The 87,940-nt window shown below is 70.9% G+C and carries 84 protein-coding genes (1 of these 84 only partly in view); 25 read left to right on the top strand and 59 right to left on the bottom strand.

Going from position 1 to position 87,940, the window contains the following annotated elements:
• Positions 1 to 112: 112 nt before the first annotated feature.
• Positions 113 to 997 carry a DUF481 domain-containing protein gene (locus ACESMR_RS21245; protein ID WP_373049134.1) on the bottom strand — a complete coding sequence of 295 codons (885 nt, stop codon included), beginning with the start codon at positions 995 to 997 and terminating at the stop codon, positions 113 to 115.
• 105 nt (positions 998 to 1,102) lie between these two features.
• On the opposite strand from ACESMR_RS21245, the gene rnc reads away from it, so the two are divergent.
• The 4 genes from rnc to der all read left to right on the top strand — a co-directional run bounded on the left by rnc (position 1,103) and on the right by der (position 4,926).
• Positions 1,103 to 1,837 carry a ribonuclease III gene (rnc, locus tag ACESMR_RS21240; protein WP_373049133.1) on the top strand — a complete coding sequence of 245 codons (735 nt, stop codon included), beginning with the start codon at positions 1,103 to 1,105 and terminating at the stop codon, positions 1,835 to 1,837.
• A 100-nt stretch (positions 1,838 to 1,937) separates the two neighbouring features.
• Positions 1,938 to 2,462: a peptidylprolyl isomerase gene (locus ACESMR_RS21235; protein WP_373049132.1), complete on the top strand. Its 525-nt coding sequence runs from the start codon at positions 1,938 to 1,940 to the stop codon at positions 2,460 to 2,462.
• Between the two features lie 56 nt (positions 2,463 to 2,518).
• Complete coding sequence (era, locus tag ACESMR_RS21230) at positions 2,519 to 3,478, top strand: GTPase Era (RefSeq protein WP_373049131.1); 960 nt, start codon at positions 2,519 to 2,521, stop codon at positions 3,476 to 3,478.
• Complete coding sequence (gene der, locus ACESMR_RS21225) at positions 3,475 to 4,926, top strand: ribosome biogenesis GTPase Der (RefSeq protein WP_373049130.1); 1,452 nt, start codon at positions 3,475 to 3,477, stop codon at positions 4,924 to 4,926. The genes era and der overlap by 4 nt, the downstream gene beginning before the upstream one ends.
• A 68-nt stretch (positions 4,927 to 4,994) precedes the next feature.
• Here the strand turns inward: der and ACESMR_RS21220 are convergent, their stop codons facing one another.
• Positions 4,995 to 5,486: an outer membrane beta-barrel protein gene (locus ACESMR_RS21220; RefSeq protein WP_373049129.1), complete on the bottom strand. Its 492-nt coding sequence runs from the start codon at positions 5,484 to 5,486 to the stop codon at positions 4,995 to 4,997.
• Positions 5,487 to 5,667: 181 nt separating this feature from the next.
• Between ACESMR_RS21220 and ACESMR_RS21215 the strand changes: the two genes are divergently transcribed.
• From ACESMR_RS21215 to ACESMR_RS21185, 7 genes are all read left to right on the top strand, one after another.
• Positions 5,668 to 6,438 (top strand): tetratricopeptide repeat protein, encoded by a 771-nt coding sequence (locus ACESMR_RS21215; RefSeq protein WP_373049128.1) that lies wholly within the window; start codon positions 5,668 to 5,670, stop codon positions 6,436 to 6,438.
• A 3-nt stretch (positions 6,439 to 6,441) separates the two neighbouring features.
• Positions 6,442 to 7,599, top strand: a complete 1,158-nt coding sequence (locus ACESMR_RS21210) for a PQQ-binding-like beta-propeller repeat protein (RefSeq protein ID WP_373049127.1) — start codon at positions 6,442 to 6,444, stop codon at positions 7,597 to 7,599.
• Positions 7,596 to 7,997: a (deoxy)nucleoside triphosphate pyrophosphohydrolase gene (locus ACESMR_RS21205; RefSeq protein ID WP_373049126.1), complete on the top strand. Its 402-nt coding sequence runs from the start codon at positions 7,596 to 7,598 to the stop codon at positions 7,995 to 7,997. Before ACESMR_RS21210 ends, ACESMR_RS21205 begins: the two co-directional genes overlap by 4 nt.
• The gene (locus ACESMR_RS21200) at positions 7,998 to 8,819 is read left to right on the top strand and encodes a ribonuclease H-like domain-containing protein (RefSeq protein WP_373049125.1); all 822 of its coding nucleotides are present in this window, start codon (positions 7,998 to 8,000) and stop codon (positions 8,817 to 8,819) included.
• Positions 8,820 to 8,992: 173 nt separating this feature from the next.
• A complete protein-coding gene (locus tag ACESMR_RS21195; protein WP_373049124.1) occupies positions 8,993 to 9,685 on the top strand; it encodes a MotA/TolQ/ExbB proton channel family protein in 693 nt (230 codons plus the stop codon).
• 1 nt (position 9,686) lies between these two features.
• Complete coding sequence (locus tag ACESMR_RS21190; protein WP_373049123.1) at positions 9,687 to 10,115, top strand: ExbD/TolR family protein; 429 nt, start codon at positions 9,687 to 9,689, stop codon at positions 10,113 to 10,115.
• Positions 10,102 to 10,935 (top strand): TonB family protein, encoded by an 834-nt coding sequence (locus ACESMR_RS21185; RefSeq protein ID WP_373049122.1) that lies wholly within the window; start codon positions 10,102 to 10,104, stop codon positions 10,933 to 10,935. Before ACESMR_RS21190 ends, ACESMR_RS21185 begins: the two co-directional genes overlap by 14 nt.
• Positions 10,936 to 10,950: 15 nt before the next feature.
• Here ACESMR_RS21185 and ACESMR_RS21180 read toward each other — a convergent pair whose 3' ends face one another.
• From ACESMR_RS21180 to ACESMR_RS21170, 3 genes are all read right to left on the bottom strand, one after another.
• Positions 10,951 to 11,529, bottom strand: coding sequence for a hypothetical protein (locus tag ACESMR_RS21180; protein WP_373049121.1), 579 nt, complete (start codon positions 11,527 to 11,529; stop codon positions 10,951 to 10,953).
• Between the two features lie 55 nt (positions 11,530 to 11,584).
• A complete protein-coding gene (locus ACESMR_RS21175; protein WP_373049120.1) occupies positions 11,585 to 12,124 on the bottom strand; it encodes a hypothetical protein in 540 nt (179 codons plus the stop codon).
• Between the two features lie 89 nt (positions 12,125 to 12,213).
• A complete protein-coding gene (locus tag ACESMR_RS21170) occupies positions 12,214 to 13,710 on the bottom strand; it encodes a hypothetical protein (protein WP_373049119.1) in 1,497 nt (498 codons plus the stop codon).
• Between the two features lie 174 nt (positions 13,711 to 13,884).
• Here ACESMR_RS21170 and ACESMR_RS21165 point away from each other — a divergent pair, with 174 nt between their 5' ends.
• Positions 13,885 to 15,363: an SEC-C metal-binding domain-containing protein gene (locus ACESMR_RS21165; protein WP_373049118.1), complete on the top strand. Its 1,479-nt coding sequence runs from the start codon at positions 13,885 to 13,887 to the stop codon at positions 15,361 to 15,363.
• Positions 15,364 to 15,409: 46 nt separating this feature from the next.
• On the opposite strand, the gene ACESMR_RS21160 is transcribed toward ACESMR_RS21165, so the two are convergent.
• Positions 15,410 to 16,789 (bottom strand): hypothetical protein, encoded by a 1,380-nt coding sequence (locus ACESMR_RS21160; RefSeq protein ID WP_373049117.1) that lies wholly within the window; start codon positions 16,787 to 16,789, stop codon positions 15,410 to 15,412.
• Between the two features lie 245 nt (positions 16,790 to 17,034).
• Here ACESMR_RS21160 and ACESMR_RS21155 point away from each other — a divergent pair, with 245 nt between their 5' ends.
• Entirely contained in the window at positions 17,035 to 18,141 is a 1,107-nt protein-coding gene (locus ACESMR_RS21155) for a hypothetical protein (RefSeq protein WP_373049116.1), read from the top strand.
• 95 nt (positions 18,142 to 18,236) lie between these two features.
• Positions 18,237 to 18,827 carry a hypothetical protein gene (locus tag ACESMR_RS21150; protein ID WP_373049115.1) on the top strand — a complete coding sequence of 197 codons (591 nt, stop codon included), beginning with the start codon at positions 18,237 to 18,239 and terminating at the stop codon, positions 18,825 to 18,827.
• A gap of 32 nt (positions 18,828 to 18,859) precedes the next feature.
• On the opposite strand, the gene ACESMR_RS21145 is transcribed toward ACESMR_RS21150, so the two are convergent.
• On the bottom strand, positions 18,860 to 20,443 hold the full coding sequence (locus ACESMR_RS21145; RefSeq protein WP_373049114.1) for a POT family MFS transporter: 1,584 nt from the start codon (positions 20,441 to 20,443) through the stop codon (positions 18,860 to 18,862).
• A 134-nt stretch (positions 20,444 to 20,577) separates the two neighbouring features.
• Here ACESMR_RS21145 and ACESMR_RS21140 point away from each other — a divergent pair, with 134 nt between their 5' ends.
• Positions 20,578 to 21,162, top strand: coding sequence for a hypothetical protein (locus ACESMR_RS21140; RefSeq protein WP_373049113.1), 585 nt, complete (start codon positions 20,578 to 20,580; stop codon positions 21,160 to 21,162).
• Between the two features lie 16 nt (positions 21,163 to 21,178).
• On the opposite strand, the gene ACESMR_RS21135 is transcribed toward ACESMR_RS21140, so the two are convergent.
• A complete protein-coding gene (locus ACESMR_RS21135) occupies positions 21,179 to 21,304 on the bottom strand; it encodes a hypothetical protein (RefSeq protein WP_373049112.1) in 126 nt (41 codons plus the stop codon).
• 337 nt (positions 21,305 to 21,641) lie between these two features.
• Between ACESMR_RS21135 and ACESMR_RS21130 the strand changes: the two genes are divergently transcribed.
• Entirely contained in the window at positions 21,642 to 22,241 is a 600-nt protein-coding gene (locus ACESMR_RS21130; protein ID WP_373049111.1) for a hypothetical protein, read from the top strand.
• 251 nt (positions 22,242 to 22,492) lie between these two features.
• Positions 22,493 to 22,669: an ATP-binding protein gene (locus ACESMR_RS21125; RefSeq protein WP_373049135.1), complete on the top strand. Its 177-nt coding sequence runs from the start codon at positions 22,493 to 22,495 to the stop codon at positions 22,667 to 22,669.
• Here ACESMR_RS21125 and ACESMR_RS21120 read toward each other — a convergent pair whose 3' ends face one another.
• The 3 genes from ACESMR_RS21120 to ACESMR_RS21110 all read right to left on the bottom strand — a co-directional run bounded on the left by ACESMR_RS21120 (position 22,670) and on the right by ACESMR_RS21110 (position 25,174).
• Positions 22,670 to 23,371 carry an MBL fold metallo-hydrolase gene (locus ACESMR_RS21120; RefSeq protein ID WP_373049110.1) on the bottom strand — a complete coding sequence of 234 codons (702 nt, stop codon included), beginning with the start codon at positions 23,369 to 23,371 and terminating at the stop codon, positions 22,670 to 22,672.
• 68 nt (positions 23,372 to 23,439) lie between these two features.
• Positions 23,440 to 24,219: an alpha/beta fold hydrolase gene (locus ACESMR_RS21115; RefSeq protein WP_373049109.1), complete on the bottom strand. Its 780-nt coding sequence runs from the start codon at positions 24,217 to 24,219 to the stop codon at positions 23,440 to 23,442.
• 55 nt (positions 24,220 to 24,274) lie between these two features.
• On the bottom strand, positions 24,275 to 25,174 hold the full coding sequence (locus ACESMR_RS21110) for an NAD(P)/FAD-dependent oxidoreductase (protein ID WP_373049108.1): 900 nt from the start codon (positions 25,172 to 25,174) through the stop codon (positions 24,275 to 24,277).
• 140 nt (positions 25,175 to 25,314) lie between these two features.
• Here ACESMR_RS21110 and ACESMR_RS21105 point away from each other — a divergent pair, with 140 nt between their 5' ends.
• On the top strand, positions 25,315 to 25,761 hold the full coding sequence (locus tag ACESMR_RS21105; protein ID WP_373049107.1) for an Rrf2 family transcriptional regulator: 447 nt from the start codon (positions 25,315 to 25,317) through the stop codon (positions 25,759 to 25,761).
• A 92-nt stretch (positions 25,762 to 25,853) separates the two neighbouring features.
• On the opposite strand, the gene guaA is transcribed toward ACESMR_RS21105, so the two are convergent.
• Both guaA and guaB read right to left on the bottom strand, forming a co-directional pair.
• Positions 25,854 to 27,407, bottom strand: coding sequence for a glutamine-hydrolyzing GMP synthase (gene guaA, locus ACESMR_RS21100; protein WP_373049106.1), 1,554 nt, complete (start codon positions 27,405 to 27,407; stop codon positions 25,854 to 25,856).
• A 74-nt stretch (positions 27,408 to 27,481) separates the two neighbouring features.
• Positions 27,482 to 28,945 carry an IMP dehydrogenase gene (gene guaB / locus ACESMR_RS21095; protein ID WP_373049105.1) on the bottom strand — a complete coding sequence of 488 codons (1,464 nt, stop codon included), beginning with the start codon at positions 28,943 to 28,945 and terminating at the stop codon, positions 27,482 to 27,484.
• 266 nt (positions 28,946 to 29,211) lie between these two features.
• On the opposite strand from guaB, the gene ACESMR_RS21090 reads away from it, so the two are divergent.
• Positions 29,212 to 31,335: a TIGR02266 family protein gene (locus ACESMR_RS21090; protein WP_373049104.1), complete on the top strand. Its 2,124-nt coding sequence runs from the start codon at positions 29,212 to 29,214 to the stop codon at positions 31,333 to 31,335.
• A gap of 31 nt (positions 31,336 to 31,366) precedes the next feature.
• Here the strand turns inward: ACESMR_RS21090 and ACESMR_RS21085 are convergent, their stop codons facing one another.
• From ACESMR_RS21085 to rtcA, 10 genes are all read right to left on the bottom strand, one after another.
• Entirely contained in the window at positions 31,367 to 32,080 is a 714-nt protein-coding gene (locus ACESMR_RS21085; protein WP_373049103.1) for a DedA family protein, read from the bottom strand.
• 162 nt (positions 32,081 to 32,242) lie between these two features.
• A complete protein-coding gene (locus ACESMR_RS21080) occupies positions 32,243 to 33,304 on the bottom strand; it encodes a hypothetical protein (protein ID WP_373049102.1) in 1,062 nt (353 codons plus the stop codon).
• 135 nt (positions 33,305 to 33,439) lie between these two features.
• A complete protein-coding gene (locus ACESMR_RS21075; protein WP_373049101.1) occupies positions 33,440 to 36,124 on the bottom strand; it encodes a hypothetical protein in 2,685 nt (894 codons plus the stop codon).
• Positions 36,125 to 36,140: 16 nt separating this feature from the next.
• Positions 36,141 to 36,608, bottom strand: coding sequence for a cyclic nucleotide-binding domain-containing protein (locus ACESMR_RS21070; RefSeq protein WP_373049100.1), 468 nt, complete (start codon positions 36,606 to 36,608; stop codon positions 36,141 to 36,143).
• A gap of 36 nt (positions 36,609 to 36,644) precedes the next feature.
• Complete coding sequence (locus ACESMR_RS21065; RefSeq protein WP_373049099.1) at positions 36,645 to 37,010, bottom strand: hypothetical protein; 366 nt, start codon at positions 37,008 to 37,010, stop codon at positions 36,645 to 36,647.
• Positions 37,007 to 37,480 (bottom strand): hypothetical protein, encoded by a 474-nt coding sequence (locus ACESMR_RS21060; protein ID WP_373049098.1) that lies wholly within the window; start codon positions 37,478 to 37,480, stop codon positions 37,007 to 37,009. The genes ACESMR_RS21065 and ACESMR_RS21060 overlap by 4 nt, the downstream gene beginning before the upstream one ends.
• A gap of 11 nt (positions 37,481 to 37,491) precedes the next feature.
• Positions 37,492 to 38,574: an Mrp/NBP35 family ATP-binding protein gene (locus ACESMR_RS21055; protein WP_373049097.1), complete on the bottom strand. Its 1,083-nt coding sequence runs from the start codon at positions 38,572 to 38,574 to the stop codon at positions 37,492 to 37,494.
• A gap of 133 nt (positions 38,575 to 38,707) precedes the next feature.
• Positions 38,708 to 39,088 (bottom strand): hypothetical protein, encoded by a 381-nt coding sequence (locus ACESMR_RS21050; RefSeq protein WP_373049096.1) that lies wholly within the window; start codon positions 39,086 to 39,088, stop codon positions 38,708 to 38,710.
• A gap of 26 nt (positions 39,089 to 39,114) precedes the next feature.
• Positions 39,115 to 40,788 (bottom strand): S49 family peptidase, encoded by a 1,674-nt coding sequence (locus tag ACESMR_RS21045; RefSeq protein ID WP_373049095.1) that lies wholly within the window; start codon positions 40,786 to 40,788, stop codon positions 39,115 to 39,117.
• A gap of 22 nt (positions 40,789 to 40,810) precedes the next feature.
• Complete coding sequence (gene rtcA / locus ACESMR_RS21040; RefSeq protein WP_373049094.1) at positions 40,811 to 41,938, bottom strand: RNA 3'-terminal phosphate cyclase; 1,128 nt, start codon at positions 41,936 to 41,938, stop codon at positions 40,811 to 40,813.
• Positions 41,939 to 42,040: 102 nt separating this feature from the next.
• Between rtcA and ACESMR_RS21035 the strand changes: the two genes are divergently transcribed.
• Positions 42,041 to 43,267 carry an SLC13 family permease gene (locus ACESMR_RS21035; protein WP_373049093.1) on the top strand — a complete coding sequence of 409 codons (1,227 nt, stop codon included), beginning with the start codon at positions 42,041 to 42,043 and terminating at the stop codon, positions 43,265 to 43,267.
• An 80-nt stretch (positions 43,268 to 43,347) separates the two neighbouring features.
• Here the strand turns inward: ACESMR_RS21035 and glpX are convergent, their stop codons facing one another.
• The 5 genes from glpX to ACESMR_RS21010 form a co-directional block, all read right to left on the bottom strand.
• A complete protein-coding gene (glpX, locus tag ACESMR_RS21030; protein WP_373049092.1) occupies positions 43,348 to 44,313 on the bottom strand; it encodes a class II fructose-bisphosphatase in 966 nt (321 codons plus the stop codon).
• 83 nt (positions 44,314 to 44,396) lie between these two features.
• Complete coding sequence (locus ACESMR_RS21025) at positions 44,397 to 44,810, bottom strand: acyl-CoA thioesterase (protein WP_373049091.1); 414 nt, start codon at positions 44,808 to 44,810, stop codon at positions 44,397 to 44,399.
• 95 nt (positions 44,811 to 44,905) lie between these two features.
• On the bottom strand, positions 44,906 to 45,484 hold the full coding sequence (locus tag ACESMR_RS21020; RefSeq protein ID WP_373049090.1) for a hypothetical protein: 579 nt from the start codon (positions 45,482 to 45,484) through the stop codon (positions 44,906 to 44,908).
• Positions 45,485 to 45,570: 86 nt separating this feature from the next.
• Entirely contained in the window at positions 45,571 to 46,557 is a 987-nt protein-coding gene (locus ACESMR_RS21015; RefSeq protein WP_373049089.1) for a HEAT repeat domain-containing protein, read from the bottom strand.
• A 161-nt stretch (positions 46,558 to 46,718) separates the two neighbouring features.
• A complete protein-coding gene (locus ACESMR_RS21010) occupies positions 46,719 to 48,698 on the bottom strand; it encodes an HTH domain-containing protein (protein ID WP_373049088.1) in 1,980 nt (659 codons plus the stop codon).
• Positions 48,699 to 49,022: 324 nt separating this feature from the next.
• On the opposite strand from ACESMR_RS21010, the gene ACESMR_RS21005 reads away from it, so the two are divergent.
• Positions 49,023 to 51,215 carry a PQQ-binding-like beta-propeller repeat protein gene (locus ACESMR_RS21005; RefSeq protein ID WP_373049087.1) on the top strand — a complete coding sequence of 731 codons (2,193 nt, stop codon included), beginning with the start codon at positions 49,023 to 49,025 and terminating at the stop codon, positions 51,213 to 51,215.
• Between the two features lie 101 nt (positions 51,216 to 51,316).
• Here ACESMR_RS21005 and ACESMR_RS21000 read toward each other — a convergent pair whose 3' ends face one another.
• A complete protein-coding gene (locus tag ACESMR_RS21000; protein WP_373049086.1) occupies positions 51,317 to 52,048 on the bottom strand; it encodes a metallophosphoesterase family protein in 732 nt (243 codons plus the stop codon).
• A 102-nt stretch (positions 52,049 to 52,150) separates the two neighbouring features.
• Positions 52,151 to 53,074, bottom strand: coding sequence for a PfkB family carbohydrate kinase (locus ACESMR_RS20995; RefSeq protein ID WP_373049085.1), 924 nt, complete (start codon positions 53,072 to 53,074; stop codon positions 52,151 to 52,153).
• Between the two features lie 167 nt (positions 53,075 to 53,241).
• On the opposite strand from ACESMR_RS20995, the gene ACESMR_RS20990 reads away from it, so the two are divergent.
• Together ACESMR_RS20990 and ACESMR_RS20985 are read left to right on the top strand one after the other, a co-directional pair.
• Positions 53,242 to 53,676: an antitoxin Xre-like helix-turn-helix domain-containing protein gene (locus ACESMR_RS20990; RefSeq protein ID WP_373049084.1), complete on the top strand. Its 435-nt coding sequence runs from the start codon at positions 53,242 to 53,244 to the stop codon at positions 53,674 to 53,676.
• Complete coding sequence (locus tag ACESMR_RS20985) at positions 53,676 to 54,140, top strand: RES family NAD+ phosphorylase (RefSeq protein ID WP_373049083.1); 465 nt, start codon at positions 53,676 to 53,678, stop codon at positions 54,138 to 54,140. The genes ACESMR_RS20990 and ACESMR_RS20985 overlap by 1 nt, the downstream gene beginning before the upstream one ends.
• On the opposite strand, the gene rlmN is transcribed toward ACESMR_RS20985, so the two are convergent.
• From rlmN to ACESMR_RS20930, 11 genes are all read right to left on the bottom strand, one after another.
• Positions 54,141 to 55,298, bottom strand: coding sequence for a 23S rRNA (adenine(2503)-C(2))-methyltransferase RlmN (gene rlmN, locus ACESMR_RS20980; RefSeq protein WP_373049082.1), 1,158 nt, complete (start codon positions 55,296 to 55,298; stop codon positions 54,141 to 54,143). It lies immediately after the preceding gene.
• A 219-nt stretch (positions 55,299 to 55,517) separates the two neighbouring features.
• Positions 55,518 to 56,945 (bottom strand): hemolysin family protein, encoded by a 1,428-nt coding sequence (locus tag ACESMR_RS20975; protein ID WP_373049081.1) that lies wholly within the window; start codon positions 56,943 to 56,945, stop codon positions 55,518 to 55,520.
• 180 nt (positions 56,946 to 57,125) lie between these two features.
• A complete protein-coding gene (ndk, locus tag ACESMR_RS20970; RefSeq protein WP_373049080.1) occupies positions 57,126 to 57,569 on the bottom strand; it encodes a nucleoside-diphosphate kinase in 444 nt (147 codons plus the stop codon).
• A 184-nt stretch (positions 57,570 to 57,753) separates the two neighbouring features.
• Positions 57,754 to 58,665 (bottom strand): succinate--CoA ligase subunit alpha, encoded by a 912-nt coding sequence (gene sucD, locus ACESMR_RS20965; protein WP_373049079.1) that lies wholly within the window; start codon positions 58,663 to 58,665, stop codon positions 57,754 to 57,756.
• Positions 58,665 to 59,858 (bottom strand): ADP-forming succinate--CoA ligase subunit beta, encoded by a 1,194-nt coding sequence (sucC, locus tag ACESMR_RS20960; RefSeq protein WP_373049078.1) that lies wholly within the window; start codon positions 59,856 to 59,858, stop codon positions 58,665 to 58,667. The genes sucD and sucC overlap by 1 nt, the downstream gene beginning before the upstream one ends.
• 87 nt (positions 59,859 to 59,945) lie before the next feature.
• Positions 59,946 to 60,692: a succinate dehydrogenase/fumarate reductase iron-sulfur subunit gene (locus tag ACESMR_RS20955; protein ID WP_373049077.1), complete on the bottom strand. Its 747-nt coding sequence runs from the start codon at positions 60,690 to 60,692 to the stop codon at positions 59,946 to 59,948.
• An 11-nt stretch (positions 60,693 to 60,703) separates the two neighbouring features.
• The gene (locus tag ACESMR_RS20950) at positions 60,704 to 62,617 is read right to left on the bottom strand and encodes a fumarate reductase/succinate dehydrogenase flavoprotein subunit (RefSeq protein WP_373049076.1); all 1,914 of its coding nucleotides are present in this window, start codon (positions 62,615 to 62,617) and stop codon (positions 60,704 to 60,706) included.
• 13 nt (positions 62,618 to 62,630) lie between these two features.
• A complete protein-coding gene (locus ACESMR_RS20945) occupies positions 62,631 to 63,404 on the bottom strand; it encodes a succinate dehydrogenase cytochrome b subunit (protein ID WP_373049075.1) in 774 nt (257 codons plus the stop codon).
• Positions 63,405 to 63,549: 145 nt separating this feature from the next.
• Positions 63,550 to 64,488 (bottom strand): malate dehydrogenase, encoded by a 939-nt coding sequence (mdh, locus tag ACESMR_RS20940; RefSeq protein WP_373049074.1) that lies wholly within the window; start codon positions 64,486 to 64,488, stop codon positions 63,550 to 63,552.
• 121 nt (positions 64,489 to 64,609) lie between these two features.
• Positions 64,610 to 65,869 carry an isocitrate dehydrogenase (NADP(+)) gene (icd, locus tag ACESMR_RS20935; RefSeq protein WP_373049073.1) on the bottom strand — a complete coding sequence of 420 codons (1,260 nt, stop codon included), beginning with the start codon at positions 65,867 to 65,869 and terminating at the stop codon, positions 64,610 to 64,612.
• 83 nt (positions 65,870 to 65,952) lie between these two features.
• Positions 65,953 to 67,812, bottom strand: a complete 1,860-nt coding sequence (locus ACESMR_RS20930) for an AMP-dependent synthetase/ligase (protein ID WP_373049072.1) — start codon at positions 67,810 to 67,812, stop codon at positions 65,953 to 65,955.
• A 125-nt stretch (positions 67,813 to 67,937) separates the two neighbouring features.
• On the opposite strand from ACESMR_RS20930, the gene ACESMR_RS20925 reads away from it, so the two are divergent.
• Together ACESMR_RS20925 and pyk are read left to right on the top strand one after the other, a co-directional pair.
• The gene (locus ACESMR_RS20925) at positions 67,938 to 68,288 is read left to right on the top strand and encodes a hypothetical protein (protein WP_373049071.1); all 351 of its coding nucleotides are present in this window, start codon (positions 67,938 to 67,940) and stop codon (positions 68,286 to 68,288) included.
• A 21-nt stretch (positions 68,289 to 68,309) separates the two neighbouring features.
• On the top strand, positions 68,310 to 69,713 hold the full coding sequence (gene pyk, locus ACESMR_RS20920) for a pyruvate kinase (RefSeq protein ID WP_373049070.1): 1,404 nt from the start codon (positions 68,310 to 68,312) through the stop codon (positions 69,711 to 69,713).
• An 87-nt stretch (positions 69,714 to 69,800) separates the two neighbouring features.
• Here pyk and ACESMR_RS20915 read toward each other — a convergent pair whose 3' ends face one another.
• The 18 genes from ACESMR_RS20915 to ACESMR_RS20830 form a co-directional block, all read right to left on the bottom strand.
• Complete coding sequence (locus ACESMR_RS20915) at positions 69,801 to 70,400, bottom strand: hypothetical protein (protein ID WP_373049069.1); 600 nt, start codon at positions 70,398 to 70,400, stop codon at positions 69,801 to 69,803.
• A gap of 102 nt (positions 70,401 to 70,502) precedes the next feature.
• Positions 70,503 to 72,089: a calcium-binding EGF-like domain-containing protein gene (locus tag ACESMR_RS20910; protein ID WP_373049068.1), complete on the bottom strand. Its 1,587-nt coding sequence runs from the start codon at positions 72,087 to 72,089 to the stop codon at positions 70,503 to 70,505.
• The gene (locus tag ACESMR_RS20905; RefSeq protein ID WP_373049067.1) at positions 72,089 to 73,516 is read right to left on the bottom strand and encodes a hypothetical protein; all 1,428 of its coding nucleotides are present in this window, start codon (positions 73,514 to 73,516) and stop codon (positions 72,089 to 72,091) included. Before ACESMR_RS20905 ends, ACESMR_RS20910 begins: the two co-directional genes overlap by 1 nt.
• A 71-nt stretch (positions 73,517 to 73,587) precedes the next feature.
• Positions 73,588 to 74,217 carry a hypothetical protein gene (locus tag ACESMR_RS20900; RefSeq protein ID WP_373049066.1) on the bottom strand — a complete coding sequence of 210 codons (630 nt, stop codon included), beginning with the start codon at positions 74,215 to 74,217 and terminating at the stop codon, positions 73,588 to 73,590.
• Positions 74,214 to 75,359: a glutamine-hydrolyzing carbamoyl-phosphate synthase small subunit gene (gene carA / locus ACESMR_RS20895; RefSeq protein ID WP_373049065.1), complete on the bottom strand. Its 1,146-nt coding sequence runs from the start codon at positions 75,357 to 75,359 to the stop codon at positions 74,214 to 74,216. The genes ACESMR_RS20900 and carA overlap by 4 nt, the downstream gene beginning before the upstream one ends.
• Positions 75,359 to 76,660 carry a dihydroorotase gene (locus ACESMR_RS20890; RefSeq protein WP_373049064.1) on the bottom strand — a complete coding sequence of 434 codons (1,302 nt, stop codon included), beginning with the start codon at positions 76,658 to 76,660 and terminating at the stop codon, positions 75,359 to 75,361. Before ACESMR_RS20890 ends, carA begins: the two co-directional genes overlap by 1 nt.
• The gene (locus ACESMR_RS20885; RefSeq protein WP_373049063.1) at positions 76,657 to 77,595 is read right to left on the bottom strand and encodes an aspartate carbamoyltransferase catalytic subunit; all 939 of its coding nucleotides are present in this window, start codon (positions 77,593 to 77,595) and stop codon (positions 76,657 to 76,659) included. The genes ACESMR_RS20890 and ACESMR_RS20885 overlap by 4 nt, the downstream gene beginning before the upstream one ends.
• A 98-nt stretch (positions 77,596 to 77,693) precedes the next feature.
• Complete coding sequence (gene clsB / locus ACESMR_RS20880) at positions 77,694 to 78,866, bottom strand: cardiolipin synthase ClsB (protein ID WP_373049062.1); 1,173 nt, start codon at positions 78,864 to 78,866, stop codon at positions 77,694 to 77,696.
• 1 nt (position 78,867) lies between these two features.
• Complete coding sequence (pyrR, locus tag ACESMR_RS20875; protein WP_373049061.1) at positions 78,868 to 79,404, bottom strand: bifunctional pyr operon transcriptional regulator/uracil phosphoribosyltransferase PyrR; 537 nt, start codon at positions 79,402 to 79,404, stop codon at positions 78,868 to 78,870.
• An 11-nt stretch (positions 79,405 to 79,415) separates the two neighbouring features.
• On the bottom strand, positions 79,416 to 79,847 hold the full coding sequence (locus tag ACESMR_RS20870; RefSeq protein ID WP_373049060.1) for a hypothetical protein: 432 nt from the start codon (positions 79,845 to 79,847) through the stop codon (positions 79,416 to 79,418).
• Between the two features lie 56 nt (positions 79,848 to 79,903).
• A complete protein-coding gene (lepB, locus tag ACESMR_RS20865; RefSeq protein ID WP_373049059.1) occupies positions 79,904 to 81,145 on the bottom strand; it encodes a signal peptidase I in 1,242 nt (413 codons plus the stop codon).
• Positions 81,146 to 81,149: 4 nt separating this feature from the next.
• Positions 81,150 to 81,953 (bottom strand): signal peptidase I, encoded by an 804-nt coding sequence (gene lepB / locus ACESMR_RS20860; protein ID WP_373049058.1) that lies wholly within the window; start codon positions 81,951 to 81,953, stop codon positions 81,150 to 81,152.
• 5 nt (positions 81,954 to 81,958) lie between these two features.
• Positions 81,959 to 83,764 (bottom strand): translation elongation factor 4, encoded by a 1,806-nt coding sequence (gene lepA, locus ACESMR_RS20855; protein ID WP_373049057.1) that lies wholly within the window; start codon positions 83,762 to 83,764, stop codon positions 81,959 to 81,961.
• Between the two features lie 118 nt (positions 83,765 to 83,882).
• Entirely contained in the window at positions 83,883 to 84,815 is a 933-nt protein-coding gene (locus tag ACESMR_RS20850; RefSeq protein ID WP_373049056.1) for an NAD-dependent epimerase/dehydratase family protein, read from the bottom strand.
• Between the two features lie 174 nt (positions 84,816 to 84,989).
• Entirely contained in the window at positions 84,990 to 85,184 is a 195-nt protein-coding gene (locus ACESMR_RS20845) for a ribbon-helix-helix domain-containing protein (RefSeq protein WP_373049055.1), read from the bottom strand.
• A 75-nt stretch (positions 85,185 to 85,259) separates the two neighbouring features.
• Complete coding sequence (locus tag ACESMR_RS20840; protein ID WP_373049054.1) at positions 85,260 to 85,616, bottom strand: cupin domain-containing protein; 357 nt, start codon at positions 85,614 to 85,616, stop codon at positions 85,260 to 85,262.
• Positions 85,616 to 86,374 (bottom strand): SPOR domain-containing protein, encoded by a 759-nt coding sequence (locus ACESMR_RS20835; RefSeq protein ID WP_373049053.1) that lies wholly within the window; start codon positions 86,372 to 86,374, stop codon positions 85,616 to 85,618. The genes ACESMR_RS20840 and ACESMR_RS20835 overlap by 1 nt, the downstream gene beginning before the upstream one ends.
• 40 nt (positions 86,375 to 86,414) lie before the next feature.
• On the bottom strand, positions 86,415 to 87,940 hold the 3' portion of the coding sequence (locus ACESMR_RS20830) for an arginine--tRNA ligase (protein WP_373049052.1). It continues 277 nt past the right edge of the window; 1,526 of the gene's 1,803 nt are visible here — the last part of the coding sequence; its start codon lies beyond the right edge, outside the window; the stop codon is at positions 86,415 to 86,417.

Here is an 87,940-nt window from a genome sequence, read left to right as displayed (position 1 = left end):
CGTAGCACCTCAACCAACCGAACCGCCGGATGCGGACCCGCACGTCCGGTGGTGTGGGAGGGGACCGGCAGCAGAAAACTGCCGGCCCCTATCCCGATTGCGGCTCGCTGCTTCAGATGCTGACGACGATGCCCGCGGTGAGGAGGAGGTCGTTCTCCTCGAGCTCCTCGCTGGCGGGCTGCGCGTCGTAGCGGTGGGTGAAAGCGACCTTGAGGGCCAACCCCTCGACGATCCCCGCGGCGATGTAGGCGGTGTCGTTGAAGACGAAGTTCTCGGTGTCGACGAAGTCCTGGATCACTTCGATCTGCACGCCGACGTTGGTGCCGCGGCGGAAGGAGTGCTCGTAGGCGAGGGCGGCGCGGCCTGCGACGATGTCCCGGCTCTCCTCTTCGAGGACCGTTCCCGGCTCGGCGTTGGGCGGCAGGACGAAGTCCTCGCGGGCGGCGTAGGCGCCGAGCTCGAAGGTCAGCTTGTCCAGCAGGAGATCGTCCTTCGCGGGGTCGCGGTTCTCGACGAGCAGGTAGCTGGCGCCGAGCTGTCCGGAGTAGCGGTAGTCGAGGGCGGCGAAGACGTCGCGCTCGATCCCCGCTGCGGCGAAGGCGGAGAGCCTGTCGCTGAGGAAGCGATCGACGCGCTCGAAGAGGCCCCATTTGTTGGCGATCGCCCCCTCGTCGTCCTCCTGGTAGAGCGCGGTGCCGCGGGTCTCGGAGACCCAGCGGTCGGCGAAGACCCAGACCAGCCGCAGGCTGCCGCTGGCGAGGAAGCTCTCGGTGTTGCCGCGGCTCAACGCCGTCGCGAGCTCCGCGGAGAGGGCCACCGGCTCGTCGGTACCCGGGGCGGTCTTTCCGGTGCTGGCGCGCTGCGACCTGGCCCGCTCCTCGATCTCCTCGGGGGTGCCTGCCTGTGCGAGCTGGAAGCTGGAGCCCTGGAAGGCGGCCGCCTGGCCGGGCAGCGCGAGGGCGGCTGCGACGCAGAGAGCGGGCGACAAGATCCTCATGGGTCTGGTAAGTCCTTCCTTTCCCCGGATGGCCGGATCCCACGCGTGAGGCGGGGGCGCCGATCCCCTAGCAGAAAGCGCCCGGTGGCGCAGAGGGAAAGGTCCTTGAGCGATCAGGTGAAGGCTCTCGAGAAGCGGCTCGGGATGCGCCTTGCCGACAGGCAGGCGGCGCAGGCGGCGCTCACGCACAAGAGCTACGTCAACGAGCACCGCGCCGAGGGGATCGCCGACAACGAGCGGCTCGAGTTCCTCGGCGACGCCGTGATCGATCTCGCGGTGAGCCACCGGCTGATGGAGCGCTTCCCGGAGGCAAGGGAAGGCACGCTCTCCAAGCTGCGGGCCTCGATCGTCAACGAGCAGGGGCTGGCCGCCGTCGCTGGGCGGATCGGCCTCGGCGAGCTCCTGCTCCTGGGCCGGGGCGAGGAGATGACCGGCGGCAGGGAGAAGCCGAGCGTCCTCGCCGACGCCCTCGAGGCGGTGGTGGCGGCGATCTACCTCGGCGGCGGCCTGCAGGAGTCCCTCGCCTTCGTCGACCGCTTCCTCGGCGAGGCCCTCGCCCAGCTCGCGGACAGCGGCGTCGACCGGGACTACAAGACCCAGGTGCAGGAGCTGGCGCAGGGCAGGCTGAAGGCCACGCCGCGCTACCGGGTGCTCGAGGAGCATGGTCCCGACCACGCGAAGACCTTCGTGGTCGAGGTCGCGGTGGCGGGAAAGGTCTACGGCCGGGGCGAGGGGCGCTCGAAGAAGGACGCCGAGCAGCTGGCAGCCCGCTCGGCCCTGGAGGCCCTCGGAGAGGAGTTGGCCGGGGGCGAGGCGGGCGAGGGTACGGACGAAGGCTGACAGCCCGCGGCTGCGGCCCCACCTTTCCCTTGCGATTCGCAGGGATGCCCCGCTAGATTGCCGCGCCCGCGCCTCCGCCGCCGGGCTGGAGGGTAAGCGAATGAACGGCGACGAGCTCTTTGCCACCCTCGAGACCAGCATGGGCCCGATCAAGGTCCGGCTGTTTCCGAAGGAGGCGCCGAAGACCGTGGCCAACTTCGTCGGCCTCGCTACCGGCACGAAGGAGTGGACCGATCCGAAGACCGGTGAGAAGGCGAGGCGGCCGCTCTACGACGGCAGCGTCTTCCACCGGGTGATCCCGGAGTTCATGATCCAGGGCGGCGATCCGCTGGGCCGCGGAACGGGCGGACCCGGTTATCGGTTCGAGGACGAGTTCAGCGGCAGGAAGTTCGACAAGCCGGGGCTGCTGGCGATGGCGAACGCGGGACCGGATACCAACGGCTCGCAGTTCTTCATCACCGAGGTTGCGACGCCCTGGCTCAACAACCGCCACACCATCTTCGGCGAGGTCATCGACGGGATGGAGGTGGTGCGTACCATCGCCCGCGTCAGCCGCGGGGCACAGGACCGTCCCGAGCACCCGGTGGTGCTCGAGAGGGTGATCATCTCCGAGAGCCGTCCGTAAGCGGACGCCTGCTCGTGCAAGGGGCGGCCGGCCAATCGGGCGCCTTGGTGAAAGTTTTGGCGAAGAAGCGCAACGCAGCGCCCCATCGGTCGGGCTTCTGCGCGATCATCGGGCGACCGAACGTGGGCAAGAGCACGCTGCTCAACCGCGTGCTGGGAGAGAAGCTCTCCATCGTCAGCCCCAAGCCCCAGACCACACGCAACCGCGTGCTCGGCGTGCTCACGCGCCCCGACCTGCAGGTTGCCTTCCTCGACACCCCCGGCATCCACCGGGCCCGTGGCGGCCTGAACCGCTTCATGGTCGATCAGGCCCTGGGCGCGCTGCCCGAGGTCGATTGCGTCCTCTACCTGATCGAGCCGGGCCTCGTCCGCGACGCCGCGGCGCCCTCCGGCGTGCGGGTGGAGATCGGCGAGGTCAACCAGTTCATCGTCGAGAAGCTCCGCGACGCGGGCAAGCCGGTGATCCTGGGGATCAACAAGATCGACACGCTTCCCAGGCACGAGCTCCTGCCCGTGATCGAGGCCTGGAAGGACGCGCTCCCCTTCGCGGCGATCTTCCCCCTCTCCGCCCTGAAGGGCGAGGGGGTCGAGGCGCTGGTGGACCTCATCGGCGAGCAGCTGCCCGAAGGGCCGGCGCTCTTCCCCGAGGACGTCTTCACCGACGTGGCCGAGCGCTTCCTCGTCTCCGAGTTCGTGCGCGAGCAGATCCTCCGCTCCACCAGGCAGGAGGTGCCCTACAGCACCGCGGTGGTGGTGGAGAGCTTCGACGAGGCGGAGCGCGAACGGGAGGGCAGGGGGCTGGTGCGCATCTTCTCCCGCATCTATGTCGAGCGGGATTCGCAGAAGGCGATCATCATCGGCAAGCGCGGGGAGATGCTGAAGAAGATCGGGACCGCCTCGCGCCTGGAGATCGAAAGACTCCTCGGCTGCAAGGTGTTCCTCTCCCTCGAAGTGACGGTGGAACCGCGCTGGAGCGAGCGCGAGGACGCGCTGCGGCGCCTGGGGTATTCGAGTTGAACGTCGAGAAGAGCAAGCCCGTGGTGGCGATCGTGGGCAGGCCCAACGTGGGCAAGTCCACCCTGTTCAACCGCATCGTCGGCAGGCGCATCGCCATCGTCGAGGATCTTCCCGGCGTGACCCGCGACCGGAACTACTTCGACGCCGAGCACGACGGCCGCGAGTTCATCCTCGTGGATACCGGCGGCTTCGAGCCCGACGCGGAGGATCGGCTGATCCAGCAGGTCCGCGATCAGGCCCGGCTCGCGGTGGACGAGGCGCAGGTGGTGGTCCTCGTGGTGGACGGCGTCGCCGGCCCCACCGGCGTCGACGAGGAGATCGCGGCGATGCTGCGCAAGAGCGGCAAGCCGCTCTTCCTCGCCGTGAACAAGATCGACTCCTGGAAGCGCGAGGAGGAGGGCTTCCTGGCGGAGTTCTATTCGCTCGGCCTCGAGCGGGTCTATCCCGTCTCCGGCGAGCACGGCCGCGGCGTGAGCGACATGCTCGACGCGGTGATCGGCGCGCTGCCCGAGCCGCTGCCTCCCGAGCCGGAGGAAGGCGAGGAGGGCGAGGAGCCCGAGAACCGGCCGATTCGCCTCGCGATCATCGGTCGCCCCAACGTGGGCAAGAGCACCCTCGTCAACTCGCTCATCGGCGAGGAGCGTTTCGTCACCTCGCCGGTGGCGGGCACCACCCGCGATCCGGTCGACGCCACGCTCTCGCACAAGGGGCGCGACTTCGTGATCACCGACACCGCCGGCATCCGGCGCAAGCGGTCGATCGCGGCGAAGGTCGAGGCCTACTCGGTGCTCCGTTCGCTCAAGGCGGCGGAGGCCTCGGACGTGGTGGTGATGCTCCTCGACGCCACCGAGTTCGCGGTGGAGCAGGACGCGAAGATCGCCGGTCTCGCCGAGGAGCAGGGCAAGCCGCTCCTCGTGGTGGTCAACAAGTGGGACCAGATCGAGCAGAGCCCGCAGAAGCTGGAGGAGTTCAAGGAGAACCTCGTCTGGCGGATGCCCTTCCTCGCCTACTGCCCGGTGATCTTCACCTCCGCGCTGACCGGCGAGCGGGTGAAGGCGGTGCTCACCGAGGCGGGCAAGCTCTTCGAGCAGGCCTCGAGCCGCGTGCCGACGCCGATGCTCAACAAGCTCCTCGAGGAGATCTCCAACCACCACGGCCTGCCGGTTGTCCGCGGCGCCCGTGCCCGGGTCTACTACATCACCCAGGTCGGCATCCGCCCGCCGACCTTCGTGATCCAGACCAACCGGCCGGACCTGATCCCGCCCGAGTACAAGCGCTACGTCTCCAACCGGCTGCGCTCGGTCTTCGGGCTGCAGGTGCCGATGCGGCTCGTCTTCAAGAAGAAGGCATCGCTCCGCGCCGCGCCGAAGAAGCAGATCCGCCCCTCGCTGGCGAAGTCCTCGCCCCGGCTGAAGAGCGCGCGCCGCAAGCCGCAGCGGCGCAGGTAGCTTTCGGGCCACCTCCTGGCTCCCGACGCGAAGCCGCGGTCCCTTCCCGGGCCGCGGCTTCTTGCGCTTCAGAGCACCGAGGCGGTGAGGCCGAAGGTGAGGCTGCTGAAGTAGGGGAAGACGGTGGCCTGCTGGTGGCCGGTGTAGGTCGCCTGCCCCGAGAAGGCCCAGCGCTCGGAGAAGGCCCACTCGACGCCCACCTCGAAGACCGTGCCCCAATCCCAGCCCGCGCCGTCCACGTGGATCAGCGCCGCGCCGCCGCCGAGGTAGGGGGCGAGCGGCGCCCGGTCGAGGCGGACGTCGAGGGTGAGGGGGATCATCGTCGAGACCTGCTCGCGGCCCTCGAAGGGCTGACGCAGGTGGGAGAGGGCGACGTTGGCGAGGAAGCGGTCGCCGAGCTGGGTGCGGAGGCGGACGAGGCCTGCGGGGCCGAGCAGCTCGTCGGGGAAGGCGTTGTACCAGGCGATGCCACCTTCGACCCCGAGGCGCAGGGGGCTCTCGGGGGCTGCGGCCGCGGGCAGGGCAGCGAGCAGGATCGGGGTGGCGGCGAGGAGGCGCATCGGGGGCGGATGGGAACAGAGGGGTGCGCCCCGCGTCAAGCGCCTCCAGGCCCGGCGAAAGCCGCGATTTCCACCGCCGGCGCGGCCCGAACTGCGTTGACCTTCCATCAGGCTTTCTCTACGGTTGCGCGGATTTCTCCCCCTCGCGCGGCTCCCCTGGGCCGCGCGCCCCGGAGGCAACTTGGCCGACAAGCTCAGCAAGCGCGATCTGCAGGGTCCCGACAAATTCCAGAAGGAGGCCACCGGCTTCTTCGACTGGATGCACGACCACCCGAAGGAGGTCGCCATCGGCGGCGGCGCGCTGCTGGTGGTGATCCTGATCATCGGCCTGGCCTTCGGCGGCGGCGAGCGCCGGCCGGCGGGCAACGAGGCGGGTTCGGATCTCTCCGCGGCGCTGGAGCTCGTCGACCGGCCGGTCGGCGGCGAGGCTGCCGGCGGGGAGCAGCCCTTCGCCTCCGAGCAGGAGAAGCAGCAGGCGATCGTGACGGCGCTCACCGAGGTGCGCACCGAGCACGCGGGGAGCACCACCGCCATCGCTGCAGCGCTGCCCCTCGGCGACGCGAAGTTCAAGCTCGGCCAGTACGACGAGGCGCTCGCGCTCTACGACGAGTATCTCGAGAAGGCCGATCGCCAGGCGCAGCTCCGCTTCCTCGCCCTCGAGGGCCGGGCGCTCACCCTCGAGGCGCAGGGCAAGCTCGACGAGGCCACCCAGGCATGGCAGCGCTTCGGAGAGGAGGCGCCGTCGTACAAGGACCGCGCCCTCTACGGGAAGGGCCGGCTCCTCGAGAAGCAGCAGAAGTGGGACGAGGCCCGGGCTTCCTACCAGGAGATCCAGAAGGACTTCGGCGCAGGCGCCGTGGCCCGCCTCGCCACCGAGCGGCTCACCCAGCTCAACCGCCTGCACCCGCCGGCCAACCCGCCTGCAGCGGCTGCCGCCAACGAAGGGCAGTGATCCATGGGCGTCGGTCTGCGCACGTTCGCAGCGGGGTTGTCGCTCGCCGCCGCGCTGGTGGCGACCGGCGCCAGCGCGCAGCGCGTCCCCTTCGCCTACGGGCGCAGGGCCGATCCGCTGCTCGAGTCGCGCTTCAAGGTCTTCGAGATCGATTGGCGGCAGCAGCTGGTGGAGCGCGGGCTCCTCGAGTACGAGCCCCGGGAGATCGCAGGCCCCGCCGTCGACGACCTCACCGGTGAGATCGTCGTCGCCACCCGCGACGGCGTGGTCCGCCTCCTCACCCCGACCGGCAGGGAGATCTGGCGGACGTCGATCGGGGCCGCTGCCACCGGGACGCCGCTCCTGACCGACGAGGCGATCTACCTGGGCGGCGCCGATGGCTCGCTCCACGCGGTGGCGCGCTTCGACGGCGCGGTGCTCTGGTCGACCTTCGTCGCCGCCGAGGTGCTGGAGAAGCCGGTGGTCGACGGTGGCCTCGTCTTCGTCGGCACCGACCACGACGCGGTCCACGCCCTGGACGAGCGGACCGGCGAGTCCCGCTGGGTCTACCGGCGCGACACCGGCAGCACCTTGAGCGTTCGCGGCGGTACCGGCGTCTCCATCGGCGCCGGTCGCCTCTACGCCGGGTTCTCGGATGGCGCGGTGGTGGCGCTCTCCCCGGAGGACGGGCGCCTGCTCTGGCAGTCGCAGCTCGCCCGCAGCGACATCGACAAATTCCCCGACTCGGATGCGGTCCCCGTCTACCGGGAAGGCACGCTCTACGTCACCGTCTACAACGAGGGCACCTGGGCCCTCGACGCGGAGAACGGCAAACCCCGCTGGCAGGCCGATACCCGCGGCGCCACCTCGCTCACCCTCGACGACGACCTGCTCTTCGTCGGGGGCGCCGACGCCTGGGCGCTCCACGCCGGCACCGGCGCGGTGGTCTGGACCATCGATCTCGGCAAGGGCTGGACCACACAGCCGCTGGTGGTGAAGAAGCTGGTGGTGCTCTCGGGCGATCCGGGGATGATGTTCGTCGAGCGCAGCACCGGCAGGCCACTTCGGGTCTTCGACCCGGGTTCCGAATTCGCTTCGGCGCCGGCGGCCCGGGGCAGCGAGATCTACGCGCTCTCCAACCTCGGCTACTTCTACGCGCTGCGCACGGCCCTCAAGCCATGAAGAAGCGCGTCCGGGTGGTGGCTGCGCTCTTCACGCGCGGCGACACGGTCCTCGTGCAGCAGCGGCCGCCCGACAAGAGCCGGGCCCTGCTCTGGGAGTTTCCCGGCGGCAAGGTGGAGGCCGGCGAGGCGGACGAGGCGGCGCTGGCCCGGGAATGTGCCGAGGAACTCGGCGTTTCCGTCTCCGTGGGCGAGCGGCTGTGGAGCGTGGTGCACGAATATGCCGACCTCGCGGTGGAGCTGGTGCTCTACCGCGCGGCGATGGCGGCTGACGCGGTGCCCCAGCCACACGAGGCCCACCAGCTCGCCTGGGTGGAGCGCGCGCGGCTGCCGGGGATGGAGTTCTGTGAAGCGGACGTGCCGCTGCTCCCGAGGCTGGCTGCGGGAGAGTTCGCCTAGGTGATCACGGCGACGTTCCGCGGCATGCCGGGCATCGGTCCCTCCCGGGAGCGGGAGCTCTGGGAGAAGGGCTTCCGGAGCTGGGACGATCTGCCTGCGGACGGGCCGATCCTCTCGCCGAAGCTCGACGCCAGGCTCCGCGGCGCGGTGAACGAGGCGAAGGAGCTGCTCGCCCGCCGGGACCTCGCCGGGCTCGCGCGGGTGCTGCCGGTGAACGAGCGCTGGCGTCTCTGGCCCCGGTTCACCAGCGAGACCTGCTTCCTCGACATCGAGACCGACGGCGACTCGGAGACGGTAACCGCGATCGCGCTCTACTGCGAGAAGGGGCCGCAGGCCTTCGTTCGCGGGGTGAACCTCGAGGCCTTTCCGCGAGCCTTCGCCGGCTACGGGATCGTGGTCACCTTCAACGGCGCCTCCTTCGATCTGCCGGTGCTCGGGCGCGCCTTCCCGCAGCTGGTGCGGCCGCCGATCCACGTCGATCTGCGCTTCGTCTACCAGCGTCTCGGGGAGCGCGGCGGCCTCAAGGCGCTGGAGAAGCGGATGGGGCTGACCCGGCCCGGCGAGGTCGAGGGGGTCGACGGCTGGGAGGCGGTGCGGCTCTGGCGGCGGTGGACCGCTACCCGGGACGCGAACGCGCTCTGCAGGCTGGTGGAGTACAACCTCTACGACGCGATCCAGCTCCGGCCGCTGCTCGAGCTGGCCTACAACCGCATGGTCGACGAGAGCGGGCTGGAGCTGCCGCGCTGCGAGGTGTGGCAGCGGGGCGAGGTGCTCTACGACGTGAGCCGCATCCTGCTCGATCTGCGGGGCCGGTACCGGTAGTCGCGCCGGGTGGTTTTCACCCGATCCTGCCCGTGCGTGGAGCAACCCCCTTGCCGCAGACCGGAAGATCGCGGATAGTCCTGCTCGCTTGAAGTTGAGAATGCATTGCAGATACAGAGTGCATGACGGGCACGTCGCGTGAGAACGGGCGTCCACGCCCGAGCGAGAGACAGATGGAAATCGTCTTCTTCCTCAAGAACCTCCTCGTCGCCTCCGGCACCGCCTGGGTGCTCTGGCTCCTCGTCGCGCTCTCGGTGGGCAGCGTCGGCGTCATCGTGGAGCGCGCCCTCGTCTTCCGTGCGCGCAGCGCCGATCTGCGGGCCCTCACCGGCGCCCTCGACGCGGCGCTCGCCCGCGGCGCCACGACGGAGGCCCAAGGGCTCCTCGAGCGGGAGCCCTCGCTCGCGGCGCGGGTGGCCATCGCCGGCCTGCGCCTCGCCGACCACGGCGCGGAGGCGGCGCATCGCGGGATGGAGAGCGCGATGGCGGTGGAGCGCGCGGTCCTCGACAAGCGCCTCGCCTACCTCGGCACCCTCGGGAACAACGCCCCCTTCGTCGGCCTCTTCGGCACGGTGATCGGCGTGATCCTCGCCTTCGACGCCCTCGGGACCGAGGGCGCCGCCGGCGCCGCTGCAGGGCAGGCCGCCTCCGCCGCGGTGATGGCGGCGATCGCCGAGGCGCTGGTCGCCACCGCGGTGGGCATCGCGGTGGCCCTGCCGGCGGTGGCTGCCTACAACTACTTCCAGCGCCGGATCGCCTGCATGGTCGGGGACGCGGAGGCGCTCACCAAGCTGGTGCTCGCCTACCTGAGCTCGGAGCGGGTCACCCTCGCCGAGGTGCGGCAGCAGCGGCGGGAGGTCGCCTGACATGGCCGGCGGCGGACCACAGCGCGACGGGATCATCGAGGGGATCAATGTCACGCCCCTCGTCGACATCACCCTGGTGCTGCTGATCATCTTCATCGTCACGGCGAAGATGGTGGTGCAGCCCGCGGTGCCGCTCGATCTCCCGCAGGCGAAGCAAGGCGAGGAACTGCAGACGATCTTCGCGGTGACCCTGGCGAAGGACGGAACGCTCCTCGTCGACGGCGAGCCCGCCCGGGACGAGACGCTGCTCGATCGGGCGAAGGCGGCGCTCGCTGCGACCCCCGAGTTGCGGGCGGTGATCCAGGCAGACGGCGACGTACCGCACCGGCGGGTGATCGGCGTTCTCGACCGCCTCAAGGAGGCGGGGATCGTCCGGGTGGCATTCGGCACCTCGTGGCCGGAGGAGGGGGGCGCCGGTGGCGGAATCTGAGCCGAGCATCGGCGCGGTGGCCCTGCCGCCCTCCCGTGCAGGGGCGGGGCGGCGTCGCGGCGTCGCCGTGGCGGCGACCGTCGGCATCCACGGGCTCCTCGCCTGCGGGCTGGTGCTGGCGCCTGCACGCGGGGAGAGCGTGGTCGAGCGCAAGTCGCAGCCGCTCCACGTGGTGGAGATCGCCGCCGCGCCTCCCCCGCCTCCTCCGCCACCTGCGCCGGAGGTGGCGCCAGAGCCGGAGCCCGTGCGGCCGGCGCCGAAGGCTGCGGTGCGCGCGCCTGCGCCTGCGTCTGCGCCAGCGCCGACACCAGCGGCAGCGCCTGCGCCGGGCCCGGTCGCCCCGGCACAGGCCGGCAAGGTGGTGGCTGCAGCTGACGAACCCGAGATCCTCGACTTCACCGGCTTCGACATCGCATCGGGCGAGGGCCAGGCCTACGTCGGCGGCGTGACCGCGTCCGCCGGGACCAACACGGTCGCGGCGCGGGGAGATGTGGTGGCGCCCGGCGGCGCGGTCGGGGTGGGGACCGGCGGCGCCCGCAGCCGCGCGCGCTCGGTGCAGCTGCCGGGGCGCAACTGGGATTGCCCGTGGCCCGACGACGCCCGTGCGGTCCGTGCGGTGGCGCAGGAGGTGCTGCTTCGGGCGGTGGTGCGGCCCGACGGAACCGCCGTCTCGGTGGAGATCCTCTCGGAGCCGGGGAACGGCTTCGGTGAAGCGGCCCGGCGCTGCGCGCAGGCCGCCCGCTTCGAGCCGGCCCTCGATGCAGCGGGAGAGCCGGTGCTGGCGAGCTCGCCGCCGATCCGCGTCCGATTCACTCGCTGACGTTGCCGGGGGCGATCAGCCTTCGACGTCGGAGAGGGTGCAGTGGACCGCGTCGTCGATGCACTCGCAGCGGCAGGCGCCGCTCTCGACGGGGCCGGTGAAGCCTTCGCAGCCGCGGCAGGCGATGCCTGCCTCGCAGGCGGCGGGCATCGTCTCCGGGGTGAGGTTGCACGTGCGGTTGCCGGCCTCGTCGCAGGCCTCGCCCGGGAGCATCCAGAAGGGATCGCAGGCGCAGTTCGCGTCGATGCAGCTGGGATCGTCGATCGCCAGGGTGCCGGGTTCGCAGACCCACGCGCCGTCGATGCAGACGTCGGGCAGGACCACGTCGGCGCAGCAGGTGGCGAAGCAGCGCTGGCGCGGTCCGGCAGGATCACACGACTCGCCGATGGCGCCTCCACTTCCGCCTCCGCCTCCGGCCTCGCCGCCGCCGACGTCTCCACCGGCGCCGCCGCTACCGCCAGCAGCGGTAGCGATCGGACCGGCATACACCGGGACCTCGACAAAAACCTTCCGTTCGACGACCCGCTCGCCGCAGCCAGCAAGAAGCAGGGCGGCGGCGAGGAGGCCTGCAGGGCGGAGCGCGAGGCGGCCCATCGTTTCCCCCGATGCGTAGGTGAAGGGGGACGATACGACAGGTGCGCTGCGGTTGTCAGGGGGCGGGGGCGCCGGCAGCGCCGTCGCTCGGCGCGGCGACGCTGAAGCGGAAGTCGCGGGGGGCCCAGGCCTGATCCTCGATGTCGCGGGGGAAGTTCTCCCGGGCGTCGTCGACGAGGATCCGGTAGCTCGCCCCCGGCTCGAGGGGCTCGTTCGGCGCAAGGCGGATGGTGGTCCCCTGGCCGATGGCGATCTCGTCGGCGGAGGGGACGAGGCGATCGCGCTCGTCGAAGAGGCGCACCCGCAGCGTGCGGAAGGCCCGCGGGGAGGTGAGCTCCAGCCGTGCGTCCGGCGGCACGTTCTCGGTGGTGCCCTCGGCGGCGATGGAGGCGCGGTTGCCCGCGGGGTCGACCGCTGCTGCCTCGAAGGGCGCCTCCACCGGCTCCGGCGGCGGCGTGGGGGCGGCAACCCCCGCTCCCCCCTGTCCCATGGCGCCGCCGCCCCCCTGCTGCGCTTCCGGCGCGACAGGCTCCGTCTTGCAACCGGCGCTGCAGGCGAGGGCGATGAGGAGGGGCAGGAGGTGGCGCTTCGGCATGGGGCGGATCCGCTCGGGCAATGGTGGAGAAGCGCTTGGTCTACCACGCATCGGCGGGAGCGGCAGCTCCCGCCGGATCGAGGCGCGGGTCAGATGATGATCCCGCCGCCCGAGGTGCCGCCGCCACCGCCGAGCCCACCGCCACCGGCGCCGCCGCCCAGAGGACCACCGGCGCCACCGGGGCCCGCACCGCCGCCAGGGGGCTGCTGGGTCATGCGCTGCACCAGCTGCTTGAGGATGTCGAGATCCTGCTGCGCCTCCAGGTTGCGGCCGAGGGCCTTGAGCGTCGCCGCCCGGCGCTGGAGGCTGACCAGCAGCCCCTGGATCAGCTGCGGCGGCGCGCCGCGCTGGAGTAGCTGCTGGGTCATGTTGATGATCGCCGTCTGATCGGCGAGCGCCTCCTCGTGCTTGCCCAGGGCGCCGGCGATCCGCTCCCGCAGATCGAGGGCCATCATCACCCGCTGGAGCACGTCGAGGCGGCCGGGCTGCGCCTGCGCGAGCCGATCCCAGGTCTCGACGATCTGGTTGGCGTCCTCGAAGGCGAGGTCGTTGCGGCCTAGGAGGTGGAGCACGAGCGCCCGCTCGGTCGCGGCCTCGAGGAGCTCCTCGACGCTGGTGAGATCGCCGCCCTGGTCTGCCAGGGTCTGGGCCAGCGCTGCCCACCGCTCCGCCGCGACGAAGGCCTCGTCGAGCTTGCTGCCGCTGCGCGCCGCCTGGGTGAGGTGGCGGAGCGTGCTCCGCAGGAGCGCCGCGCCTTCCTGGTCGCCTTCCTTCGCGTGCAGCTCGACGAAGGCCACCGTCTCCTGGAGCGTGGCGATCCCCTCGTCGACCTTGTTCTGCTGGAGGAGCACCTGGCCCCGGCGCGAGCGGGCCTCCGCCGCAGCGGCGAGATGGGTGCCGTCGCCACCGACGACGAGCTGGTCGTAGCTCGCCACCACCTCGTCGAGCTCGGCGAGGGCCTCGTCGGTGTTGCCCAGCGCTGCCCGGGTAAGCGCGCGGTTGGAGCGCACGGAAGCGAGGCGGTCCGGCTGCTCGGGCTGGAAGGCGCGAACCGCGTCCACCGCCCGATCCTCGACGGCGAGGGCCTCCTCCGCCTTCTCCGCGGCGAAGAGGGTGCCGCTCAGCACGGAGAGTGCCTTGAGCAGGCGGTCGAGGTTCTCGACGCTCGCCTCCTGGCGGAGCGCCGCCTCCTGCTCGCCGACGACCCGGCGAATCTGCGCGATCGCCCGGGCCGCCTGCCCGGTGGCGGCGACGACCTGGGTCTCGGAGAGGGCCTGGTCGAGGGCCTCGTCCTTGCGGCCGAGGGAGGCGAGCTGCTCCCGGAGCTTCTCGCCCACGTCGACGAAATGCTCGACGAGATCGTCGCGCCCGGCGCCGAGCACCAGCTGGGCGAGGAGGGTGGCGGCCGCCTGGCGATCCTCGAGGGCTTCGTCGTGCTGGCCGAGGCCGGCGAAGGTCTCTGCCCGGTCGCGGTAGATCGAGGCCAGCGCCTGCAGGCTCGCCACGGTGGGTTCGCTCTCCGCCTGCTGCCGCAGCTCCTCCACCTTGCTCGTCTGTCGCTCGAGAATCGCCTGCAGATCCGCCATTTCCTACCTCCACGTTGAAGCGGGAGATAGAGCACGGCGACGGCCCGCGGTCGACCGTGAATTGGCCCCGAGGGGCCCTCGCGCCAGTCCGGAGCGACAGGCGGCGAACGTCATGGACGTGGCGTGCGCGCCGCCGCTGCGCTAGGACGATCGGAGCACGGAGGCTCGAAAACCATGGCTGCAGCGAACGAGTGGGTCGGCGGGATCATCGCCTCGACGGGAGATGTGGTGGAGGAGGGTGCCGCCTTCCGCCCGTCGGTCGCGGTCTGGCTCGACGTGAAGAACGATCAGCTCCTCGCCACCGAGCTCTGCAGGCCGGAGCATGCAGCCGCGGCGCTTGCCGGCGCCCTGCAGAAGGCGCTGGAGCGGAGCGAGGGGCGCCCCGCCGCGCTGCGCGTCGCCGAGGAGGCCTGGGTCGACGCGGTGCGGGCCGCAGCCGGCGGGCCGGTCTCGATCGCGGTGGGGCCCACGCCGGAGCTCGGGCCCCTCGAGGAGAACCTCGCCGCCTTCCTCGCCGAGGGGCCGCAGATGCCGGGCTACACCGCGGAGGGGACGATCCCGCCGGAGCGGGTGGAGCGGCTCTTCCGTGCGGCGCGGCGCTTCTTCCAGGCGCAGCCCTGGAAGGTCGCCGCCGAGGAGGAGGTCTTCGCGGTCGACGTGCCCGAGCTGGGGATCGAGGGCGGCTGCCTCATCGTCATCGGCGCGCAGGAGGAGGCCCGCGGCTTCACCCTCTTCCCCGACGTCGACACCTACCTCGCCTTCGTGGAGGCGGTCTCCGAGGAGGAGGGCCTGCCGGTCGGCCCCTTCCTCCACCTCGGCTTCGAGCAGGAGCAGGATCTCGGCCCGACGATGCGCGCGGAGCTGCAGCGGTACGGCTGGAAGGCGGCGGCGCCGGGTGCGGTGCCGGCGCTCCTCGCCCTCGACGAAGACGGCCTCACCCGCGAGCTCGAGGAACTCGACCACGTCCTCGCCACGGCGCTCGCCGAGGCGGTGGTCGATCTGGTCGAGAAGCACCCCGAGTTGCCGGAGGAGGCGGACGAGACCAGCAGCCACGACGGTCTCCCCGAGGTGCGCCTGCAGCTTCCGCATCCGGAGATCGACTCCCTGGACGAGGTGATCGTCTACGGTTTCCTCGAGGAGGAGGAGGCGCAGGGGCGCGATCTCGAGCTGGCGGAGTCGGTGGCGGTCCACGCCCTCGACTTCAAGGAGGCGAGCGAGGCGGATCCGGTGGCCTGGAGCCCAGCCGAGGTGGAGGAGTTCCTCCTCGTCTACGTGCCGAAGAAGGTGAGCTACAGCGAGGAGGAGCTGCTCCTGCTCCCCCGCGTCTTCGGCCGCTTCCTCCGCTTCCTCGGCGAGAGCTTCGAGGTGATGGACGAGAAGCGGATCCGCCGCCTCCTCGATCACGTCGACGAGCTGCTCGGCCGCTTCCGCCTCGCCATCGGCGATCCCTCCCGGTGGGCGCCTGCCAAGCGGCTGGCGATGCTCGCCCACCAGCGCGGCGTCGATCTCACCGATCGCGAGGCGATGGCCGGGCTTGTGAACGAGATGAACGCGCAGCAGCTGCCCAGCGTGCGGCTGGCGCCGAAGGTGGGCCGCAACGACCCCTGTCCGTGCGGCAGCGGCAAGAAGCACAAGAAGTGCTGCGGGGCCTGAAAGACCTGCGGGTCCCGCCTGGGCGGGACCCGGTAGAAGCGGGCGGTCAGTGCACCACGCCGCCGCCGAGGCGCTGCGCCTCTTGCAGATCGGCCTGGGCCTTATCGAGGTTGCCCAGGGCGCGGTGGGTGGCGGCCCGGTGCTGGAGCGTCATCGCGAGGCCCTGCTGGAGCTGCGGCGCGGCGCCCATCCGCAGCATGCGGCGGAAGGTGTCGACGATGCGGCTCTGATCGACGAGGGCCTCGTCGTGGCGGCCCAGCGCGGAGAGGGCGCGCTCGCGGACGTCGAGCCCCATGAGGACCCGCTGCTCCAACTCGGGGCGCTCGGACTGCTGGCCCGCCAGCTGCTCCCAGGCCGAGACGAGGTTGCCGGCATCGAGCAGCGCGAGGTCGTGGCGTCCGGTCTCGTGGAGGAGGACGGCGCGGTCGTAGGCCGCCTCGAGCATCTCCTCGACGTTCTCCATGGTGCTGTTTGCCTCGGCCTGCGTCTGCGCCAGGGCGCACCAGGTGTTGGTGTGCTGCAGGGCCTCGTCGAGCTGGCCGGCGGCCCTTGCGGCGGACGCGCGCTTGCGGGCGATGGAGCGGAGCTGGGCAGAGACCTCCGCGTCGTCGGCAAAGGGCTCGGCCAGGGTCGCCACCCGCTGCAGCGCCGCCACCGCCTCGTCGGCCCGTCCCTGCTCGAAGAGCAGATCGGCCAGGGCGTTGTGGGCCCGCACCGTGCCGCCGACGGTGTCGGCGTCGGGCAGGGAGGCGAGCATCTCGTCGTACGCGCCGATCACCTCGAGGAGCTCGGCCTGCGCCTCGTCGGTGCGGCCGAGGGCGCCGAGGGTGAGGGCGCGGTTGGTGCGGAGCGCGCAGAGGAAGGGCTCCTGCCCCGCGCCGAAGGAGGCCACCGCCACCACCGATTCGTTCTCGGTGGCGAGGGCCTCGTCGAGCCGCTGCAGCGCGTAGAGGATCCCCGCGCGGATCGTCGCCGCCTGCACGTAGAACTCGAGCGCCTCCTCGGTGCGCGTCGCCTCGAGGGCGGCCTTCGCCTCGGCGACGATCGGATCGACCTGCCGCAGGGCCTGCTCGCCCTCGCCGAGCTGGGAGAGGAGCTGCGCCTCGCCGAGGGCCTGGACCGACGCCTCCTGCCCGCGCCCCTGGCGCTGCAGGAAGGTGCGCAGCCGCTCGCCGGCGCTGCGCATCCGCGGGACGAGATCGACCCTGCCGGCGCCGGCGACGATCTGGGTGAGGAGCGAGGTGGCGAGCTGCTGATCGCCGATCGCCTCGTCGGTGCGACCGAGGGCAGCCAGGGTCTCGCCGCGCTCGAAGGCGATCGAGGCCAGCGCGTCGAGGGAGGCGACGGTGGGCTCGCTCTCCGCCTGGCGCTGCAATTCGTTCATCCGGCTGGTCTGGCGCGCGAGGGTTGCGTCGAGTTCCTGCATCGTTTCCTGCCTGTGGAAGATGGGACGGCCGGATCTGCCCGGCTGCCGATGCGGGCAACGTAGCCGCTGGGGCCGGCGAGGGCGAGGGAAGAGGCGGGCCGGGCTCGTGCTGCGATGGGGCGCAGGGCCGCTCGAGGCGCCGCGGGCAGAGAAGCGCCCGTGTTCCGTCGGCGCACGGGACCGTTCCGCAGGGGAGCGATCGACCGCGAAAAAGGGTGGGCAAGCGCCTTGCATCTCCGCGATCCATGCGCGACCGCAACGAAGTCGATCTCCACGCGAGGCCCGGCTGGATGCTGCTGCTGGTGGCCGGCCTCCTCGCCTGCAGCGCGGCCGACGAGCCAGCCGCGCCCGGCCTGCACGGGCCCCTGGTCTTCGCGGCGGTGGAGGGCGACGGCGTGGTGGCGGTGGTGGACGGCGCTGGCGAGCTGCTCGCTCGCATCGATCTCGCGAGCGACGTGGATGGCATGCCGATCGCCTACTTCCCCCACAACGTGCAGGGCGCGCCAGACGGGCAGATGGTCTGGGCCACCGCCCATCCCGGCGGGCATGCGGGAATGGGAAGCATGCCGATGCAGCCGGATCAGCTGATCGGGATCGACGTGGCGAGGCTCTCGGTCGTGCGCCGGATCCCGCTCGGGGTCGGCGCCCACGCAGCGCACGTGGTGATCGATGGCGGCACCGCCTGGGTGACGGCCTGGGGCCTCGACGCGCTGCTGGAGATCGATCTCGCGGCGGCGCGGGTCGTGCGCACCGTCGCGCTGCCGGTCGGGGCCGGGCCGCATGGCACGCGGCTGGCGCCGGACGGCAGCCGTCTCTTCGTCGCCGGGATGGGGATCGAAGGTGCGCTGCTCGTGGTCGACGCAGCCAGCGGATCGGTGGAGCGCCATCCGTTACCGGCGCCGGCGGTGCAGGTGGCGGTGCTGCCCGACGGGAGCGCCGCCTTCGCCACCCTGGCAGCCACGGCGCAGGTGGCGCGGCTCGATCGGGGGACGTCGGCGCTCACGCTCCTCGACCTGCCTCCAGGCGCAGCGGGCCCTGCCCAGATCTATCCGTCGCCAGCGGGGGATTCGGTCTGGGTGGCCGAGCAGGGGGTGCTCCTCCCCGGCGCAGCGGGCCACCGGGCCTGGGAGATCGACGCCGGGAGCGGCGCGCTCCTGCGCACCGTCGAATTGGCGGAGGGGCCGCACGGCATCGTGGTGGAGCACGGCGGCGCACGGGCCTGGACCACGAGCGCCGCGGCGGGGCTGGTGCAGTCCTTCGATACGGCCACCGGCACGGTGGGGAGCAGCACCTTCGTGGGCAGCGGGCCGAACGGGATCACCTGCGTCCACCCCGGCGGCGCCATGCCTTGAGGTCCGGCGGAGCGGTCGCCCGATTTCCGGGCGGCCTGGCTCTTTGGTCGTTAGTTGAGAATGAGAATGCAGAGCGATTGCTCGCAGGAGGCATCGTGTTGATCGCCGCTCTGGCAGGTATCGGCGCCGGCGCAGCCCACGCGCTCGCAGGTCCGGATCACGTCTTGAGCCTCGCGCCGCTCGCCGTCGGCCGCCGGGATGCGTGGCGGGTGGGGCTGCGGTGGGGGCTCGGGCATGGCGCCGGCACCCTCTGCTGGGCCGTCGCGCTCCTGGCGTCGATCTCGGCGACAAGGCTGCAGGGGATGGACCGGTGGGCCGAAGCAGCAGCCGGCCTGGCGCTGGTGGCGATGGGGATCGTCGGCCTGCGGCGGCGCCGGGCGCACGAGCCCGGCCCTGCACCGCGGGGGATCTTCGTCGTGGGCCTCGTGCACGGGGCGAGCGGCGGCTCCGCGCTGCTCCTGCTGTTGCCGGCGGTGGTGGCGGGCTCGGGGATCCACACCGCCAACTACCTGGCCGGCTTCGTGGCGGGCAGCACCGTGGCGATGACGGCGCTCACCGCCTCGCTGGCGCGGCTCTCGATGGCAGGCGGGCGGAGCGCGCGGGTGATGGCGCGCGCCGGGCGGATGGCCTCGCTCGCATCGCTCGCCCTGGGCGCCTTCTGGATCGGTCGCGGCGTCGTGGGCTGACGGCATGGGCGTGCCGCCAGCCCGGGAGGCGATCAGGCGGCGCGGTAGTGGTCGACCATCTTGTAGCGCTTGGCGTAGAGGCCGAAGGCGACGGCGGCGAGGAAGGCGAAGCCCGCGAAGAAGAACATCTGGAAGGCGGTGAGGCCGATGCCGGTGGAGGCGATGGCGCTCTCGACCGCCTCGTTGCGCACGGCGCCGTTCACCAGCAACACCCAGAGGTTGCCGACGGTGACCGAGAGGGTCCAGAAGCTCATCAGCACGCCCTTCATCTTCGCCGGCGCCTGGCTGTAGGCGAACTCGAGGCCGGTGGCGGAGACGAGCACCTCGGCAAAGGTGAGGAGAACATAGGGGATCGTCTGCCAGAGGATCGAGAGGTTCGCGCCGCCGTCGATGGCGAGCTGCACGCCGCCGATCACCACCCACGACACGCCGGAGAAGGCGATGCCCGCGGTCATCCGGCGCAGCGGCGTGACCTGCAGGCCGAAGCGGGTCAGGGCAGGGTAGAGCACAAGGTTGTTGAAGGGGATGAGCGCCATCACCAGCAGCGGGTTGAGCGCCTGGATCTGGGAGGCGTTCTTGAACCACGACCAGCCCGGCAGCTCCATCTCGCGGGCCTGGAGGATCCAGGTGGAGGCCTTCTGATCGAAGAGCGACCAGAAGGGCGTCACCAGGGCAAAGAGCACCAGCAGGCGCAGGACCGCGCGCACGCCCTCGATGTCCTCGTCGGGGTGGATGCCCTTCGCGCGGTCGAGCTGCATGAGGGTGCCGCCGCCGACCGCGGCGAGGATGAGCACCAGCGCGAGGCAGATCGCGGTGACGATCCCGCCCAGGAGCTCGTAGGCACCGAGCGATCCGACGCCGAGGACGAGGCCGAAGGCAGAGAGCACGAGACCGGGGCGTCCTGCGCCGCTGCGGGTGGCGAAGAGCGCGGTCCGGATCACGTTGGTGACCGAGTGCGGATCGGCAGCGACCGGCGGCACGTTCACGTAGCGGTGGCGACCCATCCAGAAGATCACCGTGGCGATGAACATCAGCAGGCCGGGGATGCCGAAGGCGATCGACGGGCCCCAGATCTCGAGGGTGAGCGGGATGAGGAGCGACGCGAAGAACGAGCCGAAGTTGATGATCCAGTAGAAGGCGTCGAAGACCACGCGGGCGAGGTGCTTGTTCGACTGGTCGAATTGATCGCCGACGAACGCCGAGACGCAGGGCTTGATGCCGCCGGAGCCCAGCGCGATGAGGAAGAGGCCGGTGTAGAAGCCGGTCTTGCTGCCCTCGAAGATCGCCAGGCACGCATGGCCCACGCAGTAGACGAGGCTGAGCCAGAGGATGGTGCGGTACTTCCCGAACCAGCGATCGGCGAGCCAGCCGCCGAGCAAGGGGAAGAAGTAGACGCCCATCACGAAGATGTGGAAGACGTCCTTCGCCTCCGCCTGGCGGGCCTGCTCGTCGGCGGTGCCCATGAGCAGCCAGCCCACGAGGAACGCGGTGAGGATGTTCCGCATCCCGTAGAAGCTGAAGCGCTCGCACGCCTCGTTGCCGATGATGAACGGGATCTGCCGCGGCAGGCTGCCGGCGGACGCCTGCGCCTCGGGACGGGCGATGGGTGTGCTCATGCGACTTGCATAGCCGGTATTGCCAGCGCGGCCAAGCGTCGTGCGCCTGCTCGGGAGCTGGGATCACAGTGGATGCTGCCGCGAGCGGTGGCACCCCTTGTGGCCCCTTGCCCGGTGCCGGCCAGGGGGGCTTCGTGCCCGCGGCGGAGCGGATCGCCGTCTTCGACAACGACGGGACGCTCTGGGTGGAGGAGCCCCATCCCACCCAGCTCGCCATCGTCGTCGATCGCGTCTGGGTGCTGGCGCCGCAGCATCCGGCGTGGCAGCAGCGCCAGCCGTACAAGGGCGTCCTCGAGGGCGACCTCGAGGCGGCGATGTCGGCGGGCGAGAAGCGGCTGCTCGAGCTCCTGGGCTACCTGCGCGCGAACGGCTTTGCGACCTTCATCGTCTCCGGCGGCGGCCTGGGCTTCATGCGGCCCTGGACCGAGGCGGTCTACGGCATTCCGCCGGAGCAGGTGATCGGGCGGCGGCCGATCTTCGCCGCCGGCAACTCGGACGGCGACTACGAGATGCTCGAGTGGACGACGTCGCAGCCCGGGGCGCGGCTGGGGATCCTGGTGCACCAGACGGATGCCGCCCGCGAATATGCCTACGACCGGGAGAGCGGGCTCAACACGCTCGAGCGCGGGCTCGAAGCGGCGCCGGAGAAGGGCTGGGTCGTGGTCGACATGAAGGAGGACTGGAAGACGATCTTCGGATGGGAACGGGCAGGGCGCTGAAGGGTGGTGGCGCGCGTCAAGCGAGCGCGAGGCGGACCTTCGCGGGAAGCGCCGGCGGATCGGAGAGGGACCGCAGCCGGTCCACCGTGGTCGTCCGGCCCTCGGTGCGATCGAGCACCATCGACGAGAGCGCGGGAACCACGCCTCGCCGCACGCACGACAGAGCGTCGCCGGCACACGGGCCGAGAATCTCGTCGAACCGACGGAACGCTCGAGCTCCGTTTCGCCCGGTTCCACGGGGCCGCCGCCGCAGGTCGCGCAACGTTCCATTCGAAGACTCCTCAGAAGACCGTGACGATCAACAGCTCGTGTTCCAGCACGACGATGACAACCAGGTCGTCCCCATCCCGGTCGGGGCCACGGATCCGAAACCTACCGGCACCTTCAGCGCGTCAAACCGGTCCCGAGAGATTCGCTGGCGGGTCTGACATTGGGCACGTCGCCCGGCAGCTTGCTTGGTCGGCGCTGTCGGCTCCCGCATGATCGCAAAGCACCTGCAGCGACATCGTTGCGGCATCTCGATTGCGGAGGGGACCATGCACCGGGTTGGGCTGGCGTGGCTGCTGGGAACGCTGGGTTTGATCGGCTGCGGGGATTCGGAGCCGAGAGCGAGTGGCTGCCCCGACAGGAGCCACGAGGGCTGCGCGGCGAGCGTCTGCTTCAGTGAGCTGGTGGTCGCGCTTGAACGTGCCGAGCCGTGGGCCAGCGGGATCCATTCCGTCACGCTGCAGGCCGACGGGCAGCCGATCCACTGTGACATCGATCTGGCTGGAGGGCCCCGGCAGGAAGCCGGCCCTCCGTACCTGGGTGTTTGTGATGCGCGGTACTGGAGGTTCGAGGCGGGCGCGTCCTGTCCGCAGCCGACGTGCGAACCGGAAGGGCCGCTCTATGTGCGCGCCACAATCGCCGAACCAATGGGCGGACCACTGCTTGCGGGCATGCCGCAGCGAATCGAGTTGGTCCTGGATGGTCCCGAGGGGCTCCGTTCGACGCACGCAATCGAGCCCACGTACAGCTGCAGCGAAAATTGCCCGCCGTGCCGCAACGCCCGTGTGCGGCTTGCCGCTGGCGGTGGCTGATCCGGCGCGACCCGAGGAGCGAGGTGGTCGCGAGGATTCGTGGTCCCGAAGCGCGGGTGGCCGAGCGGTCGTTCGCGCTGTCGTATCCGCTCTGCGACGACACCGGATGCTTTGCCTGCGACGTGGAGACGGTGGTGCCGTGAACCCAAGGCCCGGGGGGCCGCCGCAGGCCCCCTCGTCCCCATATACGAAGGTTCTGCTAAGGGACGTTATGTAAACTCACTGCGAACGGAAATCGGCCCTCGTTCCAGCTGCTTGCGCCCCGCTGCTACGAGCGCTGGTTCCGCGGCAGCGCGGGCCGCTACAACGGCACCGGCCGGGGCCTCGCGATCTCGCGGGGGATCGTCGAGGCCCACGGCGGCAGGATCCGGGTGGAGAGCGAGCCAGGCAGGGGGAGCACCTTCGGGTTCACCCTGCCCGCCGCCTGATCACGCGTGGGCCACGCCCTCGCGCACGCCGCACGCCATGTTGGCGGGAACCGCCTCGTGGATCTTCTTCGGGAGGGCGAGCTTGAGGTTCCGCATCAGGTCCACGAACTCGGCCTGCGTCCTGTGGGCGAGGCGCGGGTTGTGCTCGCGCTCCTCGAGCACGCTCGAGACCGTGTGGCCCTTGTAGTCGTGGGCCGGGTAGACCAGCGTCTCCGGCGGCAGCTGGAAGAGCTTGCCGGTGACCGAATCGTAGAGCGCCTCGGCGCTGCCGCTCTGGAAGTCGGTGCGGCCGCAGCCGCGGACGAGGAGCGTGTCACCGGTGAAGACGCGGCCCTCGCCGACGTAGCTCACACAGGCGTCGGTGTGGCCGGGGGTCTCGAGGACCCGCAGCGTGTACTTGCCGAAGCGGATCTCGTCGCCCTCCTTCACCTCGACGTCGGCGCAGGGGACCTTCGCGATGGCGGGTACCACCGTGCGCGATCCGAGGCGCTCGCGGAGCGCGCCGCCGCCGGTGACGTGGTCGGCGTGGACGTGGGTCTCCACGGTGTAGAGCAGCCGCAGGCCCAACTCTCCGATCACCTTCACGTCACGTTCGACCTGCTCGATCACCGGATCGATCAGGATCGCCTCGCGGGTCTCCTCGTCGGCGAGCAGGTAGGTGTAGCTGGAAGTCTCGTTGTCGAAGAGCTGCCGGAAAAGCATCGTGTCTTCCTCCTTGGCGGGTGAGAGCCCACCGGCCGGAGAAAGGATTCGCACCACGCCGGAACGCCTTAGCCCTGGCGTTCCGCCAGGAAGCGATCGAGCGAATCGGCGAACGCATGGGGCGCGTCGAGGTGGAGGTAGTGGCTCACGCCCTCGAGCAACTGGTGGCGGATGCCGAGGACGCGCTGCAGCGCGTCCGGGCTCGAGCCCAGCGGGCCTGCCAGCACGAAGACAGGGCCGCCGAAGGCGCGCAGGGCCTCGATCGCCCGGAAGCTGCCGAGGTCGCGGAACGAGCGCACGATCGCCTCCCGCGGCGTGGCCCAGAGCGCCTCGAGGACCTCGCGCCGGGTCTCGTGGCTGGCGCCGACGAGGAGCTGTTCCCAGTAGGGGCCGACCATCGCCTCGTAATTGGTCTCCAGCTCGGTGAGGAAATGGTCGACCTGGGCCTGGGGATAGAGGCTCGGATCGCTGCCGGGATCCTCGAGGAAGAGGCCGGCGCAGCGCGCCGGCGCCCGCCCCGCCGCGGCGATCGCCACCATCGCGCCGAGGCTGTGCCCGACGAAGACGGCGCGCTCGATCCCCCGGCCATCGAGGATGGCGAGCAGATCGCCCGCCTGCGCCTCGACCGAATGGTCGCCGTCCGCCGGCAGCTCGGAGCCGCCGTGGCCGCGCAGATCCCAGGCCAGCGCCCTGCGGCTCCGCTGCAGGTGGGCGAGGGCCCGGGCCCACTGGCCGAGGTGGCCGCCGAGCGAGTGGGCGAAGATCACGGGGAGGCCGCCCTCCCCTCCGTCGTCGAGCCGAAGGGTCCCTGCGGGGCCCTGCATGGTGGTGAGCATGGGCAGGAGCAAAGCAGCCTGCGCTTCGAGCGGCAATCGGAACGCGAGGGCCCCGAAGGGCCGGGACTCAACCCGCCGCGACGAGGGCCTGGTGCAGCCCGACGCCGGCCAACACGCCGTCGGCAGCGGCGAGCATCACGTTGCTCGGGAAGTGGGCCGCATCGCCCGCTGCGTAGACACCGGGGACGGAGGTCTGCTTCTGCGCGTCCGTGTGCAGGAGCGGCCCGATCGGCGTCTCGTCGAAGGCGCAGCCCAAAGCATCGGCCAGCGGGCTCGCCATCCGCGCCCGGGTGGCGACGAAGAGCGCACGTGCCTTCACGCTGCTGCCATCCTCGAGAAGCACGGCCTCGAGTTCCCGCCCCGGGCCCTCGACCCCGGCGACCAGCCGCTCCTCGATCCGCACGTTGCGACGCGCGAGGAGCGCGCGCGCCTCCTCGTCGAGGTCGACGATGCCGTTGGGGAAGAAGGTGATCGTCCCCCAATCGGCAAGGAGCGCGGCGTGGTGCACGGAGGCGGGCATCGTGCCCAGGACGCCGATCGCTCCGCCGCCGACCTCGTAGCCGTGGCAATAGGGGCAGTGGAGCACGGAGCTGCCCCATCGCTCGGCGAGGCCGGGGAGCTCGGGCAGCTCGTCCACGATCCCGGTGGCGAGGAGCACCTTGCGCCCCCGGGCTGCGGCGCCGTCCTCCGTCTCCACCACGAACGCACCGTCCGCCCCCGAGATGGCCACCACCCGCCCCTGCGCCAGCGTCGCCGTCGGATAGGCGGCGAGCTGCCGGCGCGCGTCGGCGAGGATCGCCCCGCCCGGTCGACCGTCCTGGGCGAGGACGCCGTGGGAGCGCTCGGCGAAGCGGTTGCGGGGCGCGCCCGCGTCGATGACGAGCACCGCGCGGCGGGCCCTGGCGAGCATCATCGCCGCCGAAAGGCCGGCGAAGCTTCCTCCGATCACGATCGCGTCCTGCAGCATGGCTCCTCCTCCTTGCCGGGCGATGCCCCGGCATCCATTCATGACGCTCCTTAAGTTACGAGAGACCCTACCGCCGTCAAGGCGATCTCGTAACTCCTTTTGTGTCGTGCTACAGCCGCTCTTTCCGGAGAATCCCGACCATGCGACGCGACAGCCGCCTCTCCCGCATGCTCCACGTGCTGCTGCACATGAACCGCCACGAGGGTCCCGCCACCTCGGAGGAGATCGCCGACATGCTGGGCACCAACCCCGTCGTGGTCCGGCGCACCATGGCGGGCCTGCGGGAGCGCGGCTACGTGCGCTCGGAGAAGGGCCACGGCGGCGGCTGGACGCTCGCCCAGCCCCTCGACGCGATCACCCTGCTCGATGTCTACCGGGCGGTGGGCGAACCGCCCCTCTTCGCCCTCGGCACCTCCGAGGACAACCCGGATTGCCTGGTCGAGAAGGCGGTGAACGCGGCGCTCGGCGACGCCATGGAGCAGGCGGAGGCGCTGCTGCTCGCGCGCTTCGGCGACGTGACGCTGGCGGATCTCGCCCGGACCTTCGCCCGGCGGCGAGGGGCCGGGGCCTGCCCGCCGAGCCGATAGGCGCCAGACCCACCGCTCGAAACGACGAAGGCCCGGCCTCCCTTCGGGGAGCCGGGCCTTCGTCGTGGGGAGACTTCAAACGAGCGGGAGGACTACTCCCACTCGATCGTCCCCGGCGGCTTCGAGGTGATGTCGTAGACCACGCGGTTGATGCCCCGCACCTCGTTGACGATGCGCGACGACATCCGGGCGAGCAGATCGTAGGGGATGCGCGACCAGTCGGCGGTCATGCCGTCCACCGAGTCGACCGCGCGGATCGCGCAGGTCTCCTCGTAGGTGCGCTCGTCGCCCATGACGCCCACCGACTTGACCGGCAGCAGCACGGCGAAGGACTGCCAGATCGAGTCGTTCAGGCCCGCCGCCTCGATCTCCTCGCGCACGATGACGTCGGCCTCGCGAAGCACGTCGAGGCGCTCCTTGGTGAGATCGCCGAGGCAGCGGATGGCGAGGCCCGGGCCCGGGAAGGGCTGCCGGTTGACGATGAACTCGGGCAGGCCGAGCTCGCGGCCGAGCTGGCGCACCTCGTCCTTGAAGAGCTCGCGGAGGGGCTCGACCAGGCTGAGCTTCATCTTCTCGGGGAGGCCGCCCACGTTGTGGTGGCTCTTGATCGTGGCCGAGGGCCCCTTGAACGACACCGACTCGATCACGTCGGGGTAGAGCGTGCCCTGGGCGAGGAAGCGGGCGTCCTCGATCTGCGAGGCGGCCTCGTCGAAGACCTCGATGAACTCGTAGCCGATGGCCTTGCGCTTCTTCTCGGGATCGCTGATCCCGGCGAGCTTCGCCAGGAAGCGCTCCTCGGCGTCGACCACCTGCAAGGGCACGTGGAAGCGGTTCTGGAAGACCTCGCGGACCTGATCCTTCTCGCCGGTGCGCAGGAGCCCGTTGTCGACGAAGATGCAGCGGAGCTGGTCGCCTACCGCCTTGTGGATGAGCAGCGCCGCCACGGCGGAGTCGACGCCGCCGGAGAGGCCGCAGATCACCGTGCCGTTGCCGACCTGGTCGCGGATCTGCTGCATCATCGTCTCGGCGAAGGCCGCCATGCTCCAGGTGCCGGAGCAGCCGCAGACGTCGTAGACGAAGTTGCCGAGGAGCTCCCTGCCCCGCGGCGAGTGGTGCACCTCGGGGTGGAACTGCACGCCGAAGAAGTTCTTCTCGGGCCAGGCCACCGCGGCGAAGGGCGCCGACGGCGTGCGGGCGATGGGACGGAAGCCCTCGGGCAGCGCCTCGACGCGGTCGCCGTGGCTCATCCACACGTCGGCCTTGTCGCCGGGGTTGAAGCCCTTGAAGAGGCCCGAGTCGACCAGGACCTCGATGGCGGCGCGACCGTACTCGCGGTGGGTGGCCTTCGCCACCTTGCCGCCGAGCATCTTGGACATCAGCTGCAGGCCGTAGCAGATGCCGAGGACCGGCACGCCGAGCTCGAAGACCAGCGGCGACGGCCGGGGGCTCCCCTCGGCCTCCACCGAGGCGGGACCGCCGGAGAGCACGATGCCCTTCGGGGCGAAGGCGCGGATCGCCTCCTCGCTCATGGTGCAGGGGTGGATCTCGCAGTAGACCTTGAGCTCGCGGATCCGCCGGGCGATCAGCTGGGTGTACTGGCTGCCGAAGTCGAGAATGAGGATCCGCTCGCTGTGGGGATCGCGCATCGGTGCTCCGAGCGGGCGCTCATGCAACAGCCCGCGGTAGAAAGAACGAGGGGCCGCATGCGGCCCCGGAAGATTCAGTCGCGCCGGTAGTTCGGCGCCTCGTGGGTGATGATCACGTCGTGGACGTGGCTCTCCCGCAGGCCGGACGAGCTCATCTTCACGAAGCGGGGCTTGGTGCGGAGCTCCTGGATGTTGGCGGCGCCCACGTAGCCCATGCCGGCGCGGAGGCCGCCCACGAGCTGGTGGATGATCATCGAGAGCGAGCCCTTGTAGGGCACGCGGCCCTCGATGCCCTCGGGCACCAGCTTGAGCTCCTCGTCGACGTCGCCCTGGAAGTAGCGGTCCTTGGACCCCTGCTTCATCGCGCCCACCGACCCCATGCCGCGGTACTGCTTGTAGGAGCGGCCCTGGAAGAGGATCACCTCGCCCGGCGCCTCCTCGCAGCCCGCGAGCAGCGAGCCGACCATCACCGAGTGGGCACCGGCGGCCAGCGCCTTGACCACGTCGCCCGAGTATTTGATCCCGCCGTCGGCGATCACCGGCACGTCGGTCTCGGCCAGCGCCTTGGCGGCCTCGTAGATCGCGGTGAGCTGGGGCACGCCCACGCCGGCGACGACGCGGGTGGTGCAGATCGAGCCGGGGCCGACGCCGACCTTCACCGCGTCGACGCCTGCGTCCACGAGGGCGCGGGCAGCGGCGCCGGTGGCGATGTTGCCGGCTACCATCTGCACCTCGGGGAAGCGGCGCTTCAGGCTGCGCACGGCCTCGACCACGTCGACGTGGTGGCCGTGGGCGGTGTCGACCACGACCACGTCGACGCCGGCCTTCACCAGGGCGCCGACCCGATCCTCCCGGTCGACGCCGGGGCCCACCGCGGCGCCGACGAGGAGGCGGCCGAAGCCGTCCTTGCTCGAGTTCGGGTGCCGCTGGGTCTTCTCGATGTCCTTGATGGTGATGAGGCCCTTGAGCCGCTTCTCGTCGTCGACGATGAGGAGCTTCTCGATCCGGTGCTCGTGGAGGAGCGCCTTGGCCTCGTCCTGGGAGATCCCCTCGTGGGCGGTGACCAGCTCCTTGGTCATCACCTTCTCGACCGGCTGGTCGAGGTTGCGCTCGAAGCGCAGGTCGCGGTTGGTGAGGATGCCCACCGCGTAGCCGTTCCGGGTCACCGGGATGCCCGAGATGTTGTGGCGCTTCATCAGCTCCACGGCGCGGCGCAAGGGCGCCTCGGGCTCGATGGTGACCGGGTCGACCACCATCCCCGACTCGAACTTCTTCACCTTGGTGACTTCGAGGGCCTGCGCCTCGATGGTGAGGTTCTTGTGGACGATCCCGATGCCGCCCTCCTGCGCGATCGCGATGGCGGTGCGCGACTCGGTGACGGTGTCCATCGCCGAGGAGAGGAGCGGGATGTTCAAGGTGATGCCGCGGGTCAGCCGGGTGGAGGTCTCCACCTCGCGGGGCAACACGTGGCTCTCGCCGGGGACGAGGAGAACGTCGTCGAACGTGAGAGCTTCCTGGATCTTGTCGGGGTCGAGCACCGGCGCCTCCGAAGGCCTCACCGCGCGCGGGGAGGCCGAATGGTCCCCTCCGAACACGGCGGCCGCCGTCTGCTCTTCCACGCTGTCCAGAATGCGCCCCGGCCGCGTCGGGGAGGCGGGTATGTACACAGGCGAACGGTGTACGTCAAACGAGAGTTCGGAGGCTGCCGTGCGCCTGCCTGCTCGGCGTGGTTGCTCTCCGTCGCTTGGCTCTGCGAATATTCGAAAAATGACCCGGCGGGGTCCCTCTTCCCTTCGAGGATTGCTTGCCCGACCAGCCATCCGATCGCCGCGTACACCGCCGCGTCCCCATCGTCCTGCGTGTCCGGGTCGGCGCCCGCACCGAAGCGGAGTTCGGCGAGCGCTACGCCACCAACCTGAGCCGCGGGGGCATCTTCCTCCGCACGCGGAGCCCGCAGCCGGTGGGCACCCTCCTCCGGCTCGAGGTCCAGCTCGCCGACGGGACCGCGGTGATCCGCGCCAGGGGCGAGGTGAAGTACGCGGCCCAGGATCGGCCCGACGCGTCGCCCCCCGTCGTCGGCGGGATGGGGATCCAGTTCATCGACCTCGACGCGGAGTCCCAGGCCCTCGTCGACAGGCTCTGCGGCGTGCCGGGCCAGCCCGCCCGCGGGCGCCATGCCCCCGTGCTCACGCCTGCCCCGGAGCCCACCCCGGTGATCGACCGGACGGCGCTCGATCTGCCCGGCCTGCGGGCGGGGTTCGAGCCCAACGCCGGCGGCCCGGTGATCGGCATCGATCTGGGCACCACCTTCTCCTGCGCCGCCTACATCCGCCACGGCAAGCCCTTCGTCCTCCCCTCGCGCGAGGGCTACAACACCATCCCCTCGCTGGTGGCGCTCAACGGCAGGGGCAAGCTGGTGGTGGGCCACCCTGCCCGCGGCCAGATGCTCCTCAACCCGCGCCACACCGTCTACGGCAGCAAGCGCCTCGTCGGCCGCCCCTTCGGATCTCCGGTGGTCCAGCAGAGCCTGGAGCGCTTCCTCTACGAGATCGTCGAGGGGCCCGACGGCGAGGCGGCCGTCCGTCTCGGCGGCACCACGCTCACCCTGCAGGAGGTGGCGGCGCTCGTTCTCAACGAGGTGCGCGAGCTCGCCCAGAACAGCCTCGGGCAGCCGGTGAGCCGGGCGGTGATCACGGTGCCGGCCTACTACAACGAGCACCAGCGCGAGGCGGTCCGCAGGGCCGGCCGCCTAGCCGGCCTCGTGGTCGAGCGGATCCTGAGCGAGCCCACCGCCGCAGCCCTCGCCTACGGCTACGGCAAGGGCTTGAACCGCCGCATCCTCGTCTACGATCTCGGCGGCGGCACCTTCGACGCCTCCGTGCTCGAGCTCCACGACAGCGTCTTCGAGGTGATCTCCACGGGTGGCGACACCTTCCTCGGCGGCGTCGACTTCGACGGCGCCGTGGTGGACCACCTGCTCGCCTGCTTCGAAGCGCAGCTGGGCAGGCCCTTCGACGGCGATCAGGTCGCGCTGCAGCGGGTCTTCGACGCTGCGGAGCGTGCCAAATGCGCCCTCTCCGAACAGGAGAGCTTCCGGGTCCACGTGCCCTTCGTCACCAGCGTCGAGGGCAGGCCCTGCGATCTCGACGTGACCCTGGACCGGGCGACGCTGGAGACGCTCTGCGGCCCGCTGGTGGAGCGCACCCTCGCGGTGGCGGAAGACGTGCTCCGGCAGAAGAAGCTCTCCTTCGCCCAGATCGACGACGTGCTCCTCGTCGGTGGCCAGAGCCGGATGCCGCTCGTCCGCCAGCGGATCCGCGAGCGCTTCGGCAAGGAGCCGCACAAGGGCGTCCATCCCGACGAGGCGGTGGCCCTCGGCGCCGCCCTCCTCGGCCAGGCGCTGGAGAAGAGCGAAGGGGTCGTGCTCATCGACGTGCTGCCGATGTCGATCCAGATCGGCAGGCCCGGCGGGAGCTGCACCTCGGTGATCGAGCGCAACGTGGCGCTGCCCGTCACCCGGACCTTCAAGCTCTCCACCAGCCGCGACTTCCAGACCTCGTTCGAGATCCACGTCTTCCAGGGCGAGAGCCCGCAGGCGCAGGTGAACGAGTACCTCGGCACCTTGAGCGTCAACGGCCTGCCCCTCGGCCAGAAGGGCTCGGTCCAGGCGGCGGTCACCTTCCACCTCACCGCGGAGTGCCTGCTCCAGGTGACGGCGAAGGAACTCTCCACCGGGCGCACCTTCGAGACGACGATGAGCACCCGGGGCACGCCGGAGGAGGTCCGCGCCAAGCTCGGCATGCGGCCCCAGCGGCCCGGCGTGCCGCAGCCGGTGGCGGGGATGTTCGCCTCGGACGGCAGCACCGCGGCGATGCCGCCGCCGGAGAGCACCATCGCCCGGGTGCTCCGGCGCTGGTTCCGCGGCTGATTGCGCCGCACCGCCAGGCGGCGCGGCCCGCTCAGGAGGCGATCTGCTCCTCGCGGACGGTGGGCTCCACCGGCGGCGCGTGGAAGGCCACGGGCTCGACCACCTGCACCGGCGCCTGCTGCGCCGCCAGGCGGATCCTGCGGCGCCGGGCCATGGAGCGGGCGAAGAGCGCCAGCGCAACCACCACCATGCCGCCGATGAGCCAGCTGTGGAATTGCTCGGCCCAGCCGACGACCTTGCCGATCTCCTTGCCGAAGTGCCAGCCCGCCACCACGAAGAGCGGCGCGGAGAGGAGCGCCGCCAGGCCGTCGAAGAAGATGAAGCGGCGGTAGCTCATTCCGGCGCCGCCCGCCACGAAGTAGGTGGCGGCGCGGATGCCGGGGAGGAAGCGCGCGATCACCACCAGCAGGTTGCCGCGGCGCTCGAACTGGGCCTCGACCTTCGCGATCCGGTCCGGCGTGAGGTGGCGGCCGAGGAGCCCGCCCGGATGCCGGCGCTGGGCGCTGCGGCTGGTCCTGCCGAGGAAGAAGACCGCCGAGTCACCGGCGAGGATGCCGGCGAATCCCACTGCCAGCATCACGCCGAGGTTTGCGTGACCGAGATAGGCGAGGTAGCCGCCGGTGATCAGGGCGACGTCTTCGGGGAGCGGCAGACCGAGGCCACAGGCCAGGAGCACGCCGAAGACGAGCCCGTAGGCCCCCAGCCCCGACGCGGAGCCGAGAAATTCGAGGACGAACTGTTCCAACTTGCGAGTCCTCCGCAGGCCGCCGCGCTGGCGGTTCCGGCCTGCATCGTCCCCCCGGGCGCGCGTTTCCCGCTGCGCCCATAGCCCCGGCCGCGCCCTGTGCAGGCGCCGCTTCCGAAAAGGGACGGGGCGCCTGCGAGCGCCCCGTCACCTGCCCTGCGATCAGTTGCCGCGGAGGGCGGCGACCGCCTTGCCGGCGTCGACCTCGCGGAGGAAGTCGGCGAGGAAGGTGTTCATCGGCTTGGGGCTCTTGGCGTAGATCGCCAGGCCGCGGTTCATGTCGGAGACGAGGACGAAGCCCCGGCGCTTCTCCGCCTCGAAGGCGCGGCTCGTCTCGCCGTCGGCGACGACGGCCTTGATCGCCACCGCGCGCGCGAGGGTCTCGGCCACGTAGTCGGCGACGTTGCCGGCGCCCACCGCGTAGCCCGCCTCCTGGATCTCGCGGAGGAGCTGGCTGCCGCCCTTGAGCGACTTGTCGCCTGCCTCGGCGGCGCCCTGGATCTCGACGCGGGCGAAGGCCTTCACGATCGCCTGGGCGTCCGGGGTGCTGCCGGCGGGGCCGACCACCAGCCAGGTCTCGTCGGCGGTCCCGACGCCGTAGCTGGAGCCGCGGCCGTCGAGGAGGTTGAGCACGAGGACCACCCGCGGCGAATCGTCGGTCTCGGGGGCCTTGAGGATGTCGCGGGCCGAGGCGATCGGCTTGTCGACCACCGCGGTGTAACGCTTGAGCGCCTCGCGGTGGGCGGGCTGCACGGCGTCGAAGATCTTCTGGATGCTGGCCTTGCCGTAGAACTCGGCGAGGAGCGCCTCGAAGCCCTTCAAGGCGGCGAGCTCCTTCGGGAGCTTCTCCGGGGCGGCGAAGGTCGGGGCAGGACCGACTGCCAGCGCGTAGGCGGTGTAGGTCCGCAGCGGCGCCGGGTTCTTGTCGAAGAAGGCCTCGAACTTGCCGCGCAGCGCCGGATCGAGGGTCACCGCGTCGCGGACCTGCTGGCGGACCGGATCGTATTCGCGCTTCGGGATCGGATCCTTCCGCGAGATCGGGGCGTCGTCGAGGCCCATCTCGTTGAGCGCGGCGAAGAGCGTGAAGACCCGCTCGTCCGCGCGGAGCTCGATGCCCCCCTCGGTGTAGAGAGAGTTGGCCCAGTCTTCGGCGCGGGCGGCAACGGGGAAGGCGATGGCGAGGGCCGCGAGGGCGGCGCAGAGGCTCGAGATCAGGCGAGACATCGTTTCGTTGGCTCCTTGCCTCGTTCGGCTGGCGGGGGATCTGCGACATGCCCCGCGGAAAGCGCCCAAGGCTACTTGGCCTGCCACTTCCCGTGCAAGCGAACCCATGCCGGGGGCTGCTATTCCCGCCGGATTTCAGAGGCCTGCGAAGGCCTGGCCTGCCCGGAGGCTGAAGACGATCGGCGGGGTGTCCACGCCGCGGGTGTTGATCGGCACCGCCGCGTCCACCGCGAGGAAGAGGGGGCGGACGCCGAAGACGTCGTATTCGAAGCGCAGGCCGTAGCCCGCGTCGGCGAAGAGGCCGTCTGCGGGCGTCTCCTCCAGCAGGGGGAAGATCTCGCCGGCAAAGGCGCCGTCGAAGAAGACCGCCCCTGCCACCTGCCGGAGCCTGGCGAGCCCGAGGTCGACGTCGAGGTCGGGGAGCAGCGGGTGGCGCCACTCGGCGGAGGCGACGGCCCGCTGCTGCGCCAGCACCGACTCGAGGGGAAAGCCGCGGAGCCCCTCGTCCGATCCGCCGAGGGGGATCAGCTCCTGGATCGGCGGATCGCCGAGGAGCACGTTTCCCTTCAGCCGCACGGCGAGCGTGCTCCGCGGCCCCAGCGGAAAGAGGCGGAGCCAGGCGGCAGAGGCGCCGCCGTAGACGGTGGAGGCGCCGCCGCGGTTGGCACCGGCGGAGAAGGAGAAGCCGGTGGCGAAGGCCGTGCCCCGGAGCGGGTTGGAGGCAGCGGGCCTGTCGTCGTAGGAGATGCCCACCGAAGGTCCCACGGCGAAGCCCTCCTCGGTGTCCTCGCCGCCGAAGCCCGCGCGGAGGTAGTCGCCGGAGAGGCCGACGCCCCAATTCCACGCGTAGCGGGCAGCGTCCACCAGCGGGCCGAAACCGAAGGAGAGCGCGGTGCGGACCTCGAGGCGGGCCTTGCGGTAGGAGCCGCCGAAGCTCAGGCGCCGGCGCACCGCGTCCCGCGGCCGGAGCAGGAAGTCGATGTCGCCGAAGAAGCTGTTGTCGGCAGCGGAGTAGGAGACCGCAGCGCGGGTGAGCAGCAGCTGGATCCTGGCGGGCACCCGATCGCCGACGGCGGTGATCTCGCCGGGCTCGGCAGGTGTCTGGTGCACCCTGCCCCGCGGATCGACCCGCAGCCTGGTGATGCGGCGATCGGCGACGATGGTGAAGGTTTCGGCTGCCTCGCCCTTCTGCGCGGGCCAGGTGAGGAGGTGTTGTTCGCCGTTCTCCTCCCAGGCCAGCGTCTCGACGAGCTCGGGCGGCGCGTCGCCGACCCGGCGCACCTCCACCACGCTCTCCCATTTTCCGTCGGGGCGCTTCTCGGTGGAGAGGATGCGCACCCGCAGGTCCACGCTGGGGCGCCGCTCGGTCCAGGTGCGGAAGAAGGCGTCGAGATCCTGCTCGGCGAATCCTTCGGCGCCGCGCTGCAGCGGGCAGTGCGCGCCGGCGAGGTAGCCCTCGATCAGCTCGCGGAAGGCCTCGGGTCCGAGCCAGTCCTGCAGCTTGGCGAAGAGGACCTTGCCGCGGGGCGCGCCGTTGGCGAAGGTCCACGGCTCGTCGCGCACCGGGATCGGATCGGCGACCGGCGAGAAGTAGACGTGGGGGAAGGCGGCCTTCGGCGAGCGCAGGAAATCGTCGACGTTGGGCAGGAAGTCGAAGGTGGCGAGGATGCCCCGGGCGTCGCTCGTGCCGCCGAGCACCTCCTCGGCGAAGCGATCGGCGTAGAGGGCGCCGAGGCCGTCGGCGATCTGCAGCGCCACCGCCGGCGACTCGCACCGCTGGACGAGGGGCAAGAAGCGCCTGGCGAAATAGGCCCGCGCGATCCCGGCAGCGTGGAAGTCCTGCAGCAGCTCCACCGGCGTCACCCCGAACGCGCGGTCGGAGACGGCGACGATGCCCGGGGTGGCGAGCGCGATCTCCGAGCGCAGGGGCACGACCACCAGATGGATCGGCCCCGGATCGGGCAGGCCGGGCTGCGCGTCGCCCCAGCGGTCGAGCCTGCCGAGGAGGCGCGCGATGTCGTCCGCGGTGTAGTCGGAGGAGAACGCGCGGGGATCCGGCTGGCTGTTCTTGTCCCAGTCGACGTGGGGCGGCGCTTCCAGCGGCCAGACCGCCCCGCCTCTGGTGCGGAGGGGCCGGTGGCGCTTCGGACGGACCACCAGATCGAGCCACGGGCGATCCGTGAGCTCCACCGTCCCGTCGCCGCCGGGGTTCGCGCCGCCGATCAGGGCGACGTGGTCACCGGGGGTGTGGAGGCGGACCCGGAAATCCGCAGGCGCCGGCTGCCGCTGCACCGGCCGGGAGGCGGGAACGGTGATCCAGGGATGCCAGCCGCCGAGGGCGGTGAGCACGCCCTTCGCCCGGGACAAGGGTCCGAGCCGATGGGGCACGGTGGTGACGAAGTCGAGGGTGACGAGGGCGCTCTCTCCGGGCTGCAGCGGCACGGGAAGATCGATCGCCCGGGCCGTCTCCGGCGGCGCCTGCTCCAGTTGCAGCACCCGCGTCTCGACCGGCTGCCTGCCGACCTGCAAGCCGTCGATCCGGATCCCGCCCGAGCTCGGGCCGAAGGGCTCGTAGAAGGTCCGGTTCACGTCGGTGATCCCGGGGATCTCCTGCGAAAAAAGGTTCGGGTAGAGCCAGAGCACGAGGCGGTCGAGCGGCGCATCGCCGGTGTTCTCGACCCGGACCTCGAGCGCACCGCGGATCTCGTCCAGTTCCTTCGAGACGGTGGCCTCGATGGCGTAGCGCGCGGCGATCGCCTGCGCCGCCGCCGGAGCGGGCGCGAGGAGGATCAGCGCGATGGCGAGGAGGAGGAGGCGCACCGGCAGGGCAGATGCCTTACCGGCGGCTCGCAGGCAACAACATCGATCGCAGCAACGGCCGGTTGTCGGCCAGCTTGCGGCCGAACTCGCCGGCGATGTTGAGGATGAGCTTCAGGCAGGCCTGCGGCTTCTGCGTCTGGAGCCGGGCGAAGTCCTTCTGCTGGAACTCGAGGAGGACCACCTCGCTCTGCGCGTTGGCGGAGACCAGCCGCTCGGCGCTGGGGGTGAGGAGCGCCAGCTCGCCGAAGAACTCGTTCTCGCCGAGGACGGCGAGGGTCTGCTCGCGACCGTCGGCGCCGGTCATGGCGATCCGCACATCGCCGCTGGCAAGCACGTAGAGCGCATCGCCCGGCATGTCCTCCCGGAAGATCGGCGTCCCCTCGGGGAGGGTCCGCTCCCGGGCGATGCTGGCGAGGATCTGCAGGCCGGTGCCGGTGAAGCCCTTGAAGAGCGGGCAGCGGGCCAGGAGCGCGGCGTGATTCACGGCGCAAGAGCTAACACGCGCCCGGTGGGGCAGCAACTAACGAAGATGGATGACGATGCGCTCGTCCTCGGGGGTGATCGCGAGCCCCCGGGCGATCCGGCGGCGCTCGCCGTCCGGGAATTCGAGGGTCGCCTCGAGGCGGTAGTCACCGCGGGTGAGGCGGGCGTGGTGGGGCTGCCGATCGGTGGCGGGCCCCTGCCCCGTTCCCCAGGTGATCTGCGCGGGGATCTTCCCCTCGCGGTCGAGGAGCTTCACCTCGGCGCGGGTGGGCGCCGGATTGTCGGGCAGATCGTAGACGAGCGTGATCTCCCGCGGCCTGTCGCCGAGGAAGAGCCAGGCGAGGAGGAGCAGGATCACGAGGAGCGGCAGGCGCCGCAAGAGCTGGCGCGGCCCGTTCGTCACTCGCTCGTCTTCTTCTTCCGCCGGGGCGGGGTGGCCCGCTTGCGGGGCGCCCGCGGCGCCGCGGGCTGGCGGCGCTTCACCGCCACCTTGCCCTTCACCGTGGGCTCGAAGACGCTGCTCTCCTCGTCGCGGGTCTTGAAGCCCACCTCCGCCCGGACCTCGAGGCGGATCTGGGTGAGCATCCGTACCATCTCCTCGCGCATGCGCGTGCTCTCGAGGAAGGAGCGCACCTCGGTGCCGACCACCCGGGCGATGTCGCTCTTGGTGCGGTCGGCCTGGGCGATGACGGCGCCGATCACTTCCTTGGGGAGCTTCATCTCCTTGACCAGGGAGCGGATCCCCTCCTCGGTCATGAAGAGCGCCCCGACGCCGGAGACGAGCACGCGCCGGAGGAGATCGGTCGCCCGCGGGCGCATGCCCTCGCGATCGTCGAGCTCCGGCGCGGTGAAGTTGAGGTCGTCGTTCTCCATCGCCCCCCCGGTCAGCCGAGGTTGAAGACCGGCAGCTTGACCTGGTGCGCCTGCACCGAGATCCGCCCCGCGACCTTGCGCGCCATCTCGCGGAAGGCCTGTGCCTGCTTGGAGTCAGGATACTCCACCGTCACCGGCGTGCCCTTGTCGCCGCCCATGCGGATGGCGAGGTCGAGGGGGATTGCGCCGAGGAGGGGGATGCCCATCGCCTCGCCGGCCCGGTGGGTGCCGCCGGTGGAGAAGATCGGCGTCGACTTCTCGCAATGGGGGCAGACGAAGTCGCTCATGTTCTCGACGATGCCGAGGACGGGCACGTCGACGCGGTCGAACATCGCCTTCGCCTTGACCACGTCGGCGAGCGCCACGTCCTGCGGGGTGGAGACGAGCACGACGCCTGCGGCCTTGACGATCTGCGCCAGCGAGAGGGGCACGTCGCCGGTGCCGGGGGGCAGGTCGAGGACGAGGTAGTCGAGGTTGCCCCAGTTCACGTCGCGCAAAAGCTGGGTGATGGCGCTGTGGAGCATCGGCCCGCGCCAGACCATCGCCTGGTCGGGCTCCACCAGGAAGCCGATCGACATCACCTTGAGGCCGTGGGCCTCCATCGGCTCGAGGGTGCGCCCGTCCACCGAGGTGGGCTTGCCGGAGATGCCGGTCATGATCGGCACCGAGGGGCCGTAGAAGTCGGCGTCGAGGAGACCGACGGTGGCGCCCTCGAGGCGCAGGGCGGCGGCGAGGTTCAAGGCCACCGTGCTCTTGCCCACGCCGCCCTTGCCGGCGCCGACGAGCACGACGTTCTTCACGCCGGGGATGAAGTTGCCGCCCTTCTCCTGCTTCTGGCCGTGGCGCACCTGCGCGCCCCACTCGATCTCCACGGCGGTGACGCCGGGGACGGCGCGGAGCGCGTTCTCCACGTCGCCCTGGATCTTTCCCTTGAGCGGGCAGGCCGGTGTGGTCAGGTCGATGCGCAGCTTCACGCCGCCGCCTTCGATCCGGACGTTCTGCACCATGTTGAGGGAGACGAGATCCCGGTGGAGCTCGGGGTCGTTCACCTTGGAGAGGGCGGCGAGGATCTCGCGCTCGGTCAGCTGGCTCATCTTCGCTCCTTGGCGGCTCTTCGCCTCGTGGACGCAATCGCCTGCGGCGGGGCCGCCATATAACCCGCAAACCTCCAGCTGGCACCCGGAAATCCGAAGGCGACCCGGGGGCTTGCGCTGCAGGCGGCCGGGGCTATTCGAAACCGTCGACCCGCCAGCCGCCGGGCTCCTCGACGAGGACCAGCCCGCTGCCCCCGGCGGCCCCGAAGCGCACGCGGTCGCCCTCGCGGCGGGGCTGCTCCCGGAGCGCGAGGCGGGCCCGCTCGAGGCGATCGGCTGCCAGGGCGCCTCCCTGCTCCCAATCCGCAGCGAGGCGGGCCGGGGTGAGGCTGGCGCGCCACCGCTCCGAGAGCAGGAGGAAGGCATCGTCCCAGCGCGCCGCCTCCACGGCATCGAGGAAGCGGGTGGCGGCGGAGGCCGGGGCCGGCTCCGCCGTTTCGGGCCGGGGCCTTTCGGTGGTCGTCGCGCAGCCGGCAGCGCCGAGGAGCGCAGCTGCAACGAGCAGGGTACGCATGGGCGGCACCCTACTCCGGTCGCCGGTCAGAGCCAATCGGGGCTCTCGAGCTCCTCGGCCCAGAGCAGGAGCGGCATCCCGGACAGGGCCGACTGGGCGAGGCTGAAGAGCTGGCCGAGGTCGGGGCGGACGCCGGCGCGCTCGTGGGCCCGGACCTCGACCCTGGCGGGATCGAGCCCCGCCTCGCTGCACACCCAGGCGAGCGCATCGCGGAAATCCCCGACCCGGTCGACGAGGGCAGCCGGCGCGTCGGCGCCGAGGAAGACCCGGCCCTCCGCGTGGGCGCGGATCTCGTCGGCGCTGCGCCCCCGCCCTTCCGCCACCCGGTCGACGAACTCGACGTAGATGTTGTCGACCTCCGCGGCGAGGACCGCGCGATCGCCGTCGGTGAGGGAGTGGGCGGGCTCGAGGATCCCCGCCCTGGCGCCGCGGAGGATCACCTCCTGCCGCACGCCGATCCGGTCGAGGAGCGCCCTGGCGTCGAAGCGCCCGGAGAAGACGCCGATCGATCCCACCAGCGCCCCTGGCGCTGCGACGATGTGGCTGGCGCCGCAGGCGGCGAAGTAGCCGCCGCTGGCTGCCACCCCCTCCACCAGGGCCACGGTGGGCTTCGCCGCGGCGCAGCGCCGGACCGCGTGCCAGATCAACTCCGAGGCGTTGGCGGCCCCGCCCCGGGATTCGATGGTGAAGATCACCGCGCCGACGCTGCGATCCTTGCGGACGTCGTCGAGGGCCCTGCCCACCGACTCGTCGCCTGCCATCTCGCTGCCGCCGGGCCAGCGGAAGCTCTTTCCCGGCTTGATCAGGCCGGAGAGCGGCACCACCGCCACGCGCTTGCCCCGCCCGAACCTCGGCCAGCGCATCTGCCAGAGCTTGCGGGCGTGGAGGCGGCCCGGGCCCGCGAGCGTGGCGTCGGGGGGCTTTTCCGCCGAGGCGCCGCTGCGGGCGAGGAGCTGCGGCAGCTCGTCGGGGAAGGCGAGGTGGTCGACGAGACCTGCGGCGAGGGCGCGGCGGGAGGTGTAGGGGCCGCCGTCGATCACCGCCCTGGCCCAGCCCTCGTCGCCGCCGCGCCGGGTGGAGAGGTCGGTGACGAGGTTCTCGTACGCACGGGTGAGGACGCGCTCGACGAGATCGCGGTGCTCGGGCGTGACCTCCCGCTCGGTGAAGCGCTCCGGTGCGGTCTTGAACTGGCCCTTGCGCACGAACTCGGGGAGCACGCCGGCGTTGTCGAGGGCCTCGCGGAGGACGGTCACCGCCGCCGCGTAGCCGAGGAGGTGGACGGGACCGCCTGGGGCGAGGACGACGCGGCTCGCTGCGGGCACCAGGGCGAAGTGGCGGTTGTCGGCGTGCTTCCAGTAGAGCACCACCTCCTTGCCCGCGGCACGGAGGCGCTCGAGCCCCGCGCGCAGGGCGAGGAGCCTGGCGCGCGAAGCGTGGAGCTTCTCCACCCGGAGGACCACGCCGCGCACCGCCGGCTCGCGCTCCACCTCGGCGAAGGAGCGGAGGAGGCCATGGACCGTGGGGCCGCTGCGCCGCCTGCCGAAGGCCCAGCGGCGCCGGTGGAGATCGCGCCAGCGCAGGGTGCCGGCGAGCCGGTAGTCGACGAAGTCGGGCAGCTTCGGCCTCGCGACCAGGCGCGCGAGCAGGCGCAGGATCGCCACGAGGAGGCGCAGCGGGGTGAGGAGGAGATCGAGGAGCATTCGCATCGCGCAGCGGGGCCCGTCAGCCCTCCTCCCCCTGCCGCTCGGATCGGAGCAGCGGCAGTACCTCGCCGATCCCCTCCGGCGCCACGCGGATGTCGCCGGGCTCGCCCTCCCTGCCGAAGACGGCGATCTCCACCGGGAGGAAGCGACGGATCACCGCGGCGTTGGTGAGGAGGTGGCGGTTCACCTCGGTGACGGTGACGCGGTGGATCGGTGTGGGGCCACCCTGCTTGCCGGCGGAGGCGAGGGCCAGCGGCAGCAGGATCTGATCGGCGAGGTGCTCGTCGAGGGCCATGCCCGAGGCGTGGTGCCACTCGAAATCCTCCACCGCCTCCCCCGCCACCTGCTCCGCCGGTTTGCCCGGCTCGGCCAGTGCGCCGAAGGTGACGGCGATCTTCTCGTAGATCGCCTGGATCGCGATGGCCGCGCCGTGGGAGGGGCCCGCAGGAAGCGCCATGCTCTCGACGTGGGAGGGCACCCCCGCCTCGCGGAGCCGCGTGCGCGCCGTCTGTCCCATCCGCGGGGCGACGTCGCCATGGAGGCCGGCGACGATGGGAACGACCCGGACCTCGGTGAGGGTGCCGCGCCGGCGCCGATCGACGGGACGGGCCGGCTGCGCCCTGCCGATGGTGGCGACCACCTCGCCCCCGCCTTCCGGGTAGAAGCCGGCGCCCACGAGCCGCACGTCGATGGGCCAGCCGATCGAGCGCAGCAGCGGCGCCCAGCCCAGCGCCAGATCGTGGAAGGTCGGCGCCCGGCTCACGTGGGTGCCGCCGCGGATCCGCACCTCGGAGGGCTGGTCGGCGAGGCAGAGCGGCAGGGCCACGGTCTGGAGCAGCAGCGAGGTGGAGCCGGCGGTGCCGATCTCGAAGAGGTGCTCGCCGCCGCGGATGGAGCCCGCGGGACGGAAGAGGAGGTGCTGCGAGCCACGGCTGTCGCCCTCCACCAAGGCGCCGGAGATGTCGGCGGCGGCGCGGACGGCGGCGAGGTGCTGTGCCTGCAGGCCCGGCTCCTCGCGGCCCGCGCGGATGCGGAGGAGCTCGAAGGGCTTGCCGGTGATCACCGAGAGCGTGAGGGCGGTGCGGAGGATCTGGCCCCCGCCCTCCCCTGCGGAACCATCGAGCTGGATGTCGGCGCGATCGGACATAGGGAGCGAAGTTAGGGCAGCGGGCAGGCGAGGAGCACCTCGCTTCGGCGGCCGGCGTTGGCTCGTGGACGTTCGGCCCGCAGTCGTGGCAGAGCTGCGCCCATGTGGATCGCCCTGGGCATCTTCGCCCTCACCTACCTCGTCATCCTCGGCCAGAAGATCCCCGGGATTCCGCTCGAACGCCCCTCCGGCGCCGCTACCGGCGCGGTGGCGATGGTGGTCTTCGGCGTGGTGACGCCGGCGGAGGTCTATAGGGAGGCGGTGAACCACGAGACGATCGTGCTGCTCCTCGGGATGATGATCCTCGCCGCCTACCTCGCCGAGGCGGGCTTCTTCCGCTGGGCGAGCTGGCAGGCGATCCACGCGGCGAAGACGCCGCGGCGGCTGCTCGCGGGGGTGACGCTCGTCTGCGCCGGCCTCTCGGCGCTGCTGGTGAACGACACCGTCTGCCTGGTGGTGACGCCGCTGGTGCTCCAGGTGGTGGACGACGCCGAGCTGCCGCCGCTGCCCTTCCTGCTGGCGGTGGCCTTCGGCGCCAACGCCGGCTCGGCGGCGACGCCCACGGGCAATCCGCAGAACATGATCGTCGCCACGCTCTCCGGGATCTCCTACGCGGACTTCACCGGATCGCTGGCGCCGGCAGCAGCGGTGGCCACCGGCGTCGTTCTGCTGGTGCTCCTCTGGCTCTTCCGGCGGGAGCTCGCCACGCGGCACCTCGCGCCCACGCAGGTGGAGCCGCCGCAGGTGGATCGCCCCCTGCTCCTGCGGGCAGGCGTCGCGCTCTGCGGGGTGGTCGCCGCCTTCTTCGTCGGCGCGGACCTCGCCTGGACGGCGATGGCCGGCGCCGCCTTCCTCCTCCTCGTCGGCGGCCGCGCGCCGCGGCAGGTGCTGGACCGGGTCGACTGGGTGCTGCTGCTCTTCTTCGCCGGGCTCTTCGTCGTGGTCCACGGCGTGGCGCGGAGCGGCGCAGCGGACGCGATCTTCGCCTCGATCGCCCCCTTCGCCACCGGTGGTCCGTGGCGGGAGGCGGCGGTGCTCGGCACCACCTCGGTGATCTTGAGCAACCTCTTCTCGAATGTGCCCTTCGTGCTGCTCGCCGCGCAGTGGATCCCGGCGTTCTCCGACCCGCCGCTGGCCTGGAAGGTCCTCGCCCTCACCTCGACCCTCGCCGGCAACCTCACCATCGTCGGCTCGGTGGCCAACGTGATCGTGCTCGAGCTCGCCGGGAACCACGGCAGGATCTCGTTCGGTCGCTTCCTCCGCTACGGCGCGCCGGTGACGGTGCTGGGCACCGCCGCCGGCACGCTGGTGCTGCTCGCCTTCCGCTGAGGAACGCGAAAGGCCCGCCACGGGGAGCGGGCCTTCGCGTTTTCACCAGCAGTGATTCACTGCGGGTGTCTCACTTCGAGTTACCAGCCGTAGTTCGGCTTCTGGTCGAAGCGGTGGTGCGACTCGATGTAGCGCACGGTGCCGGTGGTGGAGCGCATCACCACCGAGTGGGTGACGGCGCCGTCGCCGGTGTAGCGAACGCCCTTGAGGAAGTCGCCCGAGGTGATGCCGGTGGCTGCGAACATCACGTTGCCGGCGGCGAGCTCCTCGAGCATGAAGATCTTCTCGATGTCCTTGACGCCCATCGTGAGCGCCCGCTCGATCTCGCCCTCGTTGCGCGGCTTGAGCCGGCCCTGGAAGTCACCGCCCACGCAGCGGATCGCCGCTGCGGCGAGCACGCCCTCGGGAGCACCGCCCACGCCCATGAGGACGTCGACGCCGGTCTCCTCGAAGCAGGTCGCCACCGCGCCGGCCACGTCGCCATCGCCGATCAGCTTGATCCGCGCGCCCGCCTCGCGAACCTCCCGGATCAGCTTCTCGTGCCGCGGCCGATCGAGGATGCAGACGGTGAGGTCCTCGACGTAGCGGCCCATCGCGTCGGCGATGCGGCGGAGATTCTCGGTGGGGCTCTTGCGGAGGTCGATGGCGCCGCGGGCCTTCGGGCCCACCGCGATCTTCTCCATGTACGTGTCGGGGGCGTGGAGGAACTTGCCGCGCTCCGCGATGGCGATGACGGAGATCGAGTTGCCGCGGCCGGTGGCGCAGATGGTGGTGCCCTCGAGCGGATCGAGCGCGATGTCGACCTCGGGGGATTCGCCGTCGCCGCAGCCGACCTGCTCGCCGATGAAGAGCATGGGCGCCTCGTCGCGCTCGCCCTCCCCGATCACCACGGTGCCGCGGACGCGGACGGCGTCGAATGCCTTGCGCATCGCATCGACAGCAGCCTGATCACAGGCCTTCTCGTCGCCGCGGCCCATCAGACGGGCGCTGGAGAGCGCCGCTGCCTCGGTGACGCGCACCACCTCGAGTGCCAGGTTCCGATCCATCTTTCATCCCTCCTCAAGCTCCACCCCCGCCCCACCGGGAAGGGATGTCCACCCCATAGCGGGCGGAAGGTGGCCACGGCAGCTCAGCCGGGCAAGTTCTCGCCAGCGCGCAGAAGCCCCACGATCCGTTCCGGGAGCTTCGTCGGCTTGTGATCGCGATCGATGCAGGCGTGGACCGTATGGCCCTCCACCAGCAGCCGCTCGTCCTCGACGCGGACCACCCGGTACTCGAAGCGCAGCGAGGCGCGCTTGAGCTCGGTGATCCGGGTCTCGACGCGGACGTGGTCGTCGTAGCGCGCCGGGTGCTTGTAGCGGACGTTGGCCTCCACCACCGGGAACATCACGCCGCACTCGGCCTCGACGTCGCGGTAGCGGGCACCGGCTGCACGCAGGTATTCGTTCCGACCCGCTTCGAAGTAGCGGAGGTAGTTGGCGTAGTAGACGACACCCATGCGATCGGTGTCGCCGTAGATGACCCGGATCTCGGTCGCAACCACGCCGCCTCCCTCCCCCTGCAAAGGGGGCGGAACCTACACCCGGGTGGGAAAGCGGGCAAGGAGGCAGGCGCCGTGCTGTCGCGCAGCGAACCGGATCAGCGGGCGAGGCGGAACTCGAGGAGCTCGATCGTCGCCTGCGGGATCCGGTCCCTGCCGCCGACGAGGGCGGCGGAGGCGAGGCGGATCAGCCCGACGCCGGGGGCGTAGGCCCACTCCATCTCCAACGAGGTGGCTGCGTCGACCGGGGTGATCCCGCGGACGAGGAGGACGCCCTCGAAGCGGCCGGCCGGCACCTCGACGGAGGCGTTGGTCTTCACGATCTCGTAGCGCTCGCGCTTGCCGTCCTCGAGCAGGCTCTCCCAGGTGGTGCCCGGCGCCACGGGCCCGAGGATCAGGTAGCGGCGCTCGTCGCGGAGCCCCTCGCCGTCGAAGGCGAGGGCCCCCCGCTGGTTGTCGCGGAAATAGCCACCCTGCTTCTCCTCGATCCGCACGGTGTTCCGCTCGACCTTCCCGCCGAAGCGGGTCTGGTAGGTCCAGCTGTTGCCCACGGCGAGGGGGAAGAAGTGGGCCACGTCGGGCTGCACGCGGGCTGCCGCAGGGGCGCTGGCGGTGGGAGCGGCGGTGGCGCAGGCGCCGAGGAGCGAGGCGGCGACGAGGAGGACGGGCAGACGCATGTCCTGCAGCGTACACCGAAGCCTCCGGCGCCGGCGATCGACCGGCGCTCGGCAGGCAGCCTGCTCCTGTGGGTGGACGCCCGCCGCTACCGCGCCGCCGGCGTGGCGCCGCCGCGCTGCACCGGCGGGTTGGCGCTGCTCGCGGTGGCGGCGCGCTCGGTCCGGAGGCTGTGCAGGGCCTCCTCCGCAGCACGCCGGACCATCTCCTCCGGATGGCCGGTGGAGGCGGTGAAGAGATAGGCCTCCGCCTCCTCCCCGCCGATCTCGGCGAGGGCGTAGATCACCTGGATCACGAAGGAGGGATCGCGGCCGAGCGTGGCGTCGATCAGCTTCGGCACGGCGCCGTGATCACCCACCGCGACGAGGCCTCCAACCGCCCGGAGCTGCGCGGTGCGGTCGCTGTCCTCGAGGCGCTCGAGCAGGTAGGGCAGCGCCACCGGGCTCTTGCGATCGGCGAGGACCCGCAAGGCGAACTCGCGGCGCTGCCCGTCGGCGGAGGCGAGCTCCGCCACGAGTTCCTGGTCGGTGCGGGTGGCGGTCTCGAGGTGGAGGGCGAGCTGCCCCGCCGCTTCCGCGAGGGCCTTGTCGATCGCCTTGCGGAAGGCGTCGTTCCGGCTCTCCGGACCACCGGCGAGGAACTCCTGCTGCGCCCTGCCCTCGCCGACGATGCGGCTGCCGGCGCCGCGGGTCAGGGCGAGCTCGACGGCCACCTCGGCGCGGAGCGGCAGATTGGGATCGTCGCCGCTGGGGGCCAGCACCGGCGGAAGGGTGCGCAGATAGACGAGCTCGACACGGGCGTGCCACGGCTCCACGCCGCCTGCCGGCTTCTCGCCGGGATCGAGCAGGCCGATCCGCCCCTTCTCCTCCAGGGCTTCGCGAGCGCTGGCTGCGAGATCCTCGGGGCCGAGGGAGAGCCGCGGGTGGCTCCCCAGATCCGCCTCCGAGACGAGGAGCCGATCGACGAAGCCGAGCCGGTCGTCGCGCTTGCAGGCGGTGCAGGTGAGCAGCAGGAGAAGCACCGGTAGCAGCGCCCCTCGCAGGGCGGCGATCCGGGAGCGAGCAGGCGCAGTCACGCACACCATCCCGTCGAGTCTGGGGGTGGCACCCGGGAGAGTCAAGGCACCACCGGTCCGGATGAGGCGCGGCCCGGCATCGGCCTGCCCACCTTCCGTTCGACGTGGCAGGGCGGGAGCGGTTGCGCGGCGAGCCACCCGAGGGGCCCGCCGCGCCGGGATCAACCTTCGGTCTCGGGCTCGCCGGGGGTCGGCTCGGTGGACGTCTCCTCGGCGCCCTCCGCAGATGCGGCCTCCACCTCGGGACCGGCGGCCCTGGTCCGGCGCCTGCGGCGGCGGGGACGATCGGGCGCCTCCTCCTCCTCGGCGGCTGCCTCCGGCTGCGGCGCGACCGTGGGTTCCGCTGCCTCGGTGGCAGCGACGGGGGCCTCGGCCTTGGCTGCTGCCACCGGCTTCTCTTCGGGAGCGATCGGCTGCGCCGGCGCCGCTTCGGCCGCGGGGGCCGGCGCCGCAGGTGCTTCGACCTGCTCACCAGGCGCCGGCGTCTCCCGGGCTGCGGGCACGACTGCCTCGGCGGGGGCCGCCTCCGGCACCTCGACTGCAGCCGCCTCCGCCGGTGCCACCTGCTCTGCCGGCGCACCCTCCGGTGCAGGCTGCGCGGCGCTGGTCACGCCGGCCTGCGTCTCCTCCACCGCGTGGGGCGCAGCCACCTGCTCCGCGGGATGGGACACCGCGCGTTCGGCGGCGATCGGCCCCTCCTCCGCAGCAGCGCCGGCCTCCGCCTGCGCCGCAGCTGCGGCAGCGGCTTCGCGGGCCTTGCGACGCTCCTCGCGCTCCTTCGCCCGCTTCTCGCGCCACTCGCGGCGCTCCTTCTCCCGGCGCTCCCGCCGATCGGCAGCGCTCTCGCGCCGCGTCTCGGCAGTGGCGCCTGCGGCAGGAGCAGGCGCTCCCGCTGCAGCGAGGCTCCGGAACGCCGCTGGATCGAATTCGGTGAAGGTCACGGTGCGCTGCCGCACGCCCATCCCGCGCTCCGCGAGCTGGTCCGCCAGCGCGTCCGCGCAGAGCAGCGCCACCAGCGCGCCGCCTGCCTGCGCCGCCTCGCTCTTGCCCTCCCGGGTGACGTCGGAGGGCGAGAGGAGCACGCCCATCTGCGCCGAATGGCTCTGCAGGTCACGCCGCAGCTCGAGCACGTCCTCGCGCCGCACCTCGCGGCCGCCGCGGATCACCCGCACCGCGTAGCGGACCTCGGTCAGGCCCATCCGCCTGCGGCACGTGTAGAGCGAGCCATCCTTGTGCCGCTTGGCTACGCGCACGTCGCGGTAGCCGAGGGTGTCGAGCATCGTCTGCGCCACCGCCTCGAGGGCCACCGCGTCGAGCTCGGCGAGCCGCTGCCGCAGCTGCGCGACCGCCCTGCCGCGGGCGTCGGCGACCATCTGATCGATCGGCGCCGCGGCACCGACGGCGACGACCGCCTCCACCGCAGCGGGCTTCCTCTCCTCGGCGAGCCTGCCGACGACCCTGGCCACCAGCGCCGGGAGATCGACCTCCTCCTCGGGAACGGCCTGGCCGGAGAGGCCCACGAGGCCACCCTCGGGGAAGTCGAAGACCGGCTTGCGGCCCTCGCCCTCGCGGCGCTCGTTCTCGGAGCGCAGCGCATTCTCGAGGGCCTCGCGGCCGATGTCCTCGGCGACGAGATCGTGCTCGCGGATCGCGGCGGCGACCTCGAAGACGGGCAGCGGACGGCCGGCGCGATCGACGATGTCGTAGACCAGCTCGGCCAGAGGCGGCAGGCGCTTCTTCTTCTTCTTCTTCTTCCGCTCGAGCTCTTCGTATTTGCGGCGGCGGTCGCCCCTGCCGGCGATCCGCACGTTCTCCTTGTCGATCCGCGGATGCCGCTCGCGGCCCCGCAGCGGCGGCTCGTTCTCGTCGGGCCGCTCCACCACGCCGCTCTTCTCGAGCGCCTCCTCGCAAGGTTCCACGCTCCAGTCGGTGAGGCCGAAGGTATCGGGCTCCACCGCGATCAGCCTGCGATCCGCGCTGCGACGCGCCATCGCCGCGAGCTGCGCGGCCATGGTGATCTCGGGCTGCTTGCCCACGTGGGAGAGGAGGCTCTCCTTGATGGCGAGCTCGGTGATTGCGTTGGCGTGGAGAGGCTTTCCCTCTCGCAACAGGATCTGCAGCGCCGCCTCGTAGAAGGTCATGCGGAATCGATCGTTTCTCTCGACCGCGGCGGCGGCGCTCCATCCGATCCACGGGGAGCCCACGGCCAACGGCGCCCGCGCATGGTCCCGCAGGCTGGTGGACAGTTCTTTCGCACGAGGGCCGATCCGGCCCTCCTGCCCCCGCCGGAAGAAGCAGCCGACCGGGTGGTCGGCAGCCTGCATGGGGACAATGGCGCGGGAGCCTAAAGTGCTTGAAGTTACAAGTCAAACCAGAATATGCTCGGCCCGGCTGTCCTGGATCCGGGGGTCCCGCTCGCCGACGTGTCGCCGGCGCGAGGGGGAAGGACCGGGAGCCGGAGCGTTTTGATCCGTTTCCACATCGGCACCCGCTGGAAGAGCGAACGCCGGGGACACAGCGCCCACGCGCTGGCAGACGAGATCCACGGCTCCCTCGGGATCGAGGTCGACGGCGTCGACATCTCCCGGGGCAGGCTCGAGGACCGGTTGGTGCCCACCACCACCGCCCTGGTGGAGTCGGTGGCCCGCCTGCTCGAAGGCGGCGCCCGCACAGCGGCGGTGCCCTTCGACGAGGGATCGATCGAACTCATCCTCGCCCGGCACGGCGAAGCGGTGACCCTCTCGCTGGTCTCCCTGCCCCGGCCGGCCCGGGTGCTGGTCCGGGATCTCGAGGTGGAGCTCGGGGCCCTGGCGCAGGCAGCGGGCCGCTGCGGCGAGGAGCTCCTCGGCCACCTCGCCGAGCTGCCGCCGGACGAGGCGAAGGGCGCCGCGGTCGGGCGCCTGCGCCAGGCGTGCACCCGGCTGGCCCGCGCCAGCGCCCTGCCCGGCGAGGCGCCACCGCCGAGCGGCAGGCCGCTCTCGCTGCGGAGCAGGCCCCCAGCAGGCGGCACCGAGGCGCCGTCGCTCGGCTTCGATCTCCGCGACGAGGACGGCAGGCTCGGCAGCTACGAAGGCGGCGAGGGGCTCCACCCGCTCCTCGCCCCGGGCCATCTCTACGTGCACGCGCCTGACGGCGAGGAGCTCTGCGCCGTCTCCGGCTCGCCCTTCCTCCTCCTCCGCGATCTCGCCGACGTCGGCCTGCGCCTGCTCGAGGCCGCCCGCGAGGGCGACGAGGGCGGCTTCTCCTTCCCGCTCGGCTGGGAGGCGCCTGCGGTGGAGGTCGATCTCCGGGGCGGCGCAGTCACCGTCGCTGGCCGCACCCTGCGCTGCCCCGCCGAGGCCCTGGCCCGGGCGCTCTTTGCCGGCGCCCTCGATCTCGGCGGCGCCCTCCTCGCCAGAAATCCCCGCCTCGGCCACAACCCCTACCTCACCTCGCTGGTGGAGGAGGCCCGCGAGCGGCTCTCGCTCTGCGATCAGCTCGCCGCCCCGGCGCGGGCGGAGGGCGCCGTCGCCGCCCGTGCCCCGGCGCCCCGGAGCAGCAGGGAGGCCCCGCCGCTGGCACCGGGCGCGCTGCGCCGGGTGAGCCTGAGAATCGCCTGGACCGCCGAGGTGGGCTGCAACATCCGCCGCCTCCACCCCGCCGGCCCGTCGGTGTGGGCGCTCGGGCGCCGCAACGCGCAGGCGCTCCGCCTCGCGGACGGCACCCCCGGCCCCGCGATCGAGGGCTCGGTTGCCGTCGGTGGCCCGAAGGCGCCGCTCCTCGCCGCCGACCGCGCCGGCGTCGTCTCGTGCAGCGAGGCGGACGGCACCGGGCGCTGGACCGCCGCCCTCGGCGCCGACGCCCTTAGCCCCGCGTACGCCGAGCTGCCCGGCGGCAGGGCAGCGGTGGTGGCGGACGGAACCTCCCTCCGCCTGCTCGGCCTCGAGCGCGGCGACTCGCTCCTTACCCTCGATCCGCCAGCGGCCCACGCGATCGCGCTGGCGGCAGCAGGCGACCTCGTCGCCGCCGGCGCGGACAACGGCCTGCTCTACGGCGTGGTCGGCAGCAGGGCGGAGGTGGCATGGCGGGTTCCGGTGGGGGCGCCGATCGCGCGGCTCACGGTCTACCGCGACCGGCTGCTGGTGATCACCGAGGGGAACGAGCTCCTTGGCTTCGCCGCCGCCACCGGCGAGCCCCTCTTCCGCGCCGAGCTGCCGGTGGATCCCGCCGGCGAGGTCCTGCCGGTGCCCGGCGGCTGGATCGTCGCAGGCGCGGGCCGCACCGGCGGCGAAGTGCTCGGCCTCGCGGCGGACGGAACGGTGCGCTGGCGGGTTCGCCCCAACCTCGGCGCGGAAGCGCCTGCGATCCGCCGCGCCGGCGGTGCGGTCTACGCCCGCGGCGAGGCGGGGATCTGCCGGATCGATCGGGGCAAGGTCCGCTGGAACGAGCCCTGCCTGCCGGGCGGCGCGCCGGTGCTGATCCGGGGCCTGCTCGCCCTGCCCGGCGAAACCCTGCGGCTCCTCGACGCGGCCACGGGCCGCGGCCTCCTCGTCACCGGCAACACCTCCGCCCTGCCCCCAGCCGATCACCTGCTGGCGACCGAGGATGTGCTGGTGGTGGCGGATCGCGAGGGGGCGGTGGCGGCGATGCGCCTCGCCGGCGCGCTCGCCGTGGTCTGAGCGCACAGTGGGGCGCTCCAACGCAAAGCAACTTGCGCGCGAAGCGCGCCTCTTGTCCGCTCGGTCCCGCGCCAGCGGGGCCGAGTGGACAAAATACAACCTCAGACCCCGAGGAAGAGCCGCTTGCCGAAGTTGGCCGCGAGCCCCTCGTCGAAGATCCGCTGCGCGGCGGCGTCGATGTCGTATTCGACGCGGTGGTACTGCACGAGCCGCTTCTCGGTGTCGTAGGTGACGAAGCAGCTGCGGTTGTCGTAGTCGCGCGGCTGCCCCACCGATCCCACCGAGCAGATGTAGCGATAACCCTCGCGCACGGTGAAGCGCTGCGCGATCACGTCGTGGACCTCGCCGTCGCGCAGGGCGAAGGCCTTGCAGAGGTGGGAGTGGCCGATGAAGGTGATGTCGGCGAGCTCGTCGATCACCGGCAGCAGCTCCCGGGCCTGGTGCTCGGCGAAGATGTACTCGTAGGCCTCGGGCTCCAGCGGCGAGCCGTGGCAGAAGCCGACCTCGCCCTCGCGGTGCACGTAGGGCAGCCCCTGCAGCCAGGCGAGGTTCTCGGGCTCGAGCTTCTCCGCGGTCCAGTCGAGGGCGTGGCGCGCCGCCTCGTAGTAGAAGCTGTAGTCCATCTTCCCGGCCACCGCCGCGTCGTGGTTGCCGAGGAGGGTCACCGCGGCCATCTCGCGGATCTGGCGCGCGCATTCGTTGGGCGAGGCGCCGTAGCCCACCACGTCGCCCAGGCAGATCAGCCGGTCGCACCCGAGCGCCTCGAGCTCCTCCCGCACCGCGGTGAGGGCTTCGATGTTGGAGTGGACGTCCGAGAAGATCCCGATGCGCAATCTGCCCCCGCGGTGACGAGCCCTCTGGTGTTCGGCGCTCTCACGCCAGGGCGGATGGTAGCCCTCTCCGGGCGCCGGTCAAGTCGGCGCCCGGACCGTCGTTCAGAGCGTCGCCGGCACTTCCTCGAAGTGGGTCAGGGCCTTGAAGGAGGCGAGGCGCTCGCGGATCTGCGCCTCGTCCAGCTCCTTGAAGCGGTCGAGGGAGAACTTCTCCACGCAGAAGCTGGCGAGGGTGGAGCCCGCCACGCAGGCCTGGCGCAGGGTGCCCACCGAGAGATCGCCCCTGCGCGCGAGCCAGCCCATGAAGCCGCCGGCGAAGGAGTCGCCGGCGCCGGTGGGATCGAAGACGTCCTCGAGGGGATAGGCCGGCGCCGCGAAGACGTGCTCCTTGTCGAAGAGGAGCGCGCCGTACTCGCCGCGCTTGATCACGAGGCGGCTCGGGCCCATCGAGAGGATCGCCCGGGCGGCCTTGACCACGTTGTGCTCGCCGGCGAGCTGCCGCGCCTCCGCGTCGTTGACGAAGAGCATGTCGACACGGGCCAGGGTCTTGAGCAGCGCCTCGCGGCTCCCCGAGATCCAGAAGTTCATCGTGTCCATGCCCACGAGGCGGGGGCGCTTCTCGACCTGGTCGAGAACCAGGCCCTGGAGCTCGGGGTGGATGTTGCCGAGGAAGAGGAGCTCGGGGTTGCGGAAGGCGGCGGGGAGCTCGGGCCGGAACTCGCCGAAGACGTTGAGCTGGGTGTCGAGGGTGTGGGCCTCGTTGAGATCGAAGCCGTAGCGCCCCTTCCAGCGGAAGGTCTTGCCCGCCGCACGGGTGAGCCCCGTGGTGTCGATGCCCCGGCTCTTGAGGAAGGCGACGTGCTCCTCGGGGAAGTCCTCGCCCACCACGCCGACGAGCTGGACCGGGGCGAAGAAGGAGGCGGCGGTGGAGAAGAAGGTGGCCGAGCCGCCGGGGACGTCGTTGCGCTGCCCGAAGGGCGTCTCCAGCGAGTCCAGGGCGATCGATCCGACGACGAGAACGGCCATTGCTGTCTCCCTCCCCGCCTCCCGGCGGACGTTCGGGAGGGCTTCTAACGCGGCGGCGGTCCCGGTTCAACCAACAGCGTACCGGACGCAGCCGTCGGGAACCGCTCCCTTCGTTGCAGGCCATCTGGCAAGTGACTACCATGCCATCTGGCATCAAGGAGGAGCGGATGCGATCGAGCGAGATGGTGGCCTCCCTCCTGGGTGGGAAGCGGACCCTGGGCACGAGCCCCCGGACCGACCGTGATTTCGTGCGGCTGGTCCGCAGCGGTCTCCCCTGGGCCTCCCTCGGTGCAACGGCCCGCAGGCTCGGTGTCACCGAGGAGGAGGCCCTCTCCTGGACCGGGCTGCCACGGCGCACCGCTGCGCGGCGCAAGGCGGAGGGGCGCCTCGAGGCGGAGGAGTCCGAGCGCCTCCTGCGGCTGGCGCGGGTCGTCGCCGTCGCCATCGACGTGCTCGGCGACGAGGTGCGGGCGCTGCGCTGGATGCGGTCTGCCAACCGCGGCCTCGGTGGAGAGACGCCGCTCGAGTGGCTGGACACCGATCTCGGCACCGCGGCGGTGATCGACGAGCTGCTGCGCCTCGAGTACGGCGTCTTCAGCTGATGCGCTGCTGGCGCATCTGCCGGGCGCGCTGGTCGGCCCAGGCCTGGGATGGCGAGGGGGCGCGGTTGCTCGGCGGCCGCTGGAACCACCCCGGCGATCGTATGGTCTACGCTGCCGGGAGCCTCTCGCTGGCTGCGCTCGAGACGCTGGTGCACGTGGAGCCCGAGATCGCGCCGGCCGATCTGGTGGCGATCCCTGCGGAGCTCCCAGACGACCTCGAGATCGAGCGCTGGTCGGCATCCGATCTCCCGCGGGACTGGCGGAGCTACCCGGCTCCCGCGCAGCTGCGGGATCTCGGCGCAGACTGGCTGCGCTCGCGCCGGACGGCGGTGCTGCTGGTGCCCTGCGCGGTCATTCCCGAGGAGAGCTGCCTGCTGATCAACCCCGCCCATCCGCGCGCCGCCGCGTTGCGCCCTGGAGACGCCCGGCCCTTCTCCTTCGACCCCAGGCTCTTCGGCGCCTGATCAGGCGCCGCGGGGGGCGAGCTGGCCGGTGAGGATCCCCTTCGCGGGCTTGCGGCCCGGGCCACCCTCGGCGGCGAGCTGGCCGCAGGCTGCGAGGATGTCGCGGCCGCGGTTCTTGCGGGCCATCGCCTGCACGCCCCGGCGCATCAGCCCGTCGATGAAGTGCTGGACCCGCTCCGGCGGCGAGGGCTCGTAGGGCAGCCCCTCGTTCTTGTTGTACTGGATGAGGTTCACCTTGGCGGGAACCTGCCGCACCAGCTGGACGAGTCGCTCGAGATCCGCGTCGGTGTCGTTGATCCCGTCGAAGAGCACGTACTCGAAGGTGATCCGGCGCCCCTGCCGCATCGGGAACTTCCGGCACGCCTCCATGAGGTCGGCGATCTTCCAGCGCCGGTTCACGGGCATCACCTTGTCGCGGCACTCGTCGGTGGTGGCGTTGAGCGAGATCGCCAGCTTCACCTCGGTCTCGGCGCCGAGGCGCAGGATGTTGGGGACGATGCCGGCGGTGGAGACGGTGACGTGCCGGTGGGAGAAGTTGGGTCCCTCCTCGGAGAGGAGGATCTCCAGCGACGCCTTCACGTTCTCGAAGTTGTGCAGCGGCTCGCCCATCCCCATGTAGACGAGGTTGGTGAGGGGCCGCGGGCCGGGCACCAGCCCCTCCTCGATGAGGAAGCGGTTCACCTGGTGGACCTGGCCTGCGATCTCGCCGGGCGTGAGGTTGCGGGCGAGGCCCATGGTGCCGGTGGCACAGAAGCCACAGCCCATGGCGCAGCCCACCTGCGTCGAGATGCACAGGGTGCGGCGGCCCCGCTCCTCGTCCGGCATGTAGACCGACTCGATCAGCTTGCCGTCCGTGGTGCGCCAGCGGAATTTGATCGTCCCGTCGGTGGAGCGCTGATCCTTGTCGAGCACCAGCGGCTCGAGGACCACTTCGGCCTGCAGCTTCGCCCGGAAGGCCTTGGGGAGATCGCTCATCTCCTCGAAGGAGAGCGCGTACTTCTGGTGCAGCCACTTGTAGAGCTGGCCGGCGCGGTAGGGCTTCTCGCCGAGACGGGCCACCAGGGCGCCGAGCTCCTCGCGGCTGAGCGAGCGCACCTCGGGCCGCGCGGGCGCTGCAGCCCCGGGCTGCTGGATGTCGGCGACGATGGGAAGGCTCACGTTCTCGCTCCTTGCGCGCACCGGCCCCTCGCAGGCCGCGTGCTTCCAGCTTCAACGCCCGGAGGCGCAGGTTCCATCGCAGCCCGCGGGACGACCCTGCAGGCTGGCGCCATATACCGGATCCGTGCCGTTCCGAGAACGGCCCGGACCGCTGCACACGAAAAACGCGCGCCCCCGGTCCGCAGGGAGCGCGCGTCTCACGTTTCGCTCGGCGCCCGATCAGGACTCCCGGCGGAGCCCCACGAAGCGGGAGAGCAAGGTGCCCTCCATCTCCCGGGCCACCGCCCGATCCCGCTGCTGCTGCTCGGGCTCCTCGCCGGCCTCCTCGCCGCCGCGCTGGCCCCGCTGCTGCCGCTCGGGCGCCACGGTGATCTCCACCCGGGCGACCCGCTTCTCGTCGGCGCCGCGGACGGTGAAGGCGAGCCCGTCGTGGTGGATGGTCTCGCCCATCCGCGGCACCCGGCCCGCCATCGAGGTGACGAAGCCGCCGACGGTCTCGTAGTCGCCCTCCTCCGGGAACTCGAAGGGCTCCTGCCCGTCGAGCGCCTCTTCGAGGAAGCACTCCACGTCGCGGATCGAGGCCTCGCCCTCCGCCAGGAAGACGCCGGGGGCGAGCTGCCGGATCGGCTCCTGCTCGTCGAAGTCGCCCTCGTCTCGGATCTCGCCGACGATCTCCTCGACCACGTCTTCGAGGGTGACCACGCCGCTGGTGCCGCCGAACTCGTCGACCACCACGGCCATCTGCTGGCTGCGGCGCTGGAACTCGGCGAGGAGGTGGCTGATCTTCATCGTCTCGGGGACGAAGAAGGCGCCCTGCACCGCATCGATCAGGCGGAAGCGCGCCTTGTCCGCAACGGCGCCCTTGCCGAGGTCCTCGAGGAGCTTCTTGGCGTAGAGCACGCCGACCACGTTGTCGACCGACTCCTCGTAGACCGGCAGGCGGGAGTGGCCCGAGTCGACCACTACCCGCACCACCTCCTCGTAGGAGGCGTCGACGGGGAGGGCCACGACCTTGGGCCGGGGCACCATGATCTCGCGGACCCGGACCCGGGAGAAGTCGATGACCGACTCGAGGAGGTCCCGGTGGCCCTCCTCCAGATCGCCCGCCCTGGCGCCCTTCTCGATCAGGTATTCGAGCTCCTCGGTGGTGCCGTGGAGCGCCGGCGCGCCTGCCCCGCGGACCACGCGGGCGAGGCCCGTGAGCGGGCCGACCAGGGGCCGGAGGAGGAGCTCGGCGCCTGCCGCCACGGGAGCGGCCCAGCCGAGGCTGCGCTCGGGATCCCGGGCTGCCACGGCGCGCATCGCGGTGATGACGACGAGGGCGACGAAGGCCGCGCCGCCGACCGCAGCCCAGGCGAGCGCGGGAGCGAGCGGCAACATCGCCATCCAGGCGGCGAGCGCCAGGCCGATGGCCACCTTCGCCAGGGCGTCGAGGCAGAGGAGCGCGAGACGAACGGCGTCGGGGCGCTTCACCACGGCGGAGAGGCCGCGGGGCGCATGGCCCTGCCGGTGGTCTTCGTAGATGGCAGCGACCCGGTGCTCGCCGAGCGAGGCCAGGGCTGCGGATGTCGCGGATGCGAGCGCCGAAACGACGAGCGCCGCTGCAGCGACGACGAGAGGTCCTGAATAACCGCTACTTGATCCCAACCAAGACTCCGGCCGCCGGCCCTCCACCCTCCCCCCGAAGAGATGGAAACGGACTCGCCAACGGTCGATTTTCTCCGGGCACCGAGCCGGCCCTTTCCGGCCCGGCGCCCTTCGTCCTCCGGTCCGTCCGGAGGTCCCAGCGGCCCGAAGGGGGCCTACTGGCACCCGACGAACCGCCGATTACTTCTTGTTCTTCCAATCATAGGCCACGATCTCCGTGGCAGGGAAGAAGTAGGCGATCTCGTTGCGGGCGTTCTCGAGGCTGTCCGACCCGTGGACGGTGTTCGCGTCGATGCTCTCGGCGAAGTCCGCGCGGATGGTGCCCGGGGCTGCGTCCTTGGGGTTGGTGGCGCCCATGATGTCGCGGTTGGCGAGGACGGCGTTCTCGCCCTCGAGCACCATCACGACGACCGGGCCCGAGGTCATGAACTTGACCAGGTCCTTGAAGAAGGGCCGCTCGCGGTGCACGGCGTAGAAGCCACCGGCCTCCTGCTCGGTGAGCTGCTTCATCTTCATCGCGACGGGCTTCAGGCCCTTGCTCTCGAAGCGGGCGACGATCTGGCCGACGACACCCTTCTCGAGGGCGTCGGGCTTGAGGATGGAAAGCGTGCGCTCGACTGCCATGACATGACTCCGTGTGCGGCGGCGGCCATGACCCCCTCCCGGGAGAACGACACGCCGTTGGTTGCGGGCGGCGGCTCTTATCCGCCTGCCCTGTAGAAAGCAACCCCGGCATGGCGACAGGCCGGGCCGGGGTTGCAGGATTTCACTTGGCTGCAGCTCGTCCGGGGGCGCCCGGACCGCGCATCTACGGCGTGACGCCGCGCTCCGCGAGCAGCTTCTTCAGGGTGGTGCCGAGCTCGGCGGGGGTCGGCGAGACCATCACGCCTGCAGCCTCCATCGCCTTGATCTTCTCCTCGGCAGTGCCCTTGCCGCCCGAGATGATCGCGCCGGCGTGGCCCATGCGCTTGCCCGGGGGGGCGGTGCGGCCGGCGATGAAGCCCACGACCGGCTTGGTCACGTGCTCCTTGATGTACGCCGCCGCCTGCTCCTCCGCGCTGCCGCCGATCTCGCCGATCATGATGATCGCCTTGGTCTCGGGGTCGGCCTGGAAGGCCTCGAGGCAGTCGATGAAGTTGGTGCCGTTCACCGGGTCGCCGCCGATGCCCACCGCGGTGGACTGGCCCCAGCCGAGCTGGGTCACCTGGTGCACCGCCTCGTAGGTCAGCGTGCCGGAGCGCGACACGATGCCGATCGAGCCCTTGCGGTGGATGTGGCCGGGCATGATGCCGATCTTGCAGCCGCCCTTCGAGCCCTCGCCGTCGCCCGGCGTGATCACGCCGGGACAGTTGGGGCCGACGAGCCGGGTCTTCCTGCCCTGCATCGCGCGCTTGACCCGGACCATGTCCATCACCGGAATGCCTTCGGTGATGCAGACGGCGAGGTCGAGACCTGCGTCGACCGCCTCGAGGATCGCGTCCGCCGCGAACGGAGGCGGCACGTAGATCACGGTGGCGGTGGCGCCGGTGGCCTTCACCGCCTCGGCGACGGTGTTGAAGACCGGGATCTTGTCCTCGAACTTCTGGCCGCCCTTGCCCGGGCTGACGCCGCCGACGAGCTGGGTGCCGTAGGCGAGCATCTGCGAAGCGTGGAAGGAGCCGGCGGAGCCGGTGATGCCCTGGACGATGACCTTGGTGTTCTTGTCGATGAAGATGGCCATTAGTTGGCTCCCTTCACTGCAGCGACGGCCTTCTGCGCGCCCTCGAGCATCGTGTCGGCGGTGATGATGTTCATGCCGCTCTCGGCGAACTTCTTCTTGCCGAGCTCGACGTTGGTGCCTTCGAGGCGCACGATCAGCGGCACCTGCAGGCCCACTTCCTTCGCAGCGGTGAGCACGCCGTCGGCGATGACGTCGCACTTCATGATGCCGCCGAAGATGTTGACGAAGACGGCCTTCACGGCGGGGTCCGCGAGGATGAGCTTGAACGCGGCGGTGACCTTCTTCGCGTCGGCGCCGCCGCCCACGTCGAGGAAGTTGGCGGGCATGCCGCCGCAGTACTGGATGATGTCCATGGTGGCCATCGCCAGGCCCGCGCCGTTCACCATGCAGCCGATGTTGCCGGTGAGGCTGATGTAGGCGAGATCGAACTCCTTCGCCTCGCGCTCGCGCGGATCCTCCTCGAGGGGATCGCGGTAGCTCTGCAGATCCTGGTGGCGGAAGAGCGCGTTGTCGTCGAAGTCGACCTTGGCGTCGAGGGCGAGGACCTCACCCTGCTTCGTGATGACGAGCGGGTTGATCTCGACGATCGAGGCGTCGGTGTTCTCGAAGACCTGGGCCAGCGCGCCGCAGAACTTCACGAACTTGTTCACGGTCGGGCCCTCGAGGCCGAGACCGAAGGCGAGCTCGCGGCCCTGGTAGGCCTGGAAGCCCACGGCGGGGTCGATCGACACGCGGAGGATCTTCTCCGGGTGCGTCTCGGCGACCTCCTCGATCTCCATGCCGCCCTCGGTGGACGCCATGATCGTCACCCGCGAAGTCTCGCGGTCGAGGGTCATGCCGAGGTAGAGCTCACGACCGATGTCGAGGCCCTCCTCCACGAGGAGCTTGTGGACCTTCGCGCCCTCGGGCCCGGTCTGGATGGTTACGAGGGTCTTGCCGAGCATCGCCTCGGCGAACTCCTTCGCCTGCTCCGAAGACTTCGCGAGCCGCACGCCGCGGCCGCCGTCGGAGTCCTGGAAGGTGCCCTTGCCGCGGCCACCCGCGTGGACCTGGCTCTTCACCACCACCACCGGCGTACCGAGCTGCTTCGCCGCCGCCTCGGCTTCGCTCGGCGAGGTCGCCACGAATCCGCGCGGCGTCGGAACGCCGTACTTCCGGAAGATCTCTTTGCCCTGGAACTCGTGGATCTTCACGCTTGCTCCTTGCTGCCGGGGCTCATCTGCCCGCGGCGCTCGGGGTCACAAAAGGAAAGGCCAGGCCGCTTCCTGCGGCCCGCCGGATCACTTGCCGTGCAGCTTGGCGCGGGCGTAATCGCGGTACGTCTCGGCGATGACGCGGATCGAGATCTCCTTCGGGCAGACCGCTTCGCACTCGCGCACGTTGCGGCAGTTGCCGAAGCCCTCGGCGTCGTGCTGCGCCACCATGTTGGAGACGCGGCGATCGCGCTCCGCCTGCCCCTGGGGCAGGTGCTTGAACTTCGAGACCAGCGCGCCGACGAAGAGCATCGCCGAGGCGTTGGGGCAGGCGGCGGCACAGGCGCCGCAGCCGATGCACGCCGCTGCGTCCATCGACAGATCCGCCTCCTCCTTGGAGATGGGGATCGCGTTGCCGTCCGGGGTGCCGCCGGTGCGCACCGAGACGAAGCCGCCGGCCGCGACGATCCGGTCGAAGGCGCCGCGGTTGGTGACGAGATCCTTGATGATCGGGAAGGCGTGGGCCCGCCACGGCTCGATCGTGATCTCGTCGCCGCTCTTGAACTTGCGCATGTGGAGCTGGCAGGTGGTGGTGCCCCGCTCCGGACCGTGCGCCTCGCCGTTGATCATCAGCGAGCACATGCCGCAGATGCCCTCGCGGCAGTCGTGATCGAAGGCGATCGGCTCCTCGCCCTTCGCGATCAGACCCTCGTTCACCTCGTCGAGCATCTCGAGGAAGGACATGTCGGGGCTGACGTCCGGGGCGTCGTAGGTCACCATCTGGCCCGGCGAGTTGCCGTCCTTCTGGCGCCACACATGAAGCTTCAGTTTCATGTTGCCACTCATTACTTGTAGCTCCGCGTTGCAAGCTTCACGTACTCGAACTGCAGCTCTTCGGTGTGGCGCACCGGCTTCTTGCCGGGGCCCTGGTACTCCCAGGCTGCGGCGTGGGCGAACTGCTCGTCGTTGCGGAGCGCCTCGCCATCCGGCGTCTGGTACTCCTCGCGGAAGTGGCCGCCGCAGGACTCCTCGCGCTCGAGGGCGTCCTGCGCCATCAGCTCGCCGAACTCGAGGAAGTCGGCGACGCGGCCCGCCATCTCCAGGGAGACGTTGAGGTTCTCGCTCTCGCCGAGGACGTTGACGTTCTCCCAGAACTCCGCGCGGATCGCCGGGATCTCGGCGAGGGCGTCGCGCAGGCCGGCGGCGGTGCGGCCCATGCCGCACTTGTCCCAGAGGAGGCGGCCGAGCTGCTTGTGGAAGGAGCGCGGGGTGCGCTTGCCGCGGATGGAGAGGAGCTTGATCTGCTGCTCGCTCACCGCCTTCACCGCCGCCTTGAACTCGGGGGCGTCGGCGCTGACCTTCGGCTGCTTCGCGTTCGCGAAGTAGTCGCCGATGGTGTAGGGCAGCACGAAGTAGCCGTCGGCGAGGCCCTGCATCAGCGCCGAGGCGCCGAGGCGGTTGGCGCCGTGGTCGGAGAAGTTCGCCTCGCCGATCACGTGCAGGCCCGGGATGGTGGACATCAGGTTGTAGTCCACCCAGAGGCCGCCCATGGTGTAGTGCGGCGCCGGGAAGATGCGCATCGGGACCTTGTAGGGATCCTCGCCCGTGATGCGCTCGTACATCTGGAAGAGGTTGCCGTAGCGGTCGCGCACCACGTCCTCGCCCAGCCGCCGAATGGCGTCGGCGAAGTCGAGGTAGACGCCCTGCCCGCCCGGGCCGACGCCGCGGCCCTCGTCACAGACCTGCTTCGCCGCACGCGACGCGATGTCGCGGGGCGAGAGGTTGCCGAACGAGGGGTACTTCCGCTCGAGGTAGTAGTCGCGCTCGTCCTCGGGGATCTGGTGCGGGGCGCGCTTGTCGCCCACCGCCCTGGGCACCCAGATCCTGCCGTCGTTGCGGAGCGACTCGGACATCAGGGTGAGCTTCGACTGGTGGTCGCCGCTGACCGGGATGCAGGTCGGGTGGATCTGCGTGTAGCAGGGGTTGGCGAAGGCCGCGCCGTGCTTGTAGGCACGCCAGGTGGCGGTGACGTTGCAGCCCGCCGCGTTGGTCGAGAGGAAGAAGACGTTGGAGTAGCCGCCCGTGGCGAGCACCACCGCATCCGCCGCCCACGCCTCGATCTTCCCGGTGACCAGGTCACGGGTGACGATGCCGCGGGCATGCCCGTTCACCATCACGAGATCGAGCATCTCGGTGCGGGAATGCATCTTCACCGTGCCGAGGCCGATCTGGCGCTCCAGCGCGGAGTAGGCGCCGAGGAGGAGCTGCTGGCCGGTCTGGCCCCTGGCGTAGAAGGTACGGGAGACCTGGGCGCCGCCGAAGGAGCGGTTGGCCAGGGTGCCGCCGTACTCGCGGGCGAAGGGGACGCCCTGCGCGACGCACTGGTCGATGATGTTGGTCGAGACCTGGGCGAGGCGGTAGACGTTCGCCTCGCGGGCGCGGAAGTCGCCGCCCTTCACCGTGTCGTAGAAGAGCCGGAAGACGCTGTCGCCGTCGTTCTGGTAGTTCTTCGCGGCGTTGATGCCGCCCTGCGCCGCGATCGAGTGCGCGCGCCGGGGGCTGTCCTGGTAGCAGAAGCAGTCGACCTTGTAGCCGAGCTCGGCCATGGTCGCCGCTGCGGACGCGCCGGCGAGGCCCGAGCCCACCACGATGACGCTGAACTTCCGCTTGTTGGCGGGGTTGACCAGCTTCATGTCGAAGCGGTGCTTGTCCCACTTCTGCTCGATCGGCCCGCTGGGGATCTTGGAGTCGAGTTTCACGTGGTGTCCCTTTTCAGTTCTGCTGCTGCTGCAGCTGCTGCTCGCTGGCGGCCTTCTCGCTCCGGTAGTCGGGAACGAGGCCGGCGAACAGGCCCAGCGGGATGATGCTGTAGGCGATGGCGAGGATCACGGCGAGCGCGAGGCCCACCTTCATCATCGCCGGGGTCCAGCGGCCGCCCCAGATGCCGAGGCTCTGGGTGGCGCTCCAGATGCCGTGGCCGAGGTGGAAGAAGAGCAGCACCATCGCCACCACGTAGAAGACCACCACCCATGGGATGGCGAAACCCTCGAGCATCATCGCGAAGACGTCGTGGCGACCGGAGGGATCGCGCAGCGCGAAGTGATCGGGGAAGACCGTGCCGACGGTGAAGTGGAGCAGGTGGAAGACGAGGAAGACCAGGACGATCGTCCCGCTCACCAGCATGTAGCGCGAGTACCAGCTGGCGGCCCGGTACTTCTTCTTCACGTAGGCGTGGGGACGCGCCGCATGGTTGAGCCGCGAGAGGCGGACCCCTGCCCAGATGTGGAGCACGAACAGCGCGAGGGTGCCGAGCCGCAGCGTCCAGAGCAGGCCCGGGCTGCCCTTGAGGAAGGCGCCGTAGGCGTTGATCCCCTCGTAGCCGAGGAAGACCTGCAGATTGCCGATCACGTGGGCGATGACGAAGCCGAGGAGCCCGAGGCCCGTGATCGCCATCACGAGCTTCATCCCGGTGGACGAGGTGATCGCGCGGCCCAGGAACGAGCCGGGGCTTGCGGGCCGAGCCGTCTTGGCGGCAGCAGCGTTCATGAGAATCCCTTGGGTCGTGGGAGCGTCTCGCTCGCTCCGTGGTGTCTCGTCTTCGATGCGCCCCGCCCTCGCGGGGCCACGCCGTGGCGTCGTCCCGGCACCGCCCGGCCGCCGGTTGGCAGCCGGGCCGGGCGCCGGGGCAATATCAGATGTTGCAGGCTGCGACGGTGCTCTTCACTGCCTCGAAGGACTTGTCGAGCATCGCCTTCTCGTCGGCCTCGAGGGCGATCTCGTAGACCTTCTCGACGCCGCCCTTGCCGAGGCGGGCCGGGACGCCGAAGAAGAAGCCGTCGATGCCGTACTCGCCGTGGAGGCGCGCCGCGACCGGCATCACCCGCTTGCGGTCGAGGAGGAAGCTCTCGGCCATCGCCACCGCGGACTCGGCGGGAGCGAAGTAGGCCGAGCCGGTGCCGTAGAGGGAGACGAGCTCGCCGCCGCCCTTGCGGGTGCGCTCGACGATCGCCGCGAGCTTGTCGGCGGGGAGCAGGCTCTCGAGCGGCACGCCGCCGACGTTGCAGAGGCGGGTCAGCGGGACCATGTCGTCGCCGTGGCCGCCGAGCACCATCGCGTTCACGTCGTCGATCGAGACGTCGAGGGCCTCGGAGACGAAGAAGCGGAAGCGCGCGGAGTCGAGGACGCCCGCCATGCCGGCGACCATGTTGTCCTTGAGGCCGGCGATCTTGTGGAGCGCGTAGACCATCGCGTCGAGCGGGTTCGAGATCACGATCACGAACGCGTCGGGGGTGTGCTGCTTCACGTTCTCTGCGACGTTCTTGATGATCTCCACGTTGGTGGCGATCAGGTCGTCGCGGCTCATGCCCGGCTTGCGGGGACGGCCCGCGGTGACGATCACCACGTCCGCGCCGGCGCAGTCGGCGAAGTTCGAGGTGCCGACGAGGCGGCTGTCGAGGCCGCGCACCGCGTTGAGCTGGTTGATGTCGAGGGCCTTGCCCTTCACCGGCCCCTCGACCTGCGGGATGTCGTAGAGGACGACGTCGCCCAGGCGCCGCTCGGCGCAGAGCAGGCCAATGTTTCCGCCGATGTTGCCGGCGCCGACGACAGCGATCTTGTTCCTGCGAGCCATGCGTGAAACCTCCGCTGGGCTTATAGAAAACCGTGAGACGTGTCTCAACGTTCGTGAAAAAGTCTAATGGCGTGCAAAAGGAGAAGGGGCGGCCGTTTCCGCCCGCCCCTCCCCGTCTGCCTTACATCTGCTCGACGACCGCCTTGCCGAATTCGGAGGTCTTGAGCAGCGTCGCGCCTTCCATCTGGCGGTGGAAGTCGTAGGTCACCGTCTTGTTGCTGATGGCCCGCTCCATGCCGCGGATCACCAGGTCGGCAGCCTCGTTCCAGCCCATGTGGCGGAGCATCATCTCGCCCGAGAGGATCACCGAGCCCGGGTTGACCTTGTCCTGGCCCGCGTATTTGGGCGCGGTGCCGTGGGTCGCCTCGAAGACCGCGGCGCGGTCGCCGACGTTGCCACCGGGGGCGATGCCGAGGCCGCCCACCTGCGCCGCAGCGGCGTCGGAGATGTAGTCGCCGTTGAGGTTGGTGGTGGCCACGACCTGGTACTCGTCGGGGCGGAGCAGGATCTGCTGGAACATGTTGTCCGCGATCCGGTCGTTGATCATGATCAGGCCGGCGGGGACCTTGCCGCCGTGCTTCTCCCAGACCTCGGCCTCGGAGATCACCTTGCCGGCGTACTTCTCCTTCGCGATCTCGTAGCCCCAGTCGCGGAAGGCGCCCTCGGTGAACTTCATGATGTTGCCCTTGTGCATCAGGGTCACCATGGTCCTGCCGTGCTCGATGGCGTACTCGATCGCCTTGGCGACGAGGCGCTTCGAGCCCATCGGCGAGATCGGCTTGATGCCGATGCCGGAGAGCTCGCGGATCGGCTCCTTGGGCTTCATCTCGGTGTTGATGAAGTGGCGGATCTTCTCGCCTTCCGGGGTGCCGGACTTGTACTCGATGCCCGAGTAGACGTCCTCGGTGTTCTCCCGGAAGATCACCATGTCGAGCTTGCCGGGCTCCTTCACCGGAGCGGGCACGCCCTCGAACCACCGCACCGGACGGATGCACTGGTAGAGGTCGAGCTCCTGGCGGAGGGCGACGTTGATCGAGCGGAAGCCGCCGCCCACCGGCGTGGTGAGCGGGCCCTTGATGGCGACGACGTACGCCTTGATCGCCTCGAGGGTGTCGTTCGGCAGCCAGGTGTTGGGGCCGTAGACCTCGTTGGCCTTCTCGCCCGCGAAGATCTCGAACCAGTGGATCTTCTTCTTGCCGCCGTAGGCCTTCTCGACCGCGGCGTCGAGGACCAGCTGCGACGCCTTCCAGATGTCGGGACCGGTGCCGTCGCCTTCGATGAAGGGGATGATCGGATCGTTGGGAACCTGCAGCTTGCCGTCGGCGCCGATAGCGATCTTGCTGCCGCTGGTCGGCGTGGTGAGCTTGTCGAACCTGGCCATGGCCCGCCCCTCCTGCGTGGGTGTGAAGCGTTGGGGCGCGCCTTATACCACAGTCGGCCAGTGGGCGAAGCGAAGTGAAGCGGCTAGTGCGGAGCGCTCTCGGTCACCAGGGGATCGAGGGGCTCGGCGTAGAGCGCCTCCACCGCCGACGCGTATTTCCGGGCGGTCGCCTTGCGCCGGAGCTTCAAGGTGGGCGTGAGCTCTCCCTCCTCGCCGGTGGCGAACTCCACGGGTAGCACGGTGAAGCGCTTGATCGTCTCGAACTGGGCCAGCCGCGGGTTCACCTCGGTGGCGATGGCGTGGGCGAGGTGGGCGCGGAGCCTGGGGTCGTCCGCCAGGGCGGCGACGCCGGTGAAGGGGATCCCGTGCTCGGAGGCCCAGGAGGCGGCTGCCACCGGATCGAGGGTGAGGAGCGCTCCCAGGTACTTCCTCCCCTCCCCCACCACCACCGCGTGGGAGACGGGAGAGACCGCCTGCAGCAGCCCTTCGAGGAAGGCGGGACCGGTCTTCTTGCCGCCGGAGGTGACGATCAGCTCCTTCTTGCGATCGGTGATCCAGAGGAAGCCCTCCTCGTCGATGCGGCCCACGTCGCCGGAGTGGAGCCATCCCTCCGTGTCGATGCTCTCGCGGGTCGCCGCCTCGTCGCGGAAATAGCCGAGGAAGACGTTGTCGCCCCGCACCAGCACCTCGCCGTCCGGGGCGATGCGCAGCTCCACCCCGGGCAGCGCTCTGCCCACGCTGCCGAAGCGCCGGGCCTCCGGCACCTCGAGGGTGGTGGGGCCGGTGACCTCCGACTGGCCGTAGACCTGGTGGATCTCGATCCCGAGGGACCAGAAGAAGTCGAGGGTGGTGGGATGGATGGGCGCGGTGGAGGAGACCGCGTAGCGGCAGCGGTCGAGGCCGAGGCGGGCCCGCAGCTTCGAGTAGACCAGCCGGTCGAAGAAGCCGTGGGCGAGGCGCAGGCCCACCCCGGGGCGCCGGGCCTCGCGGTAGCGGCGGCCCACCTCGCGGGCGAGGCCGAAGATCCGCTGCCGGGCCGCAGGGGCGGTGGCGACCTGGGCGACGATCGCCCCCTGGATCTTCTCCCAGAGCCGGGGCACGCCGAGGAAGACGGTGGGCCGCACGTCCGCCAGGTGCTCGCGGACCGCCTCGAGACTGTCGGCGAAGTGGACCTCCACCCCGGCCCAGAGGGCGAGGTGAATCGAGGTGAGCTGCTCGGCGATGTGGCTCAGGGGCAGGTAGCTGATCACCCGCTCGTCTTCCGGCACGCCGAGGGCGGTGGTGAGTTGCTCCGCGGTCCACCGCAGGTTCCGGTGGGAGATCATCACGCCCTTGGGCGGCCCGGTGGTCCCCGAGGTGTAGATCAGGGTGGCGAGCCCCGAGGGCTCGAGGGCCGCGACGCGCTCCCGGTAGCGGGCCTCGGGGATCTCGTCGCCATCGGCGAGGAAGGCCTCGAAGCCCCGGACCCAGGAGAGCTGGAGCGAGACCGGGTCGGGATCCATGAGGACGGCGAGGCGCAGGGCCGGGAGCCGGTGCTTCACCGCCCGGAGCTTCTCGAGTTGGGTGGCGTTCTCCACCACGACGACCGGGGCGCTGCAATGCTCGAGGATGAAGGCGCACTGCTCCGGCGAGGAGGTGGTGTAGATGCCGACCGGCACCGCCCCGGCCGCCATCGCGCCGAGGTCGGCGACCACCCACTCCACCCGGTTGAAGCCGAGGATCGCCACCCGGTCGCCGGGCTCGATCCCGTGGGCGATCAGGGCCCTGGCGAAGCGCTCCACGAGCTGCCCGTAGCGCCGCCACGAGATCGCCTCCCAGCGCCCGTCCCGGCGGCGGTGGAGCGCGGGCTCTTCCCCCCGTTCCTCCATCCGGCGGTGGAGCACGTGGATCATCGTGGACAGGTCGCTGCCCCGCTGCTTGTCGGCCCCCGTCGCCGCGTACATGTTCAACCCCCCGGTTCGCCGGAACGATAGTCCACACCGCTCGAGGAGGGCGAGAGGGCCCCCGGCGAGGAGACGCGAGCGGAACACTTGACCGCCTGCTTCGGCGCTGGCTACCTACCCGCACCATGACGATCGACCTCAATTGCCAGCAGTGTGACGCCTCCTTCGAAGTCGAAGTGACCGAGATTCTCGAGGGGGAGCCGCTCACCTGCCCGAACTGTGGCCAGAAGGCGCCCCGCAAGGCGGTCGAGGAGCTCGGCAACGCGCTCGACGAGTTCCTCACCCGCGTCGCCGAGATGCGTGCGCGCTTCCTCCTCTCCATGTCGATCGAGTCCGACGATCTCCCCCCGCCCTACGACGAGGAAGGCGGCGCGGAGGACGAGGAAGAAGACGAGTCCACCCTCGAGGACGAAGACGAGGTCGACGAGGACGACGACGAGGAAGAGCTCGAGGACGAAGACGAGGACGAGCGCTAAAGGCGCCGGAGAGAAGCCGACATGCGCAAAGCGAAGATCGTCTGCACCCTCGGCCCCGCCACCGACACCCTCGAGCAGATCGAGGCGCTGATCCGCGCGGGCATGAACGTGGCCCGGCTCAATTTCTCCCACGGGGATCACGCCGACCACAAACGACGGCTCAAGCTGGTGCGCGAGGCGTCGCAGCGCGTCGGCGTGCCGGTGGCCGTGCTCCAGGATCTCCAGGGGCCGAAGATCCGCACCGGCAAGATGAAGGGGGGAAAGATCGTCCTCGAGCCCGGCTCCGAGGTGACGATCACCACCGAGGAGACCCTCGGGACCCCCGAGCGCTTCTCCACCGTCTACAAGAACCTCCCCGGCGACGTGCGGGTCGGCGACGAGATCCTCCTCGCCGACGGCAGGATGCGCCTCGTGGTGAAGAAGAAGCGCACCAAGAAGACCGAGGTCCTCTGCCAGGTGATCGTCGGGGGCGAGCTCGGCAACAACAAGGGCATCAACCTGCCCGGCACCCGGGTCTCTGCCCCCTCGCTCACCGAGAAGGACGAGCAGGACCTGCAGTTCGGCCTCTCGATCGGCGTGGACTACGTGGCGCTCTCCTTCGTGCGCAGCGCCGACGACGTGCGCACGGTGAAGCAGATCGCCGGGGAGCGGACCCCCGTCATCGCCAAGATCGAGAAGCCCCAGGCGGTGGCCGACATCGACGCCATCGCCGAGGTGGCGGACGGGATCATGGTGGCCCGCGGCGACCTCGGGGTGGAGATGCCGCTCGAGCGCGTGCCGCTGATCCAGAAGATGCTGATCGAGCGGGTCAATGCCCTCGGGAAGATCGTCATCGTCGCGACCGAGATGCTCGAATCGATGATCCAGGCGCCCCGCCCCACCCGCGCCGAGGTCTCCGACGTCGCCAACGCGATCCTCGACGGCGCCGACGCGGTGATGCTCTCCGCCGAGACGGCCTCCGGCTCGCATCCGATCGAGGCGGCGTCGACGATGGCGGCGATCATCCTCGACGTGGAGCGGAGCCAGCGCTTCCGCTCCCTGAAGCCCCACAACCTGGCCCGCTCCGACTCCTTCTCCTCGGCGGTGGCCCGGGCCTGCTGCGCTGCGGCGGATCAGCTCGGCCTCAACTCGATCGTCGCCTGCACCCAGACCGGCCGCGCCGCCCGCCTCGTCTCCGAGCACCGGCCGATGGGGCGGATCTTCGGCCTCACGCCGCTCGAGGAGACCTACCGGCGCATGGCGCTCTACTGGGGCGTGGTGCCGCTGATGATCCCCTCCTACCACTCGCCGGACGAGATGCTCCGGCTGGTGAGCGACGCGCTGCTCCGGGAGAAGTTCGCCAAGCGCGGTGAGGCGGTGGTGATCTCCAGCGGCGTGCCGAACCAGCCGATGTCGACCAACCTGATGACCATTCACCGGCTGTGATTCACGAGGGGTGATTCACGGCGCGTGAACGAGCGAGGGCGCCCCTGCCGGCCGGCACGGGCGCCCTCGCGCTATCGGCCTTCGCCTTCAGAGCTCGAAGGTGGGACGCGTGTCGTCCGGGGCGCTGCCCTCCGCCTCCACGAGCCGCCGCAGATCGTCGTCGTCGAGGCCGGTGGCCTCCAGCGCCTGCGGCGTGGTGAGGATCGGCTGGCCGGTGGAGAGCGCGGTGGCGATGGCGGCGCCTGGCGAGAGCTCGATCGGCCGCTGGGCGCCCTGCTGCTCGACGATGAGCACGCCGCCGAGGCTCCCGCCCGAGGGCTCGAGGAGCACGGCGCGGATCTCGGCGCCGAAGCCGATCACGGTCTGCTCCACCAGGCCGACGCTGCGGGCCTCCCCGGCCTGCACGGCGCGGATCGCCTTCCCCTCCTCCGGGGGCACGAAGATCGGCACCAGCACCGTCTGATCGACGGCCTGGAGCACCACCAGCTCGGAGCCGAGCTCGTCCGCGGCGACGATTTCGCGGACGTAGAGCTCCCGGAGCTCCACCTCCTCCGGCCCCACGCGGTGCAGGCCCAGGGCGGGCAGCGCCAGGAGGAAGCCCAGCACCAGAACCATCGCCGCGGCGAAGAGCAGGCCGAGGCGCCGGTTCTTCCGGTTGCCGATCCGCATCTCGACCGGTCGCTCCACCGTCCACCTCCGCCGCCCCACCATGGGGCCTCCCCGGAATGTAGGTCCCCCCGGCAGCGGAAGCCCGGTGGGCGGTGGCGCTTCGGGGGCCTGCCTGCCCGGCTACTTGCGGGTGGCGACGACGAGCTCCGCGGTGCCGCCGGCGCCGACCCGGCGCCAGGCGAGCAGCTCGCCGAGGGCCGACACGGCGAGCTCCGGGCCCACGTGGTGGTGCTCGTCGCCGGCAGGGACGACGAGACGGGTCTCGAGGAAGGGGGCGGTCCCCGGCGAAGTCACGAGCTCGGTGAGGTAGAGCGAGGTTGCGGCGTCGTAGCCGACGGCCTGCACGACGAGGGGGCGCCCGCGCTGCAGGCCGATGGTGGGGGCGCCGACGAGCGGCCCTTCGCTTGCGCCCGTCGCCTCGTGCTCCCACGTTGCCGGCGCCCAGCCGCGTCCCTCCTCCCAGAGATGGAGGGAGCTGCCCTCGCTGCTCGAGGTGGCGATCGCTGCGGCCCCGGGGGCGGTCGCGAGATCGAAGAGGAGATCGTAGCCCGAAGTTCGGGGACGCTGCGCCTCCGCCCACGCGTCGGGGCCGTTCGTGGTGCGCATCACGACGGTGTCGCCGGCGCCGACGATCCAGCCGACGTGGGCCCTGCCCGTGGGATCGTAGGCCACGGTGCCGCTCCCCTGGATCGCCGGCAGCGAGCCGAGGTACTGGCCGTTGAGCTGGTAGGCGGTTCCGGTGGCGAGGTCGAACTCCATCAGCATCGAGCTCGGCCGCTCGCCTGCAGCCTCGTAGTAGAAGCGCTGCCGCAGCACCTGCCGATCTTCGACGGTGAACGAGGCGGTGCGAAGGGTCGGCCGCTTCGAGAGGCCGAGGTAGATCCGCTCGGTCCAGCGCCCCGGGCCGACGAAATGGGCGCGGGCCTCGTTCAACCAGAACCCGCTCTCCACGTCGAAGGAGGTCCAGGCGAGGCTGGTGTTCCCGCTGTCGTCCACGGCGAGGCCGGCGAGCACCGGCTTCGCCAGCTCGTCCGCGACGAGCGTCGGCCGGCTCCCGCGTTCCGCCCCCGGGGCGTAGCTGCTCACGTGCACCGCGTCGCCCGGATCGATCCAGGCGACGACCGCCCTGCCGTCCTCGGCGGCAGCGATCAGGGGCCCGCTTCCAGCGACCTCGGTGCGGGCCTCGCCGAGGAGGTGGGTCCGATCCCAGACGTCGGAGGCACCGAGCCACCGCAGCACCTTCACCTGCTCCCCGGTGCGCCAGGCGACGAAGACGTCGTCTCGTGCAGGTGCGAGCGCCGGGGCGGAGCCCGGGTCGATGGCGCCGACGACCACCGGCCCCTGGAACTCGTTGCTCTCGCGGCAGACGGTGCCGTCGCCCTGGAGCGGTGGCGGGCAGCTGCAGGTGAAGGAGCCCGGCAGGTTCTCGCAGATGGCGCGGGGATCGCATCGGCCGCTCGTGCACTCGTCGACGTCGGCGCAATCGACCCCGTCGCCGTCGAAGCCCTCGTCGCAGCTGCAGACGGGATAGGCGCCGGAAAGGTCGCAGGTGGCGTGCTCCGAGCAGCTGTCGCAGCCGGCCCAGGGCATTCCCCCGCCGCCTCCGGCGCCGCCGCTGCCGCCATCCCCTCCAACGGCCCGAAGCTCCTCCCCACCGCAGGCGAGCGCCAACAGCGCGATCGCCGCGATCCCGATCCGCCGCGGCATCACCATCGCTCCGCCGCCAGCTCAGGAGCCCCCGGCCGCTCGTGGCGGAAGCGCGCGAGCAATTCCGTCGCGCCAGCGGCGTCGGTGCGGAGCCAGGCCGCCGCCTCGCCCCCGGCGAAGCGTGCCGCCTGCGGGGCGCGATGACGCGCCTCCTCCCCGCTCGCCAGCACCGCCGGCTCGCTCCATGCGTCGTCCCCTGCTTCGCTCCAGCGCAGGGCGCCGTCGTCGGTGGCGAAGAGGAGCAGGTCCCCGGCGCCGCCGCCGCTGAGCGCGGGGCGGCCGGTCGCGGCGGTGGCCACCCGCACCGGGGTGATCCAGCCGCCATCGTCCAGCACGGAGGTGAAGAGCTCGCCATCCTGCTCGAGGAAGGCGAGTGCGGCGCGCCCATCCGGCCCGACCTGCAGCACGTGATCGGCCACCGCGGCTGCGTGGAGTTCCACCGCATCTGCCCATTCGTCGGGCTGGGTGGTGATGCGGGCGTGGAGCCCCCCGCGCGCTCCCTCCCAGACGGCGACGGCGCGCCCGGTCGCCTCGTAGGCCACCGAGCCCTTCGTCATCGGCTGGAGGGCGAGGTATTGGCCATTGAGCTGGTAGGCGGCGCCGGTGCGCAGGTCGTACTCCATCAGCATCGAGCCCGGGGTCGTGCCGTAGGACTCGTAGAAGAAGCGGAGCCGCAGCACCTCTCGATCGGCGACGTGGAGCGCGGCGCTGCGGAGGAGCTGCTGCCGAGACAGGCCCACGTAGTGGATCGGCGTGAAGGCGGCGCGTGCCTCGAACCAGGCGATCGTCTCGTTCAGCCAGAAGCCGCTCTGCGAATTGAAGCTGCTCCACGCCAGGGTCACGTTCCCCTGCGGATCGAGTTGCAGCCCAGCGAGCTCCACGTCTTCGGCGAAGGGATCGGTCAGCGCCTCGGGCTGCGACCAGCTGGCAGCGACGGGATCGAAGCGGGCCAGCCGAACGACGGCATCCCCGTCGATCCACGCTGCGACGGCACTGCCGTCGGTCGCCGCAGCGAGGAGAGGCGCCACCCCCGGCCGGATGCCGTGGTCGGCGCTGATCTGCGCAGCGTCTTCCATCGTCGCTGCGGCTGCGGACCAGCGGCGGGCGAAGAGCGCGCCATCGTTGCGGTAGAGGAAGTGGACCGTCGCGTCGCCAGCAGCGATCGCGAAGCCGCCCGGGCCGTCGGTGGTGCCGACGACGGTCGTCGGTCCCCATTCGGCGGGGGCGCTGCCGCCGTGGCCGCCTGCGCCGCCGTGGCCGCCTGCGCCGCCGTGGCCGCCTGCGCCGCCGTGGCCGCCTGCGCCGCCGTGGCCGCCTGCGCCGCCCTGGCCCGCGCCGCCTTCATCCGCAGGTCGCGCGACGTCCGTGCCACAGCCGAACAGCACCAGGACCGCCGCGGAGAGCGCCGCAACGAAGAAGCCCCGCATCGCATCCCCCTTCTCGTGGAGGAATAGCGCCTGCGGGGCTGCAGCCGATAGTGCGGTTTGCCGCACCCCGGTCACTCGAATTTGTAGATGTGCTCCACCGCGACGTTGCGGTAGCGCTCGAGCTTGAGCGCGAGGCGCGCCAGCTCCCAGGCGAATTCGAGCGGCGAGGCGTCGGCCTTCGCCCGGCGCTTGGCTTCCTTGAGCACCTGCTTGCGCGCTTCTGCCGGATGGTAGAGGAAGGCGCCGGTGAAGACCCAGCTCTCCTCGTCCCAGGGAACGATGCGCGCGTCGAGGATGTCGCCCTTGCTCAGGCCGACGAGCTCGCGGCGCTCGTAGATCTCGTAGTCCTTCCCCGAGAGCACCTCGCGGATCCGCAGCCCGTGCTTCGTCCCCAGCTTGCGGATCTCGAAGATGCCGTGCAGTCCGCTGGCGAGCGCCTCGAGGCGCGGCAGATCCTCTGCGGGCAGCTCGCTGCGCTGCGCGTCGAGAAAGGCCTGCACCGGCGGCACGCCCTCCCGCTCCAACGGGCGGTCGAAGAGGAAGAACTCGAGGAACGCGGCCATCCGCGGCTCGAAGGATTTGTCGTCCTCGTGGAATTCACCGGTGCGCTGGCGGAACTCCTCCTTGGCGCGGAGGATCTCCTCCTGCCTTTCGGGTCCGGTCGCCCAGGCGATCACGCGGTCGAGGTAGGGCTGGATCACGAGCGGGCGCCCCCACCCTCCATCAGGCGGACGAAGCGCTCGAAGAGATAACGCGCGTCGTGCGGCCCCGGCGACGACTCGGGGTGGTGCTGCACGCTGAAGGCGCGCTTCGCCGGGATGGCGATGCCTTCGACCGTGCCGTCGTTCAAGGAGACGTGGGTCACGTGGGCGCCGGTGCCGGCGAGGCTCTCCGCGTCGACGGCGAAGCCGTGGTTCTGCGCGGTGATCTCCACTTTGCCCGTCTCGAGATCCATCACCGGCTGGTTGCCGCCGCGGTGGCCGAACTTGAGCTTGTAGGTCTTCGCGCCGACGGCCAGGGAGAGGATCTGGTGGCCGAGGCAGATGCCGAAGATGGGCACCTGGCCGAGGAGCTCGCGGACGATGGGCGCGGCGTAGGTCACCGCCGCCGGGTCGCCGGGGCCGTTGGTGAGGAAGATGCCGTCGGGCTTGCGGGCGAGGGCCTCGCTCGCCGGCGTGTGCGAGGGGACCACGGTGACCTTGCAGCCGGCGTCGACGAGGAGCTGCAGCATCGACTTCTTCAGGCCGTAGTCGTAGGCCACCACGTGGAAGCGGGCCTCGGGGGCCTGCGCCGCGCCCTCGAGGGGATCGCCCAGCGGCGTGGTGAACTCGTAGGCCTGCTTCGTCGAGATGCCGGTGGCGAGGTCCTGGCCGCCCATGCCGGGGGCGCTGCGGGCCTTCTCCACCAGCGCCCGGGGCTCGGCGCCTTCGAGGGTGGAGAGCACGCCCATCTGCGCGCCGTGGTCGCGGAGGTGACGCACCAGCATCCGGGTGTCGATCCCCTCGATGCCGGGGAGGCCGTGCTCCACCAGGTACTTCTGCAGCGGCGCCTCGGACCGGTAGTTCGAGGGGCCAAGGCTGGCGTGCTTGCAGATCATGCCGACGGCATGGGGCTGCACCGACTCCTCGTCGAGGGCGTTCACGCCCACGTTCCCCTGCTCCGGGTAGGTGAAGGTGACGATCTGCCCGACGTACGAGGGATCGGTGAGGATCTCCTGGTAGCCGGTCATCGAGGTGTTGAAGACCACCTCGCCCACGGTCTCGCTCTCGGCGCCGAAGGCACGACCGACGAAGACCGTGCCATCCGCCAATGCGAGGATGGCCTTGCGCCTCGAGATACCCATCACCTGCTCCTCTGCTCGCCGCCGTGGACGATCCGCCCGTCGACCATGACCAGGACCGCGCGGCCCTGGACCTTCCAGCCGCCGAACGGACTGTTCCTGCCTTTCGACTCGAACGATGCCGGCTCCACGGTCCATTCCGCCGCAGGGTCGATCACCGTGACGTCGGCCGCTGCACCGACGGCCAGGGTGCCGCCCGGCAGGCCGAACGCCCGGCACGGACCGGTGCTCAGCAACTCGATCGCGCGCTTCTCGCCGATCACGCCCCGCCGCACCAGCGCCAAGGTGAGGGGGACGGCGGTTTCCAGCCCGACGATGCCGTTCGACGCCCGCTCGAACTCCACGTCCTTCTCCACCGAGGAATGCGGCGCATGGTCGGTGGCGATCGCGTCGATGGTCCCGTCCGCCAGCCCCTCGAGCACCGCGTCCACGTGCTCCTGCGAGCGGAGCGGCGGGCACATCTTCGCGTTGGTGTCGTAGGTGGCCACCGCTTCGTCGGTGAGCGTGAAGTGGTGCGGCGTGGCCTCGGCGGTGACCCGCAGGCCGCGGCGCTTCGCCTCCCGCACCGCGCGCACGGCGCCTGCGGTGGAGAGGTGGCCGATGTGGAGGCGACCGCCGGTCAGCGACGCGAGCTCGATGTCGCGGAGGACCATCACGTCCTCCGCCGCTGCCGGGAAGCCCTTGAGGCCGAGGCGCATCGAGACCGTGCCCTCGTGCATGCAGCCACCAGCCGCCAGGTTCAGGTCCTCCTCGTGGACCATGATCGGCAGGTCGAAGGCCTTCGCGTATTCGAGGGCGCGGCGCATGATCCCGGGGTTCATCACCGGATGGCCGTCGTCGGTCATCATCACCGCGCCGGCGCTCTTCATGTCGCCGTACTCGGCGAGCGCCTCGCCCTTCTGGCCCTTCGTGGTGGCGCCCGAGGGGTAGACCTTCGCCAGCCCCGCCTCCTTCGCCTTGTCGAGGACGAAGCGCACCAGGTGGGCGTTGTCGATCACCGGTTTGGTGTTCGGCATCGAGACCACGGCGGTGAAGCCGCCGGCCACGGCGGAGCGCAGGCCGGAGAGGATGGTCTCCTTGTACTCCTCGCCGGGCTCGCGCAGGTGCACGTGCAGATCGACGAGACCCGGCACGATCCACCTGCCGGCGCAGTCGAGCACCTGCGCCCCGGCGGGCTGCCGGGCGCCGGGATCGTCGATGGCGGCGATCCGCCCGTTCTCGATGCGCACCGTGCGCGCGCCGTCGACGCCGGTCGCGGGATCGAGCACGCGGCCGTTCTGGAGGACGATCATCTCGGGCCTCATGCGGAGGTTGCCTCGGGGCCTGCGCCTGCCGCGCGCAGGAGGATGGCCATGCGCACCGCCACGCCGTTCTCGACCTGGTCGAGGATCACCGACCGATCGCCGTCGGCGACCTCGGGCTCGAGCTCCACGCCGCGGTTGATCGGGCCGGGGTGGAGGACGAGCGCGTCCTCCTTCAGCCAATCGAGCTTGGCGCGGGAGAGGCCGTAGTACCGGGAGTATTCGCGGCCGGTGGGGAAGAGGCTCTCGGAGATCCGCTCGGTCTGGATCCGGAGCATCATCACCGCGTCGGCGCCGCCCACCGCGGTGCGCAGGTCGGAGGTGACCTCGCAGCCGAGGGCCTCGACGCCCAGCGGCAGCATCGTCGGCGGGCCGCAGAGCCGCACCTTCGCGCCGAGGCGCTGGAGGCAGTAGACGTTGGAGCGGGCGACGCGGCTGTGGCGGATGTCGCCGACGATGGCGACCGTGCGCCCCTCGAGCGAGCCCCACCGCTCCCGCAGGGTGAAGGCATCGAGCAGCGCCTGGGAGGGATGCTCGTGGGCGCCGTCGCCGGCGTTGACCACCGCGCACCCGACCCGCGACGCGACCAGGTTCGGCGCGCCGGAGGCGCCATGCCGGATCACGATGATGTCCGGGCGCATCGCCTCGAGGTTCTTCGCGGTGTCGATCAGCGTCTCGCCCTTGCTGGTGGAGGAGCCCGAGGAGCTCCAATTCACCGCGTCGGCGGAGAGGATCTTGGCTGCGATCTCGAAGCTCGAGCGGGTGCGCGTCGAGCTCTCGAAGAAGCAGTTGATCACCGTCTTGCCCCGGAGCGCCGGGACCTTCTTGATGTCGCGGCGGAGCACCTCTTTCATCGAGGTGGCGGAATCGAGGATCGACTCGATCTCCTGCCGGGCAAGGGACTCGATTCCGAGGAGGTGCTGGCGGGGGTGGGCCATATCGGGCGCGGAGCTATAGCGCACCAGCGCCGATGGTTCAACGGCGGACGTACGGCGGCTTCGCCACGGCGGTACGGCGCCCTACAGCCAGCGCCGCCCTACAGCCAGCGCCGGAAGAGGAGCGCGAAGCCGCCCACCACCCGTTCCCAGAGGGGCCTGGCGTGCCAGTCGGCCATCGTCACCTCCCTGCAGTGGGCGAGATCCTCCTCGAACATCCGCTCCAGCGCAGCGGCGAAGGCGGCATCCTCGATCACCGCGTTCACCTCGAGATTCACCCGCAGCGAGAGGGTGTCGAGGTTCGAGGAGCCCACCGTCGACCAGCTCCCGTCGATGGTGGCGGTCTTGGCATGGAGCACCCTGCCGTGCCACTCGAAGATCCGGACCCCGGCCTTGAGGAAGGCCTCGTACAGGGCGCGGGAGGCGAAGCGCACCGCCGGCACGTCGGTGGTGCCCGCCACGATCACCCGCACGTCCACCCCGCGCCGGGCGGCATGGCGGAGCGCGCGGATCACCCGGATCGTCGGCAGGAAGTAGGCGTTGGTGATCCGGATCCGCTGCTGCGCCCGGGCGATCGACTTGCGGTAGACCCTGCCGATGGCGCCGTGCTGGCCCGGCAGCGCCGTCCCCACGATCCGCACCAGCGGATCGGGCCTGCGCCCCCTGCTCTCGTGGCGGCGCTCGTCGATGGGCGCGCCCCGGTGGCGGCGCCAGGCCCGGAGGAAGCGGAATTGGAGCTCGGCGACGGCGGGGCCCTCGAGGCGGAGGTGGGTGTCGCGCCAGCCCCGCTTCTCCTCTCCCCAGACGGCGTAGTCGTCGCTGATGTTGACGCCGCCGGTGAAGCCGACGGTGCCGTCGACCACGAGGATCTTCCGGTGGTCGCGGCGGTAGATCCGCGCGAAGAACGCGGCCAGCCTGCCGTGGAAGCGGAGCGGGTGGTAGGCCAGCGTCCGGACCCCCGCAGCGTGGAGCTCCTCGAGGAACTCGTCCGAGACGTCGGAGCCCCACGCGTCGTAGAGCAGGCTCACCTCGACCCCGGCCCGGGATCGCTCGCAGAGCGCTTCGGCGAAGCGGCGGCCCGTCTCGTCGTCCCGGAGGATGTAGGTCTCGAAGAGGATGGCGGAGCGCGCCGCCCGGATCGCCTCGAGCATCGCGTGGTAGGTCTGCGCGCCGTCCCGCAGGATCGCGAGGCGGTGGGTGCCCACCCGCAGCGCCGCGTAGGGCCGTGCCGCTCCCTCTGCGGTGATCTCGCCCGGCGGCTCGCCTCGGCCCACGTCAGGACCGCCGGTGCAGCACCACTTCGTCCGCCCCGCCCTGCTCGCGCAGGCGCACCTCGATGTTGTCGCCGGGGCCTGCCTCGACCGAAGCGCCGACGAAATCCGCCTGGATCGGAAGCTCCCGGCCCGGGCGCTCCGCGAGGACCGCCAGCCAGACCCGGCGCGGCCTGCCGAAATCGGTGAGCTCGTCGAGGGCGGCGCGCACGGTCCTGCCGGTGTAGAGCACGTCGTCCACCAGCACCACCGGGCGGCCGGTGATCGGGAAGGTGATCTTCGTGGGCCCCACCTGCGGCACCGGGTGGGCGCCGAGGTCGTCGCGGTAGAGGGTGATGTCGAGGATGCCCACCGGCGCTTCGGCGCCGGTCGCCGCCCGGATCCGCTCGGCGAGGCGCTGCGCCAGGGGCACGCCGCCGCGCTGGATCCCGACGAAGCAGAGCTCCTCCGCGCCCTGGTTGGCGGCGAGGAGCCAATCTGCCAATGCCGAGACGGCCTCTTCGATCGCTGCCTCGTCGAGCAGCACGCGCGTTTCGCTCATGGACCTGGATATTAGTCCGCGAGCGGCGACTTGAGATCCGTCTTCACCGAATTGTCGAAGTGGATCTGCCGGATCTTCTGCGTTCCGGGGAAGTGCATCGGGATTTCGTAGGAGATGTCGACGTAGATGAAGTCGTCGTCGCGGTCGACGCGGATCATCCCCTCGTCGATCACCGGCCACTCCCGGCCGAGCTCGTCCTCCACGTAGAGGAGGCGATCGGTCTTGGCCCGGATCATCCGCCGGATCTGGTCGTCGTCGCGGGTGCGCCAGCCCTGGTAGGCGGCCTCGCGCATCGCGGCGACGACCTCGCGGTTGGTCATCCAGTGCGGGATGTAGCTGTAGAGAAGGTAGCCCGTCGCGGCGATGGCGAGGACGGCGAAGGTCGTGACGAAGTTGATCGCACCGCGCTCGCAGGCGAGGCGGCGACGCAGGCTCGGACGCATGGGGCGCATCTTGGCGCAGCGGCGCGGAGCGACGCAAGAACTCGGGCCGCGCGGGATCAGGCTGCAGCGAGCCCGTCGGCGCCATCGCGCTGCTGCTCGCTGCCGGCGCCGCTCGGAGCAGGTGCCTCGGCCGGCGCCGGGGCCTCCTCCGCTGCAGGTTCCACCGGTGCAGAAGCGGGAAGCGCGTCGGGGCGCGGTCGCGAGGGGCGCAGCTCCTGCCGCTCGCGCTCCGGCGCTGGCGCCGGTGCCACCGCGGGCGGCTCCGGCGGTGCTGCGGGGCCAGCGACGCCCTCCTCCTCCAGCGCGAGCCGCAAGCTCGCCGCCGCGTCGTGGAGGGGAAGCGCACCGGGCTGGACCACCTGCCCGTCGACGGCGCGCAGGATCCTGCCGAAGCGAAGGCCCTCGTCGCCCCAGGGCCAGAGGCCGCCGCGGCCCCAGGAGAGCGCCACGATCGACGCCCTGCCCCGCACGGCTGCGAGTGGCACGTACCAGCCGCCGTCGGTCCTGCCGTCGGCGGAGTCGTCGCGGTTGTCGCCGAGGACGAAGAGATGGCCCGCCGGCACCTCGAAGGGACCCTCGCCGGGCCGCGGCCTGGGCAAGAGTCGCGAGTGGATCGTGGCGTAGCGCCGCCCGCCCAGCTCCTCGAGGTAGAGGTTACCGCTCTGCGGATGCCAGTAGCGCAGCTCGTCGCGGTAGTTCCAGTAGTCGAAGCGCTCCGCCACCAGCTGCCGCGGCTGCGCCAGGCCGCCGATGTGGACCCGCTCGTCGACGAGGGTGATCACGTCGCCGGGCAGGCCGGCGACCCGCTTGATCATCACCTCGCCTGCCTGCGCGGGATTCTCGAAGACGATCACCTCGCCCCGCGCCGGCAGCGCCCCTGGGAGGAGCTCCGTTCCGCCCGGGAGACGGACCCCGTACGCCGACTTGTCGACGAGAACCACGTCGCCGGGCAGGAGCGTGGGCACCATCGAGCCCGAGGGGATCCGGAAGGCCTCCACCACGAAGAGGCGCACCGCCACCGCGAGGAGGAGCGCCACCAGCACCATCTCGAACGCCTCGCGGGCGAAGGAGCGGCGCAGCCCTTCGAGGTGCTTCGAGGCGGCGGATTCGAGGGCGGCGGTGGCCCTGGCGATCCGGGCTTCGTCGCCGGAGGCCAGGGCGTTCTTCGCCTCCCCCTGCAGCGCGGTGATCTCCGCGAGCAGATGGGAGCCCAGCTTGCGCTTGTTGCGCCGCGCGATTCGCCGGGTTTCGGCGAGGAGATCGGCGAGGTGCTGGTGGGGCCGCTGCCGACGGGCCAAGCTGCTAGCCCCCGCTCGGGACTTCTGCGTCGAGCCCGCGGAAGAGGCGATCGGTCCGCAGACCGTCCTGGCCCCAGGAGAAGCCGATCACGTCGGCCCTGCCCCGGATGTGGCCGAGGGGCACGTAGCCCCAGACACGGGAGTCCGCCGAATTGTCGCGGTTGTCGCCGAGGACGAGGACGTGGCCTGCGGGGACCTGGTAGGGCCCGTCGGGCGCCCTGCCGCGGACCTGCTCGAGGACGAAGTGGGGCTCTGGCGAGCCGTCCTCCTGCGCGAGCTGCTCCACGTAGAGGTCGGCACGGGTGGCGACCCAGCGCCGGGAGCGCTCGTCGTAGTCGTCGAGGGGATAGGCCGTCTCGAGGAGCTCGCGGGGCTGCTTCACCCCGTCGACGAAGACCACCCCACCCTCGATCCGCACGATCTCGCCGGGCAGGCCGACCACCCGCTTGATCAGGTTCTCGCTGGGCGGCGTCGGCCGCTCGAAGACGATCACGTCGCCGCGGTCGGGCAGATCGCTCTGCCAGAGCATCTCGTTGGTGAAGGGCACGCGGACGCCGTAGGCGAATTTGCTCACCACGACGTAGTCGCCGATCTGCAGCGTGGGCAGCATCGAGCCCGACGGGATCGAGAAGGGCTCGAAGAGGAAGGCGCGGATCGCCAGCGCCACGGCGACCGCAGGGGCGATCGACTTGATGGCGGCGAAGAAGCCCTTCGGCTTCTCCTTCTCCCGCTTCTTCTCGCCCGCAGCGGGGGCCGAGGCAGGCGCGCTGGTGGCCACCCCGGTGGCCTCGCTGGAGATCTTCGACAAGGCGATCAGTCCTCCGCCCGCAGCACGGCGAGGAAGGCTTCCTGCGGAATCTCGACGGTGCCGACCTGCTTCATCCGCTTCTTGCCTTCCTTCTGCTTCTCGAGCAGCTTGCGCTTGCGGCTGATGTCGCCGCCGTAGCACTTGGCGAGCACGTTCTTGCGCATCGCCTTTACCGTCTCGCGGGAGATGATCTTCCCGCCGATGGCGGCCTGGATGGCAACCTCGTACATCTGCCTCGGGATCACCTCCCGCAGCTTGGCGCAGACGTCCTTGCCCCGCTGGTAGGCGCGGTCGCGGTGGACGATGATCGAGAGCGCGTCGACGGGCTCGGCGTTCACGAGGATGTCGAGCTTGACGAGGTTCGACTGCTGGAAGCCGAGGAGCTCGTAGTCGAGGGAGGCGTAGCCCTTGGTCGCCGACTTCATCTTGTCGAAGAAGTCGAAGACCACCTCGGCCATGGGCAGCTCGTAGGTGATCTGCACGCGCTTGGGCCCGAGGTACTTCAGATCCTTCTGCACGCCGCGCCGATCCTCGCAGAGCTTGAGGATCGCACCCACGTACTCGTTGGGCACGTGGATGTTCACGGTGAGGATCGGCTCCTCCATGTGCTCGATCTTCTGCACGGCGGGGAGCTTCGACGGGTTGTCGATGTTGAGCGTCTCGCCGTCGACCGTGTGGACCTTGTAGACCACGCTGGGCGCGGTGGTGATCAGGTCGAGGTTGTACTCGCGCTCGAGCCGCTCCTGCACGATCTCCATGTGGAGCAGGCCGAGGTAGCCGCAGCGGAAGCCGAAGCCCAGCGCCTGGGAGACCTCCGGCTCGTAGGTGAGCGCGGCGTCGTTGAGCTTGAGCTTGTCGAGGGCGTCGCGGAGGTTCTCGTACTCGTGGCTCTCCACGGGGAAGATCCCCGAGAAGACCATCGGCTTGATCTCCTTGAAGCCCGGGAACGGCGTCTCCGCCGGCCTCACCGCGTCGGTGATCGTGTCGCCGACCTTGGCGTCGTGGACGTCCTTGATGTTGCAGATGAGGAAGCCCACCTCGCCGGCGATGAGCTCGTCGGAGGGGATCGGCTTGGGGCGGAAGTAGCCGACGGCCTGGACCTCGAACTGCTTCTTGTTGCTCCAGAGCTGGACCTTCTGCTTGTTCGAGATCCTGCCCTCGAGCACGCGGACGAGCATCACCACGCCCCGGTACGAGTCGTACCAGGAGTCGAAGATCAGGGCCTTGGTGGGCTTGTCGACCTCACCCTTCGGCGGCGGCACCCTGGCGACCACGGCCTCGAGGATCTCGTCGATGCCGATCCCCATCTTGGCGGAGGCGGGCACGGCGAAGGAGGCGTCGAGGCCGATGACCTCCTCGATCTCGGCGCGCACGCCCTCGGGATCCGCCGCGGGCAGGTCGACCTTGTTGATCACCGGCACGATCTCGTGGTCGTGCTCCAGCGCCAGGTAGACGTTGGCCAGGGTCTGGGCCTCGACGCCCTGGGTGGAGTCGACGACGAGGAGGGAGCCCTCGCACGCTGCGAGCGAGCGGGAGACCTCGTACTGGAAGTCGACGTGGCCCGGCGTGTCGATCAGGTTGAGGACGTAGTCCTTCCCATCCTTCGCCCGGTAGTTCATCCGGACGGTCTGGGCCTTGATCGTGATCCCGCGCTCCCGCTCGAGCTCCATGGAGTCGAGCAGCTGCTCCTTCGCCTCGCGCTCGGTGACGGTACCGGTGCGATCGAGGAGGCAGTCGGCCAGGGTGGACTTCCCGTGGTCGATGTGCGCGATGATCGAAAAATTGCGGATATGGGCGTTTTCTGCGGGCATCCGGGCTTCTTCGGCTGGTACGGCGAAGGGCGTGGTCCTAGCACACGCGCAAGGACCTTGCCACGCAGAACAAGGGACGCCCGGTGCCGCATTCACGGCGCCGGGCGTCGGTGCTTTTTCAGGCGGCGCGGGCGAGCAGCTCGCGGAAGAAGGCGGCGGTCCGCTCGAGCCCTTGCTGCAGGCTCACCTGGGGCTTCCAGCCGAGGACCGCGCCGGCCTTCGCCGGATCGATGCAGCTGCGCTTCTGCTCGCCTGCCCGGGGCGGGGCGAAGGCGGCGGGCGTCTTCGCCCCGGTGGCGCGGGCGATCCCGGCCTGGAGCTCGACCACGTCGGTCTCGACGCCGGTGCCAACGTTGAGCGGGCCCACGTAGTCGCTGGTGAGCGCCAGCACGTTGGCCCGGGCCACGTCGCCCACGTAGACGTAGTCGCGGGTCTGCTTGCCGTCGCCGAAGATCGTGCAGCTCTCGTCCTTGAGGCAGCGGCCGGTGAAGATCGCCACCACGCCCGCCTCGCCGTGCGGATCCTGCCGCGGGCCATAGACGTTGGCGTAGCGCAGCGCGCACCAGGAGAGCTTCTTCTCGAAGCCGTAGTAGCCGAGGTAGAGCTCGCCGGCTGCCTTCGAGGCGCCATAGGGCGAGACCGGCCTGGTGGGATGGCTCTCCGGCGCCGGGTAGACGTCCTGCTCGCCGTAGCAGGCGCCGCCGGAGGAGGCGAAGAGGAAGCGCTGCACGCCCCCTGCCACCGCGGCCTCGAGCAGGTTGAGCATGCCGAGGAGGTTCACGTCGGCGTCGAAGCGCGGGTCGGTCACCGACTTGCGCACGTCGATCTGGGCGGCCTGGTGGATCACGGCGTCGAAGCCGCCCTCGCGGACGAGGCGGGCCGCCTCGTCGGAGCGGATGTCCGCCTCGACCAGGGTGGCCTGCGCCGGCACGTTCTCGCGCTTGCCGGAGGAGAGGTTGTCGAGGACCACGACCTCGTGGCCAGCGGCGAGGACGCCGTCTGCGATGTGACTGCCGATGAACCCTGCCCCACCCGTGATCAGAACCTTCATGTACTACCCCTCTGTAGTTGCCGACCTCGGGGATCGACCCGCGTCGCTCGTGGGCCCCGGGCAAGCGCCCGTTCCCGGTCAGAGCAACGTAAAGATTGGTGGCCCGGATGCGCATCACCCGGGGACCCCCAAACAGCACGGGGGCCTGCTCGCCAGGTGGCTCGGCGCCTCGGATCAGCTGGAGCGGCGCTCGAAGTTGAAGAGTTCCTGCTGGCCCGGCAGCTGCTCCTTGTGCTGCTCCAGAATCAGATCGATCCCCTGCCGGATGTACTCCGCGATCGGGACCTTGGTCTTCCGATTGAGGAGCTTGAGCTTCTCGTCCTGCTCGGGGGTGATGTAGATGGTCGTGCTGATCTTCTTCCGGCCCATGTGGCGGCACGCTATGTGACCATATATGAGCCGGTCAAGCATGCGGCCTGCCGGCGCCTGCCTGCCCGGCTGCTCTCAGGCCGTCTGCTTCACCCTGCCGTAGGCGTCCTCGAGGCGGACCACGTCGTCGACCTCGGGGGTGGAGACCTCGAGCACGTCGCAATCGGTCACCGCGATCATCCGGTGCCGGATGCCCGGGGCGATGTGGTAGCTGGCGCCGGGCGCGAGGCGCCTCTCCACCAGCCCCTGCCCCTCGTCGACCACGAGCACGAGCTCGCCACGCTGCAGGTGGATCGTCTCGTCCTTCTTCACGTGGTACTGCAGCGAGAGCTGGTGGCCCGCCTTCACGTGGAGCAGCTTGCCCACGTAGCGATCCGTCCGCGCCCACCACAGCTCGTAGCCCCAGGGCTTCTCGACCCGTGTGATCTCCATCACCCGTCCACCTGCGCCACGAATCCGCTGAGCTGGGTCTCCCGCTGCACGTCGGCGAGATAGCGCTTCGCCTCGTCGCGGCTCGCGAAGCGCCCCAGCCGCACCCGGTAGAAGGTCCCCTTCCCCGGAATGTCGGCGGCCACCACATACGGTGAAAGGCCCTGTCCCCGCAAGCGGGTGACCAGCGCGTCGGCCTCGCTGCGGTTGGGCATCGCACCCACCTGCACGGTGAAGCCGCCTGCAGCAGCCTCGACCTTCGGCGGCGCTGCGGGCTTCGGGGCTGCTGGGGCCTTATCCACGGGCTTCGCCGCGGCGACGGCCCGCGCGTCCGCTGCAGCCTTTGCTGCCTCGGCCTCGGCCTCGGCCTCGGCCTTCGCCCGCTCCGCATCGGCGGCGGCCTTCTCGGCAGCAGCCTTCTCCGCAGCGGCGAGGGCGCGCTCCGCCTCGGCCGCAGCGGCCCGCTCGGACTCGGCCTTCGCAGCAGCCGCAGCCTCCGCCGAGGGCATCGGCGGCGCCGCCTCGTCGGTGAGCGAGTCGGGGAAGGTCAGCTTCTCGGCCAGGGCCTCCGCCTGCCGATCCAGCTCGGCGAGGGGATCCGCCGGCGGCGCCGGCTGCGCCGCGGCGAGGTCCTTGCCGACGGTGACGCCGAGGTAGAAGACGATCCCCAGCAGCACCGCCGACCCGAGGACGATCGACACCACCTGCCTGCTGTCGAGAACGATCTCGATCTTTTCCCTGATCCGCCCGACGTCCCGCATCACACTCCTCCGCTCTCCCCCGGTGCACGGGGGGGCGCGGTCAGCTTTCCTCGTCCTCCGCCTCGCGGGCCATGCGCTCCGGCGCCGAGACACCGAGGAGCGCGAGCGCGTTGGCGAATACCTGCTTCATGCAGGCGATCAGGTAGAGCCGGGCCATCGTCTTGCCCCGGTCCTCGGAGATCACCTTCTCGCCCTGCCGCTTCCCCTTCTCGTAGTAGCTCTGGAAGGCGGCGGTCGTCTCCTGGATGAAGAAGACGATCCGGTGGGGCTCGAGTGCCTCCGCCGCCCCCGCGACCAGCTCCGGGAAGGCGAGGATCCGCTTCGCGAGCTCCAGCTCCTCCGGCATGGTGAGGTGCCGGGAGAGGTCGGTGTCGAAGCCAGGCCTGGGCAGGCCGGCCTCCACCGCCTTGCGCAGGATCGCGGCGCAGCGGGCGTGGCCGTACTGCACGTAGAAGACCGGGTTGTCCTTGCTCTGCGCCTTGGCCAGCTCGACGTCGAAATCGAGCATCGCGTCGCCGCGGCGCATGAGGAAGAAGACGCGGACCGCGTCGGCGCCCACCTCGTCGAGGAGCCAGCGGATCGTGATGAAGTTGCCCGAACGCTTGCCCATCTTCACGGGCTGGCCGTTCTTGAGCAGGTTCACCATCTGCACGAGGACCACGTCGAGGGCCTCGGCGGGCTTGCCCATCGCCTGGATCGCGGCGCGGACGCGGGGCACGTAACCGCCGTGATCCGCACCCCAGACGTTGACCAGCCGATCGTAGCCCCGCTGGAGCTTGTCCCAGTGGTAGGCCACGTCGGCGGCGAAGTAGGTATAGCTCCCGTCGGCCTTCTTGATCGCCCGGTCGGTGTCGTCGCCGAAGCGGTGCGAAAGGAAGACGAGCTGCGCCCTGCCCTCGGTGTCGGCGTCGGGATCGCGCTCGATGCCGCGGGGCGGCGGGAGCACGCGCTCCTCGATGAAGCCGCGGCCGGTGAGATCCGCGAGGGCCTTCTCGATCTCGCCGTTCTCGTGGAGGGTGCGCTCCGAGAACCAGTTGTCGAATTCGATGCCGAAAGCCTCGAGATCCGGCTTGATCATCGTGTCGAGGACGACCTGCACCGCGCGGCGCATCAGGGGCACGCGGATCTGCTCGAAGGGGCCCTGGACGAGGGCCTCGCGCTCCGCCTCCGGCCAGCGATCGAGCACGGCGCGGGCCACGTCGACCACGTACTCGCCCTTGTAGTCGTCCTCGCCGAGCGACATCGGCTCGAGACCTGCGTCGGGGTGGGTCGCTGCCCAGATCTCCCGGGCCCGGATCCAGACCGAGCGGGCGAGCGCGATCACCTGCCCGCCTGCGTCGTTGACGTAGTACTCGCGGGTGACGTCCCAGCCCGCGGCCTTGAGGAGGCGGGCGATGGCGTCGCCGGTGACCGCGCCGCGGCCGTGGCCCACGTGCATCGGGCCGGTCGGGTTGGCGGAGACGTACTCGACCATCACCCGCTGCGCCCTGCCGTGGTCGCAGTGGCCGAAACGCTCGCCCTTCTCCTGCACGAGGCGCAGGGAGCGGAAGAAGCAGGCGGGATCGA

The organism is Vulgatibacter sp. (assembly GCF_041687135.1).
Classification (GTDB): domain Bacteria; phylum Myxococcota; class Myxococcia; order Myxococcales; family Vulgatibacteraceae; genus JAWLCN01.
Note: the sequence above shows the minus strand (reverse complement) of the source record. Positions and strands in the feature narration are given on the sequence as shown.

Bases quoted from the DNA above. Each gene is read 5' to 3' on its own strand.
- ACESMR_RS21245 (WP_373049134.1), bottom strand. From the start codon at position 997: ATGAGGATCTTGTCGCCCGCTCTCTGCGTCGCAGCCGCCCTCGCGCTG.
- ACESMR_RS21235 (WP_373049132.1), top strand. From the start codon at position 1,938: ATGAACGGCGACGAGCTCTTTGCCACCCTCGAGACCAGCATGGGCCCG.
- ACESMR_RS21220 (WP_373049129.1), bottom strand. From the start codon at position 5,486: ATGCGCCTCCTCGCCGCCACCCCGATCCTGCTCGCTGCCCTGCCCGCG.
- ACESMR_RS21210 (WP_373049127.1), top strand. From the start codon at position 6,442: ATGGGCGTCGGTCTGCGCACGTTCGCAGCGGGGTTGTCGCTCGCCGCC.
- ACESMR_RS21205 (WP_373049126.1), top strand. From the start codon at position 7,596: ATGAAGAAGCGCGTCCGGGTGGTGGCTGCGCTCTTCACGCGCGGCGAC.
- ACESMR_RS21195 (WP_373049124.1), top strand. From the start codon at position 8,993: ATGGAAATCGTCTTCTTCCTCAAGAACCTCCTCGTCGCCTCCGGCACC.
- ACESMR_RS21190 (WP_373049123.1), top strand. From the start codon at position 9,687: ATGGCCGGCGGCGGACCACAGCGCGACGGGATCATCGAGGGGATCAAT.
- ACESMR_RS21180 (WP_373049121.1), bottom strand. From the start codon at position 11,529: ATGGGCCGCCTCGCGCTCCGCCCTGCAGGCCTCCTCGCCGCCGCCCTG.
- ACESMR_RS21175 (WP_373049120.1), bottom strand. From the start codon at position 12,124: ATGCCGAAGCGCCACCTCCTGCCCCTCCTCATCGCCCTCGCCTGCAGC.
- ACESMR_RS21170 (WP_373049119.1), bottom strand. From the start codon at position 13,710: ATGGCGGATCTGCAGGCGATTCTCGAGCGACAGACGAGCAAGGTGGAG.
- ACESMR_RS21165 (WP_373049118.1), top strand. From the start codon at position 13,885: ATGGCTGCAGCGAACGAGTGGGTCGGCGGGATCATCGCCTCGACGGGA.
- ACESMR_RS21160 (WP_373049117.1), bottom strand. From the start codon at position 16,789: ATGCAGGAACTCGACGCAACCCTCGCGCGCCAGACCAGCCGGATGAAC.
- ACESMR_RS21155 (WP_373049116.1), top strand. From the start codon at position 17,035: ATGCGCGACCGCAACGAAGTCGATCTCCACGCGAGGCCCGGCTGGATG.
- ACESMR_RS21145 (WP_373049114.1), bottom strand. From the start codon at position 20,443: ATGAGCACACCCATCGCCCGTCCCGAGGCGCAGGCGTCCGCCGGCAGC.
- ACESMR_RS21130 (WP_373049111.1), top strand. From the start codon at position 21,642: ATGATCGCAAAGCACCTGCAGCGACATCGTTGCGGCATCTCGATTGCG.
- ACESMR_RS21120 (WP_373049110.1), bottom strand. From the start codon at position 23,371: ATGCTTTTCCGGCAGCTCTTCGACAACGAGACTTCCAGCTACACCTAC.
- ACESMR_RS21110 (WP_373049108.1), bottom strand. From the start codon at position 25,174: ATGCTGCAGGACGCGATCGTGATCGGAGGAAGCTTCGCCGGCCTTTCG.
- ACESMR_RS21105 (WP_373049107.1), top strand. From the start codon at position 25,315: ATGCGACGCGACAGCCGCCTCTCCCGCATGCTCCACGTGCTGCTGCAC.
- guaA (WP_373049106.1), bottom strand. From the start codon at position 27,407: ATGCGCGATCCCCACAGCGAGCGGATCCTCATTCTCGACTTCGGCAGC.
- ACESMR_RS21080 (WP_373049102.1), bottom strand. From the start codon at position 33,304: ATGTCTCGCCTGATCTCGAGCCTCTGCGCCGCCCTCGCGGCCCTCGCC.
- ACESMR_RS21060 (WP_373049098.1), bottom strand. From the start codon at position 37,480: ATGGAGAACGACGACCTCAACTTCACCGCGCCGGAGCTCGACGATCGC.
- ACESMR_RS21055 (WP_373049097.1), bottom strand. From the start codon at position 38,574: ATGAGCCAGCTGACCGAGCGCGAGATCCTCGCCGCCCTCTCCAAGGTG.
- ACESMR_RS21050 (WP_373049096.1), bottom strand. From the start codon at position 39,088: ATGCGTACCCTGCTCGTTGCAGCTGCGCTCCTCGGCGCTGCCGGCTGC.
- ACESMR_RS21045 (WP_373049095.1), bottom strand. From the start codon at position 40,788: ATGCTCCTCGATCTCCTCCTCACCCCGCTGCGCCTCCTCGTGGCGATC.
- rtcA (WP_373049094.1), bottom strand. From the start codon at position 41,938: ATGTCCGATCGCGCCGACATCCAGCTCGATGGTTCCGCAGGGGAGGGC.
- ACESMR_RS21035 (WP_373049093.1), top strand. From the start codon at position 42,041: ATGTGGATCGCCCTGGGCATCTTCGCCCTCACCTACCTCGTCATCCTC.
- glpX (WP_373049092.1), bottom strand. From the start codon at position 44,313: ATGGATCGGAACCTGGCACTCGAGGTGGTGCGCGTCACCGAGGCAGCG.
- ACESMR_RS21020 (WP_373049090.1), bottom strand. From the start codon at position 45,484: ATGCGTCTGCCCGTCCTCCTCGTCGCCGCCTCGCTCCTCGGCGCCTGC.
- ACESMR_RS21010 (WP_373049088.1), bottom strand. From the start codon at position 48,698: ATGACCTTCTACGAGGCGGCGCTGCAGATCCTGTTGCGAGAGGGAAAG.
- ACESMR_RS20995 (WP_373049085.1), bottom strand. From the start codon at position 53,074: ATGGCCGTTCTCGTCGTCGGATCGATCGCCCTGGACTCGCTGGAGACG.
- ACESMR_RS20990 (WP_373049084.1), top strand. From the start codon at position 53,242: ATGCGATCGAGCGAGATGGTGGCCTCCCTCCTGGGTGGGAAGCGGACC.
- ACESMR_RS20985 (WP_373049083.1), top strand. From the start codon at position 53,676: ATGCGCTGCTGGCGCATCTGCCGGGCGCGCTGGTCGGCCCAGGCCTGG.
- ndk (WP_373049080.1), bottom strand. From the start codon at position 57,569: ATGGCAGTCGAGCGCACGCTTTCCATCCTCAAGCCCGACGCCCTCGAG.
- sucD (WP_373049079.1), bottom strand. From the start codon at position 58,665: ATGGCCATCTTCATCGACAAGAACACCAAGGTCATCGTCCAGGGCATC.
- ACESMR_RS20955 (WP_373049077.1), bottom strand. From the start codon at position 60,692: ATGAAACTGAAGCTTCATGTGTGGCGCCAGAAGGACGGCAACTCGCCG.
- ACESMR_RS20945 (WP_373049075.1), bottom strand. From the start codon at position 63,404: ATGAACGCTGCTGCCGCCAAGACGGCTCGGCCCGCAAGCCCCGGCTCG.
- mdh (WP_373049074.1), bottom strand. From the start codon at position 64,488: ATGGCTCGCAGGAACAAGATCGCTGTCGTCGGCGCCGGCAACATCGGC.
- icd (WP_373049073.1), bottom strand. From the start codon at position 65,869: ATGGCCAGGTTCGACAAGCTCACCACGCCGACCAGCGGCAGCAAGATC.
- ACESMR_RS20930 (WP_373049072.1), bottom strand. From the start codon at position 67,812: ATGTACGCGGCGACGGGGGCCGACAAGCAGCGGGGCAGCGACCTGTCC.
- ACESMR_RS20925 (WP_373049071.1), top strand. From the start codon at position 67,938: ATGACGATCGACCTCAATTGCCAGCAGTGTGACGCCTCCTTCGAAGTC.
- pyk (WP_373049070.1), top strand. From the start codon at position 68,310: ATGCGCAAAGCGAAGATCGTCTGCACCCTCGGCCCCGCCACCGACACC.
- ACESMR_RS20910 (WP_373049068.1), bottom strand. From the start codon at position 72,089: ATGCCGCGGCGGATCGGGATCGCGGCGATCGCGCTGTTGGCGCTCGCC.
- ACESMR_RS20905 (WP_373049067.1), bottom strand. From the start codon at position 73,516: ATGCGGGGCTTCTTCGTTGCGGCGCTCTCCGCGGCGGTCCTGGTGCTG.
- carA (WP_373049065.1), bottom strand. From the start codon at position 75,359: ATGGGTATCTCGAGGCGCAAGGCCATCCTCGCATTGGCGGATGGCACG.
- ACESMR_RS20890 (WP_373049064.1), bottom strand. From the start codon at position 76,660: ATGAGGCCCGAGATGATCGTCCTCCAGAACGGCCGCGTGCTCGATCCC.
- ACESMR_RS20885 (WP_373049063.1), bottom strand. From the start codon at position 77,595: ATGGCCCACCCCCGCCAGCACCTCCTCGGAATCGAGTCCCTTGCCCGG.
- pyrR (WP_373049061.1), bottom strand. From the start codon at position 79,404: ATGAGCGAAACGCGCGTGCTGCTCGACGAGGCAGCGATCGAAGAGGCC.
- ACESMR_RS20870 (WP_373049060.1), bottom strand. From the start codon at position 79,847: ATGCGTCCGAGCCTGCGTCGCCGCCTCGCCTGCGAGCGCGGTGCGATC.
- lepA (WP_373049057.1), bottom strand. From the start codon at position 83,764: ATGCCCGCAGAAAACGCCCATATCCGCAATTTTTCGATCATCGCGCAC.
- ACESMR_RS20850 (WP_373049056.1), bottom strand. From the start codon at position 84,815: ATGAAGGTTCTGATCACGGGTGGGGCAGGGTTCATCGGCAGTCACATC.
- ACESMR_RS20845 (WP_373049055.1), bottom strand. From the start codon at position 85,184: ATGGGCCGGAAGAAGATCAGCACGACCATCTACATCACCCCCGAGCAG.
- ACESMR_RS20840 (WP_373049054.1), bottom strand. From the start codon at position 85,616: ATGGAGATCACACGGGTCGAGAAGCCCTGGGGCTACGAGCTGTGGTGG.
- ACESMR_RS20835 (WP_373049053.1), bottom strand. From the start codon at position 86,374: ATGCGGGACGTCGGGCGGATCAGGGAAAAGATCGAGATCGTTCTCGAC.